The organism is Nocardioides sp. YJ-D4 (assembly GCF_054031495.1).
Genome location: NZ_CM132932.1, coordinates 448,389 through 560,260, shown reverse-complemented (window position 1 = coordinate 560,260; position 111,872 = coordinate 448,389). Strand labels below are relative to the sequence as shown.

The window sequence follows — 111,872 nt, the reverse complement described above, 5'->3', positions numbered from 1 at the left end:
GCCGCTCGCCTCGACGACGGTGACCTCGATGCCGCGGGCGCGGGCGGCCGAGGCGATCTCCGAGCCGATGAACCCGGCCCCGAGGATCACGACCCGGCGCGAGCGGGCCAAGGAGGCGCGAACGGCGAGCGCGTCGTCGTAGCGACGCAGCACGTGTACGCCGGGGAGTCCGGTCAGCCCCGGCAGGGTCGTCGCCGCGCTGCCGGTGGCGATCACGAGCGCGTCGTAGCCGAGCTCTCCGGCGCTGGTGGTCACCGTCCGGCCCTCGGTGTCGAGGCCGTGGACCCGGACCCCGGACAGATGGTGCACCCGCAGCTCCTCGATGACCTCGCCCGACCGCAGCGCGGGCACGTCGGGCGGCTCCTCGGCGGCGAGCACAGCCTTCGACAGCGGCGGCCGGTCGTAGGGCGGGTGCGGCTCGTCGCCGACGATCGTGATCGGTCCGGACCAGCCGGCTCCGCGCGCACCCTCGGCCGCGCGGAGCCCGGCCAGGCCGGCACCGACGATCAGGAGATGACGGTCGGGGAGAGTGGACATGCTCACCCCTTGAGGCGGAGCGCGGAGACCGGGCAGGAGTCGATGGCGGCCCGGACGTACCCACGGTCGGACTCGGGCACGTCGGAGGTCAGGACCTCGACCAGGCCGTCGTCGCCGACCTGGAAGTAGTCGTCGGCCTGGGTCTCGCACATTCCGATGCCCTCGCAGATCGCCTTGTCCGCTTCGATGGCGCTCATCGCGCTGCCTCCTTCAGGTCGTGGTCCTTCAGCGGGATGAAGTCGACCTTCTCGCGTACGCCGCAGTCCGGGCAGCACCAGTCGTCGGGGATGTCGCGCCAGGCGGTGCCGGCCGCGAAGCCCTCGAGCTCGTTGCCGACCGCGACCTCGTAGACGTAGCCGCAGCCGGGGCAGCGACCGGCGGCGACCTCGTCGTCGAAGCTCTGCCGGGTGACGTCGCCGAGCTCCTCGACCGTCGCCTCGGTGGTCGGCGGCGGGAAGGTGGCGAGCAGCTTGTCGAGCCGGCCGGGGCGTACGTTCGCGAGGCGTACGTCGCCGTCGAAGTGCGCGACCACGCGCTTGTCCATCACCCGGCGCCACAGCGGCGGGACCAGGGCCAGCACGATCATTCCGGCGTAGCCGGTCGGCAGGGCCGGGGACTCCCGGTAGTCCCGCAGGGTCTGGTAGCGCCGGGTCGGGTTGGCGTGGTGGTCGCTGTGTCGCTGCAGGTGGTAGAGCAGGACGTTGGTGGCGATGTTGTTGGAGTTCCACGAGTGCATCGGCAGCACCCGCTCGTATCGCCCCGACGTGGTCTTCTGCCGCAGCATCCCGTAGTGCTCCAGGTAGTTCACGATCTCCAGCAGGGAGAAGCCGATGACGGCCTGGAGGACGAGGTAGGGCAGGATCCCGACGCCCAGCCACAGCGTCATCGCGGTCCACAGGGCCACGCTCATCAGCCAGGCGTTGAGGACGTCGTTGCCGAGGTGGAACGGGTGGGTGCCCTTGCGGCGGTAGCGCTTGGCCTCCAGGTCCCAGGCGCTCCGCAGCGACCCGGACACGGTGCGGAACCAGAACGCGTAGAGGTTCTCGCCCATCCTGGAGGAGGCCGGGTCCTCGGGCGTCGCGACGCGGACGTGGTGGCCGCGGTTGTGCTCGATGTAGAAGTGGCCGTAGAAGCTCTGCGCGAGGGCGATCTTCGACAGCCAGCGCTCGTGGCTCTCCCGCTTGTGGCCGAGCTCGTGGGCGGTGTTGATGCCGATGCCGCCGATGAAGCCGATGGTGAGGGCCAGGCCGATCTTGTGCGCCAGCGGCCACTCCTGGGTCGCGATCAGGTACATCGCGAAGGCGAACCCGGCGTACTGGATCGGCAGGAACGCGAAGGTGATGTAGCGGTAGTAGCGGTCCTCCTCGAGCTCCTCGATGATGTCGTCGGGCGGGTTGGAGCGGTCCAGGCCGGCCGCGAAGTCGATGGCCGGGACCACGAGGAGCACCACGATCGGCCCCGTCCACAGGAAGACGCCCCAGCCGGTCAGCGCGTAGCCGCCCACGGCGATGAAGGCGAAGGACGGGACCACGAGCCCGAGGAGCCACAGGTAGCGCTTCCGGTCCCGCCACGTCGTCGTGGAGCCCCGGTCGACGGTGCCGCTGGCGTCGAGTGTCATCTGCTGCCTCCTGTGAGGTCGGTTACGTCTCCTGTCAGAATGGACGTACTCAGCAGGGAAGTCTCTGGCCGATCAGGCCGAATCGCTCACGGATTACTGTGAATATTCACAGTCGTCGCCGCAGGAAGGCGTCGTGGTAGTCGAGCGCCAGGAGCAGGTCGCCGGCCCGCTCGCGCGGCGGGCGGCCGAGCAGCCGCTCGGCCTGGGCGAGGCGGTAGCGGATGGTGTTCTTGTGGATGCCGAGCCGCTCGGCGAGCCGGTCCGCGGTGTCGGCCGAGGTGAGCACCTCGCGTACGGTCTCGCGCAGGCGCTCGTGGGCGGGGTCGGCCAGTCCGCGCAGCGTGGTGCGCGTGAACCGTTCGGCGGCGGCCGAGTCGTGGGAGACCAGGACCACGGCGGCCACGTCGTCGTAGACCGTCACCGCCTGCTGCCGCCCGGGTGCCAGCGCGACCCGCTGGGCCGCGAGAGCGTCCCGGTGCGCCGCGACGAAGCCGTCGAGACCCCCTCCGCCGACACCGACGGTCACCCGCACGGAGCCGGCGTCGATGCCGGTCCGGTCGAGGGTGTCGGGCCGTTCCCCCTGGGCGATCCAGGCCCACACCTCTCGGCCGCCGGGCCGCACCAGGACCGACCGGGGGTGGTGGCCCGGCTGGCGGGCGATCAGGCCGATCGCGGGCTCGAGCTGCTCGATGGCGTCGGCGGTGAGCGCATGCGCGACCAGCGCGACGTGCCCGGGGATGTTGATGGGGTGACCGTCGAGGGCGGCGGACAGCTCGGCGGGCGAGACGCTGCGGTCGTCGAGTGCCTGGGAGACCATCTCGAAGCGACGAGCGTCCCCGCGCTGACGGATCCGGTCGGTCTCGGTCTGGTGGAGCAGCACCGACTGCTCGACCGAAGAGCCGAACCATGCGGTCGCCTTCGTCCAGAACCAGACCAGCAGGCCGGCGCGGTCGAGGTCGCTCGGAGCCTCCTCGACGATCTGCACCGCGAAGTCCCAGCTCGCCTCCTGGGCGCGCTGGTAGATCTTGAGCAGCAGCGGAAGGCCGAGATGGCGGCGCGCGATCTCGAGCGCCACCGTGCGCGCGGTCGGGACCAGCTCGAACGGTCCAGCCGGCAGGGTGAGGCGGTCCAGGAAGGCGTACCAGTGCTCTTCGACGGCCTTCAGGAGGAGGGGCCTGAGGTCGGCCAGGTCGATCTCGCCGTCGGCCAGGATCGCATCCGCGGTCGACGCTGCCCAGCGGGCGACCTCCTCGGGCCGGCGCTGCTCGGCGGCGAACGACGTCACCCAGGCATCGAGCTCGGTCATCGCGTTCACCTCTCCTGCCCTGGGCGTCGGATGCCAGGGCAGTGTACAAATCCGGGAACCGAGGCGTGCCGCGCCGGGCGGTCAGGAGGGCATCGGCAGCACGTCGACCGGACAGTCCGCCTCACGGAGGAGGGCGCGGGTCACGCCGCCCAGGTGCGGGAACGCGTTGAGGTGCGAGGCCCGGCCGACGACGATCAGCCGGGCGGTCTCGCTGGCCGCGACCAGCGCATCCGCGGGGCCCTCCGCGAGCACCCGGCCCTCGAGCCGCGCCGGCGTGGTCTCTTCATCGTGCGCCCGGGCGCGCTGGATCAGGTCGGCCACGTACGTCTCCTCGCGCTTGGTCCATTCCCGGGTCATGGTGTGGTCGGCCAGCTCGGCGTGGAGTGCCATCAGGTCGAGGCCGTGGAGGACCGTGACCGGCTCGTCCATCCGGCCCGCCTCGTCCAGGGCGTAGCCCAGCACGTCGTCGTCGGTCTTGTCGTGGCCGACGGCGGCGACCACTCCGGTACGTCCCTCTGCCGACCAGCCTTCGGGCACCACGGTGACGGGGCAGTGGGCGTGACCGGCGACGCGTGCGGAGACGGATCCGGTGAAGACCCTGCGGGTACGGGAGATCCGCCGGCGCTGGAGGACGACCCGGTGCGCGTTCTCGGACTCCTTGATCAGGACGTGTGCGGCGTGACCGCGCAACAGTTCGCCGGAGACCTCGACCGCCTCGCCGACGACCTCGCGGGCGCGGGAGACGGCCTCGTGGAGACGCTGCTCGGCGAGCCGGCCGACGGCCGAGTCGTCGATGATCATCGACTGCGGCTGCATCGCTCCAGGGAGGCCGAGGATCGGATCTCCGAAGATGACGTTGGCCTGGAACACGTAGACCAGGCGCAGCGGGCGGCCGCAGCTCACGGCCAGCCGGGCAGCCTGCTCGATCAGCGCGGTCTCCGTCGACGGGTCGAGGATGCCGACGAGAACGGGCGCGGTGGAGACAGGGGCGGCGGGCGTGCTCATGCCATCACGCACATGTGGTCGCCGGTGAGGCCGTGGAACCCCCGGGTGCCTGCCCGGGTTGTGCCTGCCGTCGTCAGGACTCGCTTCATGGTGAGATCACTCCTCGGAGATCGGTGAGAGTTCTGGCCGGTTGATGCGCACCCGGGTGACGCCGGCGACCGTCGCCGCGGCGGTCTCGGCCAGGGCTCGCTCCTTCGGCGTCGCCGGCCCTGTCATCGCGGCGCACCCGTTGGCGACGACGACGAGCCAGTCGGGATGACCGAGCTCGCTGACGAGCTCCGAGAGCTCCTGCTCCAACGCCTCGTCGTCCCGCGCCAGGGCGCGGGCCACGTCGCTGCGGCTGATGACGCCGACGAGGAGGTCGTCGTCGTCGAGGACCGGCAGGCTCTTCAGCGACCGCTCGGCCATGGTGTCGACGACGACGGACACCTCGGCGTTGTCGCGAACCGCGACGGTCACCGAGCTCATCACGTCCTCGACGTGTGCCGGAGGCTGATCCGTCTCGGAGGCGCCCGCGCGCACGTGCGCGCGGGGATCGGGAAGGACCCGGTCGCGGATCAGGTCGATCTCGGCCACGATTCCGCAGACCCGGCCCGCGGACGTCACCACCGGCATCGCGGTGATCCGATGGTCACGGAGCTGCGCGAGCGCCACCTTGACGGGGGTGCGCCGGCGAACCGTGACCGGGGACGTCGTCATGATCTCTCGGACGAGCATGGTCATCACCTCTGGGAGTGCTCGTAAGTCATGACACGAGCCTGACTCCGGGAGCCCTGGCGTTCATGTGCGCAAGGTCCCGGGCCGGCCGGACCTTCGGCCCGCTCCGTCCCTGCGTCCCGGACCTAGGTCCTTGGCTCGCGGCACCGATGACCCTGACGCGCATCGTGAACCACGGGGAGATTGGAAGCATCGCCGGACGCGCGCCGAGTCCCCGAGGAGGGAACATGACCAAGCATGACCGGATCCTGGTCGGCATCGACGGAGGAGAGGGCGGCAGGGCCGCCCTTCGCCACGCCACGGAGCAGGCCCGCCGGAGCGGGGCCGACATGTGGCTCGTCCACGTGATCGACCTCGCCATCGCCACGGGGGTCTTCTACCCGTACGGCTACTCGGGGCTGGCGGACCAGATACGTGAGGCCGGCACCGGCATCCTGGCTCGCGCGGAGAAGGCGGTGGCCGAGCACATCGGTGCCGACCGGGTGACGACGACGCTCCGCGACGGGGGAGTGGCCGCCGAGCTCGTCCACGCGGCCGCCGACGCCGCGATGGTGGTCCTCGGCGACGAGCGCCACCTCAGCCTGGCGCGCGTCGTGACCGGATCGGTGACCGGCAAGGTCGCCTCGCGCGCGCCGGTGCCGGTCGTCGTCGTGCCGACCGCGTGGACGGCCGGCTCGGACACCCACCGGGTGGTCGTCGCCGTCGCGGACTGCGACGCCTCCACCGAGCTCGTCGCCCGCGCGCTGCGAGAGGCGGCGGACCGCGATGGCGAGCTGGTGGTCGCTCACGCCTGGGAGGTGCCGGCCGTCTACTACGAGACGACCCTGGGACAGCTGGACGCGGCGGGCTGGGAGGCGGACGCACGCCGCCGCCTGGCGAAGACCGTCGAGCGGGCACGGCGCTTGGTCCCGTACGCCGTGGGCACCGAGGTCCGGATCGAGATCCACCGCGGCCAGGCCGCCCAGGCCCTCACCCAGGCGTCGAGGGGCGCGGATCTCCTGGTCGTCGCCAGACGCGGTCGCGCCTTCCCGCTGCGCCGCCTGGGTGGCACCGGCCACGCCCTGATGCGGGAGTCTGCCTGCCCCGTCGAGGTGGTGCCGCCCGCCACCGAGGAGTACGACGTCGTGATCGACCATCGCGCCGACCGGGAGCACGAGGCGGCACGGTGAGCGCGAAGAGGTGGCCCCGGAAGGAGTCGCAGCCGGCTGTTGTCGATGGCCTGATGCGCGACGGCACGATCGCGGGCATCCGCGATGCGGTACTCGTGGATCGGGAGCGCCTGGTCGAGCTGCACGACGAGCTCTCGGACCTCGGCCGCTACCGGCGCTTCTTCCACGTCGGTCACCTCGATGCTGTGCGGTTCGTCGACGACCTCCTGCCCCGGCTGGGCCGCGGCGAGGCGATCGCGAAGGTAGCCGTGGTCGACGGGCGGGTCGTGGCGCTGGCCAGCTGCACGAGGACCGAGACCGGCGGGGAGGCCGAGCTGGCCCTGGTCGTCGCGGACCGCTTCGCCGAGAACGGCCTGGCCACCCTGCTCCTCGAGCACCTGGCCGTCGCTGCGACCGAGGCGGACGTGACGGAGTTCGTCTCCTACCTGCTGGCCGACAACGCCCCAGCCTTCGATGTGATGCGGGACTCCGGATTCGAGCTCACCGCGGTGCCCCATCAGGACACCGTCGAGGTCCGCTTTCCCGTGCGGCTCACCGAGCGCGTGCTGGAGGCGATGATCGAACGCGAACAGGAGGCCGACGCCGCCTCCCTCGGCGCGGTGCTGCGGCCGCGGTCGGTCGCGGTGATCGGCGCCGGCCGGCTCGATGAGAACCCCGGCCACCAGGTCGTCCGCAACCTGCGGCGCGCCGGCTTCACCGGAACCGTCCACCCGATCAACCCGCACTGCGACTACCTGCTCGGCCTCAGGTGCCATCGCTCGATCCTCGAGGTCGCGCCCGTCGACCTGGCGGTCATCGCGGTGCCGGCGGCCGACGTGCTCGAGGTCGTGCGTGAATGCGCCCATGCCGGCGTACGCGACCTGGTGATCCTCTCCAGCGGCTTCGCCGAAGCGGGTGCGGACGGACGACGTCTTCAGGACGAGATCCTCACGGTCGCCCGCAGAGCCGGGATGCGGGTGGTGGGCCCCAACTGCCTCGGTATCGCCAACACCGACCCCGAGGTACGTCTGGACGCGACGTTCTCGCCCATGACCGTCGGTCGTGGCCGGGTGGCGATGATGGTGCAGTCCGGCGCGGTGGGTATCGCTGCGCTGCAGCGGGCCGAGGACCTGGGTCTCGGTGTGTCGAGCTTCATCTCCGCCGGCAACAAGGCCGACATCAGCGGCAACGACCTGCTCATGTACGCCGCGGAGGACGACGCGACCGACGTCGTCGCGCTCTACCTGGAGTCGTTCGGCAACCCGCGCAAGTTCTCCCGGCTGGCGAGGCGCCTGGCCGTGCGCAAGCCGATCGTCGCGCTGGTCGGCGGCAGCAGCCGGACCGGCCGGCGTGCCGCGGTCGATCACACCGCCTCGGCGGTGACCTCGTCGGCCGCTGTGGAGGCGCTGTTCGAACAGTGCGGTGTGATCGGTGTGGACGGCCTCGAACAGATGCTGCAGACCACCAGCGTGCTGGCGAACCAGCCGCTGCCCGGTGGTCGCCGGGTCGGGATCGTCAGCAACGCCGGTGGCGCCGGCGTCCTCGCTGCTGACGCCTGCGAGGGTGCCGGGCTTCGACTGACTGCGCTGAGCGAGGAGACGACGGCCAGGATCCGCGAGATCGTGCCGGACGCGTCGTCGGTGCAGATGCCGATCGACCTGGGCTCGGGAATCGGCTGGGAGGCCTATGCCGAGGTGGTCTCGACGATCGCCCGCAGCGGTGAGGTGGACATGCTGATCGCGCTGCGTACGCCCCTACCCGCGCTCTCCTATGCCGCCCTCGCGCGTGCGCTGCGCACGGCGTTGCGCACGGTCCCGGGAGAGGCGAGCCCGCCGGTCACGACCGTCGCCGTCATGCTGGATCCCCACGGTCCCGGCCGGCCGATCAGCGCCGGGGAGCACCACGTGCCCGTCTTCGCGTTCCCCGAGGAGGCCGCGCGTGCCCTCGGACCGATCGTCGGGTACGCGGAGTGGCGGGCCCAGCCGCGCCGCCCCGCGGCCGAGGCCGCCTCCGGCAGCCGCGAGGTGGCTCGCGACGTCGTCGTCCGCGCGCTGCGGACGGCACCGGAGGGCTGCCGGCTGGCGGCCCCCGACGTGCGACAGCTGCTCGCTGCGTACGGGATCGGCGTGCTGCCGAGCGTGCTCGCCGACGGCGCGGAGGAGGCCGTCGACGCGGCCGAGTGGCTGGGCTACCCGGTCGTGGTCAAGCTGGCCGATCCCGAGGTCGCCCATCGCACCGACGTGGGTGGCGTACGCACCGGGCTCGGCAATCCCGACGAGGTGCGCGTCGCGGCGCACGAGGTGCTCCGGGTGCCGGGCGAACACGCCGGTCTGCTCGTCCAGCGCCAGGTCTCGGCCGGGGTCGAGCTCATCGCCGGTGTCGTGCAGGACCCGGTCTTCGGACCGCTGGTGATGGTCGGCTACGGCGGCGCGTACACCGAGCTGATCGGCGACCGCAGCTTCCGGCTCACCCCGCTCAACCGGGCCGACGCCGCCGCGGCGCTCGCGGAGCTGCGTACGGCGCCGCTGCTCGCCGGCTACCGCGGCGCGCCACCGGCCGACGCGGGCGCCGTCGAGCATCTCCTGGTCACCCTCGGTCGCCTCGCCGACGACTTCCCCGAGATCGCCGAGATCGACCTCGATCCCGTGATCGTGCACGAGCGCGGCGTCTCGGTCGTCGACGCGAAGGTCCGGCTGCACCCGGCTCCGCCGGCCACCGCCTCCGACCTGAGAAGCCTGCGCCCACCGGTCGGGCCGAGTGCGGGCACCTGATGGCGACGATGCGCGGGTGGCGGACGACCGGCGACGGTCGGCTGTCGAGCGGCGAGTTCGATGTGCCCGAGCCGGCGTCGGGGGAGGTTCTGATCGGGGTCGAGGCGTGCGCGGTGTGCCGGACGGACCTGCACGTCGTCGACGGCGACCTGCCGCGGCACCGGAGCCCGGTGGTGCCGGGCCACGAGATCGTCGGCCGGGTCCTCGCCGGGTTCGACCACGAGGCCGACGGGCCCCGCGTCGGCACCCGGGTCGGGGTGCCGTGGCTGCGCTCCACCTGTGGCCGCTGCCGGTGGTGCCGTTCCGGTCGGGAGAATCTCTGCGAGCGGTCTCGCTACACCGGCTGGGACGCCGATGGCGGCTATGCCGAGTACGCCGTCGCGCCGGCCGCCTACGTCTACCGGATACCGGACGCGCTGGAGCCGTTCCAGGCCGCGCCGCTGCTGTGCGCGGGGATCATCGGCTACCGCGCGCTGCGGCGCGCGGCACTCCCTCCGGGAGGACGGCTGGGTCTGTACGGATTCGGGGCCAGTGCCCACCTGACCGCGCAGATCGCGATCCGCCAGGGCGCGGAGGTCCACGTCGTCACCCGCGGCGATCCCGCGCGCCGGCTCGCACTCGACCTCGGCGCCGTGACCGCCGTCGAGCCCGGTCGTGCGGTTCCGCCGCTCGACTCGGCGATCGTGTTCGCCCCGTCCGGAGAGGTCGTACGTGAGGCTCTCGCCGCGCTGGACGCTGCGGGAACCTGCGCCGTGGCCGGCATCCACCTCTCCGACATCCCACCGCTCGACTACCAGCACCAGCTCTTCCGCGAGCGCACGCTCACCAGCGTCACCTCGAACACCCGCGCCGACGGGGTGGAGCTCTTCAGGCTCGCCGGCCGGCTCGACGTCCGCGCCGAGGTCACGCCGTACCCGATGAGCCGGGCCGACCGGGCGCTGGCCGACCTCGCGGCAGACCGGGTGCGCGGCGTCGCGGTCCTGGACGTCATCCGCTGAGGAGGTCGTGCTGCAGCGTACGCCGGGTGGAGCCGATGGCGTCGTTGGGGAGCCGGGACCTCTCAGGCCACCTGCTGCATCAGCTGGTGGCCGAGGTCGGTGGCCCAGTCGCCGGCACGGGCCTCTTCCTCGTGGGCGAGCGGACCCTCGATGGAGGAGACGTAGAAGCTGGCCGCCGGGGGTACGTCGTAGCCGCGGCGGCGCAGCAGATGCGCCACGTGCCGGGCGGCGGAGCCGGGCAGGTGCCGCATCGAGCGCGCCCGGGTGTCGAAGGCGGCGAGGTGGACGTGCTCGGCGTCCTGCACCTTCTCGAGCCACTCCCGTACGCCGCGGGCCTCGACCTCCGCCGGAGCGCCCCGCAGCACCGCGTCGGCGCGCGTGTTGGGCCGGCTCATCCCGAGCGCGTGCGTCGGTGCCCCGATCACGACCAGGTCGTGGGTGCGGAGCACGTCATCGCCGGCCAGTGTCACCGGGATCACCTTGACCTCCATGCCGACCTTCCGCAGCCCGTTGGCGACCGAGGTCGCGATGGTCGCGGTGTTGCCGAACATCGACTCGTAGACGACTGCTGCTCGCATCTGGCTCACATCCTTCCTCCGGCGCCGCGCCCTCTGCGCCCGCCATCGGCACCACCTTCCGACGGCGCCTTCATGCACGGTCAGTGGCGCACGTCCCCGACCCGAGGACCTTGGTCCGATGCCGTGGACCGGAGCCGCGAGGAGCCTGGAGGTATGAACTCACTCGAATCACCCGTGGTGGTGGAGGGTCGCCTCGACCCCGGGACCAGCCGCTGGTTGTGGCTGGTCAAGTGGCTGCTGCTGATCCCGCACTACGTCGTCCTGTTCTTCCTCTGGATCGCGTTCGCCGTGCTGAGCGTCGTCGCGTGGTTCGCGATCCTCTTCACCGCGCGCTACCCGCGCGCGATCTTCGACTTCAACCTCGGCGTGCTGCGCTGGGCGTGGCGGGTCGACTTCTACGGCTACTCGGCGCTCGGCACCGACGCCTACCCGCCGTTCACGCTCGAGGACGTGCCCGACTACCCGGCGCGCCTCCACATCGCCTACCCCGAGCAGCTCTCCCGGGGCCTGGTCCTGGTCAAGTCGTGGCTGCTGGCGCTGCCGCACCTGCTGGTGCTCGCCTTCTTCCTGGGCGGGGGACTGTATGTCACCCAGGCCAGCGACGACCCGGAGACCTGGGCATGGGGGAGCGGCATCGTCGGGCTGCTGGTGCTCTTCGCCGGTGTCGTGAGGCTGTTCGGGCGCCGGTACCCGCAGGGGATCTTCGACCTGGTGCTCGGCATGGACCGCTGGGCGCTCCGGGTCGCGGCGTACGTCTTCCTGATGACCGACACCTACCCACCGTTCCGGCTCGACCAGGGTGGGAGCGACCCTGCAGGGCCGGTGCTGCCGGAGCCTTCCTCGCCTGCCGGCGAGGCGGCGACGCCGCCCGTGGGCAACCCGGTCGGGACGGGATGGTCGTGAGCGCGGCCGCGCGAGTTCGTCGAAGGACTTTGGTCCTCGGCCTACGGGCCCGACGGGCATTGGCGAGCGCTGTTCGCGGCCGTAGATTGAACAGGTGACCGAATCAGCATCGCACGAGCGTGCCGCGGAGCCCATCCGGGTCTTCCTGCTCGACGACCACGAAGTGATCCGCCGCGGGATCAAGGACCTCCTCGAGGACGAGGACGACATCATCGTCGTGGGGGAGTCGGGGCTCGCCGACGAGGCCCGGCACCGGATCCCGGCGCTGCGTCCCCACGTCGCCATCCTCGACGGACGGCTCCCGGACGGCTCCGGGATCGACGTGTGCCGCGACATCCGCTCGGTGGACCCGAGCATCGGCGCGCTCATCCTGACCTCGTTCGACGACGACGACGCGCTGTTCTCGGCGATCATGGCGGGTGCGGCGGGCTACCTGCTCAAGCAGGTGCGCAGCGCCGACCTCGTCGAGAGCGTCCGCCAGGTCGCTGCCGGCCACTCGATGCTGGATCCCGCGGTGACCGCGCAGGTCCTCGAGCGGATCCGCAGCGGCCCGAAGGCCGACTCGACCTTCGAGCACCTGACCAACCACGAGCGCAGGATCCTGGAGCTGATCGGCGAGGGGCTGACCAACCGGCAGATCGGCAAGGAGATGCACCTGGCGGAGAAGACCGTCAAGAACTATGTCTCATCGCTGCTCGCCAAGCTGGGCTTGGAGAGCAGGACCCAGGCTGCGATTCTGGTGACCAAGTCTCTGCAGGGTTGATAGGTTGGGGGGTGTACCACTCCTGCGACACCGGGGGATCGACGTGGGCCGTACACCGCCCAGGCAGCGCCGTTCGCCAGATGACACTGCCGAGAAGACACTGCACAACACACCGCTCGATGAGCTGTTGACCGAAGTGGTCGAAAGGGTCACGGACGCCCGCGACGAGCAGGTGCGGTGGAGGCTGCTGCTCGATGCCATCGTCACGATGGGCGCGGGGCTCTCGATCGATGACCTGTTGGAGAGGATCGTCGAGGTCGCCCGAGCGCTGGCCGGTGCGAAGTATGCGGCCCTCGGGGTGCTCGCCGACGGTGGTGAACGGCGGCTGCGCCTGTTCATCACCCGGGGACTCACCGAGGAGCAGCAGATCCTGATCGGGGACCTGCCCAGCGGCCACGGCGTGCTCGGCCTGCTCATCGACCATCCCGAGCCGGTCAGGATGGGCGACATCACCGCCCATGCGGCGTCCTACGGCTTCCCCGCGAACCACCCGCCGATGCACTCCTTCCTCGGTGTTCCCGTGCGGGTCGGTGAGAAGATCTTCGGCAACCTCTACCTCACCGAGAAGACCGACGGCAAGGAGTTCAGCCAGCAGGACGAGAGCATCGTGGTCGCCCTGGCCGCGGCGGCCGGCGTCGCGCTCGAGAATGCGCTGCTGGCCGAGGAGGCTGCCCGTCGTGGGCGCTGGCTTGGTGCGCGGGCGGAGATCACCAGCGCGCTGCTGGACGACACCGACCGGTCCGCGGCCCTGCAGCTCGTGGCCGACCGGGCCCGCGAGATCGCCGGTGCCGACATCTCCTGGATCCTGACGGGGCCGTCGGCCGAGCAATTGCGGGTGGAGGTCGTCTCCGGCGCGGAGGTCGACGTCGATGTCCTCAAGCAGGCGCCGTTGGGTGAGTCGGTCGCCGGCCGGGCGATCCGTGAAGGCGTGCCGATGATGGTCGAGAACATCGCCGAAGCAGCGGCTGGAGGGGCCGCGTCCGGCGTCATCGATCTCAGCGACATCGGTCCTGGCGTGCTCGTGCCGTTGGGGCGCACCGACTCTTCCGAGGAGATGAACGCGGTGGGCGTGCTCGCCCTGGCCTGGCGACACGCCAATGCCGAGGAAGCCCAGCACGTCGACCTGGCGGTGGCCGACGCCTTCGCCGGGCAGGTGGCCGTGGCCATCCGGCTCGCGCAGAACCGTGAGGAGCGCAAGCGGCTGGCCGTCTACGACGACCGCGACCGGATCGGCCGTGACCTCCACGACGTGGTGATACAGCGACTCTTCGTCATCGGCCTGCGGCTCCAGGGCGTGCTCAACCTCGCCGAGAACCCGAAGCTGCACGGTCGGCTCGACCAGGCCATCGAGGACATCGACGACACCATCCGCGACATCCGGCGCGCCGTCTTCGAGCTCGGCACGCCGGACCATAGCGGCGACATCCAGTCCCAGGTCACCGAGATCGTCAACCGGGCCGCGAAGTCGCTGAAGTTCCGTCCGGCGCTCGCCTTCGACGGCCCGGTCCGGCTCCGCGCCACCCCTGAGGTCACCAAGGACGTCCTCGCCGTCCTCGGTGAGGCCCTGTCGAACACCGTCCGCCACGCGCAAGCGAGCGAGGTGGAGGTCTCGCTGTCCGCCGGGTCTGACCTCGTGCTGCGCGTGCGCGACGACGGGGACGGGATCCCCGCCGACGCGGTCGAGAGCGGACTGGCCAACATGCGTCACCGGGCCGAGGCCCACGGCGGCCGCTGCACCGTGAAGCCGGCGCGGCCGCGGGGCACCGTGGTCGAGTGGTCGGTGCCGCTGAGCTGAGTCACGTGCCGCTGAGGTCGGCCTCGTCCCCGAGCATGACGACCTTCATCGCTCCCGTGTCCTGGGCATCGGCGAAGATGTCGTACGCCTCCTGGATCTCCGCCAGACCGAACCGGTGCGTCACCAGGTCGGGGAGCGTGATCCGCCCGGCAGCGAGCATCGACATGAGCATCGGGGTCGAGCTGGTGTCGACGAGCCCGGTGGTGATCGTGACGTCACGGTCCCACAGCGACTCCAGGCTGAGGACCGCGCTGCGCCCGTGGACGCCGACGTTCGCCACCCGGCCGCAGGGCCTGACCAGCTCGGCACACAGCTCGAAGGTCTCGGGGATGCCGACCGCCTCGATGCTCACGTCGACGCCATCGGCGGTGTTGCTCCGCACCCAGGCACGCGCCTCCTCGGCATCGGCGAGCGTCACATCGGCGCCGAGGGCCTCGGCCGCCTTGCGCCGCGACTCCGCGGGGTCCACCACCACGATCCGCAGCGGGCTGTAGAGCCGGGCCGTCGCGTTCGCGGCGAGCCCGATCGGCCCGGCGCCGACGATCAGGACGGTGTCTCCGGGCCCGACCTCGCCGTTGCGTACCCCGACCTCGTAGGAGGTGGGCAGGATGTCGGCGAGCAGGACAGCGGTGACGTCGTCGATCTCGCGGGGCAGGTGGTGCATCGAGTGGTCGGCGAACGGCACCCGGACCCGCTCGGCCTGGGTGCCGTCGATCAGGTGACCGAGCACCCAGCCGCCGCCCCCGGTGCAGCGGCCGTAGCTGCCGGAGCGGCAGTAGCGGCAGCGTCCGCAGCTGCTGATGCAGGAGATGAGCACCCGGTCGCCCGGGGCGAAGTCGCGTACGCCGGGTCCGGTCTGCTCGACCACCCCGACCGCCTCGTGGCCCAGCACGGTGCCGGGTGCCACGCTCGGCACGTCCCCCTTGAGGATGTGCAGGTCGGTGCCGCAGATCGTGACGGCGTCGACGCGGACGATCGCGTCCTCGGCGTCGCGGACCACGGGATCGGGGACATCGGTCCACTTCCGGGATCCGGGTCCGTCGTAGACGAGTGCTTTCATGGTTGCCTCCTGAGATGTGGTGCTGACGATCCTTCGCCGCCCACGGTGTGATCAGGAGTGGCCATCGGCCACGGGCGGCGGGGCCTTGGTCCTGACCGGCACACGCGGCTCCCGCGCGCGTGGGAAAGTGCTCCCATGGACGTACGCCGCGTGCTGCCGACGTGGGCCATCGGCTACCAACGGCGATGGCTGTGGCCCGATCTGCTCGCCGGCGTGACGATCACCGCCTACCTGGTGCCGCAGGTGATGGCGTACGCCGAGCTCGCAGGCCTTCCGCCGGAGACCGGCCTGTGGGCGTGCGTGGGAGCGATGGTCGTCTACGGGCTGCTCGGCACCTCGCGGCTGCTGTCGGTCGGGCCGGAGTCGACCACGGCGCTGATGACCGCGGCCGCGATCGGGGCCATCCCGGCCGCAGCGGTCGACCCGGCAGCGTTCGCGCCGACGCTGGCGCTCGTGGTCGCCGCGATCTGCCTGGTCGGCTGGCTCGCCCGGGTGTCGGTGCTGGCCGAGCTCTTCTCCAGGCCGGTGCTGGTCGGCTACATGGTGGGCATAGCGATCCTGATGATCGTCTCGCAGCTCGACAACCTGACCGGTGTCCAGATCGAGGGCGGCGGGGTGCTGGCGGAGCTCGCCAGCTTCGCCGCAAACCTCGATCAGGTCCATGTCCCCACGCTGCTCCTCGGCGGGGGCGCCGCCGCCGCGATGATCCTCGGCTCCCTGCTCGCTCCGCGTGCGCCGGTCGCGCTGCTCGGCATGCTGGCCGCCACCGGGATCGTCGCCCTGCTCGGGGAGGGGCACGGCCTGCAGCTGGTGGGGGAGATCCCGGTCCGGCCGCCCACCCCGGGCCTTCCGAGCCTGGACCCGGGCGTCATCGTCTCGATGCTCGGTCCGGCACTCGGCGTCGCGTTCGTCGGCTACACCGACAACATCCTGACCGGGCGCGCCTTCGCCCGCCGCGACGAGCGCGTCGACGCGCGCCGGGAGCTGCTCGCGCTGGGCGGGGCCAACCTCGGCGCCACACTCATGCACGGCTTCCCGGTGAGCAGCAGCGGCAGCCGCACCGCGATCGGTCATGCCGTGGGCGGGCGCACCCAGCTGACCTCCTACTTCACCGCGGCGGTCACCGTGCTCGCCGTCGTGCTCCTGGCTCCGGTCCTGGCCGCGTTCCCGCAGGCCGCGCTCGGCGCCGTCGTCGTCTACGCCGCCACCAAGCTGGTCGACGTCGGTGAGCTGCGCCGCTTCGCCCGGTTCCGGCGCAGCGAGCTGGTCCTGGCTCTTGTCGCGACCGTGGCGGTCCTCGTCGCCGGGGTGATGTGGGGCGTACTCATCGCCGTCGGCCTCTCCGTGCTCGACCTGCTGCGCCGGGTCGCGCACCCGCACGACGCCGTCCTGGGCTACGTCCCGGGCCTGGCCGGCATGCACGACGTCGACGACTACGCCGACGCCGAGGAAGTGCCTGGGCTGCTCGTCTACCGCTACGACTCGCCTCTCTTCTTCGCCAACGCGGAGGACTTCCGCACCCGAGCGCTGGCCGCGGTCGACGGGGCTGCGTGGCCGGTGGAGTGGTTCCTGCTCAACGTGGAGGCCAACGTGGAGGTCGACATCACCGCTGTCGACGCCCTCGAGGCACTGCGTACGGCCCTGGTCGAGCGCGGCGTCGTCCTCGCGATCGCCCGGATCAAGCAGGACCTGCGCGAGTCGCTGGCGCCCTCCGGGATCCTGGACCGGATCGGTGACGAGCTGCTCTTCCCGACGCTCCCGACCGCCGTCGAGGCCTACCGCCGACGCGGCGGGGAGTGACGGACCAAGGTCCCCGGATCCGGGCCCCGACGTCCCTGCCCGCCGGCGCCGGAGCGGATGAGAGTGGTGCTGGGGACGGCCGGACGTGCCGCGCCCGAGAGGAGACGACATGTCCGAGAAGAACCGGATCCTGGTCGGGGTCGACGGCGGAGAGGGTGGACGGGCCGCGATCGCCTACGCCGCGGCGGAGGCCGGTCTCGACGATGCGAGCCTCTGGCTCGTCCACGCGACCCTGACAGAACCTGCCGACGTGGTCCGTCCGTACCCGTGGCTCACCGACGAGGCCCGTCGGCCCGGGATGAAGGTGCTGAAGCAGGCCGCCGACGAGGCGGCCACCTATGTGGGTGACGAACGTGTGAGCGGCACCCTCCTGGAGGGGCGCGCGGCCCCCGGCCTCGTGCACTCGGCGGCAGACGCCCGTCTGGTGGTGCTGGGCGACGACCGCGGCCACCGGCTGGAGCACGTCGTGACCGGGTCGATCATCCACCGGGTCGCCGGCCACGCGCCGGTCCCGGTCGTGGTGGTGCCGACCGGCTGGTCGGCCGAGCAGCCCGCTCGCCGGGTCGTGGTCGCGGTCAAGGACTGCGAGGACTCGACCGGGCTGATCGCCCAAGCGCTGCGGCACGCGGCGGACCGCGACGCCGAGCTGGTCATCCTCCACGCCTGGCAGCTCGACACGGTCTACGAAGACATGACCCTGTCGCGCGTCGACGTGAGTGACTGGGAGAGCGGCACCCGCCGTGCCCTGGCCGACTCGCTCGACCGGGCCCGCCGGCGGGTGCCGCACGGCTCCGCGGTGGTCGTCGGCGTCGAGGTCCGTCACGGGCAGCCCGCTCGGGTGATCGCCGACGAGGCCGCCAAGGCCGATCTGCTGGTCATCGGCCGGCGCCGCCGTTCGTTCCCGATGGGCCGACTGGGCTCCACCGGCCGCGCGGTCATCCGGGAGAGCCGTTGCCCCGTCGAGATCCAGCCGCCGATTCCCGACGTCATCGCCATCGAAGACCTCGTCCTCGAGCACGAAGGTCGGTTCGAGAAGGCCGGCGCCGACCCGGCACCAGCCACCTGAACCTCTCAGGCAACGTGGAGAGGTGGAGGCGGGGCGATGACGACCACGGTGATCGAGATCGAGCGGAAGTACGACGTGGACGAGCATGCCCGGCTCCCTGGTCTGGCGGGTCTCCCTGACGGGGCCCAGGCCGACCCTCAGGAGACGGTAGCGCTGTCGGCGACCTACTACGACACCGTCGAGCTCGACCTGATCCGCGCCGGGATCACGTTGCGTCGCCGCACCGGCGGGGACGACGCGGGCTGGCACCTCAAGCTCCCCGTCGGCTCGGATCGCCACGAGCTGCAGGTGCCACTGGACGGCTCGGGCGAGGCGCCTCCGCGAGAGCTGACCGACATTCTCCGCGGCCTGCTGCGCGACCAGCCGCTGGTCCAGGTCGGAGCCGTCGACACGAGACGTGCGTCGACACTGCTCCGGGACGCGGACGGACGGTTGCTCGCGGAGGTGTGCGACGACCAGGTGACGGCGCGGCGACAGGGTGCCGCGCCGGGTGACGCGGAGCGGTGGCGGGAGTGGGAGGTCGAGTTCACCGGCCGGCGCAAGGGGTTGGTCGACGAGCTCGAGCGTCGTCTCCTGGCCGCGGGTGCGCTGCCGTCGGCACGGCGGGCGAAGCTGGCCCGGCTCCTTCCCGCGGACGCACCGGTCGCTCGGGCCGGCGTGGCGTCGATGAAGACGAAGACGAAGACGAAGACGAAGAAGACGACCGCTGCCGAGGTGCTGGCGCCGTATCTGGCCACCCAGATCGCCGAGATCACCCGCCTCGACCCGCTGGTGCGAGCCGACGTGCCGGATTCGGTGCACAGGATGCGCGTGGCGGGCCGGCGGATCCGTGCTGTGCTCGGCACCTACCGCGGCTTGTTCGACCGCAGCCGGACCGGTCCGTTGCGTGTCGAGGTCAAGTGGCTGGTCGACGAGCTCGGCAGGCCGCGCGATCTCGAGGTGCTGCGCGACCGTCTCGATGTCCTGCTGGCCGGCGACGACTCGGGCGCCGGGACCGTGATCGGCGCCGAGCACGAGGCCGCGCACCGAGCGGCCGTCGAAGCGATGACGTCGCCCCGCTACTTCGCGCTCGTCGACTCGCTGCGCGACTTCGCCGAGGCGCCGCCCTGGTCGGCACGTGCCGGCAAGCCAGCCCGTAAGCAGCTCCGCGCCGCGCTCCTCGAGGACGTACGCCGCCTTGCGCGGGCCACGGGGGCGGCCGGACGATCCACCGTCGGCAGTGACCGCGGGTCGCGCCTGCACGACGTCCGGAAGGCGGCCAAGCGGATCCGGTACTCCGTCGAGGCGGTCGTGCCGGTGTTCGGCGCCGACGCGAGTCGCTTCGCCGAGATGCTGGGCGAGGTCCAGGAGGTCCTGGGGGACCACCACGACGCGGTCGTCGCCGGCCAGGAGATCGTCCGGCTCGACCAGGTGCGCCCGGACCTCGTGGAGTCCGCGCTTGCCGAGATCGATGCCGTCACCTCCGCTCGCGACGACGCCTACGAGCACGCCGTACGTCGGCTGCTCAGGCCCAAGTCACGGCGCTGGCTGCGATGACCCATCGGCGGGTCTCCGCCCGTCCTCTGCTGCTTCGATGGACCCTGACGGTCACCGCGGCCGAGACCGCCGGGTTCCTCGCTCCTGCCGTGGTCGGCGTACTCACGGCGGATCTGCCGTGGTTCGGGAGTCTGCCGGGGCTGCTCACGGCCGGCGCGGTCGAGGGGTCCCTTCTCGGATGGGCGCAGGCCTCGGTGCTCCGTCGAGTGCGGCCCGCGGTCCGCGGACCCCGCTGGGTGATGCTCACCGCCGCAGCGGCGGTGGCGGCGTACCTGCTGGGGACGGCGATCGCACTCGGCTCGACGGGGCCGGGGTGGGCGGGCTTCGTCGTCGCGGTCGTCTGTGGTCCTCTGCTCCTGCTGTCGATCGGCGGCGCGCAGTGGCTCGAGCTGCGCCATCACGTCGCACGCGCAGCCACCTGGATTCCAGCCACCGCCGTCGCATGGCTCCTCGCGCTGGCCGCCTTCCTCCTCGTCGCCACCCCGCTGTGGCACGAGGGGCAGCGGGTCGGGGTCAGCATCGCGATCGGCGCGGGCGCCGGCATCGTGATGGCCTTCGTCCAGGCGGTGCTCACCGGATGGTGGCTGCGTCGGCTGCTGTCCGGGGACAGGTGAACCCCGGTGCCTCCACGGGCACCGGGATCGACCCGGCTCTGACGCAGTTCGGCACCCCCGCGTTCAGCGGGGCCCGGTGACCTCTCGTCGTCGAAGCGTCGCCATCCGACGCTCGTACTCGTCCTCGTCGATCTCCCCGCGCGCCAGGCGCATCGCGAGCACGTCCTCCGGACTGCCCGGACCGCTGGGCCCGCTGGGCGGCCGGTCCTCGCTGAGAAGACGGCGGCCGACGACGACCGCGGTCGTGATCACCAGACCCCAGAACAGGATCATGCTGATCGTCATCAGGGCGTAGCCCCACCCGCTCATCCCCGAGCCGTACCAATACATCATCACGTCCTCCTCAGCGTGTAGCCGCTGCTTCGACAGTGCGCGCGGCAACCTCGGCGCGGCGAGTGCCCAACGGCTGATGAGGTCGGGGCCTTGGTCCCGAACCGAGAGGATCCTCGCCCCTTCGCGTGTCCTGGGGGCCCCTTGGAGGCTGGCTCCCATGAGACGTTGGGTGTGGTGCCTTGTGGCCGGCACGACCGCCGGTTGTGGACTGGCCGAGCTCATGACGTGGTCTGTGGCCGCGACGCTCGGATGGTGGTTGGCCATCGAGCTGGTCGCGGTGTCGGTGTGCGTGTGCCTGTGGCCCGATGGGCACCGGATCCGCTGGTCCCTGTTGTTCGTCAGATGCCTGCCGTGGCCCACGGTGCCACTCGCCGCCGGCGGCCTCGTCATGGCTCTCGGGCCGGCGACCGCGATCCTGGCGACGGCCGCCGGGCTGGCCGCGGCCTGGGAGGCTGGTTGGCTCGACGGGCGGGCCCTCGAGGGATGGTCGGCGAGGAAGGCGGCCAAGGCCGAGCGCCGTGCCCGGTCCCGTGCCGATCGCCGGCCCACCACCGTGGTCAGCCCCCGGGTCGTGGACGTGGTCGACCCCGTCGATGCCGTTCTGGAGGTGACCGACGAGCTGACCGACGCCGACCTCTGCCGAGCGTGGCGGTCCAGCTACGTCGCCCTCGACCGCGCCACCGAGTCGGACCAGAAGCTGCGAGCCGTGCAGATCCGCGCCCTTCTCCTCGACGAGCTCGGGCGTCGCGACCCGAAAGGGCTGGAGGCCTGGTTCCGCTCCGGGGCGAGAGCGGCCGGATGGCCGGACCGCTACCTCCGTGGCGGCGTACCACCCCGCCGGCCTCGGAGCACGCTCTGAGCGACCGTGGCAGTTGTCCCGGGGGACCTAGATCCCGGTGCACGGGACCATAGCCCCTCGCTTCCGGCCACCGGACGCGGTTCTGATGGAGCTGGCCGACGTGGCCACGAGCCTCCGGTCGGACTCATGGGGGAGGCCCGACCCGGATGGGCGCTCGGCGGGGCGGATCACGCATCCGCCCCGCCGGGCGGTGCACGTCCGGACACCCGCCAGGCCGTGGCTTCACGGCCCACCGGCCCGACAGGCCGAGGACCTAGGGCCCCTGGGGTGCGGACCCCGTTCTCTCGTCGCGGTGGGGCCGGCGGCGATTCGCTGAAGGTGTCCGGCCCGAACCCACGGACCGGCGACACCGATGGAGGAACCATGACTTCGATCTCCACACCCGGCTCCGCGACAGCGCTGCCCGGACAGTTCTCGACGCCGGCCGCACGGATGTTGGCGGCGCTGCGGATCGGGTTCGGGCTCACGTTCCTGTGGGCCTTCTTCGACAAGCTGCTCGCGCTGGGGTTCCACACCGGCGCGATCACCAACGAGGCCGGCACCCGCACCGGCATCGACTTCTTCGCCGAGGACGCTGCCTGGATCAACGGCGGCAGCCCCACCGAGGGCTATCTGTCCAACGTTCCCGAGAACAACTGGCTGCAGGGCATGTGGAACGACATGGCAGGCCAGTGGTGGGTCGACGGGCTGTTCATGCTCGGTCTGCTCGGGGTGGGCCTCACTCTCACGCTGGGGATCGGCATGCGGATCGGCGCCATCGCCGGAGCGGCGATGTACCTGCTGATGTGGTTCGCGAGCTTCCCGCTGCAGCAGAACCCGATCATCGACGAGCACCTGCTCGGCGCGCTCACGGTCGGCGTCCTGGCCTTGACGTACGCCGGTGACACCTGGGGGTTCGGCAGGCGCTGGGCGCGGCAGCCGATCGTCATGCGTCACGGCTGGCTGCGATGAGCTCTCGTGCCCAGATCTCCTCAGACCGGCCCGGGGGACGCGACGCGCTGGCCTCCCCCGGGCCCTGGTCTCCCCAGGCATCACGTCGAATCCATCACTTCGAATCCATCGCTTCGAGCACTACTCCCGAGGAGAGAACCATCCATGAGCTACGTACGCGCCTTCGACGAGGTCGGCATCGATGACATCTCCCTGGTGGGAGGCAAGAACGCCTCGCTCGGTGAGATGTACCGCCGGCTCCACGAACGCGGCATCCGGGTGCCCGACGGGTTCGCCGTCACGGCCGACGGCTATCGCCACTTCCTGCGCGCCGCCGGCCTCGACGCGGCCCTCGAGACGAACTTCGCCGGTCTCGACGTCGACGACCGCGACGACCTCGCCGAGCGCGCCGGCCGGGCGCGCGGCCTGTTGCTCGCCGCGGAGCTCCCGCGGGACTTGGCCGAGCAGATCACGGCGGGCTACCAGGCGCTTCGGCGCGAGTACGGCCCGGAGGTGACGCTCGCGGTTCGCTCGTCGGCGACCGCCGAGGACCTGCCGGACGCGAGCTTCGCCGGCCAGCACGAGTCCTTCCTGCACATCGAGGGCGAGGAGGCGCTGCTCGACGCCGTGCGGCGCTGCTTCGCCTCGATCTTCACCGACCGGGCGGTCGACTACCGGGCCAGGCACGGCTACGACCAGCTCTCGGTGGCGCTGTCGGTCGGCGTGATGAAGATGGTGCGCTCCGACCTCGCCTGCTCGGGGGTGTCGTTCACGCTCGACACGGAGTCGGGGTTCCGGGACGTCGTCCTGGTGACCGGCTCCTACGGACTGGGGGAGAATGTCGTGCAGGGACTGGTCGAGCCCGACGAGTTCTACGTGCACAAGCCGACGTACGCCGCCGGCCACCGCGCCGTCCTGAGCCGGCGCCTCGGCGGGAAGGCGGTCCGCATGGTGCGCGGCGACGTGGAGCCGGTGCGCAACGAGCCCACCCCGCCGGCCGACCGCGACCGCTTCTGTGTCACCGACGAGGAGGTGCTCGAGCTTGCCGGCGCCGCGATGACCATCGAGAGCCACTACGGCAGGCCGATGGACATCGAGTGGGCCAAGGACGGCACCGACGGACTGCTGTACGTCGTCCAGGCCCGCCCCGAGACGGTGGCGGCGCGACGGCGTCCCGCGACGACGACCCACTACGTGGTCGAGACCCACGGCGACGTGCTCGCGACCGGTCGTGCGGTCGGCGCACGAGTCGCCGCCGGGCGCGCCCGGATCGTCCACGGCGTCGGGGAGGACGCCGAGTTCGCCCCCGGTGACGTGCTGGTCGCGCCCAGCACCAGCCCGGACTGGGAGCCGCTGATGAAGATCGCCTCCGCCGTCGTCACCGACCACGGCGGGCGCACCTGCCACGCCGCGATCGTCGCCCGGGAGCTCGGCATCCCGGCCGTCGTCGGCACCGGCGACGCGACGTCCGCCATCGCCGACGGTGAGAAGGTGACCGTCTCCTGTGCGGAGGGGGAGGACGGACGTGTCTATCGCGGCCTGGCCGACTTTCATGCGCGCGAGACCGCCGCCGACGTGACGACGCGTCCACGCACGAAGGTGATGCTCAACCTGGGCAACCCGGGGATCGCGTTCGAGTCGTCGTTCCTGCCCAGCGACGGGGTCGGGCTGGCCCGGATGGAGTTCATCCTCGCCGAGCACGTGCGCGTGCATCCGCTGGCCGCGCTCCACCCCGAGCGCGTCACCGATGCCGGCCAGCGCGCGGAGGTCGAGCGCCTCGTCGGCGACGATGGCGCGGCGTACGTCATCGAGAGGCTGGCCGAGGGCATCGGCACGATCGCGGCAGCCTTCCATCCCAAGCCCGTGGTCGTGCGCCTGTCCGACTTCAAGACCAACGAGTACGCGGCACTCCTCGGCGGGGCTGCCTTCGAGCCGGCCGAGGCCAACCCGATGCTCGGCTTCCGTGGAGCCGCGCGCTACGCCCACCCCGCCTACACCGAGGGCTTCGCCCTCGAGTGCGCCGCACTGCGCCGGGTGCGCGAGGAGATGGGCCTGGAGAACGTGGTGGTCATGGTGCCGTTCGTACGGCGCCTGGACGAGGCCGACAGGGTGCTGGCCAGGATGGCGGAGCTCGGGCTGCGGCGCGGTGAGCACGGCCTGAAGGTCTACGCGATGTGCGAGATCCCGTCGAACGTCGTCCTCGTCGACGAGTTCGCCGAGCGTTTCGACGGGTTCTCGATCGGCAGCAACGACCTGACCCAGCTCACCCTCGGCGTCGATCGCGACTCCGAGCTGGTCGCGTTCGACTACGACGAGCGTGACCCGGCGGTCGAGAAGATGATCGCCCTCGCCGTCGAAGGCTGCCGGCGCCACGGGATCCACTCCGGCATCTGTGGTCAGGCCCCGTCGGACCACCCCGAGGTCGTACGCACCCTCGTCGGTCTCGGCATCGACGCCATCAGCGTGACGCCCGACTCGATCCTCGCGGTCACCCAGACCGTGCTCGCGGCCGAGGGCTGAGCCGTGGTGGGTGACCAAAGGCCCTCGGCTCGGGTCGACGGTCCGTGTCGAAGGACGGCCTCGGAGAGCGACGCTGGAGTCATGAACGAGAGCAGAGACCTCATCCTGGCAGGAGTCGACGGCACCGAGGCCGGGCTGGCCGCCGCCCGCTACGCCGCCGCAGAGGCGGTACGGTGCGGCGCAGCGCTGCACCTGGTGTACGTGGTCGACCCCTATGCGCCACCGCTGCCGACCTGGCCGGTGGCTCCCACGGCCGCCGACTCGAGGATGGGTCAGCTCGGCCGAGCGATCCTCGCCGAGGCGGAGGAGGCGGTCGCCGACAGCGGCGCGGTGGTGAGCACGTACCTCCTGCTCGGCCTGCCGGCAGGGGTGCTGGCCCAGCAGGCCGCCAAGGCGCGCCTCGTCGTGCTCGGCGACCAGCCGCGCTCGTTGTTCGACCGGATCATCACCTCATCCATCCTCGGCCCGGTCGCGGCGCACTCGCCGGTGCCGATGATCGTGGTCCCTGCCTCGTGGCAGCGCGGTGAGGAGTCCCGCGAGATCGTCGTCGGAATCCAGGACCCCGCCGCCTCGGTCGCCCTGGTACGCCGCGGTCTGGAAGTGGCGGCCGAGAGGGGTGCGCGGCTGCGGCTGCTGCACGCCTGGCACACCTTCGGGGCGTACCAGGACTACCTCACGGTCGGGAGCGAGGAGCAGGAGTGGATCGACCGCGCCGAGCGTGAGCTCCTCGCGGTCCTCGAGACGGCCCGAGCCGAATCTGGACCGGCTGCCGCCGAGGTCGACGCCCGCGTCGAGGTCGTGCACGCACAGACCGCCTACGCCCTGGTGGAAGCGTCCCGCACCGCGGATCTGCTGATCCTGGGTCGCGGGCGGAGCTTCCTCGGCTTCGGGCATCTGGGCGGCACCGCCCGGGCGGTGCTGCGGGAGAGCCGCTGCCCGGTCGAGATCGACCCGCACGTGGCCCCGACGTTCGAGGGGGACGCCGGGGCCACGGACGGGGTCACCGTGGCAGACAGCCGGCCGGCTCATGCCGGCCGAGCGTGATGAAGACGACTGTGTCGAAGACGACTGTGAGGAAGGAGCGGGCGATGTACTTGGCAGCACGATGGTTCCCGGGGCACCTGGCCGCGATGGACCACGCCGAATGCGTGGAGCTGCTGGATCGGAGCGAGGTCGGCAGGGTCGCCTTCGACGATCCTGAGGGTCCCCTGGTCCTGCCGGTCAACCACGTCATGGTCGACGAGCGGATCGTGTTCCGCACGGCCCCGCGCACGGCGATCGCGAACCACGTCGGCACCGGGCATGTGTCGTACCAGGTCGACGAGTTCGACACCTACACCTCCTCGGGCTGGAGCGTGCTGGCGCGTGGGACAGCGGAGTTCGTCGACGGGGTCTGGCTGAAGGCGCACGACCTCGAGCCGGAGCCCTGGGCGGACGGCCGGCGAACGTTGTTCGTCTGCATCACGCCCACGCAGATCACCGGCCGGCGCGTCGTCCCGGTCTGAACCGTACGTAAGCAGACGACTAGAGCCGAAGGAGCCCGACATGTCGAACGCATCCATCCCTGAGGGCGCCGTCCTGGTCGGCGTCGAGAACTGGCCGGCAGCGACCGAGAGCGTCTCCTGGGCCGCCGAGCAGGCGTTCCGCGACGGACACGACCTGTGCCTGCTCCATGTGGTGACCGGGGCGACCCTGGACACCCCGCCCGGATTCCGGGCCGGGGCACCCTCGGAGCTCGACCAGGACCACGGCGCGGTGGTGCTGGCGACCGCGAGCCGGTACGCCGACCGTCGCCTCGACGAGCTCTCCCGAGCGCCCGAGTTCGTCGGGTTCCGGCGGCCGGAGGTGCGCGTGGACCTGCAGGTCGGACCGGTGGCATCGGTGCTGGACGCCGCCTCCCGAGTCGCGTCGCTCCTGGTGCTCGGGTCACGGGGGAGGGGTCCGATCAGCAGCCGGATCCTCGGCTCGGTCAGCAGGTCGGCGCTCGTCGACGCCCGGTGCCCGGTGGTCGTGCTCCGTCCGGGCGCCGGCGAGCTGGGCCGTGGTGTGCTCGTCGGCATCGACGGGACCAGCGACTCGATCCCTGCTCTGGAGTTCGCCTTCGCCCAGGCCGCCCAGCGCAGCCTGCCGATCACGGTCCTCTACTGCTACCGCTCCGGCCGCGCCGATCGCCCGGACGATGACCGGGTGCTGGTCGCGGAGAGCGTCGCCGGGCTCCGTGAGCGCTACCCAGACCTGCATCCACGCCTGCGGATCGAGGCCGGAAGCCTCGCGCACACGCTCTCCGAGCAGTCACCGACGATGCACATGGTCGTGGCCGGGAGCAGCGGCACCGGCGTGGCGAAGTATCTCCTGGACCACGCGCACGGCGTCGTCGCCGTGATCCCGCCGGCTCTCTCCCGAGCCGACACGTCGCCACCCACCGCCGCGGTGTGAGCCTCAGATCTCCATCCGGAGAATCGCACCGGGCCAGGGCTCGACCTGCCCGGTGTCGACCGTGAAGCGTCGCCCGCACCGCTGTGGGCGCGGGCGGTGACGAGCATGCCACGACCGCGATCGCCCGTCGAACGGTTTCGCGGGACGTGCGAGTAATTGCCTCGCGCGTGGGCGCCTCCGCCCGCTATGGTTCACGGCGATGGGAACGCTGAAGTAATCGATCGGGACGCTGCGTCGAGTTTTCTCCGCAGCGGGTCCTGAGCGACCGCGTCGCCTCGTCGGCGCGCTCGAGGTCCAATTCCGATCCCGCGTCCCCGGACGCGAGTAACCGTGGCGGACGTCCGCCACGTCGAGGAGTCCTCATGTTCCCGTCTGCTCCCCTCCCTGACCGCTCAGTCCGAAGCCACCGTGTCTGTGAGCTGCGCGAGGCCACGGTCCGCTTCGGCGAGCAGATCGTCCTCGCCCGGGTCGACCTCGTCGTCGGCCCGGCCGACCGCCTCGCCGTCATCGGCGACAACGGCGCCGGAAAGTCGACGCTGCTCGACCTGCTCGCCGGTGTCGTGGCGCCGGTCGCCGGCGAGACCCGCGTCGTCGTCCCAGACGGCATCGCGCACGCCTCCCAGGCGCCGCGGTTCCCGGCCGGCGCGACCGTGCAGGATGCCGTCGACCTCCTGCTCGCGGACCTCCGCGATCTGGAGTCACGTATCCGGTCCTGCTCCGAACGACTGTCCCACGCCGACGAGGGCGAGCAGCCCCGGCTGCTCGAGGAGCTCGGCGACCTCGTCGACGCCTACGAGGCACGCGACGGCTACGGCGTCGAGCGCCGTGTCGACGCCGCGCTCGACCAGCTCGGCCTGGGCGGCCTCGACCGGGGACGTACGGTCGACGGCCTCTCCGGAGGCGAGCGATCTCGTCTCGCGCTCGCCGTCGCGCTGTCGGCCAACGCCGAGCTGCTGCTGCTCGACGAGCCGACGAACGACCTCGACGACTCCGCGCTGGCATGGCTCGAGGACCGTCTCGCCGAGCATCGTGGCGCGATCGTGGTGGTCACCCACGACCGCGCCTTCCTCGAGCGGTTCGCGGATGACATCGTTCAGGTACGCGACGCCGGGCTGTGCCGCTACGGCAACGGCTATGCCGGATTCCTGGTGGCGCGGGCGACCGAGCGACGACGCCAGGCCGAGCGGCACGAGGAGTGGAGGGCCGAGATCGCCCGTAACGAGGCACTCGTCGAGGCGAACGCGTTCCGGCTCGAGGCGATCCCGCGCAAGCTCGAGCTCGACGGGTTCGGGCACGGCGCGTTCCGGGCCCGCAGCCGCGACCACGGCGCGAGGGGCCGGATCCGGATGGCGAAGGAACGCGTCGCAAGGCTCCGGGCCGAGCCCGTCGCGCCGCCGCCGGAACCGCTCCGGTTCGCCGCCGGGCTCGAGGATGCAACGACACCGGCCGCCGAGCCCTATTTCGCACTCCATGACGTACGTCGCTCCGCGGGTGCCAGGCTGAGGATGGCCGAGTGGACGCTCAAGGCCGGGGACCGGTGGCTGGTCACCGGACCGAACGGGGCCGGGAAGACGTCGCTCCTGCGACTGCTGGTCGGCGAGCTCGCGCCGGATTCGGGGACGATCGAGCGCGCACCGGGAGTGCGGCTCGCCTGGCTCCGCCAGGACGTCGCGGCGCCACCTGCGGGCTCGGTCGTCGGCGTGTTCGCCCGCACCGTGGGGATCTACCGCGAGGACGCGATCGAACGCTTGCGGCGGTTCGGGCTGTTGCGCGAGGAGGAGATGCGCCGTCCGGTGCGGGCTCTCTCGGTCGGGCAGCGTCGCCGCCTCGACCTCGCGATCGCCCTGTCAGACCCAGGTGACGTGCTGCTGCTCGACGAGCCGACCAACCACCTCGACCCCGAGCTCGTCGAGCAGCTCGAGGACGCCCTCGAGGCTCATCCCGGTGCCGTCGTCACGGTGACGCACGACCGTCACTGGATCCGCCGAGCCTCCGGAGCGCGACGGGTGCGCATGCGGAGCGGCGGTGTGGCGGAAGTTGTCGATTGAGGTGCTCCCTGGGCGAACGAATTTTCGTTCGCCCAGGGGCAACGCCGTACCCGTGGGCGTGTTCCTTGCCACGATGCCTGTGGACAAGGGGCACGACGCCGTCTTCCTGCTGAAGGAGAACCCTTGACAGCGAACCTGGCCGATACGGGCACCGCTTCCGATACCGAACCCACGCGCGAGTCGACGGTGACCTGGCAGGAGACTGCTCCCGGCCGCGCAAGAGTGGCTGCTGGCCCGGACCGTGCTCGCTCTCGATGAGTGCGTTACTCCTTGACGGTTGCGGTGATACCGAGCGGCAATCGCTGCACCCGGACCGGGCGGTCGGGCGCGATCGAAAACACGGCGTCGCCGACTGAGCCGATCGCTTCCTGGATCTGGGGAAGATGTCGGAGCAGAGCCGCAGCCAGAACGTCTTTGTGTGGCAAGAAGCCGCGGACGATCACCACGCTTGGGGCGCTGGCCCTCGAGGATGCGAGGAACTTCGTGAGCTTCTTGTCGGCTGTGACCAAGACACGTTCAGCCGCTACGCAGTAGGAGAAGATCTCGGGATCGGTAACCCGCTGAAGCGCGACGTCCTCGGTGTGAACGACATCGCAATCGGCGGCGAGCGCCTTGGTGATCGAGTACGGCAGGTTCTGGTCCAGAAGCAGTCTCACGCAGATTCCTGCAGCGGAAGGTAGAAGTCGCGCTGCGCGAGCGCGGCGGCGTACGCGAAGACCTGCTGGGTGTCCTCTGGCTCGAGGAAGGGGAAGTCTTCGCGGATTTCCTCGAAGGTCATTCCGGCCGCGAAGAGCTCGAGAAGCTGTTCGACCCCGAACCGATAGCCGCGAATGCACGGCTGACCACCGAGCTTGTCGGGCTCCACGGTCAGCCGGTCGAATCCCGGAACTGTCTGCGTCATGCGGTGAAGTCTACGCCTCTGTACATCTCGATTGATCGAGATCGCACGTGGGCGCCGCGCCCGTTGTTGTCGCCAGGAAATCAGGCGCGACCATCGACATGAAACCAAATGGTTTCCTATTTTGGAGTCGTGGAACAGGTGTTTCGAGCCCTCGGCCGGAGCGGCTGTGGGAGGCGATCACCGACCCGCAGATCCGCGCGAAGTACCACGTCGGCGCCGGGGTCCACTCCGACTGGACGCCGGGATCCGGCTTCACCATGGTCCACCCGGGAGTGGAGCAGCCCCTCGCCGAAGGCGAGAACATCGTCGTCGAGCCGCCGAGGCGACTCGTGCAGTCGATGCGCACGCTCTGGTCCGAGGCGGCCGAGGAGCAGGGCACCACGCGTGTGACCTGGGAGATCGAGCCTGTCGGCGACTCCTGCCGCCTCACCGTCACCCGTGACCAGCTGAGCGGCGACGCGCCCCCGGAGCTCTACGGCGGCTGGCCGATGATCCTGTCCGGCCTCAAGACGTGGCTGGAGACGGGGGAGTCCCTGACCACCCCGGGATCGCAGATGTACGGCCCGAGCTGACCTGAGACCGACGTCACCGAATCGAGAGGAATCCTCATGAGCTGCTGCGCTGGCCGGGCGTACCGCCGATGTTCACCTTCGACGACCCCGACGGGAACCGCTTCGTCATCCTCGAGCAGACCGCCGCCGCGGCGTCATGACCGCTCGGTGTCCGGGAGGGTCTCGCCCGATCGAGCGGTGTTGCTCAGGTAGCCCGCGGTGAGCGCGACCATCTCCTCGAGCACGGCCTCGCGCGGGTACGGCGGCCGGTCGAGCACCCAGCGCAGGGCGATGTTCTCCATCGCCACCACCAGCACCCACGCGGTGATCTGCGGGTCGGGGCGGGTCATCCCGACCGACCCGGCCCGCAGATAGGCGGCGGTGAGTTCGCGTACGCGGTTGACGAGCGCCGCGTGGCGATCTCGGTTGCGGGAGGCGGGGAGCTCTTCGGTCAGGACGCGCAGGAGGGCAGGATCCTGTTCCAGCCCGGCGAGGAGTGCGTCGGCGACCGACCGGATCGCCGGTGTGCCGACGATGCTCGTCTGGAGTGCCAGCGCCGAGGCGGTGCGCTCGGAGACGTCGTCCCAGTAGCGGCTGATCACGATGTCGAGGATCGAGGCCTTGTCGGAGAAGTACTGGTAGAGCGAGCCGGGGCTGATGCCGGCTGCGACCGCGACGCGGTTGGTCGAGAACGTCTCGTAGCCGTCCTCGACCAGCACCTGGCGCCCAGCCTCGAGGATGCGCTCGACCGTCGCCCTCGAGCGGGCCTGGGTGGGTGTCTTGCGCATGGCCCTACGTTAGGCAGAACGCGAATTGAAAGCGAGCTCTGGCTCGCATCACGCTGAAGGTATGACCACACTCGCGCAGCAGGGCACCCACCCCACCGGATTTCCGACACGCTTTCGCGAAGGCGAGGCGCGCAGCCGCCGTCTCGGGCGGCCGTTGCGCCTCCTGGGCCGCATCGACGAGATCGACGAGGACCTGATGGAGCGGATCGGGCGGGCGTTCGGCGAGCGGGACGAGGCCGGTGCGCGGCTGGCGGAGGCGATCCGGATGCGAGCCGGGACTCCGGGCAAGGTCACGATGACCCAGCTGCGTACGGCACTGGAGCACGGTGTCGCGGCGGTGGAGTCCCCACCTCCGGCGCTCGCCGACTTCTTCGCGCAGGTCGAGGTCACACCGGACTGGGTCGACTGGGACCTCGTCGACGAGGGCGGCCGGGTGTTCACCCGACTCGGCCAGAACGCGGCTGACGTGCTGCTGCAGCTCTCCCTCATCAGCGGCTACCGGTTCGGCGGCCCGCCGGACCTGCTCGTGGCCACCGGCGGCCTGACCGGCAGCACCACCCGGCGGCGCTTGGCCGAGACCCAGCACTGGGCGGTGAGCCTGCGCAAGCTCGGCGGGCTGCGGCCACCGGCGCCGGGATCGGCCTCGGGGGCGGCGTGGCGGCTCACGGTCCACGTACGCGCGATGCATGCGCTGGTCAACGCCGGGTTCGAACCCAGGTGGGACACCGGTAGGTGGGGGCTGCCGATCAACCAGGCCGATCAGGCGGCCACGCTGGGCCTCTTCGACGGCGTACTCATCATCGGGTGCCGGGCGCTCGGAGTGCCGATCTCCAGGCGGGACGCCCGGGCGCTGATGCATCTGTGGAAGTACGTCGGCTGGCTGATGGGCGTCGACGAGGACTTCCTCGTCGACGACGAGTGGGAGCGGCACCGGATCAACTACCACGTGCTGCTCTCGCAGGCGGCGATCTCCGAGGCCGGCCCGCAGCTGGCGCAGGCGGCGGTCGAGGTCCAGCGGGAGCGCCGCTATCCGGGCTGGCCGGGTCCGCTGCAGCGGGTGCGTGGCTGGTACGAGCGGGAGCGGCTCCTCTCGATGCTGACCGTCTTCCTCGGGACCAGGTCGATGCAGGAGTTCGGCCTTCCGAAGAGGCCCCCGTGGGCGCACGCCTACCTGCTGCCGCTGAACGTGCTCAGGTACCGGGTCCTCGGACGGACCGAGGAGGGCCGGGCTCGCCTGGAGCGGCGAGGCGAGCGAAATGCCGACTCGCTGCTGGCCAGCTACTTCGGCTCGGGGCGCGCGGCGGTCGGCGACCTCCCGGAGTGAGTGCGTCAGTCGCGGGTGGCGCCGGGAGCAGTGAGGGCGGCCTGGACGGTGCCGTCGATCAGGGCGGCGGCCTCGGCCGCCTTGATCTCGCCCCGGTAGACGGCGCCGGAGGCGGCGTGCAGGACGCTCTGGAGCAGGGTCAGCTGCCACTCGAGCGGCTGGTCGTCGCGGAAGCTGCCGTCGCGGCGGCCGCGCTCCATGAGCGGCTTCCAGCGGTCGATCAGCCCGAGGTGGACCGCCTGGAACTGCTCGTGAGGCATGCTCTGCTCGGCGGCGACGATCAGCGCGCCGTACTGCTGGGTCAGTCGCCACGACGCCTCGAGGAGGCGGCTGAGAGCGGCACGGGGATCGCCGTCGAGGTCGACCGCACCGAGCGCCTCGTCGGACTGCTGGATGGCACGTTCGACGACCTGGGTCACCAGGGTCGCCCGGGACTCGAAGTGGCCGTAGAGCGTGACCCGGCCGACGCCCGCTGCCTTGGCGATGTCGGCGACGCTCACGTCAGGATCGCGGGCGAGGCAGGCGGTGGCCGCGTCCATGATCGACTCGATGTTCTTACGTGCGTCGGCGCGCTTGAGGGTCGTCACGGCCGGGAACCTCCCACGAGATGTTGAGCATCAGGGTATCGGCTGCCGTGCGGCCGGCCACGCGCACATCACCTTGGCGCGGACCGTGGCGCCGAGGCGTCGATAGAAGCGGATCGCGGCGTCGTTGTCGGGTTGTACGCCCCAGGTGATCGTCAGGCCGCCGGCACGCCTCGCCAGCGCGGTCATCAGCAACCGGCCGACACCGGCGTCGCGATGGCCGGGTCGGACGTAGAGGTCGTCGAGGGCGATGATGTCGCTGCCCGACCACAGGTGCAGGCGGCGTACGGCTGAGACGTAGCCGACCGGTTCCCGGTCGATCTCGGCGAGCAGCACGATGATGTCGGGGCGCTCGAGGTATCCGGCCCACTGCGCGGCGGTCACGGTGACGGAGCCGGACTGGGCCTGGTGGGCGGCGATCTCGCCGATGAGCGTACGCACGGTCTCGGCGTCGTCCGGGGTCGCTTCGCGTACGACGACGTCCGGGTGGGTGTTCATGCTGGTTCCTGGTCCGTCGCTGCGTGGGAGTGGTGGGCGTGACTCCCCGAGTATTCGCCCGGGCGCGCGAGCATCGCCACGAGCATGAAGAGCAGCATGAGTACGTGACCGAGCAGCATCAGGCCACCGGCGTCGATGAGCCCGAGCCAGAGGAAGGGAAAGAGGACCACGAAGCCGGCGTACATCGCTGCCGACATCTCCACGATCGGCCGCGGTCCGTGCCCGCGGAAGCGCATCCAGGCAGCCATCGGGATCACCATCGTGGTGGCCATGACCAGCGAGTCGACGTCGGCGCGGTGCACCCACGCGCTCTCCGGTGCTCCGCCGACGGCGAGCAGCCAGAGCGGGTAGAGCAGCATCATCCCGACGGCCATCGCGATGACCATCTGGAGGTAGTGGAGCGCGAACGAGAGCGCGCGGGGTCTGGAGCGGTGGATCTTGGTCATGACTGGGTCTCCTGGTGAGTCTCTTGGGAATCAGCGGTGGGTGCCTGACGGCCGGGGATCAGCAACCCGGCGAGGACGGCGGCGAGAGCCGCGATCACGGCCGCGACCAGGTAGGCCCTCTCGAAGCCGTCGGTGGTGCCGTCGACGAGGCTCGCCGCGGCGACGCCGGACATGACCGCCGCGCCGAGCGAGGCGCCGAGCTCGTGGAAGGTGCTCAGGATGCCGGAGGCCACGCCCGCGAGCTGTGGCTCGACCTGGCTCAGCGCGGTCGCGGCCGCGACCACGAAGAGGACGCCGAGGCCGGCGGAGCCGATGCTGACCGCGATCACGGTGGACAGGGTGCTCATGCTGATCGCGGGTACGACGAGCCCGGCGGCGGCGATGAGCAGCCCGGCGATCCCGAGGGTGCGAGCGCCGATGAGGCCGATGAGCCTGCCGGCCAGCTGCGCGCCGACCATCGTGGCGGCGGCGACGGGCAGGAACAGCAGCCCGGTCGCGAGCGGCCCGTGCCCGGCGGCGCTCTGGAGGTAGAACGTCCCGAGGAAGAAGACCGCCACCATCAGCCCGGTCGCCACGAACAGCACGAAGGTGCCGGACAGGACCGGGCGCCGGGTGACCAGGGCAGGGTCGATCAGCGGGTGGCGCGTACGTCGCAACCAGCCGGCCAGGACGGCGTATCCGGCGATCCCGGCGACGACCAGCAGGATGGTGCGGCTCGAGGTCCAGCCCTCGTCGCCGGCCTCGATGAAGCCGAGGATCAGCAGCCCGGTGGAGGCGGTGACGATCAGTGCGCCGACGAGGTCGAGACGTACGTTGCCTCCCCAGGCCGGCAGCTGCGGGAGCTGCCGGGCCAGGAGGACCGCCACGACGACGCCGACCGGGACGTTGATCAGGAACACCCACTCCCAGCCCGGCCCGGCGGTCAGCGCACCGCCGAGGAGTACGCCGATCGCCGCCCCGCCGGCCCCCAGAGCCGACCAGACCCCGAGCGCGCGGTTGCGCTCCTCGCCGTCGAAGAGCCGGACCACGATCGAGAGGGCAGCGGGGGAGAGCATCGCGGCCCCGACCCCCTGGGCGACCCGTCCGCCGATGGCCAGCTCCGCGCTGGTGGCGAGGCCGGTGGCCAGCGAGGCGACGGTGAACGTCGCGAGCCCCGCGAGCACGACGGGCTTCGGGCCGAACAGGTCGGCAGCCCGGCCGCCGAGCAGCATCAGCCCGCCGAACGCGAGCGTGTACGCACTCACCACCCAGGTCAGCGCATCGCGGCCCAGGCCGAGGTCGGCGCCCATGTGCGGCAGCGCGATCGCCACCACGGTGACGTCGAGGATCAGCATGAGCTGCGCCAGCCCCAGCAAGCCGAGCAGCCGCCATCGGCGCGGATCGGGAGAGTGGGCGACGGCAGCGTCGGGGTGGGTGTCTGAGGTCATGGCGCGCCTCCTGAGGGCACAAGTCGAACATCGATGTACGAGATACTAACTCGAACACCAATGTTCGACAACGGGGTTTCTCGGAGCGCCACCCCTTGCACGGTCCTGAGGTCGCGCCCATGGTGGGTACAGCGACCATCGAGAGAAGGGCCAGGAGCATGTCTTCACACACCTACCGCGTCACCGAGATCGTCGGGACCTCAGACGAAGGACTCGAGCAGGCGATCCGCAACGGCGTCGGCCGAGCGAGCAAGACGCTGCGGCACCTGGACTGGTTCGAGGTCACCCAGATCCGCGGACACGTCGACGACGACGACATCCAGCACTTCCAGGTCGGGCTGAAGGTCGGCTTCCGGATGGAGGACGACTGACCGCCACCGGTCTACGCCCGAGGGCTCCTCGGCATGAACGCCGGCCAGGCGGCGTGGTCGATGGCGAGCCAAGGCTCGGCGGCGACTCCGCGGGGCGTGGTGTCCACGATCGAGCGCACCTCGCGGTTGAGATGCGGCTGATCGGAGTAGCCGGCGCGCGCCGCGGCCTCGGCGGGCGGAGTGCCGCCGGCGAGGAGTCGCGCGGCGCGGTCGAAGCGTACGAGTCGGGCGGCGTGCTTGGGGGAGAGGCCGACCTGGGCGCGGAACCGGGACCACAGCCGCTGCCGCGACCAGCCGGTCTCCGCCGCGAGCGTGCTGACGTCGGTCCGGCCGTGGTGGAGATGGGTCTGGTGCCAGGCATACGCGACCTCGCGGTCGACTCTCCGCCGACCGTCGAGGCGGCTGCCGAGGAAGCCGGACATCACCGCGAACCGCTCGTCCCACGACGTGGTGCGCCGCAGGCGGTCGCCGAGGCGTCTCGCGCTCGGTCCCAGGACGTCGTCCAGTCCTGCGAAGGTCCCGGTGAGGCCGGCGGTGTCGAGGAGCTCGGTGGCGAGCACCGGCGACAGGCGCACCTGCAGGCACTCGCCCGCGCCTGCGCCCCGCACGGTCACGCCGCCGGGCAGCAGCCCGATCGCGACGGCGCCTGGCAGGCGTACGCCGTGGTCGTCATCGACCGCCCAGGCCTGGTCGCCGAGGTCGAAGAGCAGGGTGACGGCCGGGTGGGCGACCATCGCGATGGCCGCCGGACCGGTCCCGCGATAGCGGAAGCCGGCCATGTGGACGCCAGGGATCGGCGCGGCACCGAGCGAACTCCGGGGGATGGTGACATCCACCTGCGACCAGTCCATGGCTTCAGGCTAGATCGGAACCCAAGGCTGACATTCGTCCAAGACGGCGCAGGCGGCGGCAGGCGATCGTGACGACCATGACTGCGTACGAACAGCCGACCACCCACGGTGTCCACCAGCTTCGAGACGGCACGGAGACGGCGCCGCCCGTACTGCTCATCCATGGCTCCGGGGCCACGGGATCGACCTGGCAGCCGATGGTGGCGCCGCTCGCTGATCGGTTCCAGGTCCTCCGGGTCGACCTACCGGGCTGCGGCAGGTCGAGCGCGGCGGCGACCTACGCCGTGCCCGACCAGGCCGAGCGGGTCGCTGCGGTGCTGGACGAGCTCGGTCTCGAGGACGTGGCGGTCGTCGGCCACTCGAGCGGCGGATATGTCGCCACGGCGCTGGCCGAGCGGCGTCCGGAGCTGGTCGGATCGCTGGCGCTGATCAGCACCGGACCGAGCATGGCGGCGCTGCTTCCGGAGCCGGCTCTGGTCAAGCTGTTGACCGGCGCGGTGCTCGGTGCGCTGGTGTGGCCGCTGCGGACGAACGCGCTGCTCCGGAAGGGGATCGCCGCCACCGCCGCCCGGCCGGTGACGATCAGCGACGAGGTGGTCGACGACCTGAGGCGAACGTCGTTCAAGACGTTCCGGGCGATCATGCGGGCGAACCGTGACTACATCGACGAGCTGAGCATCCCGCAGCGGCTCGCGAGGCTGGGCCGGAAGCCGCTGGTGGTGGTCTTCGGCGATGCCGATCCACGATGGGACCCGGCATCCGCGCACGACTACGACATCGTGCCCGGTTCGCGGGTGGCGTACCTCACCGGCGTCGGACACCTCGCGATGCTGGAGGCGCCGGAGGAGACGGCCCGGCTGCTGCTCGACTTCCTCGGCTGAGCTCGGCTCACGGGAGCGTGGGGTCGCGGGGGAGCACGCCCGGTCCCTCGCGGAGTTCGAAGACGAGCTGCGTCTCGGTCTGCCGTACGACCCGGTGGACCGTGACGTGCTGGAGGACGAAGTCGCGCAGCGCCTCGGCGTCCTCGCCGGCGACGTGGAGGTGGAAGTCGTCGGCGCCGGCGACGTGGAAGGCCTGGATCACGCCGGGGGTCGTGGCCAGGTCGTCGTAGAGCTTCTCGACGTGCTCCTTGCTGTGGCTGCCGAGCCGCACCTTGATGACGGCCTGCAGCGGGTAGCCGAGGGAACGGACGTCGACGTCGAGACGGCGGCCGGTGATGACGCCGTTGTCGCGCAGGGCTCGCAGCCGGTAGGCGCAGGTCGACTCGGCGAGACCGAGGCGCGATGCGAGGGCCTTGTTGGTGAGCTCGGGGTTGGTGCCGAGCTCGCCCAGGATGCGGCGGTCGATGGAGTCGAGGGCGGTTGCGGAGGGTTGTTCTTTCGCCAACGGTGACTCCCTGGGACGCGGGCTGAGTTGCTCGAAGATGTCAGTATCAGGCATTCGCTGGGATCTTCGGCAATCGATCTGGCCTGATCTTGTGGTTCCCGCCAGCATCGCACCATGCCGATCGCGAACCACCACCTCGACTCACTCGCCGTCCACGCCGGCCGGGACGACCTGGCGATGCTCGGCGTCCACGCCCTGCCACTGGACCTGTCCTCGACCAACCCGCTCCCCGACATCGAGCGCGGAGGAGCCTCCTACGAGGCCATGGCGACCGGTGGCCAGCCGCTGTCCGATGGCGGGTACGTCTACCAGCGGCTGTGGAACCCCACCGTCGCGCGCTTCGAGTCGGCGCTGGCCCGGCTCGAGCAGGCGGAGACGTCGGTCGCGTACGCCTCGGGCATGGCGGCCATGACCGCCGCGATCATCGCGAGCACCTCCTTCAGCGGCAAGCGCCACATCGTCGCCGTCCGGCCGCTGTACGGCGGCACCGACCACCTGCTCGCCTCCGGCCTGCTCGGTGTGGAGGTGACGTTCTGCGCCGAGCATGAGGTCGCCGCGGCGGTTCGTCCGGACACAGCGCTGGTGGTGTTGGAGACCCCGGCCAACCCGACCCTCGACCTCGTCGACATCGCCTCTGTCGTGGCGGCTGCTGGTGACGTACCGGTGCTCGTGGACAACACCTTCGCCACTCCGATCCTGCAGAACCCGCTCGAGCTGGGCGCGGCGATGTCGCTGCACAGCGCCACCAAGTACATCGGCGGTCACGGCGACGTCGTCGGCGGCGTGATCGCGTGCGACGAGGAGACGGCCGTGCTGCTGCGTCAGGTCCGGGCCGTCACCGGCGGCCTTCTCCATCCCCTCGGCGCCTACCTCCTCCACCGCGGCCTCGCCACCCTCCCGACCCGCGTCCGCGCCCAGCAGGCCGGCGCGGTCGAGATCGCGGAGTGGCTGCATTCCCACCGGGCGGTCGAACGGGTCTACTTCCCCGGTCGGGACGACGATCGCGGCCTGGTCGGCAAGCAGATGACCGGCCCCGGTGCGATGATCGCGATCGCCTTGCGCGGCGGATACGAGGCCGCCGCCCGCCTCACCTCGTCGGTGCAGCTCTTCACCCACGCCGTCTCGCTCGGCGGCGTCGACTCCCTCGTCCAGCACCCCGCCGGCCTCACCCACCGCCCCGTCGCCGCTCACGCCAAGCCCTCTGCGAACCTAGTACGCCTCTCGATCGGCCTCGAGAGCCCAGAAGACCTGATGGCCGACCTCGACCGTGCACTGGTCCGCTGAGTGGTCCGAACGGACGGCGTTCCCTGAAACCCGGACTCGTGCGGGGTAGGCGTGAGCGGGATCTGCTGACCAGCGCCACGTGGAAACCCGATTGTGTCGGTGGGTGAGAAGCGGCCAGGCTGGCAAACATGACACGCCCAGCACCGCTCGATGCCGCCCGCGACCTGGTCGGTGAACGGTTCCCAGCTGCGATCCAGGCGTGGCTCGGGGGCTCGGTCGTTCTCGGCGAGGCTACGGCGACGTCGGATCTCGACATCACCGTGATCGATGAGAGCGCCGTGGTGCACCGGGAGTCACTGCTGTTCAAGGGCTGGCCGGTCGAGTTGTTCGTTCATTCGGAGGCGAGCATCCGGCACTTCATCGCCGACGACCTCGCGCGGCGTCGGCCGACGATGGCCAGGCTGATCGCGCGAGGAGTCGAGCTGCTGCCTGGCGAGGCTGGGTCCGCGATCCGGAAGCACTGCGAGCAGACGCTCGAGGCAGGCCCAGGCCCGCTGTCGAATGATGCACTCGACGGAGCCCGCTATGCGCTGAGTGATCTCGTCGATGACCTTCGAGGCGCCACGCCGGGGCCGGTCGGGGCTGCGATCGCGGTCGAGGCGTGGCGCCGCACCGCCGACCTCGTGCTTGCCGTCAACGGCCATTGGACCGGAGGCGGCAAGTGGCTGGCACGCGAGCTCCTCGCGCTGGACGAAGTTGTCGGAACCAGCTGGGCAACGACGCTTCACGAGTCGCTTCAACTCGCCCTGGCCGGCGACACGACACGACTGGAGCAGGCCGCCGACGCGGCACTCGCCGAGGCTGGAGGCAGACTCTGGGACGGCCATCACCAGGTCGCCGCACGATGGTGACGATGAACAGAACGAGGAGTACGCGATGACCGTCTGGTTCACCTCGGACCTGCATTTCGGGCACGCGCGCCTGCTCGAGCTGTCCGCGGCGCGGGGAGCGGCGTTCGGGTCGATCGGTGAGCACGATGCGCATCTGGTAGCGAACTGGAACGAGACCGTCGCGCCGGAGGACACGGTGTGGGTGCTGGGCGACGTGGACATGCACGGCAAGGACGCCTCGCTCGGGCTCATCTCCGCCGTGGCCGGTACGAAGATCCTCGTCGCCGGAAATCACGACGCCTGCTGGGCGGGCATGCGGGAGGGCTGGCGCCGGCGCGATCGCTATCTGGCAGCGGGGTTCGCCGCGGTGATGGACTTCGGGGTGGCCAAGCTCCCGCCCGTGCGTCAGGGCGAGGCGGCCACCCGCGTACTGCTGTCCCACTTTCCCTACGCGGGTGACTCGCACGACGAGGACCGCTACTCGCAGTTCCGGCTTCGAGATGAGGGCGTGACCCTGCTCCATGGCCACGCGCACGACGCGTTCCGCGAGCGGCGCACGCCCAAAGGCACCTGGGGCATCAATGTCGGTGTCGACTGGTGGGACTACCGGCCAGTCTCAGCCGAGCGCATCGCCGAGCATCTCGAGGATCTCCGCGGTGGGTGCGTCGCCCCGGTCACGGACGATTCGGATCGTTAGCGGAGCGGTCTACGAGACCGTCGAAGCGGGATTCGTGCTCAGCACTCGTTGCGCGACGGCGGTGGTCGCCTCGACGCCGAGGAAGCCGACGACGCGGGTGACGCGGTCGATGTCGAGCGGGAGCAGACCAGGGGTGCCGGGGACGTCCGGGGTGAGGCGGAGATCGAGGTCGTCGCGGCAGGTCATCATCCGTAGGTTGAAGTCGTAGCGGTCCCGGGCACCGGGCGCGGAAAGGGCACGGACGACGCGCGCGCCGATGCGGCGTACGCCGGTTTCGGCCGCCCACGCGTCGAGGACCTCGGTCACCTTCCGCCCGTCGTTGTCCGAGATGTCGGACCAGACACCGTCCATGGGGCCGACTTGGTCCAACAGTGCCGCCGCGGTCTTCTCGCCGATGCCGCTGACACCGGGGAGGTTGTCGCTGGCGTCACCGCGGAGGGCGGCGTACTCCAGATAGCGAGAGGCCGGCACGCCGTACATCGCATACAGCCGGGCGGGGTTGAGCAGGGGAGAGCCGTTGATCCCGCCGTTGATCAGCCGCAGGACCTGGGTGTGCTCGCTGATCAGCGCGAACGCGTCGCGGTCGGAGGTGATCACGACGCAGTCCCACCCGTTGCGGCCCGCCCACGCGGCGCCGGAGGCGTTGACGTCGTCGGCCTCGAGGCCCGGGGGAGTGAGGGTGGCGAGCCCGAGGGCGTCGAGCATCGCGCCGGCGCGGCCGAGCTGCTCGACCAGCATCGGGTCCTTTTCGGCGCGGCCGGCCTTGTAGTCGGGATAGGCGTCCCGGCGTACGGAGGCGGTGCGGTCGTCGAGACCGAAGAGCACCGCGTCCGGAGCGAAGGCGTCGATCGAGTCGAGGATCTGCCGCAGCATGCCGTGCAGCGCCCAGGCGGGCCGGCCGGCACGATCGATCATGCGGGTGTGCGCCCGGGCATGATGGTTGCGATGCAGCAGGGACGGGGCGTCGACGACGAGTAGGAGGCGGCGCGAGCCCGTCACGCGTTCCTGCCCAGCCGCCAGCCACCCTCCGGCAGCTCGAGCGCCGACTCCGGGCCCCAGGACCCCCGCGGGTAGCTCTCCACGTCGGGCCGGTGCTCAAGGACCGGCTGGCAGATCTCCCACAGCCGCTCGACCTCGCGCGCGCTGGTGAACAGGGTCCGGTCGCCGTTCATGACGTCGAGGATCAGTCGCTCGTACGCCTCCAGCGGCCCGGCGTCCGGCGCGTCCCCCGCGAGGTCGAGGCGGAAGACGCCCTCGGTCAGCGCCATGCCGGGGCCGGGCCGCTTGGCGCGTACGTCGATCTCGATCCGGGGGTCGTCGCTGAGCTCGATCACCAGCTCGTTGGGCTCCGAGGAGCCGGAGTCGGCCGGCTGCAGCCAGCGGTGCCGTGGGTCGATGAACCGGATCGTGATCGTCCGCCGCCCGGCCGCGAGCGCCTTGCCGGTGCGCAGGTAGAACGGCACCCCGCGCCAGCGGTCGTTGTCGATCCACGCCTCGATGGCGACGTACGTCTCCACATCGGAGTCGGCGGCGACATCGGGCTCCTCGCGATAGCCGTCGTACTGCCCGAAGACCACGCGCTCGGGGTCCAGCGGCCGCACGGCCGCGAAGGCGGCGGCCTTCGCCGCGCGGATCGCACCTTCGCGGAAGGCGTGCGGATCCTCCATCGCCACGAACCCGAGCAGCTGGCACAGGTGGGTGGTGACCATGTCGCGCAGGCAGCCGGTGCCCTCGTAGAAGCTGCCGCGCCCCTTGACGGTGAGCTTCTCCGGTACGTCGATCTGCACCGACTCGATGCTGTGCCGGTTCCACGCGGGCTCGAAGAGGCCGTTCGCGAAGCGCAGCGCCAGCAGGTTCTGCACCGCCTCCTTCCCGATGAAGTGGTCGATCCGGAAGATCTGCTTCTCGTCGAACGCCTCGCTGAGCACCGCGTCGAGCTCGCGCGCCGAGGCCAGGTCGGTCCCGAACGGCTTCTCCGCGACCAGCCGGCTGCGGACGTTGAGCTGCTCGCGGTCGAGCATCGCGACCATCGGCTCCACGGCCTGCGGCGGCACGGAAAGATAGAGAAGGCGCTGTACGTCGCCCAGGGTCTGCCCGCTCTCCAGCGCCAGCCGGTCCTCGGCCTCGTGCACCGCGTCGGCCAGCGCCTTGCCGTCCTCGGCGGAGGAGGCGACGAAACGGATCCGCTCCAGCAGCGGCCGAGCCACGGTCTCATCGACCTCCCCGACGAACTCCTTCAGCGCCTGATGCACGTGGCTGCGGAAGTCCTCGTCGGTGCCCGGCGAGCGCCGCCCGCTGCCGATGATCGCGAGCTGGTCCGGCAGCCGCTTCGCCAGCGCGAGCCGATACAGCCCGGGGAACAGCTTGCGCGCGGCCAGATCGCCGGTCGCGCCGAAGAGAACGAGTACGTGCGGGGCTGGTTTGGTGGACACGTGCTCAGTCTCCCACTCGGGGCCACGGCGACAGGTCAGCGCGCCGAGCACTTGCGCGGTGTGGACCGCAGATCCACGGTGGGTACGTCCACCCACAGGAGAGGCACTTCCAGGTCGGGCTCAAGGTCGGGTTCCGCATTGAGGACGACTGAGGCAGTTCAGCCGCGTTTCCGAACCAATCACGGGTCGAGGGGGCGATTCTTGGGGCTGCGCATCAAGTCGTCGAGGTGCTCTGCGAGGGGAACAGGTCCGGCCGCCAGGAGCCCGAACGGGACTGAGAACTCCTCGGCTCTGCCACTGAGCACGACCTCTACCCTCGGCCTCTCGCGAATCTCAACTCGGTCGAAGTCGGCCCATTCGGCGGTCCGGGTGTGGCGATAACCCACGTACGTGACTGCAGAACGTGTGAGGACCAGCCTGTTCATTCGAAAACGCCCGAGGAGAAGCATCGCGACAACAGGGATCAGAATCAGCTCTACGATCAGCGACATCGCGAACATCCCTGACGATCCCGGTGCCATATCGTCGCGGAAGACACCGATCGCGAAGGCGATCGGGAAACCCGCCGCACAGATCAGCATGGCGACCAGCAGCACGGCGATCGTGCGTAGGCCGCGGATTACGATGCCCTCATCTGTGGTCACAGCCTCGAAGGCTGTGGACCGTCGCCTCACCGTGGCGATGACCAGCAGCGCGTAACCCTGGAGGAGGGCCAGACAGGCGAGAACTGCTGAGACTCGGCCGGCATAGGAACCGGAGGTGCCGACAAGGAACCCGAATCCGGCCAGCCCGAGCACGAGCAACGCGAGGAGATGCGTCCGTAGCAGCGGCCATGTGATGGCGGGCAGCGGCGAGAACCTCCCCTGAGCCTGGGAGGGGTCGCCCGGGTCAGTCCCAGAACGTGATCGCATCACCGACAGCCTCCAGCCCGTCGTCAATTTTCGCCCGCGTCTCATCTGAGACCCAGTTCTCGTAAGCGTATTCAGCGGCAAGGCCCACGCCGACACCGACGATCGCTGCCCCTGCGGCGACGGCGATGACAGGCGCGCCGACACTAAGAGCGGCGGCGGTTCCGACCACAAGGGCGGCGCCAGCTGCGCCGCCAGCAATGCCAGCGGCCTCGCCGACAATCACCTTCGACGGAGACTCCCCGTTGGCGATCTCGCCGCCAGCGAATCCGATGGAGGCGACGGTGCCGATCACCGGAAGTCGGCGGGCAACGCGCTCGGCACCTTCGCCCAGCGCATCCAGGCCTCGGGCAGCGGCTCGGTTGCCCCGTACGTCGGTGGCTTCGCCTGCGGCTCGCCGACCAGGGTGTCCTGAGCGACGGTTCCTGACTGCTTCCGCCGCTTCCCGCCGGAGGCGGGCCGCCTCGCCACGCGTTTGGTTCGCGTACTGGGTCAGCCGGCGCTCGTTGGTGTCGAAGTACAGCCCGGTCAACGCAGGCGGCAGCTTTTTGATGGCGGCGATCACAACATCGAGGGGTGATGGGCCGTCGACTGTGCTCCAGAACTTCTTGAGGTTCGAGTCGACCCAGTCCTGAAGATCCTTGTTGTCGTCCTCGACCTCTTTGGCGATCTCGTTGTAGAGCTCGATCTTCTTGTTCTGCGCCTCGAACTTGGCTTTCTTCTGGTCCCAGGCTGTGGATTCCTCGGGTGTCGAACCAGCGGGAAGGTCGCCGGGCGATTCTGCGGGGGCCGGTTCGGTAATGGTCTCGCCAGCCAGAGTCAGGCCTCCGCCCGTTGCTCGCGTACGCCGCTCAGTCATGCGGTTCTGCACGGCCTCGAGCTTGTAGGCGTAGGCGTCGAACTTCTGGCCAGCTTCGCGCAGATGCCCCTCCTGATGATCGGCTGCCTTGACGAGTTCGCTACTCAGACCGCTGTAGGCCTCGCCGGACTCGCCCTCCCAGCCGTCGCGCGCCTTCGAACGAGCCTGGTGGCTGTCCTCGCCGGCATCTGCGACCGCTGACTTGAGGGTCTTGCCCAGGAAATCGGCGGCGGTGCGAACCTGTGCGGGCTTGCCAGGTACGTGCGTGTCGATGCCCGCCATCGCTATCTGTTCCTCGGGTGCTCGCCGCCGGGGCTGAGGCTGGACTTGAGGCGCCGGAGCGGACCAGCGGCCTCTTCGTCGGTCTGGTCCAGGTCCTTGACCACACTGCTGACCATGTTCCCGACGGATTCGTTCGCGATCGACAGCTGATCGGCCTGCTCGGTCAGCTGCGCCAGGATGTCACTGATCAGAGCCGAGGCGATCCCCGCGTCGACCGATCCAGGCAAGCTCGACGCGGTCTTCTCGATGCCCGAGGCGGCGTCCTTGTGGAGGGTCGCGATCTGTTCGCCGTCACCAGGGTCGATTCGTAGCTTGCTCACTGGACATCTCGCCGTAACTCATCGGGCAGCGGCTGGTCGATGACGATGACGTCGTAGGGGCTGACCTTGTTGAGCTCGTCGAGCTGGTCGGTCTTGTAGAGAACCCACGGCTGCTCGGATCCGCAGCACTCGGCCAGGCGATCCAGCGCGGTGTACGCGAGCAGTGCGACTCGGCCGTCGAGCAGGCGTCGCATCTCGATCTCGGCGGGGCCGCCGTCGGCTCCGGCGCCGGGTGATGCGGGTAGGTACATGACCGGCGGGATCGCCTGACGTGTCTGGCCTTCGGCTTGCATGGAGCTGTCCTTCCGAGATCGTGGGGTGCTCGCTTACTCCTACCGCGCTGGCCGCAGTCTAAACAGGCGCGAACGAATCTTTACTCACCGGTCCAGAGCTTCTCGCCCCACGTCGTGGCTGGGCCCGGCTCGCGATCGAACAACGAGAACGCCCGATGGCGGCCGCTTGTCTAACTCTCAGGAGCACTCAAGAGTTGCGGTGACAGGTAGGTCCCTGACCTGGATTGTTGAAGGCGGCGTGTGGCCTCGAACACGTGGGCGACCGGCGACGGCGTGGATCACGGATATTGGGGGTGCTGGCACCTATGATTGCGCGCATGACAGAGCCGCTCCGCTTCATCGACCTCTTCGCTGGAATCGGTGGGTTCCATGCGGCCCTGAAGGCATTCGGGGCCGAGTGCGTCTACGCAGTCGAGATCGACGAGAAGGCGGCGAAGGTCTACGAGGCGAACTGGGGCCACAAGCCGAATGGTAGGGATCAGCGTGGACCCGACGGCGCCCCGCGAGTCTGGGGTGACATCACCGAGGACGCACCCGATATGGAGACCGCACGGGTCCGGGTGCCTGAACACGACATCCTCTGCGCAGGGTTTCCATGCCAGCCGTTCAGCAAGTCCGGTGCTCAGCGCGGGATGGACGAGACCCGTGGAACGCTCTTCTTCAACATCGCGGCGATCATCGAGGCACATCACCCAAAGATCGTGATTCTGGAGAATGTGCGGAACTTGATCGGGCCGAAACACGAGCACGAGTACGACGTCATCATCCGCTTCCTTCGGCAAGCGGGGTACAACGTTTCGAACGATCCGGCGCTGTTCTCGCCCCATCTGCTGCCCCCTCACCTCGGTGGGACACCACAGGTGCGGGAACGCGTGTTTATCACGGCAACCTACGCCCCAGACCACGTGCTGCCGCTCCTCGACGAGGAAGGGCACGTGCAGCGTGACAAGCTCAACGAGTTGCCCGCCCCAGTCGAGACGATGAGGCGTGAACCGTTCCCGCGGTCCAAGGGTGCGATGCCGGGGGAGGTCTGGGAGCCAGGTCATCCCGAGCATGGTTGGAAACTTGACGACTGGAAGCGCCCCGAGACTGTCGTTGACAGCGTATGGCTCACGTCGGCCGAGACGCTCTGGATCAGCGCCTGGAACGACTTCGTGGAACTCTTCGCGCCGCTCCGCGGCTTCCCCTACTGGGCCGACTCCTGGGGGGAGATGGCTCCAGAGATCGAGGCGTGGACTGGCCGAGGCCACCTTCTACCGAAGGTGGGCGAGAACTCCGAGTACGAGCCGCTCGATGAGTTGGATGCCAAGAAGTTGCCGTCCCGCATCACGTTCAGGGGTATCAACGCGGACTACCCGGCGTGGAAGATCTCCCACATGGCCAACAACTTCAAGGCACTGGTCGGCCTAGGGCCGAAGGATCCATTGCCCGAAGTCGGGGCCACATTCGATGCGGTTGGTGACAACGGCGAGGAGGCCCGCTGGCACGAAATCCTCCGGTGGGCCCACCGCTGGGGCGTGTTCACGGGCTTGTTCCCCGCCAGTCGGCGAAAACTGGAGTGGCAGGCTCAGGACACAAAGACACTGTGGGACACAGTGATGCACCTCCGACCATCCGGAATTCGCGCGAAGCGGCCGACGTACGTCCCTGCACTCGTCGCCATCACGCAGACGTCCATCGTGGGACCGTGGAAGCGACGCATGTCCCCGGCAGAGACCGCACTGCTCCAAGGTCTTCCTGAGCACTTCGCTTTTCCAGATCAAAAGGAGGCGGCGACCTACAAGCAGATGGGCAACGGAGTCGCTGTCGGAGCTGTCCAGCACATCTTCCGACGCCATGTCGAGCGCGACGAGAAGTTGTTGGTCGCAGACGAGATCGGAAATCGTCTCATAAATGTGGCGAAGACCACTCCAGAGATGGTTCAGGCGTTCCTTGAGCACCACGTCCCAGCCATCGATCAGAAAAACCACAAGACTGACGAACTCTGATGGTCACAATGTGCGATCGAGACCGCGGATCCTGAAGCGAGTGGATTCGGGATCTGATCTAGTACGTCTGTGCGCGCCGTTCCTGATGAGCCGTTCTTTGTCCCTGCTGAGTCACTTCCCGAAGCGCTCGATCGCATACACGCGTTGACCGGCAGGGCCCCGAGCGCCAGCGTAGGTGGCACCCGCGCGGGCAAGCGGGCCCTCGTCGCTCTGCGTGATTCGCTCGAACTCGACATCGATGTCGTCCGCACCCCTGCGGCAATGGGCAAAGTGATCGCGTCGCGTCTGGACATCACCTGGGTGGATGACCGCTTCGAACTCAAGAACATGGTCACTCTCGACGGGTACAACGCGCTGCTCGAAGGGGCCACCCGTGCTTTCTACGTAGGATCCCTGCGGCGCCTGAAGGATGAGGCACCGGTCGCGCTGAGTGGTCCCGAGTGGGCTGCCTTCGTGCCTGCCCAGTCCAAAATCGAGGCCGTTACCCGCATCGCCGCTTTGACAAACGCGCCACGAGAGTCCCTCGGCCCAGGATCAAAGGAGCGCAAGTCTGTCTTCGCGAATCTCGCTGACGGACTCTTCCCGGGCGATTCACGGATCGATAAGAGCAGCAAAACCAGGCTTGGCGCGTCCCTCGCGAGCGTGCTCAACGTGCCCTGGACAGACGACTGTGCCTCCACTGGCGAGACGATCCAGCTCCCCGGCCTCAACACCATCCTCGCCGGCGCCGAGCGCAACCTCGGCCGACTGGGTGCGGTGGTCTCCGACATGCTCGCCACACCGGAGGCCGAAGGTGACGCATTGGCTGCTGCGCTCCAGGCGGGGTTGCCCGACTACTGGGATGGCAGGAAGTCGGTCAAGTGGCTCGCGGACAACAGCCTTCGTGGCGCGAACGACAACGAATGGCAGGGCTTCTTCGGGGAGCAACGTGCCAGGCAGGTCCTTTCCGCGGCCTACCAGCCTAAGATCCCAGGCCCACGGGTGAAGTACGGCAACACCGTCTTCGATTACTCCCTCAACTGGGTGTGGGACATCAAGGTCCACGTCGAGCTCCAGCGCTTCCCGAGTCATGTCAAGACCAACAAGGGAGCAATGTGGCTCAATGATGAGCAGGCCATATGGCAGTGCGTCCAAGAGCAGGGACTCGGGTTCCTCACGGTCAGCGGCGTCGCTGAGATGGACGCTACGGGCGACTTCGTGACCTGGCATCGCAAGTTCAAGGCTGCGGGTGGTGGGAAGACCCCGGCGCCGTCGAACAGTGGCAACAGCAGGATCCGCAAGGCCGCCTTCACACCGCTTCACGTCGAAGCGTTCTGGATCCCTAACGCGCCGGCGCTGTCGGCGGCTATAGCGAGTGGCGAGGTGCGCGTGCAGGAGCAGCCACCGCAGGCTCCTAAGCGGGCCGGTGAGCGGGGAGCGCCGCGAGAGCCCAAGTTCATGATGAACGTTGTCAAGGCCCGACGGGGTATCCGAGTCGCCCGACACGGTTGGCCCAGCGAGAAGGCGAGTTAGATCCTTGGTTGGGGCGCAACGGCAAGCAGTCGAGCCGACGCGTTTCCCAGCGAGGTGATGGCTTGTACCGGCAGACTTCGCCACGTGAGTTTGATCAATGCCGAGAAGGTCCGCAATCCCACGAAGCTCGAGCTTGCACAGGCCATTGCCGACAAACTCGGCATCGCTCGCCCTGTGCAATCTAAGGGCTCGTCGGTCGACAGTACTTTCCTAGATCGTATCCACACGGCGCTCACGGGTGACGAGTCCACCATGACCGACGCCTACCGGAAGGCGGAGCGTGCGCTCCAAGACCTGGGTCTGACCTACGACCCCTTCTGGGATACGAGCGAATCGTCGGCGACGGGCGGCTCGACGGTCACGAATCGTGCCTACTCGCGCATCCTGGCGGCCGTGACTCGCGTTCCACGCTGCTTTCTGGTCGACTGCGGGCCGATGCCGCTCTTGGATGACAGCTACCGCTATGACAAGTCGGCAGGTGGTCACGGCAGCCTGAACGATGCCGGCCCAGGTTCGCGGGTGATCTTCTACAGGCGCGAGGATGCGGGACTCCGATTCGAGGCTCACGGAGAGGTCGCCTACATCGCGTCCGGGTGGTCCGGGCCATGGAGTGTCGAATTCGTGGACCTTGCCAGGTTCACCGGTCAGGGCGTCCTGCTCGAGGATCTTGGATGGGCCGGTCGCCTGAGCTCTGTCACTGAGATCACGTATGCGACCTACCACCAACTATTGATCGTCACGGGACATTCGCGTCTTGCTGATGCTGCGGAGAAGCAAACGGACCCGGGCGGTGACGTAGTGGCACAACGCATTGCGTCCGATGAATCCTTCTCGGCTATGGATGTTCGGATCGACGTTCCAGAGCCACTCCCTACCTGTACAGTCGAGGTTTGCCCCGCCACTCTGCCGGTCTATACAGAGGGCGATGGAACTGGGGCGGTATCCACCGATGATCTACCACCGACGCCGCGCGACCGGAAGAAGGCCAAGGCCGCTGAGGAGCGAGCGATAAAGTTAACTGTCCGTGCACTTGAGGCCGCTGGTTGGGCGTTGCGACGAGACCGTCAGAAGGACGGAGCGGGTTACGACCTCCTCTTCGTCAGCGGAGAGCGTGAACTCCACGTAGAGGTTAAGGGGATCATGAGCACAGTATTGGCCTTCAACCTCACGCCGAAGGAGTCCTGGCGGGTTGAAACGGACGAGCGCTTCGTGGTTGTCGCAGTGACCAACGTGCTGTCGCCAGCCGCGTTCAAACTGCACCTGCTGACCCGGGTCCGCCTCGCCTCCGCGGCAAGGGTGATCACGGGCTACCGGCTGAAGCTCTAGAATGAAGCAATGAGGTTCGGGCACACGGAACAGGAGGTACGCGGCTGGACGCCTCGTGGCATCGACGGGTTAAGGCGGTCCGTGCGATGAGTGGCAAGTACGTGTCATGGGCGTCCTCTCCCGCAGCCGAGGCAACGATGAGGGGTAATCGACGCCGTGACACCAAGCCAGAGTTGGCGATCCGGAGCCTTGTACACGCTCTAGGCCTTCGCTACAGGGTCGATACAAGACCCGTCCCGGACCTGAACCGAAGGGCGGACCTCGTGTTCACTCGCGCGAAGGTCGCTGTCATGATTGACGGGTGCTATTGGCACGGCTGCCCCGAGCACGGCACCCAAGCACGGACCAACGCGGACTATTGGAGTTCGAAGATTGCGCGCAACGTACAGCGGGATGTCGAGACGAACACGTTGCTGAAAGCTGCTGGCTGGACCGTGATCCGAGCCTGGGAGCATGAGGACCCTCAGATCGTCTGCCAACGCATTGTGGAACAAGTGCGGCCAGCAAGGCGTGGCGCATGACGCCGCTGCACTAGGGACGCTTGTTATCAGACCTCCAGGTAGGAGACTTCCGTTGCGCGGTGCTGGCGTTCGCCCTGGAAGTAATTGTTCCCAGGTCTTGTCGATAAGCGGCATCACGACCGACTCCGTCATTGGTTGAATTCCGGGTTGGTAGTGCGGTTTCGATCGGGTGTTGATCCCGGCGGCCAACGTCATGGCGGTAACGGGTGCGATTGCCTCAGCACATGAGTCGCCATGGCTTGTGTTCGTGCCACGGTCAGGGTCTGGGTGACGACCTGGAGGTGCTCCCTGCGATCGAGCTACCGCGGCTGTCAGGCCACGCGGTGGATCACCTGACTCTGGAACGTCGCGAATACGTGAGTTTGAGGCAGCCACTGTCGCCGGTCGCCGCTACGAGCAGACAAGGAGGCCTGCTGTGTTGGGAAATTCTGGCTGAAGCAGCTCCGGACGAGGTTACTGAGGTGACTAGGCAGCGGCGCGACCATCCGAAACGCCAGCGGCCATAACTGCTTCTAGGATCTTGCGCTCAGAATCCGACACGCTCGCAAGTGAAAGAGCAAGGCGGAGTCGATCAATCACGAGACCGGTCTCCGGGCTAACCAGATATCTAAGGTAGTCTGAAGCGACGTGATGAGGCACAGCCAAGAATCGGGCGGCATGCAACGGCTGCTGGAATCTTTCGGCCCAGAATTGGGGCCTGGGTTCCATGATCTTCTTGTACCATTCGTTGCTACGCGCGGTCGTAACTTGACCCAGAAACAGCCACTGGCCAGCGGCGCGAGTGTCGCCAGCCCAGCCTAGATGCGCAACGGTGTCGACACCCTCATCCTTTGCATGCGCACGCATCGGCGCGGCGCTAGGATAGAACTTCAATCCGAGTTCGGTCGCGGCGGCCTTCCCGCTCGCGATAAAGTTGCCGCTCCCTGAAGCCGTGCCAAGGCCGACGGCTGAAATTCCTAGATCGTTCAGGGCGCGTAAGATTGTGTGCTCCAAGACAACTTCTGGTGCGCTCGGCACGTCAATTTCCCAACTGTGAGCCACCGTAAGTGCGAGTAGCGCGTTGTACGGAACGACAGGATCAGAGGCAGTTGATGTGACTCTCCAACTTCCGCGGAATTCATACGGCCACCGTTCCCCAAGAATCTCCTGTCGTCTAAGAAGGGTTTCGCGAACCGCCTCGACCCAAGCCTCGGGTGTTGCGTCGTCTTCTTGGTTAGTCGGGAGAAGGAACTGCCGGGGAGAGAGGCGTGTCCAGCCATTGTCAGCGATCATATCTTCGAGTTGCGCGCTCGTTACCCGACGTCCAGCAAGAGCGGCAATCTCAAGCCAATCTGCAAGAGCCTCGACCCGGGCGTAGGTTCCGTATGCGTGAATGTTCGGTTCGATCGGGCCACTCATGGGTTGGTGTGCCTGTCTGCGAGGACCGCCCGAATGCTTCGCGCGAGTTCGAAGACTTCACTTGCCGCTTCTGTCGCCCTCTCGTCGACGTCGACTCGTCCAGCGTCTATAAGAATCTCGCGCAACGCGCGCGCGCTGTCTCTTAGACGGTCGGCGAGGGCGCCCTGTTCTAGGACCGACACCGCCAGTTGGAAGTCCTCGTACTCTCGAAGTACTGCGTGCGCCCGTTCGTTAGAAAGGATCTCGGCGTACTGCGACGAGTCTCGGCTATCGGCGAGTAAAGAGATCCTTCGACCTTGCGGAGGAGTGAGGTCAGATACGATTTCTTCGACTCGGCCATAGTCGACTTCTTCGAGTGCTCCGCTAACTTGGTTGTAGTCGCGAGCCGACTGGTCCAAATGGATGTAGTCTCGGATGCGGGGGTTTCCGACCAAGAGTCCCCAGACGCTATACCTCTGGGTTTCCACATAGGCCGTCTTAATGTCGTGATCGACTCTTGCCCGCCGGAGGAGTTCGCGAGTAAGGTACGCGGTTCTGACGCCGCGGGCATTGCTTCCGACGATACGGCCCACGTCGTAAAACGGATCTCCACTCCCCGATGCCGCGGTCGCGAGGACGCTTTTGTGGATCCAGCGAGACTTGGCTTCCGCGGACCATTGGCGCAGGCCGCCGATGTGGCGAAATCCCAGGTAAGCTCCGAGTTCATCACGGCTCTCGACCTCGAATGCTGGAATTTTGCGGAGCTGACGAATTCGGTCGGCCGTTGGTGCAGTTGTGAGTTGGAACTCAAGATCGGCTGCGACCGCAATTTCCTCTTGAAGAAGAACCTTCAAGGTGGAAACGCGGCGATTTCCCTCGACAACGATGCGTCGTCCATCCCTGTCTGGAGGAAGTACCAGGACGGGTTCATTATCGAAGTAGCCGTTTGCCACAAGAGATGCGGCGAGTTCGTCGAGAACTTCATTCTCGAAGATGTATTCGAGCAATTCGTCCTCACCGGACCCCTGGATCCACTCAGGCAACCGGGGATTCTCGGGATCGAGGGCCATCTCCGCCAACGGTACTTGGCCGAGGTCTCGCACGTATTTCCTCCAGATCGCTGGGACTAGGTTGTGAGTGCCGGAGCCTGGCAGCGCTCCGGCCAGGTGGGACACAGCCTAACGGCTCGGTCCGACAGTTTTGCAGATGGTCCAGGGCGGCAGGCCTGTTCGTGTCAAGTTTGTCGCCGATTGGTCGTCACCGACGTAGCCGAGAGTTCGTCAGTGCAGAGTTCCGATTGCGAAGGGCTGGCTCGTTAGACGTGGGCGGATACCTGCGGAGCGTGTTGGGTCTCTCTGGTCGGTGAGCGCAACGGTCAGAACCGTTTCGGTCTCCCTGCTCAAGGTTTAGAGTTCCCGACCCGTGCCTGCCATCGAGAGGCGCTGGCCCCAGTGCGGGAATTCCGAAGGCTCGACGCGCTCGCGCCCGCGCCCGCCGAGGGATTGAAGAAATATGGCAGAGAGGCTCTCGGGGAGCGGCGTGCCACTGATCTCAGGTTCATCGCGCTCGGCTTCATCGCGCTCGGCGAACTTATGATGACGGCCCGGCCGGTCGGTCCCGTGTCGCTGGGCGTCATGCGCCTTGACTATCGGCTAGCGGACGGCGCACCGGATGGCAAAAACATCGCATCAGGTCGAGGGCGTACCTCAAACCAAGTAGGGGCCGAACCGGGCTGCCGAGGGAAACGTGACCGGGGCGATGGTGGATAGATGGATGCATCGCAGCAGACGACGGATGAAGTCGCTGAGCGGCTTTTCGGATCGCTCCTCGGCACGGTCGAGATTGTCTCGGTGTTCATCGGGGACCGGCTGGGGTGGTATCGGTCGCTAGCGGGCGATGGGCCGGCGAGTGCAGTGGAGCTGGCGGGGCGTACGGGGACACAGGTTCGGTACGCACGGGAGTGGCTCGAGCAGCAGGCGGTGGTGGGGCTGTTGGTGGTCGAGGCTGACGGCGAGCCTGATGAGCGGCGGTTCGCGATCCCAGAAGGCACCGCCGAGGTGATGACCGATACGAGCAGCCTGGCCTATCTGGCGCCCATCGCCCGGATGTTCGGGGCGGTGGGGCCGGCGCTGCCGCAGCTGATGGAGGCGTACCGGAACGGTGGTGGGGTCAGCTGGGATGAGCTCGGGAATGATGCGCGGCAGTCGCAGGCTGATGCGAACCGGCCGTGGTACGAGAAGCAGCTCGGGCCTGCGCTGGCAGGCGTGCCCGAGGTCCACGACGTCCTCGCCACGAAGGGATGTCGGATTCTCGATGTGGGCTGTGGTGGGGGATGGTCGAGCATCTCGCTGGCGCGCGCCTACCCCGATGCCACCGTGCTCGGGATCGACATCGACCAGCCTTCGGTCGACATGGCCGTCGCGAACGCACGCGAGGCAGGGGTCGAGGACCGGGTGAGGTTCGTCTGCCAGGACGCGGCCACTCTTGACGAGGGGACGGTCGACGTGGCCTTCGCCTTCGAGTGCGTGCACGACATGCCTCGGCCGGTCGAGGTGCTCAGCGCGGTGCGGAGGACGCTCGTGCCCGGCGGATCCATGGTGGTGATGGACGAGGCCGTGGCGGACAGCTTCGCGCCGGACGGCGATGAGCTGGAGCGGCTCATGTACGGGTTCAGTCTTTTGGTCTGTCTGCCGGACGGGCTCTCGTCGCCGCCGAGCGTCGGGACCGGGACGGTGATGCGGCCCTCGACGTTGCAGGGCTACGGCGAGGCCGCGGGGTTCAGCGGGTTCGAGGTTCTCCCGGTCGAGGGGTTCGGGTTCTGGCGGTTCTACCGGCTCTTCTGATCTGACGTGGCGACAAGCTGATCTCATGGCACTTGCGGTGTGCCAGCTCTTCGATGCTCGGTCCGACCGGCTGGTGCGTGAGCTCTGGGCGCGGTTGGAGGAGGCCGGAATACGCACCATGGCGAGCCACACCCACGGCGATCACCACCCGCACCTCTCGTTCGCGGTCCTGCGGACGTGGGAGCTCCGTGCGGTGCGCGACACGCTCGACGGGCTTCCGGAGGGGGAGCCGTTCCAGTGCGCCAGTCATGGCTCATTGATCTTTCCGCGTGGCCGGGTTGCCTTGGCGCCCTCGTTCTCAGCCGCGGTGGCGACGCGGCAGGACCGTGTCGCGCGAGCACTCCTCGAGTCCGGAGCAGACCTGCACAAGCACTACCGGCCAGGTCTGTGGTTGCCGCACGTGTCGGTGGCCACTCGTGCCTCGGCGGACCAGCTTCCGGTGATTGTCAACGCCGTCGCGGATGTCCTTCCGTTCGAGCTGCATGCGGTTCGTACGGCCTTGGTGGACAGCAGCAGCGGCCGGATCTGGCGGCTGCCCCGGATGCTCTGACCGGCGCTCCTGACCGCGTCCGGACAGATCGGGCCTTGCGGGTCGGCGTACCGTGGCTCGGGAACCAGCACCTCGCGCGAGGCGGCCCTATGAAGATCGCATTGTTCCGGGTCGTCGGCGCGGTCCTCGGCGCGCTTGTGCTCGGCGGGTGTGGCAACGAGACCCCCTCGGAGAAGAGCACACCGCCGGCACCGTCGAGCTCCCCGCCGGCCGCGAAATCCCCCACCGCATCCCCGACGACGTTACCGAGCACCACCGAGCCCGCGCCCCTGTCCTCCGACGGCCGGCCGATGCCCGGCGAGCTGTCCATCCCCGCGATCGGGCTCGCCGACCTCGAGGTCGTGCCCTACCGCGGCTGGACCGACGACGCTCCGGGCACCGAGATCCAGAACAACGGCGTAGCGGCCAGTCCGTACGGTCCTCGCGGCGGCACCGGGCCGGGCGGGATCGGCAACTACCAGGTGACCGCGCACCGGCTCTCCTCGACGCGGGCGTTCCTCAGACTGCCCGAGCTCGAACGAGGCGACCGGGTCCGGGTGCGGACCGAGGAGGCGACGTACGTCTATCGCATCACGGGCACTCGGGAGACGTCGTTCCGGTCGGCGGCGTCGCTGCGCGCGCAGCGCGCCGCCGTCCCCGGCAAACCCGGCCAGGAGCCCACCCGCGCGATGATCACACTGTCGACCTGCGCCACGCCCGAGGACCACGCGGCCGGCAACTACTGGTCGGACGAGTTCGACAACCCTGAGCACCGGATCGACAAGATAGGCGTGCTCGTCTCTATCAGCTGACGTGGAGCTGCGCTCGTGGGCCGTGAGGTCACGGCAAATATTTCGTTACCAGGTCCGCGAGTATCTGCTGAGATGAGCAGATGACCCGCTGGCAGAAGCGACGTCGGCGCACGAGACGGCACAGCAGGCGTCCCGGTGCTCGAGCGGCCTGGGCGGGAGGTGTCGTCGCGGCCGGGCTCCTCGCGCTGTACCTGCCTGCGTGGGCTGACGCGACGTGGGGCAAAGATGTGGAGCGCGCCGAGGTCGTTGAGGTGGCGACTCTTCCCGAAGCCCAGAGCAACGCGTGCACGACCATCGAGGTCCAAGGGTCGAAGCAGCCGAAGGTCGAACGTCACCCGAAGTATGAGATCACCTGGCGCTCGCTGGACACGCCTGCCGGGCAGCCAACGAGGTTCACCGGGTACTCGTGCGACCGTTACCTGACGGGCGACGAGCGCAGCGTCATCCGTGGGTCGGATCATCGCGTGACGATGGTCAACTGGTTCAACGCGAATGTGTACCGCGTCGTGTTTCTCTGCCTTGCCGCCGGGACGTTGGTGGGCATCGTCGTTTTCATCGCGCTTCCTCGTGCCGGCAGCGACCGCGGTGCGGTGATCTGAGCCCGCCTCGCTGTCATCTCAGTGACCGTCGAGCGGGGCGGCTTGGTGGAACCCCTCCCAGAGCCGTCCACCGGCCAGGGTGAGGCAGCCCTCGGCGATCTCCCGGAGCGGCGCAGTGTCGCCGGCGAGGGCCGCGGCCAGACCGGCGTCGAGGCGGAGCGCCCAGGTGGTTCCGGCCGCGGTGTCGAGAGCGGTGAGCTCGCGCATCAGCCACTTCCCGCCGCCGCGCCAGCAGCCGTTGAGGTCAAGGACCAGCTCGGCCGTACGCCGCCACGTCTCGACAGCGATCGCGGTGCCCTCCGGGTCCGGAGCGGCGCCCTGCAGGTCGTCGACGAGGTCGCTCAACGCATAGCGGTGGCCCGCCATCGCCTCGGTCGGCAGGGGAGCGGGCCCGGTCTGGAGGACGTCCGTGCAGTAACGACGTACGGCCGCTCCGCCGTCACCGGGAAGTAGAGGGACGCCTCGCGCGACGAGCCGCGCCATCGTGGGCTTGCGCTCGGCCAGATCCCGGGTGACGAAGTGGCGGATGCTCGCCTCGGTGTGCACGAAGAGCTCCACCGGCCAGCCCAGATGGCGCAGCGACTCGCGGTGGACCGTTGCCGTCTCGTCGAGCACGGTGATGTCGAGGTCCGACATCGGCGTCGCTCCGCCCATGACCACCGACCCGCCGAGCCATGCCTGCTCTGCGCCAGGAAAACGCTCGCGGACCAGGTCTTGAGCGGATGCGACGGGATCCGGGTCGAGTCGACGGGTCATGGGCAGAGGGTGCCGTCTCGGCGGGCCTCGAGTCATCCGGTTATCGGCCAGGCCGGGCCGTCAGCGGCCTCCGTCCAGGTCCCGGCGCTGATGCATTCGCCCATTCGCGTCGAGCTCGATGACGGTGTCGATGCCGATCCGCTCCAGGAACCCGAAGTCGTGGCTGACCACGAGCAGGGCGCCGCGGTAGGCGTCGAGGGCCTCGGCGAGCTGCTCGACGCTGGTGATGTCGAGGTTGTTGGTCGGCTCGTCGAGGATCAACAGCTGCGCGGGCGGGTCGGCCAGGAGGAGGCGGGCGAGGGAGACGCGGAAGCGCTCGCCACCCGAGAGCGTACGCACCGGGCGGTCCACGCTGTCGCCGCGCAGGAGGAGCCGGGCGAGCTGGTTGCGGACGGTGCCGGGCGGCAGCTCCGGCGCCACGCTGCGTACGTTCTCCATCGCGGTCGCCTCGTCGTCGAGTCCGTCGAGACGCTGGGGGAGGAGACCGACCAGGTCGGTGAGGAGCCGGCCGTGCGGGCGGCCTTCCACAGGCTCGGATCCCTGCACGAGATGCGCGAGAAGCGTCGACTTCCCGGAGCCGTTCGCGCCGACGAGCGCGACCCGCTCCGGTCCCTGGATCACGACGGTCCGGCCCTCGTCCTCCAGCTCCGCGATCCGGCGGCCGCGCGGCACGCCTGGATCGGGGAGGGTGAGGTGGATGTGCTCCTCGTTGCGTACCCGAGCACCGGCCGCGTCGGCGGCGGCCTGGGCGGCCTTCACCTTGTCGTCGAGCGTCGAGCGGAGCGAGCCGGCGGACGCCTGGGCCTTGCTGGCACGGTTGCCGGCCAGGATCTTCGGGATCCCGCCGTCCTTCTGGGTCTTCTTCGCGGTCCGCTCACGCCGGGCGAGCTTCGTCTCGGCCTCGATGCGCTGCCGTTTCTCGACCTTGAGCGCCTGCTGAGCGGACCGAGCGGCCTGAAGAGCGGCCGCCTGCTCCTGCTCCTGGTGCTCCTTCCAGGCGCTGTACGGCCCGCCGTACGTGCTCAGCGTGCCGCCGAACAGCTCGGTGGTGCTGTCCATGTGGTCGAGCAGCTCGAGGTCGTGGCTGACGACCACGAGCGTCCCCGGCCACTGGTCGACGAACTCGGCGAGCTTGGCTCGGGTGGCTCGGTCGAGGTTGTTCGTGGGCTCGTCGAGCAGCGTGATCGGGGTCCGGCGGATGCGGAGGCCGGTGATCGCGATCAACATGCCCTCGCCGCCGGAGATCTCGGCGACGCGACGGTCGAGGTCGGCCGCGGAGAAGCCGATCTGGTCGAGGGCCTCGTCGGCACGGGACTCGATGTCCCAGTCGTCGCCGATCGCATCGAAGTGTCGCTGGTCGACGTCGCCGGCCTCGATCGCCCGGATCGCGGCGAGGATGCCGTCGATGCCGAGCAGGTCGGCGATCGTCGTCTCCTGCCGCAGCGTGAGCGTCTGCGGCAGGTAGCCGACCTCACCCGCGGCGTCGATGTGGCCGGACGTCGGGGTGAGCTCGCCGGCGATGAGGCGGAGCAGGGTGGACTTGCCGGCGCCGTTGCGACCGATCAGACCGGTCCGGTCGGTGCCGAAGGTGCCGTTGACCCGTTCGAGCGCGACGGTGCCGTCGGGCCACTCGAAGGTCAGGTCGCGCAGGGTGATGGCAGAAGGAGTGGACATGGCTGTGTTCTCTCGTCTCTTCCGTCGAGCGCCGACTGGGCGCGACGGGAATCAGGTACGTGTCGACAGAAACGCGAACGTGCCGGAGAGCCACACGCGTCGACGCCCGGGGAAGGGCGGACGCGCGTGTACGTCGAGAAGTGATCGTTCACCGATGCGGAATCCCCGCACGGGCGAAGCCACCGGCAGTCCGGTGGCTAGATCTTGTCCACTTCGATCAGCCCCACGCCTTCACTTTAACAGCCGTACGGTCCCGCTCACCCGACGAACCCTTCCTGCTCCGCCTCCACGAACCACGGTGCTCGACGAAGGACGGGCAGCACATCATCGGGCACGTCCAGGAGCACCAGCTCGGTCTCGTCGGAGGCGAGGTCGTCGCGCAGCGAGCGGAGGGTGTTGAGCAGCGGGACGGTGACGTGGGTGAGGGTGGAGATGTCGAGGGTGACCGTCCGGGGTGCGGCGGCCTGCACCAGCTCGAGCGCCGCGTCGTAGGTCGCCTGGGCGTTGCCGGTGTAGAGGTCGCCGGTGAGCAGAAGGTGAAGCACCCCAGCAGGAGCCGAGGGGCGCTCGAGAAGGCGTACCCGCGGCTGGTTCACCGCGCGGATGACCAGCAGCAGCGTGAGACCGACGCCGACCGCGACACCGAGAAGCATCCCGCCGGTCAGGCCGACGGCCGCGACGGCCAGAGCGACCCAGAGCTCCGCCCGGTCGATGGCGGCGTACGTCCAAAGCTCGCGTGGATCGAGCAGACCGGCCACCGCGACCAGCACCATGGCGGCGAGGATGGTCTGGGGCAGGTCGGCCAGCAGAGGCGCCAGCGCGAGCGCGACGAGCAGCGACAGACCCACCGTGACCAGCCCGGAGAGCTGGGTGCGGGCGCCCGATCGAAGGTTCACCGCCGACTGCGAGAATCCGCCTGCGGGAGGCAGCGACTGGGTGAGCCCACCGGCCAGGGCGCCGATGCCGGTGGCGACCAGCTCGCGGCCCACGCCGATGGCAGGCTCGTGGCGACGCCGGTTGGTCCGCGCCACCAGCACCGTCTCCAGGAACGACATGAGTGCGATGGCGATCGCGCCGGGGAGCAGCCCGATCACATCGTCGACGACCGGCAGGCTCAGCGACGGCAGCCCGGTCGGCACCGGGTCGATGAGGGCGAGCCCGCGATCCTCCACGCCGCTGAGCGCCACCAGCACGATGCCTGCCGCGACGACGACGAGCGGCCCCGGCACGGCCGGTGCCACCCGCCGGAGCGTCAGGAGCACCACGATCGCGGTGATCCCGACCGCCGCGGTCACCGCCGAGAGCTCGGGAAGCTGGCGGCCGACCGCGACCAGCTCCTCGAGGAAGCCTTCCGCCTCCGGGTCCGCCGACAGGCCGAGCAGAGTCGGCAGCTGGCTGGCGACGACAGTGAGCCCCACGCCGAGCCGGATCCCGGTCATGGTGGCGGGGGAGACGCTCTCGGTCAGCGCGCCCAGCCGGGCCAGCCGCATGATCAGCAGACAGACGCCCACGAGGAAGGTCAGCGTGAAGGCGGCCCGCATGAGCTCGTCCGGGTCACGCTCCGGGAGGGTGGCCAGCGAGCTGGCCACCAGGACGGATATGGTCGACGTCGTCGAGACGCTCAGCGCGCGTGAGCCACCGAGCAGGGCGTACGCCGCCATCGGCAGCAAGCACGTGTAGAGCCCGACGCTGGCAGGCATTCCCGCGATCGTGGCGTACGCCATGGCCTGGGGGATCACGACCGTCCCCGTCGCGAGCCCGGCGAGCACGTCACCGCGCAGCCACGGACGGCGGTAGCCGTGCATCGTCGGGGCGAGCCACGTCTTCACGGGGCCCACCTCATCGTCTCCGCTCGCCCGGGAGGTCACCCGAGTCGGGGGAGGTCGTCCGCGTGAAGCCTTGCCTAGCGTCGTGACAAACCCACGAGGAGGCTCTTCATGGCTGACAAGCCCAACATCCTGATCATCTGGGGCGACGACATCGGCATCAGCAACCTGAGCTGCTACAGCGACGGGCTGATGGGCTACCGCACTCCGAACATCGACCGGGTGGCCGAGGAGGGCGTCCGCTTCACCGACTACTACGGGGAGCAGAGCTGTACGGCGGGTCGCGCTGCGTTCATCACCGGCCAGAACCCCTATCGCACCGGGCTGACCAAGGTCGGCTTCCCTGGCGCCGACATCGGCCTGCGCGCAGAGGACCCGACCATCGCCACGGCGCTCAAGGAGCTCGGCTACGCCACCGGCCAGTTCGGCAAGAACCATTTCGGCGACCGCGACGAGTTCTTGCCGACCATGCACGGGTTCGACGAGTTCTTCGGCAACCTCTACCACCTCAACGCCGAGGAGGAGCCGGAGCTGCCCGACTACCCGACCGACGAGGAGTTCCCGAACTTCCGCAAGCGGTTCGGCCCCCGTGGCGTGATCCACACCTGGGCCGACGGCAACGGCGGGCAGCGCATCGAGGACACCGGTCCGCTCACGAAGGAGCGGATGAAGACCATCGACGACGAGGTCGTCCCGGAGGCCCTGCGGTTCATGGGCGAAGCCCAGGCGAACGACACCCCGTTCTTCGTGTGGCTCAACACCACCCACATGCACTTCCGTACGCACATCAAGGACGGCAGCCGCGGCAAGGCCGGCCGCTGGCAGTCGGAGTACCACGACACGATGCTCGACCACGACGAGCTGGTCGGCTCGGTGCTCGACTACCTCGACGAGAACGGCCTCGCCGACAACACGATCGTCATGTACTCCACGGACAACGGCCCGCACATGAACAGCTGGCCGGACGCCGGCATGACGCCGTTCCGCAACGAGAAGAACTCCAACTGGGAGGGCGCCTACCGGGTGCCGGCGATGGTCCGCTGGCCCGGGCACATCCCGGCCGGCACGGTCCTGAACGGCATCGTCAGCCACAACGACTGGTTCGTGACCCTGCTCGCCGCGGCGGGCGACCCCGACATCGCCGACCGGCTGAAGGCGGGCACCGAGCTCGCCGGCACGACGTACCGGGTCCATCTCGACGGGCACAACCAGCTCGACTACATCACCGGTGCCACCGACACCAGCCCGCGCCAGCACTTCTTCTACGTGTCCGACGACGGTGACCTGACCGCGTTGCGCTTCGACCACTGGAAGCTGGTCTTCCTCGAGCAGCGTGCCCCCGGCACGTTGCGGGTCTGGGCGGAGCCGTACGTCCAGCTACGCGTGCCGAAGTTCTTCAACCTCCGCACAGATCCCTACGAGCGAGCCGACATCACCTCCAACACCTACTACGACTGGGTCCTCGACCATGCCTGGCTCGCGGTTCCGGCCCAGATGTACGTCGCCCAGATGGTGAGCTCACTGGCCGAGTTCCCGCGTCGGCAGGAACCGCCCAGCTTCAGCGTCGACAAAGTGCTGGCGAAGCTCGAGGCCGGCATGCCGAGCAGCTGAGATGCAGGTCAGCCTGCCGGGTGGCGTCTTCACCATGGGGTCGGACGACCACTATCCCGAGGAGGCGCCGACCCACCGGGTGCGGGTCGATGCCTTCGCGATCGACGTGGTGGCAGTGACCAACGAGCAGTTCGCCGCCTTCGTCGACGCCACCGGTTACGTCACCGTCGCCGAGCGGGAGCTCGACCCGGCCGATTACCCCGACGCCCCGGCCGAGAACCTCCAGCCGGGCTCCATGGTCTTCGTCCCCACTCGCGGCCCCGTCGACCTCCGCCACCTCAGCCAGTGGTGGCGATGGAAGCCCGGTGCCTGCTGGAAGCACCCGAACGGACCGAAGAGCTCGATCGACAAGCGGCTCGACCATCCGGTCGTCCATGTCGCCCATGAGGACGCCACGGCGTACGCCGCGTGGGCCGGCGCGTCCCTGCCGACGGAGGCGGAGTGGGAGTACGCCGCCCGTGGCGGCCTCGAGGGCGCGACGTACACCTGGGGCGAGGAGCCGCGCCCGGGCGGCAGGATCATGGCCAACACGTGGGACGGCCCGGACTTCCCCTGGCGCAGCAGCGGCGAGAGCGGGTTCCTGCGGACCGCGCCGGTCGGCAGCTTCCCTGCCAACGGCTACGGCCTATTCGACATGGCTGGCAACGTCTGGGAGTGGACCGACGACTGGTGGAGCGAACGCCACCCAGCGGAGGTCGACAAGCCGTGCTGCCTGCCGACCAACCCGCGTGGCGGTGACCGGGAGCAGAGCTACGACCCCGCACAGCCGCAGTTCCGGGTCGCGCGCAAGGTGATCAAGGGCGGCTCGCACCTGTGCGCCGATACGTACTGCCTGCGCTACCGGCCCGCGGCACGGCGGCCGCAGATGATCGACACCGGCACCAGCCACCAGGGCTTCCGCTGCGTACGCCGCCCCGGGACCCAGCAACCGAAGGAGACACCGTGAACGACCAACTGCTGCCGTCCTGGCGTCCGGGTGCCACCCGCGACGCCGTCATAGCCTTCCTCGAGGCGGCCGAGGAGGTGCCGGTGGCCGACCGGATGGCCTGCTTCGACAACGACGGCACCCTGTGGTGCGAGCGTCCCACCTACGTCCAGTTCGACTTCTTCCTCGACGCGCTGCGCGCCAGCGCGGCGGCCGACCCGTCGGTGAAGGAGCAGGCCGAGTTCGCGGCCCTGCTCTCGGGTGACCAGCAGGCGATCGGCGACATCGGGCTGGAGCGGATCGCGATGGCTCTCACCGGGCTGTTCGTAGGCCTCTCGCCCCAGGACTTCACCGCGCGGACCCGCGAGTTCCTGGCCCGCGCCGACCACCAGACCCTCCGGCGGCCGCATCGGGCCTGCACCTACGTACCGATGCTCGAGCTCATCGCGGAGCTGCGGCGGCGCGAGTTCTCGGTGAGCGTCGTGACCGGGGGAGGGACCGAGTTCGTCCGCGCCATCAGCCAGGAGCTCTACGGAGTGCCGCCCGAGGCGGTGGTGGGCACGCTCATCGAGTACGACTACGCCCCGGACCCGCCGCGCCTGAGCCGCTCGGGACGCCTGCTCGGTGCCGCCAACGAGGGCACCGCCAAGGTGTCGAACATCCAGACCCAGCTGGGACGTCGTCCGATCCTCGCCGCCGGCAACTCCGGCGGCGACCGGGAGATGCTGGAGTGGGCCGCGGCCGGCGATGGCCCGACGCTTCCGTTGCTCGTCGACCACGACGACGCCGAGCGCGAGTTCTCCTACGTCAGCACCGCGCAGACCTTCGCCGAGCCCGAGCCGATCACCGACGTCGGTGCCCGGCTCGGCTGGACCGTGATCAGCATGGCCCGCGACTGGGAGACGATCTTCGACTGAACCGCCGAGTCGGCTCATCCTGACCGCGATCCCCGCCGAGTCGGCTCGTCAAGACGAGCCGGCTCGGCGGGGATTTCTGTCAGTCGGGGATCGTGACGACCTCGATGACGTCGATGTCATCGGCACGCAGCGCGTGCAGGACACCCTGCAGCGCCTCCTGGTCGGGGACCTCGCCGGTGAGCGTCGACTGCTCGTGATGCGCCTGGACGGCCAGCTGCGGGAACGCCTTCTGGAGCTCACGGGAGAGTTCACCGTTCACCCTGATCAGGACCCTCGTCATGGTCTTCCTCGACTGCTCACGTACTGCACGCTACGAATCACTTCAGCACGGTGGTTCACCGAATTCGGGTGATGCTGGACGCCGGCCGTGCCGGAATCGTCGGCGTCGAGCACAGACGACGACAGCAAGGGACAAGCGATGGCGACCCTGACGGTATGGAAGTACGACACGACCGAAGGCGCAGACCAAGCTGTGAAGAACCTCGAGGAGCTGGTCAGGCAGGACCTGATCATCCTCGAGGATGCCGCGACCGTGCACTGGGAGGTCGGCAAGAAGAAGCCGAAGACCAAGCAGCTGACCAGCACCAAGGCCATGGGCGCGATGAGCGGCACGTTCTGGGGCATGCTCTTCGGACTCATCTTCTTCGTCCCGCTGCTGGGCGCAGCGGTGGGCGCGGCGACCGGCGCCCTGACCGGATCGCTGACCGACGTGGGCATCGACGACGCCTTCATCAACAAGGTCCGCGACCAGGTCACCCCCGGCACCTCGGCACTGTTCCTGATGACCTCCGACGCGGTGGTCGACAAGGTGCACGCAGCGATGAAGGGCCACGAGGGCGAGCTGATCTTCACCAACCTCAGCAGTGAGCAGGAGAACGCGCTGCGCGAGGTCTTCGCCGAGTGACGTCATGGCCAGCCTGACCGCGTGGGTCTACGACCGGATCATGGGCGCTTCAGACGCCGAGGTCTGGCTCCAGGACCTGCAGGAGCGTGGTGCGCTCACGGTCCATGACGCCATTACGCTCACCTGGTTCCCGGGGGCGGAGGAGCCACAGATCGGCCATCTTCGCCACCGTACGACGGGCGCCGCCGCCAAGGGCTCGTTGCTCGGAGGTCTTCTCGGGATCCTCGTGTTCAACCCGGTCGCGGGCGCCGTTGTGGGGGCGGCGTCCGCGGCCGCGGTTCAACGTCTGAGACAGGCCGGCATCGGTGACGAGCTGCTCACCGAGGTCACCGGCCACCTCGGGCCGGGCAAGTCCGCACTCGTCGTACTGAGCAGCGACGGGGACCCGGACGCGGTCGCCGCGGCCATGAAGCACGGAAACCCGACGCTCGTCTACGCCGAGCTGGACGACGCGGTCGCCGAGGAGCTCAAGGACATCCTCCGCGCCGAGACCACAGAACCGACCGACGACGGAGACTGATCATGGCGATGAACCAACCTCCCACCCGACGACTGCAGCCCACGGTCAACGCCGGCCGGCTCTGGGCCGGCGGTGCCGCCGCTGCGGTCGTGGCCGCGCTGCTCGCGGTCGCCGGCATCGTGATCGCCCGTGGCATCTTCGACGTACCCATCCTCGCCCCCGAGGGCGACGGGGTCTGGGGAGACGCCTCGACATGGTGGTACGCCGTCTGGGCAGCGATCGCCGGGTTGCTGGCCACGGCCGTCGCCCACATCCTCCTTCTGACCACACCGCAGCCGCGCACCTTCTTCGGCTGGATCGTCGGCCTGGCCACCGTCATCGCGGCGCTGTGGCCGTTCACCTCCGACGCGGGACTGGACACCAAGCTCGTCACCATGCTGATCAACCTGGTGATCGGGATCGCCATCGGCTCGCTGGTGTCGACGGTCTCACGGAGCGCGGTGCTCCCCGAGGTCCGGTGACGTCTCGCGGACGGGGCGGTGTCAGATCAGCCCGCGGTCCCGTGCCTCGCGCACCGCTGCCGAGCGGGTGTTGACCCCGAGCTTCTGGTAGATCGAGCGTACGTGGGTCTTCACGGTGTTCTCGCTGACCCCTTCGGCGGCCGCGATCTCGGGGATCGTCAGCCGCGAGGGGAGGTCGTGGAGCACGTCGACCTCGCGTGCGCTCAGCAGTGAGTCGATCACCCCCGTGGCGCGGTCCACCTGCTCGGCGTGATGGGCGAGCAGGGCCGCGACGAAGCCCTCGGCCGGGCCGAACCGTGAGCGGTTCCTCGACAGCAGCGGCTCCAGATGTGGCCACGCGTCGATGAACGGCCGGCGGAAGCCGTTGGGGACCGCCCACTCGAGCGCCTTCCTGAGTACGTCGAACGCGCGGACGTCATTGCCCAGGGACGACTCCAGGGCCGCAGCCAGCACCTGCGCGTAGACGACGGTCGTCGGTAGGTGTGCCGGGCGGGTCCCGTCGAGGACCGGCTCGAGCTCGGTCAGCGCGTCGCGGGTCCGTCCGGCGGCGGCGAGTATCTGCGCGCCGGGGATCGCGCACTCTGCGCTTCCCGGCATCTGGTCGCGCACACGGGCCGCGATCTCCAGAGCCCAGCTCTCGTTGCCGATGGCCAGGGCCATCCTGATCTCGTGGGGCGTGGCGGCGGCGGTCGCGGCAGGAGAGACGTGGTGGGCGGCGTCGAGCTGCCAGATCCGCCGAAAGGTCTCGACAGCAGCGGCGCGGTCCGTCCCGGCCGTGGCCTCGTAGGTCGCCAGGGCGTGCATCCCGCGTATGCCGAGCCCGACCTCGGCGTTGTTCACCCCGTCCAGCGCTCGCACGCCGAGCTCGGCATACTCGAGCTGTGCCTTGCCCTCCCCGGTCAGGAAGGCGGTCCACGCGGCCACCAGGTAGGAGGGGGCGAGCCTCGGCGAGTCCCGCCATCCGTGCTGGGTGGCGAACGCGATGGCCTGGTCGGACCAGTCAAGGGCGGCGTGGAAGTCGCACATGGCGCTTGCCATCCCGGACAGCTGTGACATGGTCTCGAGCACGACCTGGTCGTAGCGACGGCTTCGGGCCAACGCCAGCGCCTGCTCGAGGTCGTCGATGGCTCCGAGGTAGTCGCCGGCGCGCATCCGGGCGGGCCCGCGCTGGGAGAGGAGGACCAGGTTGACGTCGCTGTCTCCCGTCGTGGCGATGTCGAGGATCGCGCTGTCCTGCAGCGCCGCGACGACGTCGCCCCCGGCGAGGGCCCGCTGGACGACAGCCGCGGCGAACATCGCTGCGTACGTCGGGTCGGACGGCGGATCGTCGACCGACGCCGCACTCAGCGCTTCGTCGGCCGCAGGGAGGTCGTTCACGTCCAGCGCCGCCAGGGCGGCGATGACCGCGACCCGATGGTCAGTGATCGGCGAATCGCGGGATGTGATGGCCTCGCGCACGAGATCGCCGCGGCCGGACAGGACCATCTGGAGCCCGTTCGCGCGGAGCATGCCGACGAGCAGGTCCTGGTCCCCGCCCCGCGCCGCATGCCGCAGCGCGGTCGCGCGTTCGCCGTGCGTGTCGAGCCAGACAGCGGTGGCCCGGTGCTGGCGTGCCGGCGCCTCGACGTCGCGTCGGGCCAGAGCGGCGAGCAGGCAGCTCCGCAGCAAGGCGTGGTAGCGGTACCACGCCGAGTCGCCCGACTGGCTGACGAGAGCGTTCGCCGCGCACAGCCGGTCGAGCAGAGCGCCGGCGTCCGGCCTGCCGGAGAGGTGGGCAGCCAGGTCGATGGACAGATGGTGGGGCGCGCAGGTCGCGTAGAGGAACTCGACCAGCTCCGGGTCGAGCCGGTGGACGACCTCGGTCAGGACGTACTCGATCACCGTACGGACGTCGCCATCGAAGGACGCGACGACCGCGCCAGGGTCCTCGCCGACCATGGCCGCGACCACTGCCATTCGGAGGGCGGCCGCCCAGCCCTCGGTCAGGCCGACGAGATTCGAGATCGCGTCGGCCGTCATCGGGAGGCCGCCGGCCGCGAACAGCTCCAGCGCCTCGACGTCGGTGAAGGCGAGATCCTTGCCGCGTACGTCCGAGAGGGACCCGTCGAGCCGCAGCCGGTGGAGCGTGAGCGACGGTTCGGACCGGCACGCCATCACCAGCCCCACCTCGAGCGGCAGCTCGGCGAGGAGGATGTCGAGCCCGCGCAGGACCTCGGCGTCGTGGAGCAGATGTACGTCGTCCAGCACGATCCAGCGCACACCGGCGACCAGGAGTGACTCGACCACCTTCGTGACGAACCTCGGCTCGGTCCCCTGCGCGGGCGGGGTCAACCCGTCGAGCTGCTCGGTCCTTCCGGGCAGTCCGGCCAGGACCAGGGCCTCGATCAGCGCCGACCAGAACTCGTACGGCCTGTCGTCCTGCTCGTGCAGCGACAACCAGGCCACCGGCTCGCCGCGGGCGGCGGCACGGGTGGCCCAGTCGGCCACGAGCATGCTCTTCCCGTATCCCGCCGGGGCGCAGACCAAGGTGAACCGGCACTGCCCGACGGCATCCTCGACCAACCGGGCCCGGCTGACGAACGTGGGCAGTATCCGGGGAACGTGCAGCCTCGTAGCCGCCACGTAGGCACGAGAACCGGTGTTCAACATCCGCAAACGAACGCTCCTCGCATCTCCGACAAGTCTTTATCCGCAACCATCCAATCAGCGGCTCTTCGGCAGAGTAAGGAGCAAAGGGCCTATATACCCCGCCCCAGATACGCACAGCCGGGTGGTTCCGCTCACCCCTAACGGGTGATACGGCCAGGTCGGACGGGCTAGACCATGGGAGCCGTGACCCCCAGGACGCAGAGCCGCGAAGAGTCCGTCCCGAGCTGGCCACCGCAGTTCAGGGTCCTGGCGGTCCTGCTCGGATCCGCTGCGGTGGTGATCCTCGTGGCCGGGCTGCAGGCAGCCAGCGGCATCCTCGGACCGCTGTTCCTCGCGATGGTGCTCACCATCGTCGTCCACCCGGCCCGGAACTGGCTGGCGCGACGCCTCCCGGCCGGTGTCGCCACCACCCTCTCCATCATCGCGGTCATCGTCGGCGTCGTTGGTCTGGGCGTGTGCGTGCTCCTCGCGGTGGCGCGTTTCGCGACCTTGCTCAGCACCTACAGCGGTGTCGCTGCGGAGCAGGTCGAGGAGCTGACCGACTGGCTCACCAAGGTCGGTATCGGCACGGACGAGGTGCTCAAGATCGTCGAGTCGTTCGACCTCTCGAACCTGCTGTCCGTCGTCTCCGGTGCTCTGAACGGGATGTTCGGAGTGCTGTCCACGATCGTCTTCATCCTGGCCCTGTGCCTGTTCATGGCCATCGACGCGACGGCGCTGCCGCGCCAGCTCGCCTCGATCAGCCGCCGGCGCCCGGGCCTCGTGGGTGCCCTGTCCTCGTTCGCGGTCGGGACGCGTCGCTACCTGCTCGTCTCGACGGTCTTCGGCCTGATCGTCGCCGCCCTCGACACGCTGGCCCTCTACCTGCTGGGCGTGCCGGCGCCGTTGGTGTGGGGACTGCTCGCGTTCCTGACCAACTACATCCCGAACATCGGCTTCGTGATCGGCCTGATTCCACCGGCGATCCTGGCGCTGCTGGACGAGGACCTCTCGCTGATGCTCGCTGTCATCGCCGTCTACTGCCTCCTGAACGTGGTGATCCAGTCGGTGATCCAGCCGAAGGTCGTCGGTGAGGCGGTCGGTCTCTCGGTGACCCTGACGTTCCTGTCACTGATCTTCTGGTCCTGGGTCATGGGTCCGATCGGTGCCGTGATGGCGGTCCCGTTCAGCCTGTTCGTGCGCGCGGTCTTCGTGGAGGCCGATCCGGAGAAGAGCTGGCTGATGCCGCTGATCGCGGGAAGCGCCCCGGTGGAGCTACTCGGGGATGGTGACGATCTCGATGACGTCGACCCCCAAAGAGCTCAGTAGGTCCAGCACCCCCTGCAGCTCCTTGGCGTCCGCGAGGTCACCGACCAGGGTCGTCGTCGCAGGCTGCGTGGCCCGGGTCAGGTGCGGAAACGTCTCGAGGACGTCGTCCGACACCGACGAGCCCACCCGGATGAGGATCCGGGTCATGAGCGCATCACGCCGATCAGGTGTCCGTTCACGTTGGCTCCAGAGAGTGGCCTTGGACGGTGGTCTCATCAAGGTAAGCGGGCCGGCGCCCGGAGCGGTCACCGGAAACGGGCGAGGGTGAGCCCTCGTGCCCCGGGGAACACTGCTCACGTGAACGTGGCTGCCCTGCGGGGCCGGGTGGAGGCCCTGGTCGCCCACGTCCCCCTGCTGCGGAAGCTGGCCACAGAGATCATTCGGATCGAGTTCATCGACCGGTGCATGCTGATCGCCGCCCAGGCGCTCCTGGCCATGGTGCCGATGCTGGTCGTGCTCGCGGCCTTCCTGCCTCACCTCACCGAAGCCGCGCTGCAACAGGTCTCGCATGTCACCGGCCTCGGCGACGAGGCCGTCCAGCAGGTCTCCGGAGAGGTGGATCTGGACCAGGTGCGTTCCGAGACCGGTGCGGTGGGCCTGGCGATCACGATCGTGTCGGCGACGTCCTTCGGCCGTGCCGTGCAGCGGACGCTCGAGCGGGTCTGGGAGCAGGAGCACGTCGGAGGCGTGCGCGGAGCCGGTCGCTGCCTGCTCTGGGTCGCCGTCTGGCTGGCCTGTCTCGGGCTGGTCAACGCGGTCGTCAACCTGATCACCGACCCTGGGGACCTGCTCCGGCCGCTGCTCCAGGCCGTGGGCGCGATCGCCGTGTGGTGGGGGACCGGCTGGGTGCTGCTGTTCGGACGCACCCGAGGATGGCTGCTGCTCCCAGGCGCGGTGCTGACCGGTGTCGTGCAGGTCCTCTACAGCCGGGGCTCGGCGTGGCTGATGCCTGTGTACGTCGAGTCGAACGCCGAGCAGTTCGGCATGCTGGGCGTGATCCTTGCGCTCTCGACCTGGCTGATCGGCTTCGGCGGGATCATCGTCGGCGGTGCGCTGCTCGGGCGGCTGCTCGTCGAGGACCCGGTCATCACCTGGTTCGTGCAGCGGGTGCGTGCGTTTCTCACCCGGAGAAGGTGAGGCCGGCGGAGCCGGCCTGCGCTGAAGTCGGGCCATGGGCGAAGCAATAGGCGAGTCTCTGCCGATCGCCGTGGGAGTGCTCGTCAGCCCCATGCCGATCGTCGCACTGGTACTCATGCTGGTCAGCGGCCACGCCAGCTCCAACGGGGCGGCCTTCGTCGCCGGGTGGCTGGCGGGCATCTTCGTGCTCGGAACGCTCGTCGCCCTGCTCGTCGGTGCGGCCGGATCGGGAGAGGCGGAGACCCCGACCTGGGCGGCCCTGCTGAAGATCGTCCTCGGAGCGTTGCTCCTCCTGCTCGCCGTACGCAGCTGGCAGGGCAGGCCCGAAGAGGGAGAGACCGCGCCGACCCCGTCGTGGATGGCTGCGCTGGACGAGTTCAACGCGTTCAAGGCGTTCGGCACAGGCGTACTCCTGGGATCGGTCAACCCCAAGAACCTGCTGCTCGTGGTCTCGGCCGCCAGCACGATCGCGACGGCGACAGCGGTGACCAGCGAGCGGATCGTGGCGATGGCCGTCTTCACCTTCGTCGCCAGCCTGGGCGTGCTGGTGCCGTTCGGCATCTACCTGCTGGCCGGTGAGCGCGCAGCCCGGCTCTTGGAGGGCATCAAAGCCTGGATGATCGCCAACAACGCGACCATCATGACGGTTCTCCTCGTCGTGCTCGGGGTCAAGATGGTCGGCGACGGAGTGGGGTCGCTCTGATGGACACATCCACCTGGGTCGCGAGCCTCGTCAGCGCAGCACTCGTCGCCGCCCACATCACCGTCTGCGTGGTGGCCCTGGGCGTCATCCCCGGCGGCCGGAAGCCGTCCACGGGCCTGGCCTGGCTGTTCCTCATCCTGGCGCTGCCGGCGTTCGGCCTGCTCGCGTTCCTGCTCTTCGGGAGCACCAGTGTCGGCCGCAAGCGCCGGGCATGGCAGCGGCAGGTCAACGACCTGGTCAGCGCCGAGATCAGGTACGACCCGGCGGCACAGACGGCTCCGGCAGGCCCCTCGGTCGGCGCCGTGCGGCTCAACGAGCGCCTGGGATCGCTGCCCATGACCGGGGACAACCGGGTCGAGGTCCACCCCGACTACGCCCAGACGTTCGCGGCGATGACCGAGGCCGTACGCGGCGCGAAGTGGTTCGTGCACGTCGAGTTCTACATCTCGGCCTGGGACGAGGACACCAGCGACTTCTTCGACGCACTCGTCGACGCCGTCGCCCGCGGGGTGGAGGTACGCTTCCTCTTCGACCACCTCGGTTCGCGTGGCATCCCCGGCCACCAGGACATGCTGTCGCGGCTCGAGGGTTCCGGCATCAAGTGGGCGCCGATGCTGCCCGTCCGCCCGCTGCGCGGTGAGCTCCGCCGTCCGGACCTGCGCAACCACCGCAAGATCCTCGTCGTCGACGGCGTGGTGGCGTTCGCGGGCTCGCAGAACCTCATCGAGCCCGGCTACAACAAGCCGAAGAACCACAAGGCGGGGCGGAAGTGGGTCGACCTGATGATCCGGATCGAGGGGCCCGCGGTGCGGGACCTGGCGGTCGTCTTCGCGACCGACTGGTACGCCGAGACCGCCGAGAGCATCCGGGACCTGCTCCTGCCGCGCGAGCCCCTGGAGCTCCAGCGGACGGAACGCGCCGCCGAGAACGTGGCATGCCAGGTCGTACCGAGCGGTCCCGGTTTCGTGACCGAGAACAACCTGCGCCTGTTCAACACCCTGATCTACGGCGCGCACTCGCGGATCTGCCTGGTCAGCCCCTACTTCGTGCCGGACGAGTCGCTTCTCTACGCGGTCACGACCGCCGCTCAGCGGGGTGTCCAGGTCGAGCTGTTCGTGAACGAGGGCGCCGACCAGTTCATGGTCTTCCACGCTCAGCGCTCCTACTACGCCGACCTCCTCGACGCCGGCGTCCGGATCCGGCTCTACCCGGCGCCGTACGTCCTCCACACCAAGTTCTTCACCGTCGACGACACCATCGCCGTCGTCGGGTCCTCGAACATGGACTACCGCTCCTTCGCGCTCAACTACGAGGTCATCGTGCAGATCGAGAGCGAGCAGGTGGTCGACAACCTGCAGAGCGTGCTCGACGACTACCGGGAGAGGTCGAGCGAGCTCAGCATCGAGGCGTGGGCGCGGCGCGGGCACATGGCCGCGTACGTCGACAACGTCATGCGCCTGACGGCGGCTCTTCAGTAGCCCGCTCCTGGGTCGCCGCCGCGAGGGCGGCCTCGACGGTGGGGTAGACCAGCGGCGGGCCTTCCTCGGCGGCCTCGGTCAGGACGTCGCGTACCTGACCCACGTCGCCGGCGAGCGTCAGGTCGGCGCCGAGACGCTGTAGATCGGCACGCAGCTGGGTCAGCATCTCGGTGGCGGTGACGTCGATCGACGGCGTCGCCCGGCCGTCCAGCACGACCAGGCGAAGGTCCGGCACGTCGGTGGCGAGCTCACGGACCCGCTCGCGTACGAAGTCGGCGTTGACGAACAACAGGGGAGCCTCGACCCTGACCACCAGGACACCCGGGACCCCTGCGTACGCCGGATTGCGACTCTGGTCGACCCACAGCCCCGGGTGCGCGGACGCGGCGTCGTCATCGGTTCCCTCGACCGGGGCCAGCGGCGCGATGTGCGGCCGCGAGGTCCGCGCGATGAGCAGGACGACCGAGGCGGCGATACCGATCACGAGACCGGGCAGGGTGTCGAAGACGAGCACGCCGATCAGCGCCGCGACGGCGCCGACGAAGTCGGCGCGGGCGCTGATCTGGTAGATCTTGGTGACCTGTCCGGTCCGGACCCGCCACAGCCGGCGCAGCGCGGAGATGTCGACGAGCTCGATCACCGCGGCGATCACGATCGCCGCGAGGGTGGCCTCGGGAAGGTCGGCGAAGAGCTTGGTCATGAACAGCAGGGTGAGCAGCGTCAGCACTGCGGCGGTCACCGCCGAGAGCTGCGACTTCGCTCCGGCCGAGCCGTTGACGGCGGTCTTGGACAGCGAGCCGTTGACCACCATGCCGCTGGCCAGGCCGGCACCCAGGTTGGAGACGCCCAGACCGAGCAGCTCGCGGTTCGGGTCGATGTCGTAGCCGCTCTTGGCCGCGTACGTCTTCGCGGCGCCCAGGCCCTCGGCGAACCCGACGAGCATCACGCCGACGGCGGCCGCGAGAAGGTCGCGGAAGTCGGGAGCCGACACGTCCGGGAGCCCGATGGCGGGCAGGCCGGCGTCGATGTGGCCCACGATGGCGAGCCCGCGTTCGTCGAGGCCGAGCACGGCGGTGAGCCCGATGCAGACGAGCGCCACGATCAGGGAGGCGGGAAGGAGCGGTACCAGCCGCCGCAGGACGAGCAGGACGGCGAGGCTGCCCACCCCGATGGCGATGGTCAGCGCGTCCACGTCACCGAGCTGGCGCAGCAGGTCCCAGGCCTTCTCGAAGAAGTTGCCCGAGCCCTTCTCCACGCCCACCAGCGACGGTAGCTGCCCGATGATGATCGTCAGCGCGAGCCCGATGATGAAGCCTCGCAGGACCGGCTCGCTGATGAACGCTGCCAGAAACCCCAGGCGCAGCAGGCCGGCGATGAGCGCGACGATCCCGGTCGCGATGGCCAGCCCGACGGTGAGCGCGACGACGTCGGCTCCATCGGACGCGAAGTCCGCCACGATCCCGGCCGAGAGCGCTGCGGTGGCAGACATCGGCGCGACGATCAGATGGCGCGAGGAGCCGAGCAGGCTGTAGAGCACCAGCGCCGGCACGGCGGCGTAGAGGCCCACGACCGGCGGCACGCCGGCGATGGTGGCGTACGCCAACGACTCCGGTACGAGCACCGCCCAGACCGTGAGCCCGGCGAGGATGTCGGACCTGATCCAGGACGGCGAGTAGCCGCTGAAGGACGGAGCGATGAGTCTGGCCACGATCGGTGAGGCTGCTATGCCGGGGTCCGTTCTCGGATCGCCCGGAAGGGGTGAGCCTCCGCTCACCCGGTCCAAGTCACCCGATGCGGGTGATCAGCACGGGCTCGGAGCGACCTAGCGTCGGAACCGTCCTGCCGCCCCGGCAGGCGTACGAACGGTGGGAGGCACGATGGAACGCGGCCCGGTCGAGATCCTGTTCCTTTCGATGTCGGAGGACGTCGAGCTCGGCGACCTCGCGGAGGTACTGCGACAACCGGTCGAGAGCGGAGTGATCCGGATCATCGACTGCGTGCTGATGTCCAAGGACGCCGGCGGCAGCTTCCGGGCCCTTGACCTGGAAGAGGCCGAGGGCCTGCCCGCAGAGCTGGCGGGGCTCCAGATCGATGCCAACGACCTGCTCAGCGACTCCGACATCGAGACGTTCGCCACCGCCCTCGAGCCCGGCCGGGCCGGTCTCGCGGTCGTCTACGAGCAGGTCTGGGCGCGGGAGGCCGTCAGTCAGATCCGCAACGTCGGTGCCGAGGTCGAGCTGTTCCTGCGCGTGCCGCCCGAGGACGTCGACGTCGCCTTCGCATCCGCCGCCCGCTAGAGAGGAGACACGCCATGTTGCGCAGACGTATGGGCCGGCCCGGTCTCATCGGTGCCGCCGCACGTACGGCCGTCATCGCCGGCACCGCCACCGCCACCTCGAACGCCGTCAACCGCCGACAGGCGGCCAAGGCCCAGGAACAGGCCGAGGCACAGGCCTACGAGCAACAGCAGTACGCCGCGGCCCAGCCGCCCCCACAGCCTGCTGCGCCGTCCGCTCCGGCGGCGCCGGCGCAGGGCGACCTGATCGGGCAGCTGACCCAGCTGGGTGAGCTGCACAGCCAAGGAGTGCTCAGCGACGAGGAGTTCGCAGCCGCAAAGCAGCAGCTGCTCGGCTGACGGACATCAGGAGCGGGGGAGGACATGTCGACAGGAACGCTGACCGTGTGGAGGTTCGACACACCTGAGGGCGCCGAGGAGACCATGCACGCCCTGGAGGGGCTGGCTGACGAGGGCCTCATCGACCTCCACGACGCCGCCGCGCTCTCCTGGCCGTCGAGCACCACGAAGCTGAGGACGGCCGAGCTGCATCCGGCCACGGACGCGGGCGGGGGAGCGTTGGGCGGGTCCTTCTGGGGGCTTCTGCTCGGCTTCATCTTCTTCGTGCCGCTGCTCGGCGCCGCCCTGGGCACCGCCACCGGGCTGATCTCGGACGCGCTGAGCGCCGTCGGGATCGACGACGGCTTCATCAACCGGGTCCGGGACCGGGTCACCCCCGGGACCTCGGCCCTGTTCGTGCTGACCACGGACAGCGTCGTCGACTCGGTCAGGGACACCCTCGGAGGGCGACTTCCGTCCGACCCGATCTTCACCGACCTGACCGATGGCCAGGAAACAGCACTGCGCGACGTCTTCGGCGTCGGAGGATCGCCCGTTGCGGGTGAGCCCGCCGGGGCTGAAGCGGCCTAACTTCACGTCCACTGAAGCGGTCGATGAGACCGCTCACGACCACAGGGAGTACTCATCATGAGCACCACCACACCACGAGGCGGAGGCTACGACACTCCGGTCAAGACCGCCTTCGCCTTCTCCGGCGCGATCTTCGCGGGCACCATCCTCACGACCGTAGGCATCTTCCAGATCCTGTCCGGCATCGCTGCCGTGGCCGAGGACACGGTCTACGTGAAGGGCGTCGACTACGTCTACCAGTTCGATCTCACCGCCTGGGGATGGATCCACATCGTCCTGGGGGCGATCGCGGTAGCCGTCGGCATCGGCTTACTCCTCGGACAGACGTGGGCCCGCATCTCCGGCATCGTGATCGCGGTCATCGGCTCGGTCTCCGCGTTCGCGTTCATGCCCTACTACCCGTGGTGGGCACTCGCGATGCTGGCGCTCTACATCTTCGTCATCTGGTCGCTCGCTCAGCTGATGTCGAGCGGAGACGAGCTCTGACATGGCCACCTCCGACATTCCGGGCCACGACGTCGCCGGCTCGGAGCCTCCGGGGCCCGACGTACGGAGCTCGGGTGCCGGACCGGATCCGAGCCCGGCCACGCCGGCCCAGGAGCGTCGCGTCGGCTCCGGGTCGGTGTTCGAGGGCCTCGGGGATTACTGGGGCCTGGTCCTGACCTACGGTCTGGTCACCACCGCACTCGGCATCATCCTGGCGGTCTGGCCGAAGCAGACGCTCGTGGTCGTCGCGGTGATCATCGCGATCCAGATCATCGTGTCGGGAGTGTTCCGCATCATCGCCGCGGTGGCCGGCAGTTCGATGGAGGGCGGCCTGCGAGCGGTCGTCGGCTTCTCGGGAGCGCTGGCGATCGTCGTCGGCCTGCTCTTCCTGCGTGACCCGGTCCAGACGCTGCTCATCGTCACCATCCTGCTCGGGGTCTGGTGGGTCATCGGAGGCATCGTCGACATCATCGGCGCCGTCCTCCGTCCGACCCCTGGGCGACGTATGTGGGACATCACCGCCGGGGCCATCACGGTCCTCGCCGGTGCCGTGCTGCTCATCAACCCGAAGCTGTCGCTCGGTGCGCTCCTGGTGATCTCCTGCGTGTGGCTGATCGTCGTCGGCATCATCGCCGTCGTGATGGCCTTCCGGCTGCGTTCCGAGGCCAAGAGCTGAGGTTCGGACTCGGCCGAGAGCGACCTCGATCGCCTCGGCCGGGTCCGCCCGGAGATCGCGCGGTGATCGTCAGATGAGGTTCAGGCTCCGCGCCACGGCCAGCGCCTGACTGCGCCGTGAGGCGCCGAGCTTGGCGTACAGGCTGCTGACGTGGGTCTTCACCGTGTTCTCGGAGACGTAGAGCGCGGCACTGATGTCGGCGTACGTCGATCCGCGTGCGAGCTCACGAAGGACGTCCCGCTCCCTGGCGCTCAGGCCCGGGAGCGGCCCGGCCGCCTCGTCGACCGCCTCGGTCGGACGGGGCGTGCCCTGGTCGAAGTACGTCGTCAGGCTGGACATGTCCGCGATGCCGGCCGAGATCCGGCCGACCCAGCGATGCGGCCGGAGCGTAGGCAACCGTCCCAGCATGGTCTGCACGGGCGTCCCCTGCCGGGTCCAGCCGAGGAACGGGATCGCGTTCTGGCGCACCTCGGTCTCGATCGCGACCTGCTGGAGATGTTCGGCCGCCGCGTCGACGTCACCCAGCTCGTGGAGCAGCTCCGCGCGCCCGACGAGCGCGACCCCTCGGGTCATCGGCTGGGACCACCTCGCCTGCTGCGCGGCGGTGTCGAAGTGGTCGGCGGCGAGTCGCCGGTTTCCGTCGAGGTCGGCGAGCAGCGCTCTGGCCAGGGCCGCCTCGCCGTTCATCCCGCGCTCGGTGAGCTCGGCCTCCACGGACTTCAGCGAACGCCGGTCGGTGGCCAGCGCAGCCAGCTCGGCCTGGTTGAGCAGCAGGGTGACCTGCAGGTGGTCCGGCAGCCGGAAGGCCCCGGGCAGGTCCAGCGGCTCGCCGAGGATCTGGCGGGCGCGTACGACCGAGTGGCCGGACAGGGTGACATGTGCCTCCCGGAGCCGCATCCAGAACCGGGTGCACAGGTCCGCGGGATGGAGCCTCGCGTCAGGGATGGATGCCAGCTCGAGCCAGGGGAGCCGTGCGTTGCGCGCCAGGGCTGCGGCCAGCGCCGTCCGAGTGCGGGTGAAGTCGCTACGGGAGCCGTGCGGCCGGCCTCGGTCGGCCCGCTCGAGCAGGGTGGCGGCCTCGTCCGCGATCTCTCCGCAGGCCGCCTCGCGCCCCAGCATGTATTCGGTCATCGCCAGCTGGCTGGAGGCGTCGGCCCCGACCGCCGGCATGTCCCAGGTGCGGGCCAGCCCGATCGCCGAGGTGAGGCTCTGCTCCGCCTCCAGCAGCTGACCGAGCCAGCTCTGGGTGATGCCGAGCTCGGTGAGCAGCTGCGGCAGGACGTCGGCCTCGCCGCCGGTGCCGTGCCTGCCGCGGACCACCTCGGCGGCCCGGTCGGCTGCGGCACGCAGGGGCTCGAGGCCGAGTCGTGCCCGCATCAGCCCGATGCAGGCGAGCTCCTCCTCCGACATCGCCGCCGGCTCAGCCAGGCAGCGGTCGAGCCAGTGCTCGGCCTCGGGTACGTCGCCGTCGAGCCAGGCCTCGACCGCGAGCGCGAACCAGGCCCTCGGAGTGGTCTCGACGTGCTCGGCGAGGTTGCGTGCGAAGGGAGCGAGGCGGTCGCCGTCACCGCGCATCGCCGTCTTGACGCCGTCGTCGGCGAGCACGACCGCCATCTCCTCGTGGGCGCCGACGGCTTCGAGCCGCCGCAGCGCGCCCGGCGCCTCGCCGCGGGTCCGGTCGATCCGGACAGCGCGCACCACGGTCGACTGCGCCCGGGCGACGTCGACCCCGCCGGCGACCAGGCGGCGGCGTACGACCTCGGCGAGCAGCGGGTGGATGCGGTAGGCCTCCTCGCCGTGGGCATCGGGGACGAGCGGGACCGCGCGGGTCACCAGCAGCCCGGTGCTCTCCAGATCGGTCAGCGTCTCCCCGGCGCTCGGATCCTGGGAGAGATGGGCGGCGGTCCTGGCGGTCACGACCGTCTCGGCAGACGTGCACAGCAGCAGATGCCTCGCGCGTGCGGACAGCGAGGCGAACACCTCGCTCGCCACCCGGTCACCGAGACCGACGGTTCCGTCCTCGAAAGCGGTCTCGCCCGCCCTGCCCGGAGGGCTGGCGTGGACCGACCGGGCCGCGAGGACGACCGCGGCGCACCAGCCGCGGGCCTGCTGGACGATGGCGTCGATGACGGGCCTGGAATCGGTGCGGGCGTGCTCGACGATGAGCGCCTCGGCCTCGACGTCGCTCAGCTGCAGCACGTTGCCTCGTACGACCGAGAAGTTGCCCAGCAGCTCCGGCACCAGCCTGGTGAAGGGCAGGTCCCAACGGCTGATCATCACCAGGCGCATGGAGTCGGGATCGTCGTTGAGGCGCTCGTTGAGCATCCGGTGCGTGGCCGCGCGCAGCAGGTGTGCGTCGTCGATGACGATGCGGCGGGGCGTGCCCTCTGCGGCCTCGTCGATCATGCCGGAGAGCTGATCGGGGGTCATCGTGCCGTCGGCGTCCACCCAGCGCTGTGCGCGTGGAGGGCCGTCGCCGCTCTGTTGCCGCAGCCATCCGGCGACCCCCAGGGTCTTGCCGGCACCGGCGGGGGCGATGAGCAGCGTGATCGCGGCATCGGCGGAGCGGTCGAGGTCGGCCCACAGCGAGCGGCGTGGCACGTAGACCCTCGGGAGGCGAGGCCACGGGGCGCTGGCGGCGCCGTCTCCGTCCCTCGGTGTGGGTATCACCACCGTTGCCGCCTCAGGGCGTGGCATCGGTGCGGGTCCTGCTGTCGGGTCTGTAGCGGGCGCCGGCCTGCTGTGCTGCACAACCCCTCCCCTCGGTCAGAGCTCAGATGCCACGCCGGCGTCGTGCGCTCGTTTGGGGGAGTGTGCTGAAGAGCGGCACCGCGCCGTCGGTGAGCCAGGCGTAGTCGTTCGGACGTCCCGCGATGCTTCTCAAAGTAAATGGCGAAAGACCGCGAAGGATCACCTATTTCAGGTGACCGGGAGTCAGATCAACTTCGGGAACGTCAGGAGTACGACTGCCAGCAGCACGAAGCCCACGCCGCCGAGGCAGAGCAGCGTCCACTGGGCGCTGCGGCGGCGCATCCGCTCGGAGAGGGCTGTGAAGAAGAGCACCGTGGCGAATCCGATGGTCAGGACGGTGTAGTTGTCGCCGCGCTGGTTGTTGCGGAGCGCCTGGGCGAACTTCTGATCGGCCTTGCGGTCGGCGGCGCCGGACTGAACGGACTCGGGGATGACGTACTCCTCCATGTCGAACGGCGTGGCGGGAGCGTCGGGATCCTTGAGCGGACGGGCGTCGAGCCAGGCCGGGAAGACCGTTGCCAGCGGCTCGGGGAAGCGCGCCTGGAGGAACTCGGTGAGCTCGGTGTCGCCGCTCTGGTAGGCCTCGAGCCACTGCGTGAACAGGGCGACCTGGACCGACAGCTTGCGGTTGGCCGTGGACTCGAACCGAGCGGCCGCGATCCGGTTCGTCGATGCCTGCGAGAAGGAGATCGACATGGCGCCGCTCCACTTGCTGGCCTGGAAGCCGGTCCAGGCGGTCAGGATCGCCGTCACCGACAGCAGCAGGATCGCGATCAGCTCGCGCCAGTCCGTACGCGAGTGCTCAGGGGCCGCAGTGGTCGTCACGATCCCAGGGTGCGTACGCCGGGAGGTGTCGGTGATCGCCGGAAAGGGGTGAACGAGCCGATCCGTGCGATCGGCGAGGTCTAGAGGGCCATCTGGTCCGGTGGCCAGTCGCCCTCGTGCGGGTCGCGGTGGGTGCGCCCGGCGGAGGGCCGCTCCTGGTCGCTGGGCTCTTCGTCGTCCTGGGCCACCCAGGCGACGGCATCCTCGTAGGCTTCCCGGGTGGCCTCCCAGATCACCGCGGTGCCCTGGTAGACGGAGCCTGCCGAGCCGAGGGTGTCGTCGGTCTGCAGCTGTCGCACCAGCCGTTCGTTGTCGGTGACGATCACCAGCCTGCTGCCGAGGTCGCCGAGCCCGGCGGCATACGTCCCGAGCACCTCCAGCAGCGTGGCGCCGGCGTCGTCCGCGCCGCGCAGCCGCAGGATCACCACCGACCTGCGGGAGGCCGGCGTCAGGTCGGGCATCTGCGAGCGCAGCGAGCTGGCGGTGGCGAAGAAGATCGGCCCGTACGGCTGGAGCACCACGACCTCGCGTTCGCCGAGGCTCCCCGGAGGATTGGTCTCGATGACCCGGTCGTCGGCCCCCATCACCAGCCGGCGCGTCACCAGGCGCGAGGACTGGCCGATCACGAAGAGCAGCACCGACAGCCCGACCCCGACCAGCACGGCGTACTGCAACGGCATCAGCAGGGTGAGCACCAGCGTCGTCAGCATCACCGTCAGCGGCACCGGCCCGGTCTTACCGACCGCGATCAGCTTGGCCGGCTTGACGGTGCTGACACCGACCACGATCAGCAGTCCGGCGAGGGCCGGCATGGCGACGAGCTCGACGACGCCGGCGAAGAGGACGATGACGGCGGCCATCACGGCGGCCGCGACGAGGAGCGCGAACCGGTTCCGGGCGCCCGCGCCGACGACCAGCGAGGTGGCCGACATCGACCCGCCCACGGGTACGCCGCGAAAGAGCCCGGAGGCGATGTTGCCCGCTCCCTGGCCGATGAAGTCGCGCGAGGGACGGGTGGTGCCGTCCGGGTTCGGGAATCCCGCCGAGACCCCGGCGCCCTGGACCAGTCCGACGAACGCGAGCGCGGCGGCAGGAAGCAGCAGATCGATCGTGGCCGACAGGTCGGGGAACACCGGAAGAGGCAGCGAGCCGGGGACCTCGGCGACGTCGGCGACCAGCGCCACGGTGTCGCTGCCCAGCGCGTTGAGCAGGGCAGCCAGCGCGGAGCCGGCGGCGACCGCCACCACCAGTCCGGTGGCCCCCAGGCGGGTGCGCTCCAGGACGAGGATGCCGGCGACGGTGGTCAGGCCGACCAGCAGAGACGCGAGGTCGACCCGGTGCAGGTGCAGAAGCAGGTCGAGCGCCGCGGTGACACGGTTGCCTCCCTGGGAGTCGTAGCCGGTGAAGTTGTCGAGCTGGCCTAGCACGATGCTGATCCCGACCGCGGAGATGAATCCCGTCATCACCGACTTGGACACGAAACGCAGCAGCCGGCCCAGGCCGAGTGCCCCGGCGACGATCATGATCACGCCGGTGAGGATCGAGAGGGTGGCGAGTGCTCGCACCGGGTCGTCGTACGTGTCGAGGTCGACGTCGGCGACGATGATCGCCATCGCCCCCGTGCCCTGGATCGCCATCGCCGCGGTCCCGGTGAACAGCGCCCCTCCGGCGAGCCCGAACAGGTAGCCGTAGAGCCCCGCGACCGGGTTCACCCCGGCGAGGAGACCGCTGGCGAGGCCGTCCGGGACCGACTCGATGCCGAGCACGGCGCCGGCAGCGGCATCGCGCCGGGCCGTACGCCGATCGAAGAGGTGGCGAGGCAGAGTGATCCGCTCGCGCAGCCAGGTCAGCACCGCACCATCGCAGCGCCACCGGCGCGCGGCCGCCTCACCTGACTCGGGTGAGGCGGTTACCTCGAACTTACGAACCGAAACGGGTTCCGTATTCCAGGCGTAACCAGTCCGAAACGGCTGGGCCGAAGGCTTGTTGCCATGACCAAGCCCCTCCACGACGCCCACCGCCACATCGGCCGGCTGCCGGCGTACCCGTTCTACGGAGGCCCGGCGATCACCGCCGACGTCACCGCGCGCGGCACCGTGAAGGAGCTGGTCGCCGACCTCGACGCCGATCGGATCGAACGGGCGCTGGTGCTGCCCAACTACGGCGTGCCCGACCCGGACGCGGCCTTCGACCTCAACGCCCTGGCGATCGAGGCGGCCCAGAGCGACGACCGGATCCGGTGCGGCCTGTGGGTCTCGCCCAAGGCCACCGACTCCGCCCGCAACGACGCGGCCCTCGCCCTCGCCGGCGAGGAGGGGGTGGCCGCGCTCAAGACGAGCTTCCTGCTCGGCGGCCATCCCACCGACCCGGAGTGCCTCGAGCAGCTCGACAAGGTCTTCGCCGCCGCCCGGGCACACGACCTCACCGTCCACGTGCACACCTCGCCCGGCGCCGCCTCCGACGTCGACCAGATCGGCACGCTCGTGGAGCGCTACGCCCGGGACGTACGTCTCCATCTCGTGCATCTGGGCGGCGGGATGAGCGGCCACATGAAGCTCATCGGCGGCCGGCTCTTCGACTGGATCGAGGCCGGGATGCAGGTCTACACCGACACCAGCTGGGCGATCGGTTTCGCGCCGTCCTGGCTGGTCCAGGAGATCGAGCGTCGCGGCGTCGGGCACGACCGCATCCTCTTCGCCACCGACGCGCCCTGGGGCGACTTCGCCGGCGAGCATGCCCGGCTCGCCGCCGCGGCCGGTGACGGCGAGCTCGCCGACGCCTTCTTCCACCACAACTTCTCAGCCCTCTACGGCTGAGACCGGCAGCTCGGCTGCCGGCCACTCGTCAAGGACGACGAGCTCGCCCCACCCCCCGCATCGCCCCTTCCACCTCTCATGGAGACCCCAGTGACCACTGACACCGCTGACATCGACGCCCAGATCGCCGAGAACATGGCCAAGTCGCTCGGCGAGATCCCGCACCCCTCGCAGCAGCCGGGCACGAACATCTACGGCTCGACCAAGATCTTCCCCGACTACCAGGCCGAGGACGGGGAGACCTACTTCACCCTCGTCCACGGCATCCCGCACGAGTCCTCCGTCAGCTTCGTCGCCGTCCTGCAGGCGACCCGAGCGCTTCGCAAGGGCTTCGAGTCCGCCATCTACTTCTACGGTCCCGGGACGCTGGCATGCATGGCCTCCCGTGGCTTCCCGACGATGGGCGACGCCGGGTTCCCCGGAGAGCTCAACACCAACGGCGCCATCGAGACGTTCATCAAGGAGGGCGGCACCGTCTTCTGCTGCCGCTTCGGGATGGGACTCCACGGCCTGCGCGAGGAGGACCTGATCGAGGGCGTCGTGCCCTCGCACCCGCTCGACGTCCAGGACGCACTGATCCACTACGCCCGCAAGGGCGCCATCATCAACTCGACCTACAACCTCTGAGGGCCCGGCCATGAACTCGCCGATCTCGTCCAGCACCCGCGTCGACGTCGCCATCCAGGGGATCCGCCTGCTCGACGCCCCCGTCGCCCGCCGCTCCGGCGCGGGGCCGAGCGACGACGGCCACGTCCTCCTGGACGGGGTCGGCGCGGCCATCCCGCTCAACCCCCGCAGCCCCTATTCCGTACGCGGCGGCAAGCTGCTCCTCGACGGCGCCGACACCGGTCTCGGGGTCGAGGCCGTCGCGCGGCCCCGCTTCTACGATCTCGTGACCGCCGACGGCGTCTCCTACGACAAGATCGCCCGCCTGCACTCGGCCAACGTGCTCGCCACCACCGTCGTGCAGACCTGTGCGCGCTACGACGTGGAGGAGCGCTGCCGGTTCTGTGCGATCGAGGAGTCGCTGCGCCAGGGCTCGACGATCGCGGTCAAGCAGCCTGCCCAGCTCGCCGAGGTGGCCAAGGCCGCCGTCGAGCTCGACGGGGTCACTCAGATGGTGATGACCACCGGCACGTCCCGGGGCCGTGACCGTGGGGCGACCCATCTGGCGCGCTGCGTGCGCGCGGTCCGCGAGGCGGTCCCCGACCTCCCGATCCAGGTGCAGTGCGAGCCTCCTGGCGACCTCGCCTCGATCCAGGAGCTGTACGACGCCGGTGCGCGCTCGATCGGCATCCACGTCGAGTCCCTCGACGAGTCGGCCCGGCTTCGCTGGATGCCGGGCAAAGGCGCGGTGCAGATGAGCGAATACCGGGCGGCCTGGGCCGAGGCGGTCCGGGTGTTCGGCTGGAACCAGGTCTCGACGTATCTGCTGGTCGGTCTCGGCGAGGATCCCGACGAGCTCGTCGCCGGCTGCGAGGAGCTCATCGCGATGGGCGTCTATCCCTTCGTCGTGCCGTACCGCCCGCTGGCGGGCACTCTCGCGAAGGACGTCGACGGCGTGGAGGCGCCGCCGCACGCCGACGTCTACCGGGTGACCTCGCGGGTCGCAGCGCTCCTGCGCCGGGCCGGCATGGCCGGCGCCGACCAGGCCGCCGGCTGCGCCTCGTGCGGCGCCTGCTCGGCGCTCGGTGCATGTGGGGAGGAGTCGGCATGACGGAGCTCCTCGACGACGTCATCCTCACCGGTGCCGTACGCCGATCGCCGAGCCTGGAGGGCTACACCGTGTTCCGGGCCGAGACCGCGGGCGACCTGGAGGCGTACCTCCGGCTTCGCCGGGAGGTCTTCGTCACCGAGCAGGGCCTCTTCGCGGGCTCCGACGTCGACGACGTCGACGACGACCCCCGCCGGATCGTGCTGCTCGCCCGCTCGGACGACGGTGAGATCCTGGGCGGCGTACGTCTGCATCCGGCCCGTCACCCGGGACAGCCTCGTGATGTGGGCTGGTGGCGGGGGAGCCGGCTGGCGGTCAAGCAGGACGCGCGCCAGCTTCTCGGCGTCGGTGCGGCGCTCGTGCGGGCGGCCTGCGCCGCGGCCGAGCAGGCGGGTGCGCTCCGCTTCGACGCCACCGTCCAGTCCCGGAACGAGGGGCTGTTCCGCAGGCTCGGCTGGATCCCGCGCGAACGGGTCCACCTCCACGACATGACCCATGTCGTGATGGAGTGGCCGGTCCGGCGCATCCGGCAGCTGTCCGAGGCCACCAAGGCGCCGCTGGGCGACCTGGTCGGTGCCCTGGTGGGTCACTCGACGCCCGGATTCCGGGGTGACGACGGGGCTCCGGTCCCGGGCAGCGACCTGGTCGCTGCCTGCGACGCGATCCTTCCCGCGATGGTCGAGCGCGACCCGGAGTGGGCCGGATGGTGCGCGGTCCTCGTCAACGTCAACGACCTCTCCGCGATGGGTGCGGCGCCGGTCGGGCTGCTCGACGCCATCGGAGCCCGCGACGCGTCCTTCGCCCGCCGGATCGTGCGCGGTCTGGCCGAGGCCGCGCAGGCGTGGGGCGTACCGGTCCTCGGCGGGCACACCCAGCTCGGCGTCCCGGCCGCGCTCTCGGTGACCGCTCTGGGACGCACCGATCGGCCGGTCCCGGGAGGTGGGGGAGCACTAGGTGATCTCCTCAGGCTGAGCGCGGACCTGGGCGGAGGATGGCGGCCCGGCTACCGCGGCCGTCAGTGGGACTCGTCCTCGCACCGCACCTCGGCCGAGCTGCGGGCGCTGTCCGGTGTCGTGCCCTCGTTGGCCCCGACTGCGGCCAAGGACGTCAGCATGGCCGGGATGGTCGGCACCGCGGGGATGCTGGCCGAGGCCAGCGGATGCCGCGCGCTCATCGACGTCGCGACCGTTCCCACCCCGTCCACCGCCTCGACCGCGGACTGGCTCACCTGCTTCCCGGGCTTCGCGATGCTCACCGCGGAGGCGCCCGGCCGCACCGAGGTGCGGCCCGAGCTGCCCGGCTTCGTCTCCTCCGCCGTCTGCGGCGAGCTCGTCCCCGGCACAGGCGTCGGCCTGCGCTGGCCCGACGGCACCGTCACCGACGCCATCGACCACACCGTCACCGGACTAGGACCTGCCGCATGACCACCACCGATACGCACCGCGGCAGCGCCGTCGCCGCCGTCTGCGCCGGCTTCGGCCGGGACGTGGACGAGAACCTCGCCCAGATCGGCAGCCTCATCGAGGAAGCCCGACAGGCCGGCGTCGGTCTGCTCGCCCTCCCCGAGGCCTGCCTCGGCGGCTACCTCTCCGTCCTCGGGGCGGGTCGCGACGGCAGCCACGACGAGACGCCCGAGGACCTTCCGCCCGTCATGGACATCGACGGACCGGAGCTCCGGCGGGTCGCCGAGCTGGCCGCGGACATGACCGTGGTCGTGGGTCTGTGCGAGTCCGACGGCGCCGACCGCTACAACACCGCCGCCGTCGTCACCGGCGACGGCGTGCTGGGCGCCCACCGCAAGGTGCACCAGCCACTCGGCGAGAACCTCTACTACGCCGCCGGGGACGGGTTCGGCTGCGTGGACACACCGGCCGGCCGGATCGGCACCATGATCTGCTACGACAAGGCGTTCCCCGAGGGAGCGCGGGCGCTGGCCGTCGACGGCGCCGAGGTGATCGCCTGCATCTCGGCCTGGCCGGCCTCACGCACCGCCACCAGCGCCTCGATCGAGGACGACCGGTGGACGAAGCGGTTCAACCTCTTCGACGCCGCCCGGGCGCTCGAGAACCAGGTGGTCTGGCTGGCCTCCAACCAGCACGGGACCGTCGGCAAGCTCCGCTTCGTCGCCAACGCGAAGGTGGTCGGGCCGGGTGGCGACATCCTGGCGACCACCGGCGTCGAGGCCGGCATGGCGGTGGCCGAGCTCGACGTGCCCAGCGCGCTGACGACGGCGCGCCGGGCGATGTTCCACCTCCGTGACCGCCGGCCCGAGGCGTACCCCTCCACGCTGGCGACCGCCGAGCCGCTCTCCCCGGTGGGTGAGGGACATGCCTGAGATGACCTTCACCGTGCGGTGGCCCGACGGGCGGGTCGAGGACTGCTACTCACCCTCGTTGGTGGTGCACGACCACCTGACGGTCGGCGGGACGTACGCGGTCGAGGACTTCCTCGACCGCAGCCTCACCGCCCTGGCCACCGCCTCCGAGCGGGTCCGGGTGAAGTTCGGCTTCGCGTGCACCAGCGCGATGGCGACCTCCGATCAGCTGCGGGCCTCCGCCGCCGCGTACGAGTTCGGCCAGCGCGTCACCGTCCTCGCCATGCATCCGCCCCTTCCCGTTGCCCCGAACCCGCAGGAGACCCGATGACGACCCACCGCACCACCGTCGCGATCGTCGGGGGCGGGCAGGCCGGACTGGCCGCCAGCTGGTTCCTCGTCCGGGACGGCGTGGACCACGTCGTCCTCGAGGCGGGCACCGCCGGCCACGAGTGGGCCGACACCCGCTGGGACAACTTCACGCTGGTGACGCCCAACTGGCACTGCCGCCTGCCCGGCTACGAGTACGCCGAGCCCGACCCGGACGGCTTCATGACCCGTGACGAGGTGGTGGCGTGGCTCGCCGGCTACGCGCCGACCTTCGGCCCGCCGCTGCGCGAGCACACCCGGGTGACCTCGCTGACCCAGCGCGCGGGAGGCGGGTTCCTGGTCGAGGCCGAGGGCCCGGACGGCGCCGAGTCCTGGGAGGTCGAGCACGTCGTGGTCGCGACCGGGGGCTACCACGTACCGGTCATCCCGGCCTGGGCGCCCGCGCTCGACCCCGCCATCGACCAGCTGCACTCGGCCGACTACAAGAGCGCCTCGCGGCTCCGCCCGGGCGCGGTGCTGGTGGTCGGCTCGGGCCAGTCCGGTGCGCAGATCGCCGAGGACCTGCACCTGGAGGGACGCCAGGTGCATCTCGCGATCGGCGACGCGCCCCGGGTCGCCCGGTTCCACCGCGGTCGCGACTGCATGACCTGGCTGGCCGAGATGGGGCTCTACGACACCCCGGTCACGAGCTACCCGGGCGGCCTGGCCGCACGGGAGAAGACCAACCACTACGTCACCGGCCGTGACGGCGGACGCGACATCGACCTGCGCCAGTTCGCGGCCGAGGGCATGCGGCTCTACGGCCGGCTCGCCTCCGGGGCCGGGACCGACCTCGTGCTCGAGCCGACGCTGCGGGAGGCGCTCGGCTCCGCCGACGACGTCTACCGTTCGATCTGCCGCGACATCGACGCCTACATCGCCTCCCGCGACCTCGACGTCCCACCCGCGGAGCCCTACCACCCGGTCTGGGAGCCGAAGTCGGATCCCACCGCCATCGACCTCGCCGCGGCCGGCGTCTCGACGGTGATCTGGGCGATCGGCTACCGGCCCGACTACCGATGGGTCCGGGTCGGTGTCTTCGACGGCACCGGGCGACCGACCCACACCCGGGGCGTCACCGCGGTCCCCGGGCTCTCCTTCCTCGGCCTGCCCTGGCTGCACACCTGGGGCTCGGGGCGCTACCTCGGCATCGCCGCCGACGCGGAACACATCGCGGGCACCATCACCGGCAACGGCCTCCGGACCATCGAGTCCGCCGCCGAGCTGGCCCGGCGCCGCTCACCCGGCCCGCTGGACACCTCGGCGGCGGTCGCCTGAGGCACCGCCCACCCAGGATCGAGGACGGATAGGTTGAGGAGCATGTCGAAGGTACGCATCGGGGCGGTCGCGGCCCACTTCGGGCGCGATCTGCCGCGCGCGGTCGCCAAGCTCGAGGGGATCGTCGAGGACGCCCGGCGCAACGACGTACGCCTCCTGGTGCTGCCCGACGCGACCCTCGGTGGCTACCTCTCCGACCTGCGTCACCCCGACCCGCACGCGTTGCCGCCGGCGCTGAACGAGGACTCCTTCGAGATCGGCCGGATGATCGCGATGGCCGGCGAGATGGTGGTCTGCCTCGGGTACGCCGAGGAGGTCGTCGTCGACGGTCAGGCGCGGCTCTACAACTCCGCCATCTGTCTCAGCGGTGACGGCGTGCTCGGGCGGCACCGCAAGGTGCACCAGCCCGCCGGCGAGTCGCTGGTCTACGCGGCGGGGGAGGGGTTCGCGGCCTTCGACACCCCCGTCGGAAGGCTCGGGATGCTCATCGACTACGACAAGACCTTCCCGGAGGCGGCCCGCACCCTCGCCCTCGACGGCGCCTCGGTGATCGCCTGCCTCTCGGCCTGGCCGGCCTCGGTCACCGACCGCGCCTCGCGGCTCCCGCAGGACCGCCAGTCGCGGCTCTTCGACCTCTACGACCAGGCCCGGGCCGCCGAGAACCAGGTCGTCTGGGTCTCGTCCAACCAGACCGGGGTCATGGGCGGGCTGCGGTTCCTGGGACAGGCCAAGGTGGTCGGTCCCGGCGGCGAGATCCTGGCCCGGACGACCTCCAAGGGCGGCCTCGCCGTCGCGGAGATCGACGTCGAGGCGGAGATCGCCCGGTCCCGGCGGGTCCTGCATCACCTCAAGGAGCTGACCCCGACGGCGTACACGTTCCCGGGGACCTCGCGATGAGGATCGCGCTGCTGACCTACTCCACCCGGCCCCGCGGCGGGGTCGTGCATACCCTGGCGCTGGCCGAGGCACTGGCAGCGCTCGGTGAGGACGTCCACGTCTGGACCCTCGGCCGCCACGGCGACACCGCGTTCTTCCGGCCGGTCGATCCCGCCGTCACGGTCCACGCGGTGCCCTTCGAGGCTCGCGACGACGAGTCGGTGGGGGAGCGGATCGTACGTTCCATCGGCGTGCTGCGAGCCGCATTCGCGCAGCAGCGGGACCGCTACGACATCGTGCACGCCCAGGACTGCATCAGCGCCAACGCCGCCCTGCCCTGCATCCGCACCATCCACCACCTCGACCACTTCACCACCCCGCAGCTCGCCGCCTGCCACGAGAAGGCCGTCGTCGAGCCGTACGCCCGGATCTGCGTCTCGCAGTCGGTCGCGGACGAGGTCGCCGCCGGATGGGGGTTCACACCCACGGTCATCCCCAACGGCGTCGATGCCGCCCGGTTCGCGGCCGGAGCCGCCGACGCCGGCGGGCGGGAGGCCTGGCGGGCGCGGCTGGGTCGCTACGTTCTCGCCCTCGGCGGGATCGAGCCGCGCAAGGGATCGCTCGACCTGCTCGAGGCGTACGCCGCGCTGCGCGCCTCCGACCCCAGACACTCCGATCTGACGCTGGTCTTCGGTGGCGGGGAGACCCTCTTCGACTACCGCGACTACCGGGCGGCGTTCGACGCTCGGGCTCGCGAGCTGGACGTGCCCGTCGTGATCACCGGGGTGCTCGAGGAGGACGAGCTCCCATCGCTGGTCGCCGAGGCCGGCGCCCTCGCGATGGTGTCCACCAAGGAAGGCTTCGGCCTCGCGGCCCTGGAGGCCCTGGCCGCGGGTGTACCCGTCGTCGCCCGCGACCTGCCCGTGCTGCGCGAGGTCTTCGGCGAGACCGTCGCCTACGCCACGACGCCGGCAGAGATCTCCCTCGCGCTGGGCAAGATCCTGGACACGCGGCCGGGCCCGACCGGCGGACGGGACCTCGCCGCCGGCTACACCTGGGACCGCGCCGCCCGCGCCCACCGCGAGTTCTACAGCCGCGTCTGAGATTCCTGAGCGCCGGGTTGACAGTGGCCGGTGACGCCCATCACACTCACTGCCATGAACCTGTCAGACAGGCAAACAGTCAAACCGATTCGGCGCGCGAACGCGATGGAGCTCGTCCTCGCCGAGCTGCGCTCGGAGATCGAGTCCGGCACCTTCCCCGTCGGCACCCGGCTGCCTTCCGAGGCGACCCTGGTCCGCGACCTGGGGGTCAGCCGCCCGGTCGTCCGCGAGGCGCTGCGGGCGTTGCAGGCGCTCGGCATGACGGAGTCGCAGACGGGGCGGGGCACGTTCGTGGTCTCCGACCGTGCCGCCGACAACCCGACATTCGGCAGCTACTCCGCACGCGACCTGGTGGAGGCACGTCGACACGTCGAAGTGCCGGCCGCCGGGTACGCCGCGGCTCGGCACAGCGGTGACGACCTCGACGAGATGCGCAGCCTGCTCGAACGGATGGAGCGCGAGGAGGACGGCGCGGTCTGGGTCGCGCTCGACTCCCTGTTCCACATCGCGATCGCCCGCGCGTCGGCCAACCCGGTCTTCGGCAAGGTGATCGAGGAGATCCGCGAGGCCCTCGCCACCCAGTCCGCCCTGCTCAACAAGCTCGACGAGACGCGGCGTACGGCCTCCGACGCCGAGCACCGTCTGATCGTCGACGCCATCGCCTCCGGATCCTCGGACACTGCCGAGGCTGCGATGCGCGCCCATCTCGAGCACGTCGACGGCGCGCTCGGAGACATCGTCCGTGACCCCACCACCGACAGGAACTCCGCCCGATGACACTGCCATCCTCCACCGGCGCCGAAGCCCCACCACAGATCACCGACGCCGGCGACGACGGCTACGGCAAGTCGCTGACGCCGCGCCACATCACGATGATCGCGATCGGCGGCGCCATCGGCACCGGCCTGTTCCTCGGCGCCGGTGGGCGCCTGGCCACTGCCGGGCCGTCCCTGGCGATCGCGTACGCCGCGTGCGGCCTCGTCGCGTTCATCGTCGTGCGCTGCCTCGGTGAGCTGATCCTCTACCGCCCGTCCTCCGGTGCCTTCGTCTCCTACGCCCGCGAGTTCCTCGGCGAGAAGGGCGCCTACACCGCTGGTTGGATGTACTTCCTGAACTGGTCGACCACCGGCATCGCCGACATCACCGCGATCGCCCTCTACGCCCACTACTGGTCGTTCTTCGCGCCGGTCCCGCAATGGGTGCTGGCCCTCGGGGCACTGGTGATCGTGCTGACCCTCAACCTGCTCTCGGTCCGCCTGTTCGGCGAGATGGAGTTCTGGTTCGCGCTCATCAAGGTGGCCACGCTGGTGGTCTTCATGGCGATCGCGATCTTCCTCATCGTGACCCGCCACCCCATCGACGGCACCACCCCCGGACCACAGCTGATCACCGACCACGGTGGGATGTTCCCCGCCGGGGTGCTCCCGATGGTCCTGGTCATCCAGGGCGTCATCTTCGCCTACGCCTCCATCGAGCTGGTCGGCGTCGCCGCCGGCGAGACCGAGGACCCGCGCCGCGTCATGCCCCGGGCCATCAACACGATCATCTGGCGCATCGGCATCTTCTACGTCGGCTCCGTCGTCCTGCTCGCGATGCTGCTGCCCTGGTCGGCCTACTCTGCCGACGAGAGCCCGTTCGTGACCGTGCTGTCCCGGGTCGGCGTGCCCGGAGCGGGTGACGTGATGAACCTGGTGGTCCTCACCGCCGCGATGTCGAGCCTCAACTCCGGGCTCTACTCCACCGGCCGGATCCTGCGCTCGCTCGCCGCCGCCGGCACCGCCCCCCGCTTCGCCGCGGCGATGAACCGGCACAAGGTGCCCTACGGCGGCATCCTGCTGACGGCTGCCGTCTGCGTCCTCGGTGTCGGGCTCAACTACGTCGTGCCCGCCCAGGCGTTCGAGATCGTCCTCAACCTGGCCTCGGTCGGCATCATCGCGACCTGGGCGATCATCCTGATCAGCCACACGATCTTCGTACGCCGCAGCCGCGCCGGCGAGGTCGAGCGTCCCGCCTTCCGGGTGCCGCGGTCGCCGCTGCCGCAGTTCATCGCGCTGGGGTTCCTCGCCCTGGTCCTGATCCTGATGTTCTTCGACCACGTCGGCCGGATCACCCTGCTCGCGATGCCGGTGCTGCTGGCGCTGCTGGTCGGCGGCTGGTTCCTCGTCCGCGACCGCATCGACACCTCCGAGATGGAGGTGTGATGAGCCTGCCCCACCTGGTCAGACCGATCGCCGACGCGGCTCCGATGCGGGTGCCGGCCCACGAGCCGCTGGTCGAGGTCTGGCGCGGCGAGATGGTCGAGGGCCTCCACCACGGCTCGGCCGTGCTCCTCGATCCCGACGGTCGGGTACGCCTGGCGGTCGGCGACATCGAGGCGGCGTTCTACCCGCGGTCGGCGGCCAAGCCGATGCAGGCGGTGGCGATGGTGCGCGCGGGGCTCGACGTCAGCGACGATCTGCTCGCGCTCGCCGCGGCCAGCCACTCCGGCGAGGCGGTCCACCTGGCCGGTGCGCGCCGGCTGCTGGCCTCCGCCGGCCTCGGCGAGGACGCCCTGCAGAACCCGCCGGACCTGCCGTACGACCCGGTCGAGCGTGAGAGCTGGCTGCGTGCCGACGGGCAGCGGAGCCGGCTCGCCCACAACTGCTCGGGCAAGCACGCCGCGATGGTCGCGACCTGCGCGGTCGCGGGCTGGGCGCACGATCGCTACCTCGATCCCGCACACCCGCTGCAGGCCGCCGTCCGCGCCACCGTCGAGGACCTCACCGGGCAACGGGTCGCGACGGTCACCGCGGACGGCTGCGGCACCCCGCTCTTCGGGATCTCGCTGCACGGCCTCGCCCGCGCTGCACAGCGCCTCGTGCTCGCCCCCGGGGGCAGCGCCGAGCACCGGGTCGCCGCGGCGATGCGGCGCCACCCCGAGATGGTCGCCGGCGCCCGCCGTGACGTCACCACCCTGATGCAGGCAGTTCCCGGGCTGCTGGCCAAGGACGGGTTCGAGGCGGTCCAGATCGCCGCCCTGCCCGACGGCACCAGCCTCGCCCTCAAGGTCGCCGACGGTGCCGACCGGGCCCGTCTGCCCGCGCAGCTCGCGCTGCTGGCCGAGGGCGGTGTCGCCACCGATGTCCTCGCCCCGTTCGCTCCCACCGGACTGCGTCCTGCCGCAGCGCTCACCCCGACCCGCACCTATCCGACGGAGATGCCATGACCCGACCGACCCGCCGCGAGCACGACCTGCTCGGCGATCTCGACGTCCCCGTGGAGGCGTACTGGGGCGTTCACACCGCCCGCGCCCGCGCCAACTTCCCCATCACCGGCACCACGATCGGGACCTATCCGCACCTGGTGAACGCGCTCAGCGCCGTCAAGGAGGCCGCCGCGCTCGCCAACCTCGAGCTCGGCCTCCTCGACGAGGAGCGCGCCGGAGCGATCGCGTCCGCGTGCCGGGAGATCCGCACCGGCGCACTGCACGACCAGTTCGTCGTCGACGTCATCCAGGGCGGCGCCGGCACCTCGACCAACATGAACGCCAACGAGGTCATCGCCAACCGTGCCCTCGAGCTGCTCGGTCACGACAAGGGCAGCTACGACCAGCTCCACCCCAACGAGCACGTCAACCTCAGCCAGTCGACCAACGACGCCTATCCCACCGCCGTCAACATCGCGACCATCGTCGCGGTCGGCGCCCTGGCCGACGCCATGCGCGTCCTCGAGGACGCGTTCGCCGCGAAGGCCGAGGAGTTCAGCGGCATCCTCAAGATGGGACGTACGCAGCTCCAGGACGCCGTGCCGATGACCGTCGGCCAGGAGTTCCGCACCTACGCGGTGATGCTGGGGGAGGACCGCCTGCGGCTGCAGGAGGCCGTCACGCTTCTGCACGAGATCAACCTGGGCGCGACGGCGATCGGTACCGGACTCAACGCGCCCGCGGGATATGCCGAGATCGCCCGTCGTCACCTGGTCGAGATCACCGGTCTGCCGCTGGTCACCGCATCGGACCTGATCGAGGCGACCCAGGACTGCGGGGCGTTCGTCCATCTCTCCGGCGTGCTCAAGCGGGTCGCGGTCAAGGTGTCCAAGACCTGCAACGACCTACGACTGCTCTCCTCCGGGCCGCGAGCCGGGCTCGGTGAGATCAACCTGCCGCCGGTCCAGGCCGGCTCCTCGATCATGCCGGGCAAGGTGAACCCGGTCATCCCGGAGGTCGTCAACCAGGTCGCGTTCGAGGTCATCGGCAACGACGTCACCGTCACCATGGCCGCGGAGGCGGGCCAGCTCCAGCTCAACGCGTTCGAGCCGGTCATCCTGCACTCATTGGTCGGCAGCATCACCCACCTGGCTGCCGCCTGCCGCGTGCTCGCCGAACGCTGCGTCCGGGGCATCACGGTCAACAGCGATCTGACCCGCGCCCAGGTCGAGCGCTCCATCGGGCTCGTCACCGCGCTCAACCCCGAGATCGGGTACGTCGCTGCGACCGAGATCGCCCGTGAGGCGCTCAGCAGCGGCCGTGGCGTCGCCGAGCTGATCCTCGAGCATGGCCTGATCTCACCCGAACGGCTCGCCCATCTGCTTCGGCCCGAGCACCTCGCGCACCCCGGCACCGCCGAGGAGCGCCCCGTGCCGGACAGGGCGGTTCCCACAGGCCGAATGGAGTCAACGATCACCCGTTGCGGGTGAAGGGATCACCGGCTGGAGGGCCAACGATGAATCCATGCTGCTGAGCTGACCTCGGGTGCTGGCCAGCATTCTCTGCCTCATCCCGAATGAAGGAGAACTTCTCACATGAGCTTCTGGGACATCATCTGGTTCATCATCGTGTCCTTCGCCTTCGTGGCGTACCTGATGATCCTGTTCAACATCGTCACCGACCTCTTCCGGGACAAATCGGTCTCCGGTGGAATGAAGGCCGTCTGGATGATCGGTCTCGTCTTCCTGCCCTTCCTCATCGCCGTGATCTACCTGATCGTCCGGGGTAAGGGGATGGCGGAGCGTCAGGGCCAGGCGTACCAAGAGGTCCGGGCGGCGCAGGACGACTACATCCGCTCGGTCGCCGGCTCGTCTCCCGCAGAGGAGATCGCCAAGGCCCAGCAGCTGCTCGATGCCGGGACGATCACACCGGAGGAGTTCGCCGCCCTCAAGGCGAAGGCCATGGCGCCCTGACCCGCACCTGCTGTCCAGTCGTCCGGCCGGGGTGATGCCCCGGCCGGCTCGGCCTGGAAACGTGATCGACCATGTCCACAAGCACCCAGCCACCGGGACTGCTCTCCGCCGAACAGCTCGGTGAGCTGCTCGACCTGACCAAGCAGGCCGACAGCGTCGAACTCAAGATGACCGTGCCGAACGCCGAACGACCTCTGGCGGTGGCGTCCCTGGGGCTGGATCCCCTGGATGCCCAGATCCGGCAGGTGTACTTCTTCGACACCGCGGACCTGGCACTCAACCGACGCGGGGTCGTCGTCCGCGCGCGCCGGATCCAGGGACGGAACGACGACTCCGTCGTGAAGGTGCGGCCCGTCAACCCGACAGAGGTCGCGACGGCGCGCAAGTCCAAGAGCCTGACCGTCGAGGTCGATGCGATGCCAGGGGGCTTCGTCTGCTCGGCCTCGATGAAGGCGACCTTCGGCCGGACCGACGTCAAGGAGGTCGCCGCGGGCACCCGCGCGATCCACAAGGTCTACACGAAGGAGCAGCAGAGCTTCTTCCGGGCCAACGCCCTCTCGGAGCTCGAGCTCGATGATCTGGTGTGCCTCGGCCCGATCACCGTCCTGAAGCAGAAGCTGAGGCCGGAGGAGTACGCCGGCCGGCTGGTCGCCGAGCTGTGGCTCTACCCGGACGGCTCGAGAATCCTCGAGCTCTCCTCCAGGTGCGCGCCCGTGAACGCGTTCCAGGTCGCCGCGGAGCTCAAGGCGTTCCTGGTCAAGCGCGGACTGGAGATCTCGGGCGACCAGCAGACCAAGACCACAACAGCGCTCGCGTACTTCGCAGGCGAGCTGGCCCGGGTAGCCGCCCCGGCGGGTTCGTGATCCTCATCCACCACGGACGACGCCTCGTCGCTGCTTCGGCATCAGGCTGGCTTCAGCTGTAGCGGCCAGGGCACCGAGCGTGGAAGTCGAGTTGAGACCATGGATCAGAACCCGCGGGAGCCGGTAGCCGCTGCCGCCGATGGCCAGGCCTTCGAGATACGGGTCGCCGGAATGGTCCCGCAGCAGGTCCTGGTGCAGCTCGTCGATGTCGAGACCTCGTCGCGAGAGACGAGAACCGTGTTGATCTGCCGGTGTCGCGACCAGGCCGAGCTCCACGGGCTCCTCGCGAGACTTCGGACCTTCGGTCTCGAGGTCGTGGAGGTCCGCCGGCTCATCGCCGGGACGACGGACGAGGAGCCGGACGGAGACGACGCATGAACGAGGCGCGGCTGCCCGACGCAGAAGTCGTGTTCGAGCTGACCGTCGAAGGCGAGCTGGGTCCGGTGCTCCGTTGTGCGCTGCAACCGGACGCCGTCGAGCGGCAGTCATGCACCACCTTTCGAGCCACTGCCGGCGCGGGTCTGGGCATGGCCGACCTCGTGGGCATGCTGGACGCGGAGGGGCTGAAGGTGGAGAGTATCCGTGTGGCTGGGCTCCGATGAACAGTGAGAATGTCGGTCGCGCGGTCCGCGAGCCGCACCCGAGCGAGGATCAGCGGCTCGGCCGTGGGCCTCGCGCGGTCGCCGGTGCCGTCTACGGTCTCGTCTCGGTGATCGCCATCATCGTCGGAGCCTCACACTTCGATGACTCAGCCGGCCGGGTCTTCGCCTTCGCCGTGGTCTCCAGCGTGGTGATCTGGACCGTGCACGTGTACGCCTCGATGCTGGCCGAATCGGGTTCGGAGGTCGCGCCGTGGCGCAGTGTCCTCATCGCGGGAGTGCGCCACGAGTTCGGAATCATCGAGGGCGTCTTCGTCCCGCTGCTCATCCTGTTCCTCGGCGCGATCGGGTGGCTCGAGGACGCACGGGCCATCGCCTGGTCCATGTGGTCCGGCGTCGTGCTCCTGGTTCTGGTCCCGCTGTTCTGGCTTCGTCGGACGGGCCGCTCGTGGGCTCGGGCCTTGGTCGCGTCTGGGGCGTGTGGGCTGCTCGGCCTGGGGCTGACCTGGATGAAGGTCCTGCTGCACTGACCCACGTGACCTGACGCATACGGACTATGTACGGCATCAAGACGTCGTACTAACGTAAAGAACTCCTCGGGACTGACGTTCCCCCTGTTCAATCCGTTGGGCGCTCTGCGCACTGGTTCGATCTAGGAGGCACGTCGACGCGATGGGTCCTCACCCTGGCGATGGCTGGTTCGGCATCCCGACGATTCCCTCGGCGTACGTCAGGCGATCCCGCCTCCTACAGATTCTCGATCGCAGTGACGCCTGCTCGCTGGTGCTGGTCAGCGCGCCCGCCGGAACCGGGAAGACGGCCTTGGTGGCGGACTGGGTCGCGGCAGGCGGGGAGCAGGATCGCACGGCGTGGATCACCTTCGACGGGGCGGATGCCGCGTTCTGGCCCGGTCTCATCGGGTGCCTCGAGAGCCTGGGTGTAGCGGTCTCACCCGATACGGTCCGCGGGGAGGATTGCCCGCTCGACCGCCAGGTTCGCCGGGCGGTCGCGGAGGCCGTCTGTGCCCATCCGGCCCGGCTGACCGTCGTGGTGGACGGATACGACCTGCTCACTGCGGACGTGGCGGACGATCTGGACTTCCTGTTGCGACATGCCCGCGATCGTCTCCGCCTGGTGATGGCGACGCGGGCCGATCCGGTGCTTCCGCTGTACCGATACCGGCTCGATGACACGGTCGTCGAGGTACGGATGGCGGACCTCGCCTTCACCGATGAGGAAGCCGGTGACCTGACCCAGCGGGCGGGACTGACCCTGACGCCGGACTCGGTGCACGCGCTCAATCTCCGGACGAAGGGATGGGCGGCCGGGCTGCGCTTCGGCACACAGCTCCTGCGGATGCGGCCGGATCCGGATCAGGCCGTCGCAGAGATCGTCGGCGACACCGGGAACATCGCGGAGTACCTGGTCGGCGAGGTGCTGGCCGCCCAGAGCCCAGACGTACGGGCGCTGCTCCTTGCGACAAGCGTCCCTGACACGATCCAGCCGGGACTGGCCGAGGCGCTCGGCGGTCCGGAGGCCGAACGTACGCTGACCTTCCTGACCCGCGACAACGTGCTGATCGAGCCGGTGCCCGGTCACGCCGGGTGCTACCGCTACAACCCGCTCTTCCGGGACCTCCTCCGCGCCATCCTCGCCTATGAATCGCCCGACGAGATGAAGCGCCTGCAGCGAACGGCGGCCGAGTGGTACTCGCGCGACGGTCAGGTCACCGAGTCCGTCACTCACTTCGTGGCGATCGAGGCCTGGGAAGAGGCGGCCGCAGAGGTGGTCGACGACCTGGCGGTCGGCCAGCTCCTGCTCGACGACGGCACAGCCGGCTTGACCCGGTCGTTGCGTTTGATGCCGTCCGAGCTGGAAGACCCCGCCGCCACCGTCGTGAGAGCAACCCTCGCGCTGGGGGCCGGCGACACCGCCGGTTTCACCGACGAGCTGGCTCAGGTGAAGTCCGAGCCGGGTGAGGGATCAGGTTCCCATCCCTGGGCCACCGACGTCGCGGTGCGGGTGCTGGAAGCCGTCGGCGCGCAGACGTCGGAGGACCCGATCCAAGCGATGTCGCTCGCCACCGCGGCCGAAGAGGCATTGGAGGCGCCGGACCGCGGCCCGAAGGTCAACCCCCATCCCGAGCTGGACGCTCTCGTCATTCTCAGCAAGGGCATCGCGGCGCTCCGTCAGGGGAGGCTGGCCGTCGCCGACGCCATGTTCAAATCCGGCGTCGCGGCAGCCGCGTCCGCCGGATCCGAGGCCGTGCAGGCGGAGTGCCTGGGCTACCAGGCGGTCATCGCCTGCTGCCGGGGCAAGCTCTCCAGGGCGGCAAGGCTCGGGGCTCGGGCGATCGCTGCCGCCGAGCGCGGCGGTGTCAACGCAGGAGACCGGTCGGCTGCGGCTCGGGTCGCACTGGGCTGGGTGGAGATGGAGCGGTACGACCTGCGCGCGGCAACGGAGCACGTTCACTCGGTCGATCGGATGGACCTGCCGCTGCGGGATCCGGTACCGCACGCCTTCCTGGCGGTGGTCAGGGCGCGCCTCCAGGTGGCGCATGGTGACCGGCTGGGCGCACTCAGCGGCCTGGAGCAGGCTGCCGCAGGTTTCATGGACGAGCGTGGCTGGCTAGGCGAGCAGCTACGCATCGAGCTCGCCCACGTCCGGGTCGCCGCTGGTGAGCCGGCGGCCGCGGTTGAGGTCGAGGACCTCGACGACGAGCCGGAGGCGGCCCTCGTGGTCGGGCTCGCGCACCTGCAGCTGGGGGATCCGGACGCCGCCGACGCCGCGATGTCGACGGTCCTGTCCAAGCGGGCTGCCACGCCGATCCAGGTCTCCGGATGGCTGGCGGAGTGCGCGCACCGGCTCCGCGACGGAGCGTCGGTGCGCGCACGCGCCGCGCTCGACCGGGCCCTCACGCTGGCCTCGCGCGAACGAGTGCGACGCCCGTTCCACGAGGCGCCCGCTGTGGTGCGACAGCTGCTCCTGCGGGACAAGCAGCTGAGCACGGAGCACGAGTGGCTCTTCGAGATCTCGACGGAGCCGGCACGCAGGTTGTCCGTCAAGAAGTCGGCACCGACCTCCGTCTCGTCGGGCCCTTCCGCGCCCGTGATCGAAGAGCTCACGGAGAAGGAGCAGGAGGTGCTGGGTCACCTGGCGAATCTGCTCACCACCGAGGAGATCGCAGGCGTCATGTACATCTCCGTCAACACGATTCGCACCCACGTACGCAACATCCTTCGGAAGCTGGGAGTCACCCGCCGCAACGCTGCGGTCAGGCGGGCTCGCGAGCTGCACCTGCTGCCGCAGTGAGCGACCGGTCGCAGCCTGTCCGGGTCATCCGTAGCGGATGAGGTGAGTGGCGCGGACGTCGCTTTACCGTCGGAGAGCTGGAGTGTCCAGCTCGATACCTGGGTCGTCCGGTGTGCTGTGGGCGAGTCAGGAGAACCCGGAGGTACCCCCGTGACCACATCGGACGTCGCCCCGCAGCCGGGGCTGAGCGTCGGACCGACGAGCGAGTTCAGCCTGTTCTTCCGAGTCAGACCCGGTGAGGCGGCGTCCCTACGCAGTGCGCTGTCGACGCTCCAGGACACCCCTGGCTACCGGCCGGGCGACTACGGGATGGCGATCCAGACCATCCACGAGGCACGATTCGTGCTGTTCGACGACGACACCCGGCTGGCGTTCATCACCAGCTTCGACGGTCCGTGGGACGCCTACATGGAGGACTTCTTCACCTCGGGCCCGACGCTGGCCCTCTTCGACGTGATCTTCAGCCACGTCGAGGGGTACGACGGACTGCCGGACCTGGCGGCCGTGCGCTCGTTCGTCCTGGGAGCCGAGCAGAGCGCCGCGGCGTACGCCCGCAACTACGGCGGCACGGTCAAGGAGATCCGCAAGGCGCAGCGCGTGAACAGCGCCTTCCAGCAGGTCCTCGACCACCCGCAGGCCGGCGAGATCCTCGAGCACCCAGCGATGCAGCCCCTGCTCGACGAGGCCGGCGACTAGCCGCGCGAGCGGGCGAGGCGAGGAGCAGCAGTGTCTGACCACATCTCCGGGCCGCGCGCCCTGGCCGATCCGATCGCAGACATCACCGACTTCTACGCGTTCCCGAGCCCTGACTCGCCGGGTCGCCTCGTTCTGGTGATGAACACCCTGCCGATGGCGAAACCCACCGACCTGTTCTCGGCGGGGTTGCTCTACCGTTTCCGGCTGCGGCCGCTGAGCGCTCCGGCCGGCTCGACCAGCGGGGTGTTCGTCCCGGGCGGGGACGAAGTGGTCATCGACTGCGTCTTCGACCCACCGGAGCATGTGTCGGACCCGGCCACCGGTCGGCCGGGCCACGAGCAGCACGGCAGCTGCGTGGCTCCGGGCGGCGAGAAGGTCACCTTCCGCGTCAACGACGAGTCCGGTGGTGCCGGCTGTGCCAGCGGGGGAGTGCGTGTCTTCGCCGGGGCGCGCTGGGACCCGTTCATCATGGACGCCCGCGCCGCACTGGCCACGATCGCGACGCGGAAGCTCGCGTTCAGCGAGGACGGGTCGATCTTCCTGGACGGTAAGAACGTGCTGAGCATCGTGGTCGAGATCGACGCGGGTCTCCTGCCCGGCGGGATGCTGGGTGTGGTCGCCGAGACCCTGACCCGGGGCGAGTTCAACGTCCGCATCGAACGGGTCGGCCGGCCCGAGGTGAAGAACATGATGCTGGCCCCGAAGGACTTCGACCAGGTCAACCGGGATCTGGAGATCCGCGACCTCTACAACATGGAGGACGCGTTCCACCTCGGCGAGTCGTACTACGGTGCGTTCCGGGCACGCCTGGACGCCAACCTCGCGTTCTGGGACTGCCTCGACGGCAAGCGGGACTGGCCTCTCGGAGAGGACGGGAGCCACCCGCTCACCGACCTCGTCCTCGCCGACTATCTGGTCGTCGACCCCGCCTTCCCGTACGCCGAGCACGGGTCCTTCCTGGAGATCGAGCTCGCCGCCCGGCGTGGTGAGCCGCACCAGTCCTGCGGAGGCCGGGCCCTGAACGACGACGTGATGGACGCGCTCTTCACCCAGCTCGTCAACGCAGGTCACGGCCCCACGATCCGTGACGGCGTCGACTCCGCCAGCCGACCGGCCACCACGACGTTCCCGTATCTGGTCGCGGCCAACCCGGACCCGCCTGAACCTCCGGAGCATCACTGACATGGACGACGTGACCCTCGAGCTCGACGACATCCAGTCCGGTGCGCTGTTCGAGCGCCCTTCGCCGTACGTGGGTGTCTACCTGCTGCTCAGCATCCGCGATCGCCGTGACGGCCGTGAGCTGGTCCGGCGGATGCATCGGCTCCTCACCGCCGACGGCGAGGCCGGCGAGGAGGGCGAGACCTCGCTGACGGTCGCGTTCACCTACCAGGGGCTGAAGGCGCTCGGTGTGCCGCAAGCGTCTCTCGACAGCTTCGCCCCCGAGTTCCGGCAGGGCATGGCGGCTCGGGCCGAGATCCTGGGTGACGTCGGCGAGAGCAGTCCCGAGCATTGGGAGAAGCCCCTGGGCAGCGCCGACGTCCACGTCGCGATCTCCGTGCTCTCTCCGGACGAGGGCCGGCTCCGGGCTGTTGCTGACAGGGCCGGCCGAGCTCATGCCGACCTGTCCGGGGTCGAGGTCATCTGGCGCCAGGACTGCTACCAGCTGGCGACGGGACGGACGTCGTTCGGGTTCAAGGACGGCATCGGTCAACCGGCTGTCGAAGGAAGCGGCCGACCGGCGACCGACTCCCGCGAGCCCCCGCTCAAGGCCGGGGAGATCATCCTCGGCTACCCCGACGAGACGGGCGAGGTCGCTCCGATGCCGTCGCCCGAGGTGTTGGGCCGCAACGGCACGTACGTCGTGTTCCGCAAGCTGCACACCAAGGTGGCGGCGTACCGGGCCTATCTGCGTGCGCGTGCGGCGTCGCGCGCGGAGGAGGACCTTCTCGGCGCCAAGATGGTCGGCCGCTGGCAGAGCGGCGCGCCGCTCGCTCTTGCGCCCGAGCGCGACGACCCCGAGCTCGGGAGCGACCCGTCCCGCAACAACGACTTCGCCTACGGCGACGACCCGCGCGGCTTCAAGTGCCCGGTCGGTGCGCATGCGCGTCGCGCCAACCCTCGCGATGCCCTGGACCACGAGGGCAGTGTCGACGTACGGCTGCACCGGATGATCCGACGCGGCACCAGCTACGGCCCGGCCCTGCCCGACGGCGTGCTCGAGGACGACGGGGCCGAGCGCGGCATCATGTTCGTGTTCGCGGGTGCGCACCTGAAACGGCAGTTCGAGTTCGTGAAGACCCAATGGCTCAACGACGGGATCTTCATCGGCGCCCCGCTCGAGGCGGACCCGCTCGTCGGCCCTCACGGCGAGGCCGGGACGTTCACGATCCCGCAACGACCGATCCGGCGCCGGCTCCAGGACCTGCCGCCGTTCGTGGTCACCCGCGGCGGCGAGTACTGCTTCGCCCCGAGCCTGAGCGCGCTGCGCTGGCTCGCCGACCTGGAACCCGACGACCCGGCCACTCCGAGAGGAAACAGATGAGCACCTCGAGCACCGACCGCTGGGAAGCACTCGACTTCGCCCCACCGGCCCCCGACGTGGAGGAGACCGAACCCTCGGTCCTCCTCGACTACCTGTCCGACGGCGCGGTCGCCCGGGTCACGCTCAACCGCCCTCATGCCGACAATGCGATCTCGACCGAGATGGGCGCCCGGCTGACGGAAGCCGTCGAGGAGATCGCGGTGCGCACCGGCGTACGGGTCGTCATCCTGACGGGTGCCGGAGAGCGGGCGTTCTCGGTCGGTAGCGACCTGCGGCAGCGCAAGGCGATGACCAAGGAGGACTGGCTGCGCCAGCGCCAGGCCTTCGACCGAACCCTGTACACCGTGCGCCAGCTGCGCAAGCCGATCTTCGCCGCCGTCAACGGCATCGCGTACGGCGGCGGTTGCGAGCTGGCGCAGAGCACCGACTTCATCATCGCCTCGACCGCCGCGACGTTCGGTCAGCCCGAGGCGATGCTCGGCCTGGCGGCAGGAGGCGGCTCGCCGGCGCTGCTGCCTCGCCTGCTGCCGCGCGGCAAGGCGCTGCAGATGCTGATGACCGGCGACCCGATCGCGTCGGCGGAGGCGTACCGGCTGGGCATGGTCAACGAGCTGCACGAACCCGGCGACCTCGCGTCAGCGGCACTGCGGATCGCGGAGAAGATCGCCGGCAACTCGCCGACCGCGGTCCAGGCGGTGAAGCGGGCCGTACACCTGGGGGAGGGCCAGCCGATCGAGGAGGCCATCGCGATCATGATGGACGCCCACTGGCGCTCCGCGGTCCACCCCGACCGTGTGGAGGGCATCGGCGCCTTCAACGACGGCCGCGAACCCACCTTCGCCGACTCCGACTTCTGACCCCGTCACCCGCCCCAAGGAGGCTGAACCACCATGACCGTTGCCGATGAGCTAGAGGCGGCCCGCGCCGCGCTGGTGATGATCAACCCGGCGCCGTACAACGCCGAGGCGCCGCCGTCCGCCCTGGCCGGGGATGTCACTCCGAACGAGCTCCACTACGTACGCAGCAACTTCGCGGTGCCCGACCACGACGGCACCCTGAAGATCGGCGGCGCGGTCGGCAAGCCCACGACCCTGACGCTCGAGGACCTGCGTGCGATGCCCGCGCACGACCGCACGGTCACCCTCGAATGCGCCGGCAACGGCCGCCTGGAGATGAGGCCGCTACCGACCGGGGAGCCCTGGGGAGACTTCGCCGTCTCCACGGCACGGTGGACCGGCGCCCGGCTCCACGACATCCTCGCGAAGGTCGAGCCGGCGGCCGACGGGGTCGAGCTCCTCGCCACCGGCGCCGACCACGGGCCGTACCACCTGCAGGCGATCCTTCCGGAGACCGACCAGGACAACCTCACCTTCACCCGCGCGCTGCCCCTGTCGCAGGCCACCGACCCGGAGTCCGGGATCCTCATCGCGTACGAGATGAACGGCCAGCCGCTCGGGCGCGACCACGGCGCCCCGTTCCGGCTGATCGTCCCGCACTGGTACGCCGTCGCCTCTGTGAAGTGGCTCGAGCGCCTCGACGTCCTCACCGAGCCCTACACCGGAGAGTTCCAGACCGGCCACTACATCTACGAGTGGTCCGACCGGCCCCACGAGCCCGTCACCCTCATGCGGGTCCGCGCCCGCATCACCGAGCCCGCACCCGGCTCGGTCCTCACCCAGGACACCTGCATCGTCCGCGGCAAGGCCTGGTCAGGCACCGGTCCGGTCACGAAGGTCGAGGTCAGTCTCACCGGGGAGGGCGACTGGCAACCGGCTCAGCTGGAGCCGGCCCCTCCGGGCGACTTCGGGTGGCAGGACTGGAGGTTCACCTGGCACGACATCGGCGTCGGCCGGCACACCCTACGCGCCAGAGCGACCGACGCCGCCGGGAACGTGCAGCCCGACGTACCGCCGTGGAACCGCCTGGGCTACGGGAACAACGCCATCGAAGTCATCTATGTCGACCGACGTTAGCCGTCCAACAAGAACTGGATGCGAGCACGCCGGCGGCGCGGAGCTACGGGTCAGGCCCGCTTGCGGCTCGCGATCTGGTCAGAGAGCTGCTGCACGTGGGCGGGGTCCGCATCCCTTGCGAGGGCTACGTAGTGGTCCATGACGGCCGGCCGGTAGCGCACGGGCAACGTCTGTCCTGGGGCGAGCCGAGTGAGCTCGGTGATCGTGAAGTTCTCGTCTGCGACACCGCGGAACGAGATGCCGTCGGCGGTCTCCACGTCGAGCATCAGCACGACGCGTGGGTTGCTGTTGACCTCCCGCCAGTCGACGAGAACGCCGAGCGCGAGAGTCCCCGCACGCAGTTCCGCGTTGCGCTTCCGTGCGTCACGGCTCAGGATCGGGTTCGAGGCGACCCCGGGGAAGTCGGGCCCGACGCCGAGCGATTCCCGACTCAGGTCGGGCCTGAGCTGCGCCATCAGATCGTTGTGCTTCTTCTTCGAACCGAACATCCTGACCTCTCCCACACACTGGGGCCGGACTCTCGGCCTGGCGCTTCGCACTGAACCGCGATTGTACGTCGCCGACCAGTCCCTTGCGGCTGTTTCGCCGGTTCGGAGCATCCCCTCGATCAACGACTGTGCGCCACGCCCAACGCCTCGTCGGGCGAGCTTTCAGAGCCCGCGCCAGGCCGACCACAGCTGGGCGTAGCGGCCCTCGCCCGCGACGAGCTCGGCGTGGGTGCCGGTCTCGACGATCCGGCCGTGCTCCATGACGACGATCCGGTCGGCGGACTCGGCCTGGGTGAGGCGGTGCGCGATCACCAGCGATGTACGCCCGGAGGTGACCGCCAGCGCGGCCCGCTCGAGGTCGCGCGCGCCGCTCGAGCCCGCCTCGGCGGTCGCCTCGTCGAGGACGACGGCGACCGGGTCGGCGAGAAGCACGCGCGCCAGGGCGAGCTTCTGGACGAGAGCGGGGGTCAGCTGGTGGGCGCCTTCGCCGACGAGGGTCTCGAGCCCGTCCGGGAGCACGGCCACCTCGGCCCAGGCCTCGACCTCGCGCAGCGCCTTCTCCAGCACCGCGTCGTTCGCGCCCGGCGCGGCCAGGGTGAGGTTGTCGCGGACGCTGCCGGTGAAGGTGTGTACCTCCTGGGTGACCAGGGCGGCCCGGCTCCGGCCGTCGCGCACCGGGAGGCCGCCCACCATCACCTCGCCTGCGCTCGGGGTGAGCTGGCCGGCCACGATTGCGCCGAGAGTCGACTTGCCTGCGCCCGAGGCGCCGACCACTGCGACCAGCTCCCCGTCGGCAAGGGTGAGGTCGACGCGGTCGAGAGCCGGCCGACCCGGCACGTACTCGTGATGCAGGCCGGTGACCACGATGCCGGAGCCGTCCGGCTCGTCGGCGGCTGCGGGGGCCGGGCGCTCGAGGAGGGCGAGCCCGGCCAGGCGTACGAGGGAGGCGCCGACCGACTGTACGTCGTCGAAGAGGGCGATGACCGCGCCGATCGGGTTGAAGAGCCGGTGGAAGTAGAGGACGGCCGCGGTGACGGCGCCGACGCTGGCGGCATCCGCGCGGACGAGGAAGAAGCCGGTGCCGAGGATGGCGAGCAGGCCCATCAGCTCGGCCCGGTTGTTGCGGCCCAGGAAGCGCATCAGCATGGCGAACACCTCGACCGAGATCGACGCCGAGTTCCACGAGGCGGCGCGGACCTTCTCCTGATGCTGCTCGGCGATGCCGTACGCCCGCAGGGTCCGGTTGCCGTGGACGCCGGTCAGGAACGCCTCGGCGCGCACGCCGTTCGCCTCGCGCTCGCGGCGGTAGTAGGGACCCGAGCGGGGGAGGTACCAGCGCAGCGCCATCACGTAGAACGGCGCAGCGAACAGGCCCGCGAGCCCGAGGCGCCAGTCGAGCGCCATGAGGCCGGCGGTCGTGAAGACGATCGCGATCACCGAGTTGAGCATGAGCGGAACGACGTCGGCCATGGAGCCGCCGATGAGGCGTACGTCGTCGCCGACCCGGGACACCAGGTCGCCGCTGCCGCTCTCCTCGAGCCGCTGGGTGTCCAGGTGCAGGGCCCGGTCGAGTACCTCCTCGCGGAGCTCCGCCAGCGCCGGCTCGGCCACCCGGGCGAGCAGGTGGATCGAGACCGCCCCGGCAGCCCCGGCGACGAGCGCGGCACCGAGGATCCAGACGCCGGCGGTGACGATGTCGGCTTCCGGTGACCCGGCTCGGACCAGGTCGACCATCCTGCCGAGCATCCAGGGAGCCACCAGGCCGGCCAGGCCCTCGAGGGCGAAGACGGTCAGGCATGCCGCCAGCAGGAGCGGACGGCGGGTGAGCAGGCGCCGCGCGAGGCCGGCCGCCTCCCGTGGTGTGGAGACAGGGAGCCGTGTCAGGGTCTGGGTGGTCATCGCAGTACCGCCGCGCAGTAGTCGGTGTGGGTGGCCAGCTCGTCGTGGGTGCCCCGGGCCTCCACCCGCCCGGCTCGGATCCAGACGACCTCGTCCGCGGCGGCCAGGAGCAGCGGGCTGCTCGTGAACAGCAGGGTGGATCGGTCTGAGCCGGGGCCGTGCCGGAGGCGGCGTAGCTCCTCTGCGACGTACTGCTCGGTGACGGCGTCGATCGCCGTCGTGGGGTCGTGCAGGACGAGCACGGATGCTTCCGCGGCGAGGGCCCGGGCGAGACCCAGTCGCTGGCGTTGGCCACCGGAGAGACTCTGCCCGTCGACGGCCACGTGCGTGGCCAGGCCGTCGGCCGCGACCGCCACCAGCTCGGTGGCCGAGGCGGCGGCGAGAACGGCCGTCACCTGGTCGTCGTCGAGGCGGTCGAGCGGGTCGACGTTGCTCCGCAGGGTGCCCTCGAAGAGGTCGACGTGGTGGTCGGTGACGAGCAGCCGGTCGCGTACGTCGGAGAGCGCGAGCTCGGTGAGGGGCTGGCCGCCGAGCCGGACGGCCCCGCGCTCGGGCAGCGACTCGCCATGGAGCAGGGAGAGGAGCGTGGCCGGCACCGCCGGGTCGTCGGCGACGACGGCCACCAACCGCCCCGGCGGCACCGCGAGCGACAGCTCGGCGACCGGGCCGGCGGCGACCTGGTCGAGCTCCAGGTCGTGGCCGTGCGCGCGTCGCTCGCCCTCGATGACCAGCGCAGGCGTCGAGAGGAACCCCACGATCCGTGCCGCCGAGGCGCGGGACTGCGCGACCCGGGCGACCAGGGCGCTGAGCATCCGCATGGGCTCGGCCACGAACTGTGCCAGCCCGACGACCGCCACGAGCTCGCCGATGCTCAGGTCGCCGGAGAGGGTCCGCAGCCCGGCGACGATCGCGATCACCGCCAGGAACACACCGCTCCCGGCGGAGGTGATGCCCGTCAGAAGGCCGGCCCAGCCGGCGGCGGCGACGCTGGTGTGGGCGGCCGTACGACTCTCGCGGCGATAGCGCTCGAGCGCCACCTCCACTCCGCCGATGCCCTTGAGCGGCCGGATCCCGCGGATCAGGTCGCTGGCGATCCCCGTGGTACGTCCCAGCGCCTCCTGCCGTCGCGCGCTGCGGTGGGCCAGGCCCGGCGCGACCAGATGGGTGGCGCCGAGGAC

At 69.8% G+C, this 111,872-nt stretch carries 110 protein-coding genes (2 of these 110 cut by a window edge); 71 read left to right on the top strand and 39 right to left on the bottom strand.

Annotated features, from left to right (window positions below; all coding sequences use genetic code 11):
- From ACW14X_RS02755 to ACW14X_RS02730, 6 genes are all read right to left on the bottom strand, one after another.
- Positions 1-537 carry the 5' end (the start) of an NAD(P)/FAD-dependent oxidoreductase gene (locus ACW14X_RS02755; RefSeq protein WP_457164621.1) on the bottom strand. It extends 663 nt beyond the left edge of the window, so only the first 537 of its 1,200 coding nucleotides appear in the window; the start codon lies at positions 535-537; its stop codon lies beyond the left edge, outside the window.
- A 2-nt stretch (positions 538-539) separates the two neighbouring features.
- A complete protein-coding gene (locus tag ACW14X_RS02750; protein ID WP_160023987.1) occupies positions 540-734 on the bottom strand; it encodes a ferredoxin in 195 nt (64 codons plus the stop codon).
- Complete coding sequence (locus ACW14X_RS02745; RefSeq protein ID WP_160023986.1) at positions 731-2,155, bottom strand: fatty acid desaturase; 1,425 nt, start codon at positions 2,153-2,155, stop codon at positions 731-733. Before ACW14X_RS02745 ends, ACW14X_RS02750 begins: the two co-directional genes overlap by 4 nt.
- Before the next feature lie 106 nt (positions 2,156-2,261).
- Positions 2,262-3,461 (bottom strand): PucR family transcriptional regulator, encoded by a 1,200-nt coding sequence (locus ACW14X_RS02740; protein WP_160023985.1) that lies wholly within the window; start codon positions 3,459-3,461, stop codon positions 2,262-2,264.
- 81 nt (positions 3,462-3,542) lie between these two features.
- On the bottom strand, positions 3,543-4,466 hold the full coding sequence (locus tag ACW14X_RS02735; protein WP_457164620.1) for a universal stress protein: 924 nt from the start codon (positions 4,464-4,466) through the stop codon (positions 3,543-3,545).
- A 96-nt stretch (positions 4,467-4,562) separates the two neighbouring features.
- Positions 4,563-5,183: a CBS domain-containing protein gene (locus tag ACW14X_RS02730; RefSeq protein WP_457164619.1), complete on the bottom strand. Its 621-nt coding sequence runs from the start codon at positions 5,181-5,183 to the stop codon at positions 4,563-4,565.
- 227 nt (positions 5,184-5,410) lie between these two features.
- Between ACW14X_RS02730 and ACW14X_RS02725 the strand changes: the two genes are divergently transcribed.
- The 3 genes from ACW14X_RS02725 to ACW14X_RS02715 are packed head-to-tail and all read left to right on the top strand — an operon-like array spanning position 5,411 to position 10,100.
- Positions 5,411-6,352: a universal stress protein gene (locus tag ACW14X_RS02725; RefSeq protein WP_457164618.1), complete on the top strand. Its 942-nt coding sequence runs from the start codon at positions 5,411-5,413 to the stop codon at positions 6,350-6,352.
- Entirely contained in the window at positions 6,349-9,102 is a 2,754-nt protein-coding gene (locus ACW14X_RS02720) for a bifunctional acetate--CoA ligase family protein/GNAT family N-acetyltransferase (protein ID WP_457164617.1), read from the top strand. Before ACW14X_RS02725 ends, ACW14X_RS02720 begins: the two co-directional genes overlap by 4 nt.
- Positions 9,102-10,100: a zinc-binding alcohol dehydrogenase family protein gene (locus ACW14X_RS02715; RefSeq protein ID WP_457164616.1), complete on the top strand. Its 999-nt coding sequence runs from the start codon at positions 9,102-9,104 to the stop codon at positions 10,098-10,100. Before ACW14X_RS02720 ends, ACW14X_RS02715 begins: the two co-directional genes overlap by 1 nt.
- A 62-nt stretch (positions 10,101-10,162) precedes the next feature.
- Here the strand turns inward: ACW14X_RS02715 and ACW14X_RS02710 are convergent, their stop codons facing one another.
- Positions 10,163-10,678: a flavodoxin family protein gene (locus tag ACW14X_RS02710; RefSeq protein ID WP_457164615.1), complete on the bottom strand. Its 516-nt coding sequence runs from the start codon at positions 10,676-10,678 to the stop codon at positions 10,163-10,165.
- A 153-nt stretch (positions 10,679-10,831) separates the two neighbouring features.
- Here ACW14X_RS02710 and ACW14X_RS02705 point away from each other — a divergent pair, with 153 nt between their 5' ends.
- The 3 genes from ACW14X_RS02705 (at position 10,832) to ACW14X_RS02695 (ending at position 14,139) form a co-directional block, all read left to right on the top strand.
- Positions 10,832-11,581: a DUF4389 domain-containing protein gene (locus ACW14X_RS02705; protein WP_457164614.1), complete on the top strand. Its 750-nt coding sequence runs from the start codon at positions 10,832-10,834 to the stop codon at positions 11,579-11,581.
- Positions 11,582-11,675: 94 nt separating this feature from the next.
- Complete coding sequence (locus ACW14X_RS02700; RefSeq protein WP_457164613.1) at positions 11,676-12,344, top strand: response regulator; 669 nt, start codon at positions 11,676-11,678, stop codon at positions 12,342-12,344.
- A 136-nt stretch (positions 12,345-12,480) separates the two neighbouring features.
- Entirely contained in the window at positions 12,481-14,139 is a 1,659-nt protein-coding gene (locus tag ACW14X_RS02695) for a GAF domain-containing protein (RefSeq protein WP_457166038.1), read from the top strand.
- 1 nt (position 14,140) lies between these two features.
- Here ACW14X_RS02695 and ACW14X_RS02690 read toward each other — a convergent pair whose 3' ends face one another.
- Complete coding sequence (locus tag ACW14X_RS02690; protein ID WP_457164612.1) at positions 14,141-15,199, bottom strand: alcohol dehydrogenase catalytic domain-containing protein; 1,059 nt, start codon at positions 15,197-15,199, stop codon at positions 14,141-14,143.
- Positions 15,200-15,334: 135 nt separating this feature from the next.
- On the opposite strand from ACW14X_RS02690, the gene ACW14X_RS02685 reads away from it, so the two are divergent.
- From ACW14X_RS02685 to ACW14X_RS02670, 4 genes are all read left to right on the top strand, one after another.
- Positions 15,335-16,999, top strand: coding sequence for a SulP family inorganic anion transporter (locus tag ACW14X_RS02685; protein WP_457164611.1), 1,665 nt, complete (start codon positions 15,335-15,337; stop codon positions 16,997-16,999).
- Positions 17,000-17,108: 109 nt separating this feature from the next.
- The gene (locus ACW14X_RS02680; RefSeq protein WP_457164610.1) at positions 17,109-18,065 is read left to right on the top strand and encodes a universal stress protein; all 957 of its coding nucleotides are present in this window, start codon (positions 17,109-17,111) and stop codon (positions 18,063-18,065) included.
- 36 nt (positions 18,066-18,101) lie between these two features.
- The gene (locus ACW14X_RS02675; RefSeq protein WP_457164609.1) at positions 18,102-19,601 is read left to right on the top strand and encodes a CYTH and CHAD domain-containing protein; all 1,500 of its coding nucleotides are present in this window, start codon (positions 18,102-18,104) and stop codon (positions 19,599-19,601) included.
- Entirely contained in the window at positions 19,598-20,215 is a 618-nt protein-coding gene (locus tag ACW14X_RS02670) for a hypothetical protein (protein ID WP_457164608.1), read from the top strand. Before ACW14X_RS02675 ends, ACW14X_RS02670 begins: the two co-directional genes overlap by 4 nt.
- 63 nt (positions 20,216-20,278) lie before the next feature.
- Here the strand turns inward: ACW14X_RS02670 and ACW14X_RS02665 are convergent, their stop codons facing one another.
- Positions 20,279-20,548 carry an SHOCT domain-containing protein gene (locus ACW14X_RS02665; RefSeq protein WP_457164607.1) on the bottom strand — a complete coding sequence of 90 codons (270 nt, stop codon included), beginning with the start codon at positions 20,546-20,548 and terminating at the stop codon, positions 20,279-20,281.
- A gap of 220 nt (positions 20,549-20,768) precedes the next feature.
- Here ACW14X_RS02665 and ACW14X_RS02660 point away from each other — a divergent pair, with 220 nt between their 5' ends.
- From ACW14X_RS02660 to ACW14X_RS02630, 7 genes are all read left to right on the top strand, one after another.
- Positions 20,769-21,407, top strand: a complete 639-nt coding sequence (locus tag ACW14X_RS02660) for a hypothetical protein (RefSeq protein ID WP_457164606.1) — start codon at positions 20,769-20,771, stop codon at positions 21,405-21,407.
- Positions 21,408-21,770: 363 nt separating this feature from the next.
- A complete protein-coding gene (locus tag ACW14X_RS02655) occupies positions 21,771-22,358 on the top strand; it encodes a hypothetical protein (protein WP_457164605.1) in 588 nt (195 codons plus the stop codon).
- 144 nt (positions 22,359-22,502) lie between these two features.
- Positions 22,503-24,857 carry a phosphoenolpyruvate synthase gene (ppsA, locus tag ACW14X_RS02650; RefSeq protein WP_457164604.1) on the top strand — a complete coding sequence of 785 codons (2,355 nt, stop codon included), beginning with the start codon at positions 22,503-22,505 and terminating at the stop codon, positions 24,855-24,857.
- A gap of 81 nt (positions 24,858-24,938) precedes the next feature.
- Positions 24,939-25,901: a universal stress protein gene (locus tag ACW14X_RS02645; RefSeq protein ID WP_457164603.1), complete on the top strand. Its 963-nt coding sequence runs from the start codon at positions 24,939-24,941 to the stop codon at positions 25,899-25,901.
- 44 nt (positions 25,902-25,945) lie between these two features.
- On the top strand, positions 25,946-26,362 hold the full coding sequence (locus ACW14X_RS02640; protein ID WP_457164602.1) for a pyridoxamine 5'-phosphate oxidase family protein: 417 nt from the start codon (positions 25,946-25,948) through the stop codon (positions 26,360-26,362).
- Between the two features lie 40 nt (positions 26,363-26,402).
- Positions 26,403-27,293, top strand: a complete 891-nt coding sequence (locus ACW14X_RS02635) for a universal stress protein (protein ID WP_457164601.1) — start codon at positions 26,403-26,405, stop codon at positions 27,291-27,293.
- Positions 27,294-27,655: 362 nt separating this feature from the next.
- Positions 27,656-29,341, top strand: a complete 1,686-nt coding sequence (locus ACW14X_RS02630; protein ID WP_457164600.1) for an ABC-F family ATP-binding cassette domain-containing protein — start codon at positions 27,656-27,658, stop codon at positions 29,339-29,341.
- A gap of 263 nt (positions 29,342-29,604) precedes the next feature.
- On the opposite strand, the gene ACW14X_RS02625 is transcribed toward ACW14X_RS02630, so the two are convergent.
- Both ACW14X_RS02625 and ACW14X_RS02620 read right to left on the bottom strand, forming a co-directional pair.
- A complete protein-coding gene (locus ACW14X_RS02625) occupies positions 29,605-29,997 on the bottom strand; it encodes a DUF5615 family PIN-like protein (RefSeq protein ID WP_350716980.1) in 393 nt (130 codons plus the stop codon).
- The gene (locus ACW14X_RS02620; RefSeq protein WP_350716978.1) at positions 29,994-30,242 is read right to left on the bottom strand and encodes a DUF433 domain-containing protein; all 249 of its coding nucleotides are present in this window, start codon (positions 30,240-30,242) and stop codon (positions 29,994-29,996) included. The genes ACW14X_RS02625 and ACW14X_RS02620 overlap by 4 nt, the downstream gene beginning before the upstream one ends.
- 98 nt (positions 30,243-30,340) lie before the next feature.
- On the opposite strand from ACW14X_RS02620, the gene ACW14X_RS02615 reads away from it, so the two are divergent.
- Positions 30,341-30,814, top strand: coding sequence for an SRPBCC family protein (locus ACW14X_RS02615; protein ID WP_457164599.1), 474 nt, complete (start codon positions 30,341-30,343; stop codon positions 30,812-30,814).
- A 134-nt stretch (positions 30,815-30,948) separates the two neighbouring features.
- Here ACW14X_RS02615 and ACW14X_RS02610 read toward each other — a convergent pair whose 3' ends face one another.
- Positions 30,949-31,581: a TetR/AcrR family transcriptional regulator gene (locus ACW14X_RS02610; protein WP_457164598.1), complete on the bottom strand. Its 633-nt coding sequence runs from the start codon at positions 31,579-31,581 to the stop codon at positions 30,949-30,951.
- 61 nt (positions 31,582-31,642) lie between these two features.
- Between ACW14X_RS02610 and ACW14X_RS02605 the strand changes: the two genes are divergently transcribed.
- Complete coding sequence (locus ACW14X_RS02605; protein ID WP_457164597.1) at positions 31,643-32,905, top strand: oxygenase MpaB family protein; 1,263 nt, start codon at positions 31,643-31,645, stop codon at positions 32,903-32,905.
- Positions 32,906-32,910: 5 nt separating this feature from the next.
- On the opposite strand, the gene ACW14X_RS02600 is transcribed toward ACW14X_RS02605, so the two are convergent.
- The 4 genes from ACW14X_RS02600 to ACW14X_RS02585 are packed head-to-tail and all read right to left on the bottom strand — an operon-like array spanning position 32,911 to position 35,860.
- Positions 32,911-33,492, bottom strand: coding sequence for a TetR/AcrR family transcriptional regulator (locus ACW14X_RS02600; RefSeq protein ID WP_160023966.1), 582 nt, complete (start codon positions 33,490-33,492; stop codon positions 32,911-32,913).
- A 30-nt stretch (positions 33,493-33,522) separates the two neighbouring features.
- Positions 33,523-33,987: an N-acetyltransferase family protein gene (locus tag ACW14X_RS02595; RefSeq protein ID WP_457164596.1), complete on the bottom strand. Its 465-nt coding sequence runs from the start codon at positions 33,985-33,987 to the stop codon at positions 33,523-33,525.
- Positions 33,984-34,433 carry a hypothetical protein gene (locus ACW14X_RS02590; protein ID WP_457164595.1) on the bottom strand — a complete coding sequence of 150 codons (450 nt, stop codon included), beginning with the start codon at positions 34,431-34,433 and terminating at the stop codon, positions 33,984-33,986. The genes ACW14X_RS02595 and ACW14X_RS02590 overlap by 4 nt, the downstream gene beginning before the upstream one ends.
- Complete coding sequence (locus ACW14X_RS02585; protein ID WP_457164594.1) at positions 34,430-35,860, bottom strand: MFS transporter; 1,431 nt, start codon at positions 35,858-35,860, stop codon at positions 34,430-34,432. Before ACW14X_RS02585 ends, ACW14X_RS02590 begins: the two co-directional genes overlap by 4 nt.
- Positions 35,861-36,018: 158 nt before the next feature.
- Between ACW14X_RS02585 and ACW14X_RS02580 the strand changes: the two genes are divergently transcribed.
- Positions 36,019-36,231 carry a dodecin gene (locus ACW14X_RS02580; RefSeq protein ID WP_160023962.1) on the top strand — a complete coding sequence of 71 codons (213 nt, stop codon included), beginning with the start codon at positions 36,019-36,021 and terminating at the stop codon, positions 36,229-36,231.
- An 11-nt stretch (positions 36,232-36,242) separates the two neighbouring features.
- On the opposite strand, the gene ACW14X_RS02575 is transcribed toward ACW14X_RS02580, so the two are convergent.
- Positions 36,243-37,082, bottom strand: a complete 840-nt coding sequence (locus ACW14X_RS02575) for a helix-turn-helix domain-containing protein (protein ID WP_457164593.1) — start codon at positions 37,080-37,082, stop codon at positions 36,243-36,245.
- Between the two features lie 77 nt (positions 37,083-37,159).
- Between ACW14X_RS02575 and ACW14X_RS02570 the strand changes: the two genes are divergently transcribed.
- Positions 37,160-37,963 carry an alpha/beta fold hydrolase gene (locus ACW14X_RS02570; RefSeq protein WP_457164592.1) on the top strand — a complete coding sequence of 268 codons (804 nt, stop codon included), beginning with the start codon at positions 37,160-37,162 and terminating at the stop codon, positions 37,961-37,963.
- 7 nt (positions 37,964-37,970) lie between these two features.
- Here the strand turns inward: ACW14X_RS02570 and ACW14X_RS02565 are convergent, their stop codons facing one another.
- On the bottom strand, positions 37,971-38,468 hold the full coding sequence (locus tag ACW14X_RS02565; protein WP_457164591.1) for an Lrp/AsnC family transcriptional regulator: 498 nt from the start codon (positions 38,466-38,468) through the stop codon (positions 37,971-37,973).
- A gap of 114 nt (positions 38,469-38,582) precedes the next feature.
- Between ACW14X_RS02565 and ACW14X_RS02560 the strand changes: the two genes are divergently transcribed.
- The 3 genes from ACW14X_RS02560 (at position 38,583) to ACW14X_RS02550 (ending at position 41,279) form a co-directional block, all read left to right on the top strand.
- Entirely contained in the window at positions 38,583-39,752 is a 1,170-nt protein-coding gene (locus ACW14X_RS02560) for a trans-sulfuration enzyme family protein (protein ID WP_457164590.1), read from the top strand.
- A gap of 128 nt (positions 39,753-39,880) precedes the next feature.
- A complete protein-coding gene (locus ACW14X_RS02555; RefSeq protein WP_457164589.1) occupies positions 39,881-40,603 on the top strand; it encodes a nucleotidyltransferase domain-containing protein in 723 nt (240 codons plus the stop codon).
- A 25-nt stretch (positions 40,604-40,628) separates the two neighbouring features.
- Positions 40,629-41,279 carry a metallophosphoesterase gene (locus tag ACW14X_RS02550; RefSeq protein WP_457164588.1) on the top strand — a complete coding sequence of 217 codons (651 nt, stop codon included), beginning with the start codon at positions 40,629-40,631 and terminating at the stop codon, positions 41,277-41,279.
- A 9-nt stretch (positions 41,280-41,288) separates the two neighbouring features.
- On the opposite strand, the gene ACW14X_RS02545 is transcribed toward ACW14X_RS02550, so the two are convergent.
- From ACW14X_RS02545 to ACW14X_RS02520, 6 genes are all read right to left on the bottom strand, one after another.
- Positions 41,289-42,278 (bottom strand): 5'-3' exonuclease, encoded by a 990-nt coding sequence (locus tag ACW14X_RS02545; protein WP_457164587.1) that lies wholly within the window; start codon positions 42,276-42,278, stop codon positions 41,289-41,291.
- Positions 42,275-43,711: a glucose-6-phosphate dehydrogenase gene (gene zwf / locus ACW14X_RS02540; RefSeq protein WP_457164586.1), complete on the bottom strand. Its 1,437-nt coding sequence runs from the start codon at positions 43,709-43,711 to the stop codon at positions 42,275-42,277. Before zwf ends, ACW14X_RS02545 begins: the two co-directional genes overlap by 4 nt.
- 179 nt (positions 43,712-43,890) lie before the next feature.
- Positions 43,891-44,622, bottom strand: coding sequence for a hypothetical protein (locus ACW14X_RS02535; protein ID WP_457164585.1), 732 nt, complete (start codon positions 44,620-44,622; stop codon positions 43,891-43,893).
- Positions 44,600-45,760 carry a hypothetical protein gene (locus ACW14X_RS02530; RefSeq protein WP_457164584.1) on the bottom strand — a complete coding sequence of 387 codons (1,161 nt, stop codon included), beginning with the start codon at positions 45,758-45,760 and terminating at the stop codon, positions 44,600-44,602. Before ACW14X_RS02530 ends, ACW14X_RS02535 begins: the two co-directional genes overlap by 23 nt.
- Before the next feature lie 2 nt (positions 45,761-45,762).
- Entirely contained in the window at positions 45,763-46,080 is a 318-nt protein-coding gene (locus ACW14X_RS02525) for a hypothetical protein (protein WP_457164583.1), read from the bottom strand.
- Positions 46,077-46,373, bottom strand: coding sequence for an SAV_915 family protein (locus ACW14X_RS02520; RefSeq protein ID WP_457164582.1), 297 nt, complete (start codon positions 46,371-46,373; stop codon positions 46,077-46,079). The genes ACW14X_RS02525 and ACW14X_RS02520 overlap by 4 nt, the downstream gene beginning before the upstream one ends.
- A 317-nt stretch (positions 46,374-46,690) precedes the next feature.
- Between ACW14X_RS02520 and dcm the strand changes: the two genes are divergently transcribed.
- The 4 genes from dcm (at position 46,691) to ACW14X_RS02500 (ending at position 51,720) form a co-directional block, all read left to right on the top strand.
- Positions 46,691-48,361, top strand: a complete 1,671-nt coding sequence (gene dcm, locus ACW14X_RS02515; RefSeq protein ID WP_457164581.1) for a DNA (cytosine-5-)-methyltransferase — start codon at positions 46,691-46,693, stop codon at positions 48,359-48,361.
- Between the two features lie 69 nt (positions 48,362-48,430).
- Positions 48,431-49,873, top strand: a complete 1,443-nt coding sequence (locus ACW14X_RS02510; RefSeq protein WP_457164580.1) for a hypothetical protein — start codon at positions 48,431-48,433, stop codon at positions 49,871-49,873.
- Positions 49,874-49,957: 84 nt separating this feature from the next.
- Positions 49,958-51,199 (top strand): protein NO VEIN domain-containing protein, encoded by a 1,242-nt coding sequence (locus ACW14X_RS02505; protein WP_457164579.1) that lies wholly within the window; start codon positions 49,958-49,960, stop codon positions 51,197-51,199.
- A gap of 86 nt (positions 51,200-51,285) precedes the next feature.
- Positions 51,286-51,720 (top strand): very short patch repair endonuclease, encoded by a 435-nt coding sequence (locus tag ACW14X_RS02500; protein ID WP_457164578.1) that lies wholly within the window; start codon positions 51,286-51,288, stop codon positions 51,718-51,720.
- A 465-nt stretch (positions 51,721-52,185) separates the two neighbouring features.
- Here the strand turns inward: ACW14X_RS02500 and ACW14X_RS02495 are convergent, their stop codons facing one another.
- Positions 52,186-53,118, bottom strand: a complete 933-nt coding sequence (locus ACW14X_RS02495; protein ID WP_457164577.1) for a hypothetical protein — start codon at positions 53,116-53,118, stop codon at positions 52,186-52,188.
- Complete coding sequence (locus ACW14X_RS02490; RefSeq protein ID WP_457164576.1) at positions 53,115-54,167, bottom strand: hypothetical protein; 1,053 nt, start codon at positions 54,165-54,167, stop codon at positions 53,115-53,117. Before ACW14X_RS02490 ends, ACW14X_RS02495 begins: the two co-directional genes overlap by 4 nt.
- Before the next feature lie 699 nt (positions 54,168-54,866).
- Here ACW14X_RS02490 and ACW14X_RS02485 point away from each other — a divergent pair.
- The 4 genes from ACW14X_RS02485 (at position 54,867) to ACW14X_RS02470 (ending at position 57,880) form a co-directional block, all read left to right on the top strand.
- Positions 54,867-55,940, top strand: a complete 1,074-nt coding sequence (locus ACW14X_RS02485; protein WP_457164575.1) for a class I SAM-dependent methyltransferase — start codon at positions 54,867-54,869, stop codon at positions 55,938-55,940.
- 25 nt (positions 55,941-55,965) lie between these two features.
- Positions 55,966-56,490: a 2'-5' RNA ligase family protein gene (locus ACW14X_RS02480; protein ID WP_457164574.1), complete on the top strand. Its 525-nt coding sequence runs from the start codon at positions 55,966-55,968 to the stop codon at positions 56,488-56,490.
- Positions 56,491-56,579: 89 nt separating this feature from the next.
- The gene (locus ACW14X_RS02475; protein WP_457164573.1) at positions 56,580-57,281 is read left to right on the top strand and encodes a class E sortase; all 702 of its coding nucleotides are present in this window, start codon (positions 56,580-56,582) and stop codon (positions 57,279-57,281) included.
- A gap of 80 nt (positions 57,282-57,361) precedes the next feature.
- Positions 57,362-57,880, top strand: coding sequence for a hypothetical protein (locus tag ACW14X_RS02470; protein ID WP_457164572.1), 519 nt, complete (start codon positions 57,362-57,364; stop codon positions 57,878-57,880).
- Positions 57,881-57,898: 18 nt separating this feature from the next.
- On the opposite strand, the gene ACW14X_RS02465 is transcribed toward ACW14X_RS02470, so the two are convergent.
- The 3 genes from ACW14X_RS02465 to ACW14X_RS02455 form a co-directional block, all read right to left on the bottom strand.
- Complete coding sequence (locus ACW14X_RS02465; protein WP_457164571.1) at positions 57,899-58,636, bottom strand: nucleotidyltransferase domain-containing protein; 738 nt, start codon at positions 58,634-58,636, stop codon at positions 57,899-57,901.
- A 60-nt stretch (positions 58,637-58,696) separates the two neighbouring features.
- Positions 58,697-60,310, bottom strand: a complete 1,614-nt coding sequence (locus ACW14X_RS02460) for an ABC-F family ATP-binding cassette domain-containing protein (protein ID WP_457164570.1) — start codon at positions 60,308-60,310, stop codon at positions 58,697-58,699.
- A gap of 257 nt (positions 60,311-60,567) precedes the next feature.
- Positions 60,568-62,139 carry a SulP family inorganic anion transporter gene (locus ACW14X_RS02455; RefSeq protein WP_457164569.1) on the bottom strand — a complete coding sequence of 524 codons (1,572 nt, stop codon included), beginning with the start codon at positions 62,137-62,139 and terminating at the stop codon, positions 60,568-60,570.
- A 108-nt stretch (positions 62,140-62,247) separates the two neighbouring features.
- On the opposite strand from ACW14X_RS02455, the gene ACW14X_RS02450 reads away from it, so the two are divergent.
- The 3 genes from ACW14X_RS02450 to ACW14X_RS02440 are packed head-to-tail and all read left to right on the top strand — an operon-like array spanning position 62,248 to position 65,589.
- On the top strand, positions 62,248-63,747 hold the full coding sequence (locus ACW14X_RS02450; protein WP_457164568.1) for an arylsulfatase: 1,500 nt from the start codon (positions 62,248-62,250) through the stop codon (positions 63,745-63,747).
- Position 63,748: 1 nt separating this feature from the next.
- Positions 63,749-64,693 carry a formylglycine-generating enzyme family protein gene (locus tag ACW14X_RS02445; protein WP_457164567.1) on the top strand — a complete coding sequence of 315 codons (945 nt, stop codon included), beginning with the start codon at positions 63,749-63,751 and terminating at the stop codon, positions 64,691-64,693.
- A complete protein-coding gene (locus ACW14X_RS02440) occupies positions 64,690-65,589 on the top strand; it encodes an HAD family hydrolase (protein WP_457164566.1) in 900 nt (299 codons plus the stop codon). Before ACW14X_RS02445 ends, ACW14X_RS02440 begins: the two co-directional genes overlap by 4 nt.
- 79 nt (positions 65,590-65,668) lie before the next feature.
- On the opposite strand, the gene ACW14X_RS02435 is transcribed toward ACW14X_RS02440, so the two are convergent.
- Positions 65,669-65,869 carry a hypothetical protein gene (locus tag ACW14X_RS02435; protein WP_160023944.1) on the bottom strand — a complete coding sequence of 67 codons (201 nt, stop codon included), beginning with the start codon at positions 65,867-65,869 and terminating at the stop codon, positions 65,669-65,671.
- A 138-nt stretch (positions 65,870-66,007) separates the two neighbouring features.
- Between ACW14X_RS02435 and ACW14X_RS02430 the strand changes: the two genes are divergently transcribed.
- The 3 genes from ACW14X_RS02430 to ACW14X_RS02420 are packed head-to-tail and all read left to right on the top strand — an operon-like array spanning position 66,008 to position 67,474.
- The gene (locus ACW14X_RS02430; RefSeq protein WP_457164565.1) at positions 66,008-66,493 is read left to right on the top strand and encodes a DUF1269 domain-containing protein; all 486 of its coding nucleotides are present in this window, start codon (positions 66,008-66,010) and stop codon (positions 66,491-66,493) included.
- Between the two features lie 4 nt (positions 66,494-66,497).
- Positions 66,498-67,013, top strand: a complete 516-nt coding sequence (locus ACW14X_RS02425) for a DUF1269 domain-containing protein (RefSeq protein ID WP_160023942.1) — start codon at positions 66,498-66,500, stop codon at positions 67,011-67,013.
- An 8-nt stretch (positions 67,014-67,021) separates the two neighbouring features.
- Positions 67,022-67,474 carry a DUF6069 family protein gene (locus tag ACW14X_RS02420; RefSeq protein WP_378819701.1) on the top strand — a complete coding sequence of 151 codons (453 nt, stop codon included), beginning with the start codon at positions 67,022-67,024 and terminating at the stop codon, positions 67,472-67,474.
- 21 nt (positions 67,475-67,495) lie between these two features.
- Here the strand turns inward: ACW14X_RS02420 and ACW14X_RS02415 are convergent, their stop codons facing one another.
- On the bottom strand, positions 67,496-70,096 hold the full coding sequence (locus ACW14X_RS02415) for a LuxR C-terminal-related transcriptional regulator (RefSeq protein ID WP_457164564.1): 2,601 nt from the start codon (positions 70,094-70,096) through the stop codon (positions 67,496-67,498).
- A gap of 210 nt (positions 70,097-70,306) precedes the next feature.
- Here ACW14X_RS02415 and ACW14X_RS02410 point away from each other — a divergent pair, with 210 nt between their 5' ends.
- Complete coding sequence (locus tag ACW14X_RS02410) at positions 70,307-71,431, top strand: AI-2E family transporter (RefSeq protein ID WP_457164563.1); 1,125 nt, start codon at positions 70,307-70,309, stop codon at positions 71,429-71,431.
- Here ACW14X_RS02410 and ACW14X_RS02405 read toward each other — a convergent pair.
- Complete coding sequence (locus tag ACW14X_RS02405) at positions 71,378-71,578, bottom strand: hypothetical protein (RefSeq protein WP_160023938.1); 201 nt, start codon at positions 71,576-71,578, stop codon at positions 71,378-71,380. The two genes, ACW14X_RS02410 and ACW14X_RS02405, sit on opposite strands and share 54 nt — an antisense overlap.
- A gap of 150 nt (positions 71,579-71,728) precedes the next feature.
- Between ACW14X_RS02405 and ACW14X_RS02400 the strand changes: the two genes are divergently transcribed.
- Genes ACW14X_RS02400 through cls form a run of 3 tightly spaced genes read left to right on the top strand, consistent with a single transcriptional unit; the run spans position 71,729 to position 74,749 of the window.
- Complete coding sequence (locus ACW14X_RS02400) at positions 71,729-72,568, top strand: YhjD/YihY/BrkB family envelope integrity protein (RefSeq protein ID WP_350837196.1); 840 nt, start codon at positions 71,729-71,731, stop codon at positions 72,566-72,568.
- A 34-nt stretch (positions 72,569-72,602) separates the two neighbouring features.
- Complete coding sequence (locus tag ACW14X_RS02395; RefSeq protein WP_160023936.1) at positions 72,603-73,271, top strand: GAP family protein; 669 nt, start codon at positions 72,603-72,605, stop codon at positions 73,269-73,271.
- The gene (cls, locus tag ACW14X_RS02390; RefSeq protein ID WP_457164562.1) at positions 73,271-74,749 is read left to right on the top strand and encodes a cardiolipin synthase; all 1,479 of its coding nucleotides are present in this window, start codon (positions 73,271-73,273) and stop codon (positions 74,747-74,749) included. Before ACW14X_RS02395 ends, cls begins: the two co-directional genes overlap by 1 nt.
- Here the strand turns inward: cls and ACW14X_RS02385 are convergent.
- Positions 74,721-76,457, bottom strand: a complete 1,737-nt coding sequence (locus tag ACW14X_RS02385; RefSeq protein WP_457164561.1) for a SulP family inorganic anion transporter — start codon at positions 76,455-76,457, stop codon at positions 74,721-74,723. The genes cls and ACW14X_RS02385 overlap by 29 nt on opposite strands.
- A gap of 169 nt (positions 76,458-76,626) precedes the next feature.
- On the opposite strand from ACW14X_RS02385, the gene ACW14X_RS02380 reads away from it, so the two are divergent.
- From ACW14X_RS02380 to ACW14X_RS02360, 5 genes are read left to right on the top strand one after another with little or no spacing between them, the layout of a single operon-like run.
- Positions 76,627-77,046 carry a DUF6325 family protein gene (locus ACW14X_RS02380; protein ID WP_457164560.1) on the top strand — a complete coding sequence of 140 codons (420 nt, stop codon included), beginning with the start codon at positions 76,627-76,629 and terminating at the stop codon, positions 77,044-77,046.
- A gap of 14 nt (positions 77,047-77,060) precedes the next feature.
- Complete coding sequence (locus tag ACW14X_RS02375) at positions 77,061-77,384, top strand: SHOCT domain-containing protein (RefSeq protein WP_457164559.1); 324 nt, start codon at positions 77,061-77,063, stop codon at positions 77,382-77,384.
- 24 nt (positions 77,385-77,408) lie between these two features.
- On the top strand, positions 77,409-77,954 hold the full coding sequence (locus ACW14X_RS02370) for a DUF1269 domain-containing protein (protein WP_160023931.1): 546 nt from the start codon (positions 77,409-77,411) through the stop codon (positions 77,952-77,954).
- Positions 77,955-78,011: 57 nt separating this feature from the next.
- On the top strand, positions 78,012-78,440 hold the full coding sequence (locus ACW14X_RS02365; RefSeq protein ID WP_201451038.1) for a DUF7144 family membrane protein: 429 nt from the start codon (positions 78,012-78,014) through the stop codon (positions 78,438-78,440).
- 1 nt (position 78,441) lies between these two features.
- On the top strand, positions 78,442-79,116 hold the full coding sequence (locus ACW14X_RS02360) for an HdeD family acid-resistance protein (protein WP_350837206.1): 675 nt from the start codon (positions 78,442-78,444) through the stop codon (positions 79,114-79,116).
- A 69-nt stretch (positions 79,117-79,185) separates the two neighbouring features.
- On the opposite strand, the gene ACW14X_RS02355 is transcribed toward ACW14X_RS02360, so the two are convergent.
- The 3 genes from ACW14X_RS02355 to ACW14X_RS02345 form a co-directional block, all read right to left on the bottom strand.
- Positions 79,186-81,717 carry a LuxR C-terminal-related transcriptional regulator gene (locus tag ACW14X_RS02355; protein WP_457164558.1) on the bottom strand — a complete coding sequence of 844 codons (2,532 nt, stop codon included), beginning with the start codon at positions 81,715-81,717 and terminating at the stop codon, positions 79,186-79,188.
- Positions 81,718-82,050: 333 nt separating this feature from the next.
- Complete coding sequence (locus ACW14X_RS02350) at positions 82,051-82,692, bottom strand: hypothetical protein (protein WP_457164557.1); 642 nt, start codon at positions 82,690-82,692, stop codon at positions 82,051-82,053.
- Positions 82,693-82,772: 80 nt separating this feature from the next.
- On the bottom strand, positions 82,773-84,545 hold the full coding sequence (locus tag ACW14X_RS02345; RefSeq protein WP_201451037.1) for a SulP family inorganic anion transporter: 1,773 nt from the start codon (positions 84,543-84,545) through the stop codon (positions 82,773-82,775).
- Between the two features lie 138 nt (positions 84,546-84,683).
- Between ACW14X_RS02345 and ACW14X_RS02340 the strand changes: the two genes are divergently transcribed.
- The 24 genes from ACW14X_RS02340 to ACW14X_RS02225 all read left to right on the top strand — a co-directional run bounded on the left by ACW14X_RS02340 (position 84,684) and on the right by ACW14X_RS02225 (position 108,307).
- Positions 84,684-85,508 (top strand): amidohydrolase family protein, encoded by an 825-nt coding sequence (locus ACW14X_RS02340; RefSeq protein ID WP_160023927.1) that lies wholly within the window; start codon positions 84,684-84,686, stop codon positions 85,506-85,508.
- Positions 85,509-85,598: 90 nt separating this feature from the next.
- Positions 85,599-86,135 (top strand): MSMEG_0572/Sll0783 family nitrogen starvation response protein, encoded by a 537-nt coding sequence (locus ACW14X_RS02335; protein WP_201451036.1) that lies wholly within the window; start codon positions 85,599-85,601, stop codon positions 86,133-86,135.
- 10 nt (positions 86,136-86,145) lie between these two features.
- The gene (locus ACW14X_RS02330; RefSeq protein WP_457164556.1) at positions 86,146-87,225 is read left to right on the top strand and encodes an MSMEG_0568 family radical SAM protein; all 1,080 of its coding nucleotides are present in this window, start codon (positions 86,146-86,148) and stop codon (positions 87,223-87,225) included.
- On the top strand, positions 87,222-88,646 hold the full coding sequence (locus ACW14X_RS02325) for an MSMEG_0567/sll0787 family protein (RefSeq protein ID WP_457164555.1): 1,425 nt from the start codon (positions 87,222-87,224) through the stop codon (positions 88,644-88,646). Before ACW14X_RS02330 ends, ACW14X_RS02325 begins: the two co-directional genes overlap by 4 nt.
- On the top strand, positions 88,643-89,557 hold the full coding sequence (locus ACW14X_RS02320) for a carbon-nitrogen hydrolase family protein (RefSeq protein WP_457164554.1): 915 nt from the start codon (positions 88,643-88,645) through the stop codon (positions 89,555-89,557). The genes ACW14X_RS02325 and ACW14X_RS02320 overlap by 4 nt, the downstream gene beginning before the upstream one ends.
- Positions 89,550-89,867, top strand: coding sequence for an MSMEG_0570 family nitrogen starvation response protein (locus ACW14X_RS02315; RefSeq protein WP_457164553.1), 318 nt, complete (start codon positions 89,550-89,552; stop codon positions 89,865-89,867). Before ACW14X_RS02320 ends, ACW14X_RS02315 begins: the two co-directional genes overlap by 8 nt.
- On the top strand, positions 89,864-91,183 hold the full coding sequence (locus ACW14X_RS02310; RefSeq protein WP_457164552.1) for an MSMEG_0569 family flavin-dependent oxidoreductase: 1,320 nt from the start codon (positions 89,864-89,866) through the stop codon (positions 91,181-91,183). The genes ACW14X_RS02315 and ACW14X_RS02310 overlap by 4 nt, the downstream gene beginning before the upstream one ends.
- Positions 91,184-91,225: 42 nt before the next feature.
- Entirely contained in the window at positions 91,226-92,080 is an 855-nt protein-coding gene (locus ACW14X_RS02305) for a carbon-nitrogen hydrolase family protein (protein WP_160023921.1), read from the top strand.
- On the top strand, positions 92,077-93,162 hold the full coding sequence (locus tag ACW14X_RS02300; RefSeq protein ID WP_457164551.1) for an MSMEG_0565 family glycosyltransferase: 1,086 nt from the start codon (positions 92,077-92,079) through the stop codon (positions 93,160-93,162). Before ACW14X_RS02305 ends, ACW14X_RS02300 begins: the two co-directional genes overlap by 4 nt.
- Positions 93,163-93,267: 105 nt before the next feature.
- Positions 93,268-93,939 (top strand): FadR/GntR family transcriptional regulator, encoded by a 672-nt coding sequence (locus ACW14X_RS02295; protein ID WP_457164550.1) that lies wholly within the window; start codon positions 93,268-93,270, stop codon positions 93,937-93,939.
- Positions 93,936-95,363: an amino acid permease gene (locus ACW14X_RS02290; RefSeq protein WP_160023918.1), complete on the top strand. Its 1,428-nt coding sequence runs from the start codon at positions 93,936-93,938 to the stop codon at positions 95,361-95,363. Before ACW14X_RS02295 ends, ACW14X_RS02290 begins: the two co-directional genes overlap by 4 nt.
- Positions 95,363-96,367: an asparaginase gene (locus ACW14X_RS02285; protein WP_457164549.1), complete on the top strand. Its 1,005-nt coding sequence runs from the start codon at positions 95,363-95,365 to the stop codon at positions 96,365-96,367. The genes ACW14X_RS02290 and ACW14X_RS02285 overlap by 1 nt, the downstream gene beginning before the upstream one ends.
- Positions 96,364-97,836 carry an aspartate ammonia-lyase gene (aspA, locus tag ACW14X_RS02280; RefSeq protein ID WP_457164548.1) on the top strand — a complete coding sequence of 491 codons (1,473 nt, stop codon included), beginning with the start codon at positions 96,364-96,366 and terminating at the stop codon, positions 97,834-97,836. Before ACW14X_RS02285 ends, aspA begins: the two co-directional genes overlap by 4 nt.
- A gap of 105 nt (positions 97,837-97,941) precedes the next feature.
- Positions 97,942-98,319: an SHOCT domain-containing protein gene (locus ACW14X_RS02275; protein ID WP_350716846.1), complete on the top strand. Its 378-nt coding sequence runs from the start codon at positions 97,942-97,944 to the stop codon at positions 98,317-98,319.
- A gap of 71 nt (positions 98,320-98,390) precedes the next feature.
- On the top strand, positions 98,391-99,182 hold the full coding sequence (locus ACW14X_RS02270; RefSeq protein WP_160023915.1) for an adenylate cyclase: 792 nt from the start codon (positions 98,391-98,393) through the stop codon (positions 99,180-99,182).
- Positions 99,183-99,281: 99 nt separating this feature from the next.
- Complete coding sequence (locus tag ACW14X_RS02265) at positions 99,282-99,560, top strand: hypothetical protein (RefSeq protein WP_160023914.1); 279 nt, start codon at positions 99,282-99,284, stop codon at positions 99,558-99,560.
- A complete protein-coding gene (locus ACW14X_RS02260; RefSeq protein ID WP_160023913.1) occupies positions 99,557-99,784 on the top strand; it encodes a hypothetical protein in 228 nt (75 codons plus the stop codon). Before ACW14X_RS02265 ends, ACW14X_RS02260 begins: the two co-directional genes overlap by 4 nt.
- Positions 99,781-100,311, top strand: a complete 531-nt coding sequence (locus ACW14X_RS02255; protein WP_160023912.1) for a hypothetical protein — start codon at positions 99,781-99,783, stop codon at positions 100,309-100,311. The genes ACW14X_RS02260 and ACW14X_RS02255 overlap by 4 nt, the downstream gene beginning before the upstream one ends.
- A gap of 142 nt (positions 100,312-100,453) precedes the next feature.
- Positions 100,454-103,093: a LuxR C-terminal-related transcriptional regulator gene (locus tag ACW14X_RS02250; protein ID WP_457164547.1), complete on the top strand. Its 2,640-nt coding sequence runs from the start codon at positions 100,454-100,456 to the stop codon at positions 103,091-103,093.
- Positions 103,094-103,243: 150 nt separating this feature from the next.
- Positions 103,244-103,789, top strand: a complete 546-nt coding sequence (locus tag ACW14X_RS02245) for a hypothetical protein (protein WP_160023910.1) — start codon at positions 103,244-103,246, stop codon at positions 103,787-103,789.
- 30 nt (positions 103,790-103,819) lie between these two features.
- A complete protein-coding gene (locus ACW14X_RS02240) occupies positions 103,820-104,971 on the top strand; it encodes a DUF4331 family protein (RefSeq protein ID WP_160023909.1) in 1,152 nt (383 codons plus the stop codon).
- Between the two features lies 1 nt (position 104,972).
- Positions 104,973-106,334 (top strand): Dyp-type peroxidase, encoded by a 1,362-nt coding sequence (locus tag ACW14X_RS02235; RefSeq protein ID WP_160023908.1) that lies wholly within the window; start codon positions 104,973-104,975, stop codon positions 106,332-106,334.
- On the top strand, positions 106,331-107,191 hold the full coding sequence (locus tag ACW14X_RS02230; protein WP_160023907.1) for an enoyl-CoA hydratase/isomerase family protein: 861 nt from the start codon (positions 106,331-106,333) through the stop codon (positions 107,189-107,191). The genes ACW14X_RS02235 and ACW14X_RS02230 overlap by 4 nt, the downstream gene beginning before the upstream one ends.
- A gap of 33 nt (positions 107,192-107,224) precedes the next feature.
- Entirely contained in the window at positions 107,225-108,307 is a 1,083-nt protein-coding gene (locus tag ACW14X_RS02225) for a sulfite oxidase (protein WP_160023906.1), read from the top strand.
- Positions 108,308-108,357: 50 nt separating this feature from the next.
- Here ACW14X_RS02225 and ACW14X_RS02220 read toward each other — a convergent pair whose 3' ends face one another.
- The 3 genes from ACW14X_RS02220 to ACW14X_RS02210 form a co-directional block, all read right to left on the bottom strand.
- Positions 108,358-108,795, bottom strand: coding sequence for a hypothetical protein (locus ACW14X_RS02220; RefSeq protein WP_160023905.1), 438 nt, complete (start codon positions 108,793-108,795; stop codon positions 108,358-108,360).
- A gap of 162 nt (positions 108,796-108,957) precedes the next feature.
- The gene (locus ACW14X_RS02215; RefSeq protein WP_160023904.1) at positions 108,958-110,694 is read right to left on the bottom strand and encodes an ABC transporter ATP-binding protein; all 1,737 of its coding nucleotides are present in this window, start codon (positions 110,692-110,694) and stop codon (positions 108,958-108,960) included.
- Positions 110,691-111,872, bottom strand: the 3' portion of a protein-coding gene (locus ACW14X_RS02210) for an ABC transporter ATP-binding protein (protein WP_160023903.1). 510 nt of this gene lie beyond the right edge of the window; the window shows 1,182 of its 1,692 coding nt (coding positions 511-1,692); its start codon lies off the right edge, out of view — the gene reads right to left on this strand; its stop codon occupies positions 110,691-110,693. Before ACW14X_RS02210 ends, ACW14X_RS02215 begins: the two co-directional genes overlap by 4 nt.

Bases quoted from the DNA above. Each gene is read 5' to 3' on its own strand.
- ACW14X_RS02325 (WP_457164555.1), top strand. From the start codon at position 87,222: ATGACGGAGCTCCTCGACGACGTCATCCTCACCGGTGCCGTACGCCGA.
- ACW14X_RS02655 (WP_457164605.1), top strand. From the start codon at position 21,771: ATGACTTCGATCTCCACACCCGGCTCCGCGACAGCGCTGCCCGGACAG.
- ACW14X_RS02315 (WP_457164553.1), top strand. From the start codon at position 89,550: ATGCCTGAGATGACCTTCACCGTGCGGTGGCCCGACGGGCGGGTCGAG.
- ACW14X_RS02230 (WP_160023907.1), top strand. From the start codon at position 106,331: ATGAGCACCTCGAGCACCGACCGCTGGGAAGCACTCGACTTCGCCCCA.
- ACW14X_RS02485 (WP_457164575.1), top strand. From the start codon at position 54,867: ATGGATGCATCGCAGCAGACGACGGATGAAGTCGCTGAGCGGCTTTTC.
- ACW14X_RS02370 (WP_160023931.1), top strand. From the start codon at position 77,409: ATGTCGACAGGAACGCTGACCGTGTGGAGGTTCGACACACCTGAGGGC.
- ACW14X_RS02530 (WP_457164584.1), bottom strand. From the start codon at position 45,760: ATGGCGGGCATCGACACGCACGTACCTGGCAAGCCCGCACAGGTTCGC.
- ACW14X_RS02445 (WP_457164567.1), top strand. From the start codon at position 63,749: ATGCAGGTCAGCCTGCCGGGTGGCGTCTTCACCATGGGGTCGGACGAC.
- ACW14X_RS02585 (WP_457164594.1), bottom strand. From the start codon at position 35,860: ATGACCTCAGACACCCACCCCGACGCTGCCGTCGCCCACTCTCCCGAT.
- ACW14X_RS02430 (WP_457164565.1), top strand. From the start codon at position 66,008: ATGGCGACCCTGACGGTATGGAAGTACGACACGACCGAAGGCGCAGAC.
- ACW14X_RS02490 (WP_457164576.1), bottom strand. From the start codon at position 54,167: ATGGCCCTCGATCCCGAGAATCCCCGGTTGCCTGAGTGGATCCAGGGG.
- ACW14X_RS02705 (WP_457164614.1), top strand. From the start codon at position 10,832: ATGAACTCACTCGAATCACCCGTGGTGGTGGAGGGTCGCCTCGACCCC.
- ACW14X_RS02675 (WP_457164609.1), top strand. From the start codon at position 18,102: ATGACGACCACGGTGATCGAGATCGAGCGGAAGTACGACGTGGACGAG.
- ACW14X_RS02235 (WP_160023908.1), top strand. From the start codon at position 104,973: ATGGACGACGTGACCCTCGAGCTCGACGACATCCAGTCCGGTGCGCTG.
- ACW14X_RS02730 (WP_457164619.1), bottom strand. From the start codon at position 5,183: ATGCTCGTCCGAGAGATCATGACGACGTCCCCGGTCACGGTTCGCCGG.
- ACW14X_RS02340 (WP_160023927.1), top strand. From the start codon at position 84,684: ATGACCAAGCCCCTCCACGACGCCCACCGCCACATCGGCCGGCTGCCG.
- ACW14X_RS02470 (WP_457164572.1), top strand. From the start codon at position 57,362: ATGACCCGCTGGCAGAAGCGACGTCGGCGCACGAGACGGCACAGCAGG.
- ACW14X_RS02420 (WP_378819701.1), top strand. From the start codon at position 67,022: ATGAACCAACCTCCCACCCGACGACTGCAGCCCACGGTCAACGCCGGC.
- ACW14X_RS02465 (WP_457164571.1), bottom strand. From the start codon at position 58,636: ATGACCCGTCGACTCGACCCGGATCCCGTCGCATCCGCTCAAGACCTG.
- ACW14X_RS02660 (WP_457164606.1), top strand. From the start codon at position 20,769: ATGACGTGGTCTGTGGCCGCGACGCTCGGATGGTGGTTGGCCATCGAG.
- ACW14X_RS02590 (WP_457164595.1), bottom strand. From the start codon at position 34,433: ATGACCAAGATCCACCGCTCCAGACCCCGCGCGCTCTCGTTCGCGCTC.
- ACW14X_RS02575 (WP_457164593.1), bottom strand. From the start codon at position 37,082: ATGGACTGGTCGCAGGTGGATGTCACCATCCCCCGGAGTTCGCTCGGT.
- ACW14X_RS02290 (WP_160023918.1), top strand. From the start codon at position 93,936: ATGACACTGCCATCCTCCACCGGCGCCGAAGCCCCACCACAGATCACC.
- ACW14X_RS02250 (WP_457164547.1), top strand. From the start codon at position 100,454: ATGGGTCCTCACCCTGGCGATGGCTGGTTCGGCATCCCGACGATTCCC.
- ACW14X_RS02735 (WP_457164620.1), bottom strand. From the start codon at position 4,466: ATGAGCACGCCCGCCGCCCCTGTCTCCACCGCGCCCGTTCTCGTCGGC.
- ACW14X_RS02570 (WP_457164592.1), top strand. From the start codon at position 37,160: ATGACTGCGTACGAACAGCCGACCACCCACGGTGTCCACCAGCTTCGA.
- ACW14X_RS02615 (WP_457164599.1), top strand. From the start codon at position 30,341: ATGAAACCAAATGGTTTCCTATTTTGGAGTCGTGGAACAGGTGTTTCG.
- ACW14X_RS02520 (WP_457164582.1), bottom strand. From the start codon at position 46,373: ATGCAAGCCGAAGGCCAGACACGTCAGGCGATCCCGCCGGTCATGTAC.
- ACW14X_RS02435 (WP_160023944.1), bottom strand. From the start codon at position 65,869: ATGACGAGGGTCCTGATCAGGGTGAACGGTGAACTCTCCCGTGAGCTC.
- ACW14X_RS02550 (WP_457164588.1), top strand. From the start codon at position 40,629: ATGACCGTCTGGTTCACCTCGGACCTGCATTTCGGGCACGCGCGCCTG.
- ACW14X_RS02215 (WP_160023904.1), bottom strand. From the start codon at position 110,694: ATGACCACCCAGACCCTGACACGGCTCCCTGTCTCCACACCACGGGAG.
- ACW14X_RS02690 (WP_457164612.1), bottom strand. From the start codon at position 15,199: ATGAAAGCACTCGTCTACGACGGACCCGGATCCCGGAAGTGGACCGAT.
- ACW14X_RS02330 (WP_457164556.1), top strand. From the start codon at position 86,146: ATGAACTCGCCGATCTCGTCCAGCACCCGCGTCGACGTCGCCATCCAG.
- ACW14X_RS02665 (WP_457164607.1), bottom strand. From the start codon at position 20,548: ATGATGTATTGGTACGGCTCGGGGATGAGCGGGTGGGGCTACGCCCTG.
- ACW14X_RS02220 (WP_160023905.1), bottom strand. From the start codon at position 108,795: ATGTTCGGTTCGAAGAAGAAGCACAACGATCTGATGGCGCAGCTCAGG.
- ACW14X_RS02260 (WP_160023913.1), top strand. From the start codon at position 99,557: ATGAACGAGGCGCGGCTGCCCGACGCAGAAGTCGTGTTCGAGCTGACC.
- ACW14X_RS02405 (WP_160023938.1), bottom strand. From the start codon at position 71,578: ATGACCCGGATCCTCATCCGGGTGGGCTCGTCGGTGTCGGACGACGTC.
- ACW14X_RS02285 (WP_457164549.1), top strand. From the start codon at position 95,363: ATGAGCCTGCCCCACCTGGTCAGACCGATCGCCGACGCGGCTCCGATG.
- ACW14X_RS02710 (WP_457164615.1), bottom strand. From the start codon at position 10,678: ATGCGAGCAGCAGTCGTCTACGAGTCGATGTTCGGCAACACCGCGACC.
- ACW14X_RS02580 (WP_160023962.1), top strand. From the start codon at position 36,019: ATGTCTTCACACACCTACCGCGTCACCGAGATCGTCGGGACCTCAGAC.
- ACW14X_RS02685 (WP_457164611.1), top strand. From the start codon at position 15,335: ATGGACGTACGCCGCGTGCTGCCGACGTGGGCCATCGGCTACCAACGG.
- ACW14X_RS02320 (WP_457164554.1), top strand. From the start codon at position 88,643: ATGACCACCACCGATACGCACCGCGGCAGCGCCGTCGCCGCCGTCTGC.
- ACW14X_RS02225 (WP_160023906.1), top strand. From the start codon at position 107,225: ATGACCGTTGCCGATGAGCTAGAGGCGGCCCGCGCCGCGCTGGTGATG.
- ACW14X_RS02380 (WP_457164560.1), top strand. From the start codon at position 76,627: ATGGAACGCGGCCCGGTCGAGATCCTGTTCCTTTCGATGTCGGAGGAC.
- ACW14X_RS02745 (WP_160023986.1), bottom strand. From the start codon at position 2,155: ATGACACTCGACGCCAGCGGCACCGTCGACCGGGGCTCCACGACGACG.
- ACW14X_RS02395 (WP_160023936.1), top strand. From the start codon at position 72,603: ATGGGCGAAGCAATAGGCGAGTCTCTGCCGATCGCCGTGGGAGTGCTC.
- ACW14X_RS02305 (WP_160023921.1), top strand. From the start codon at position 91,226: ATGTCGAAGGTACGCATCGGGGCGGTCGCGGCCCACTTCGGGCGCGAT.
- ACW14X_RS02740 (WP_160023985.1), bottom strand. From the start codon at position 3,461: ATGACCGAGCTCGATGCCTGGGTGACGTCGTTCGCCGCCGAGCAGCGC.
- ACW14X_RS02595 (WP_457164596.1), bottom strand. From the start codon at position 33,987: ATGAACACCCACCCGGACGTCGTCGTACGCGAAGCGACCCCGGACGAC.
- ACW14X_RS02630 (WP_457164600.1), top strand. From the start codon at position 27,656: ATGTTCCCGTCTGCTCCCCTCCCTGACCGCTCAGTCCGAAGCCACCGT.
- ACW14X_RS02300 (WP_457164551.1), top strand. From the start codon at position 92,077: ATGAGGATCGCGCTGCTGACCTACTCCACCCGGCCCCGCGGCGGGGTC.
- ACW14X_RS02500 (WP_457164578.1), top strand. From the start codon at position 51,286: ATGAGTGGCAAGTACGTGTCATGGGCGTCCTCTCCCGCAGCCGAGGCA.
- ACW14X_RS02715 (WP_457164616.1), top strand. From the start codon at position 9,102: ATGGCGACGATGCGCGGGTGGCGGACGACCGGCGACGGTCGGCTGTCG.
- ACW14X_RS02310 (WP_457164552.1), top strand. From the start codon at position 89,864: ATGACGACCCACCGCACCACCGTCGCGATCGTCGGGGGCGGGCAGGCC.
- ACW14X_RS02680 (WP_457164610.1), top strand. From the start codon at position 17,109: ATGTCCGAGAAGAACCGGATCCTGGTCGGGGTCGACGGCGGAGAGGGT.
- ppsA (WP_457164604.1), top strand. From the start codon at position 22,503: ATGAGCTACGTACGCGCCTTCGACGAGGTCGGCATCGATGACATCTCC.
- ACW14X_RS02620 (WP_350716978.1), bottom strand. From the start codon at position 30,242: ATGACGCAGACAGTTCCGGGATTCGACCGGCTGACCGTGGAGCCCGAC.
- ACW14X_RS02365 (WP_201451038.1), top strand. From the start codon at position 78,012: ATGAGCACCACCACACCACGAGGCGGAGGCTACGACACTCCGGTCAAG.
- ACW14X_RS02610 (WP_457164598.1), bottom strand. From the start codon at position 31,581: ATGCGCAAGACACCCACCCAGGCCCGCTCGAGGGCGACGGTCGAGCGC.
- ACW14X_RS02480 (WP_457164574.1), top strand. From the start codon at position 55,966: ATGGCACTTGCGGTGTGCCAGCTCTTCGATGCTCGGTCCGACCGGCTG.
- ACW14X_RS02460 (WP_457164570.1), bottom strand. From the start codon at position 60,310: ATGTCCACTCCTTCTGCCATCACCCTGCGCGACCTGACCTTCGAGTGG.
- ACW14X_RS02295 (WP_457164550.1), top strand. From the start codon at position 93,268: ATGGAGCTCGTCCTCGCCGAGCTGCGCTCGGAGATCGAGTCCGGCACC.
- cls (WP_457164562.1), top strand. From the start codon at position 73,271: ATGGACACATCCACCTGGGTCGCGAGCCTCGTCAGCGCAGCACTCGTC.
- ACW14X_RS02750 (WP_160023987.1), bottom strand. From the start codon at position 734: ATGAGCGCCATCGAAGCGGACAAGGCGATCTGCGAGGGCATCGGAATG.
- ACW14X_RS02645 (WP_457164603.1), top strand. From the start codon at position 24,939: ATGAACGAGAGCAGAGACCTCATCCTGGCAGGAGTCGACGGCACCGAG.
- ACW14X_RS02450 (WP_457164568.1), top strand. From the start codon at position 62,248: ATGGCTGACAAGCCCAACATCCTGATCATCTGGGGCGACGACATCGGC.
- ACW14X_RS02265 (WP_160023914.1), top strand. From the start codon at position 99,282: ATGGATCAGAACCCGCGGGAGCCGGTAGCCGCTGCCGCCGATGGCCAG.
- ACW14X_RS02605 (WP_457164597.1), top strand. From the start codon at position 31,643: ATGACCACACTCGCGCAGCAGGGCACCCACCCCACCGGATTTCCGACA.
- ACW14X_RS02635 (WP_457164601.1), top strand. From the start codon at position 26,403: ATGTCGAACGCATCCATCCCTGAGGGCGCCGTCCTGGTCGGCGTCGAG.
- ACW14X_RS02375 (WP_457164559.1), top strand. From the start codon at position 77,061: ATGTTGCGCAGACGTATGGGCCGGCCCGGTCTCATCGGTGCCGCCGCA.
- ACW14X_RS02270 (WP_160023915.1), top strand. From the start codon at position 98,391: ATGTCCACAAGCACCCAGCCACCGGGACTGCTCTCCGCCGAACAGCTC.
- aspA (WP_457164548.1), top strand. From the start codon at position 96,364: ATGACCCGACCGACCCGCCGCGAGCACGACCTGCTCGGCGATCTCGAC.
- ACW14X_RS02425 (WP_160023942.1), top strand. From the start codon at position 66,498: ATGGCCAGCCTGACCGCGTGGGTCTACGACCGGATCATGGGCGCTTCA.
- ACW14X_RS02560 (WP_457164590.1), top strand. From the start codon at position 38,583: ATGCCGATCGCGAACCACCACCTCGACTCACTCGCCGTCCACGCCGGC.
- ACW14X_RS02555 (WP_457164589.1), top strand. From the start codon at position 39,881: ATGACACGCCCAGCACCGCTCGATGCCGCCCGCGACCTGGTCGGTGAA.
- ACW14X_RS02475 (WP_457164573.1), top strand. From the start codon at position 56,580: ATGAAGATCGCATTGTTCCGGGTCGTCGGCGCGGTCCTCGGCGCGCTT.
- ACW14X_RS02275 (WP_350716846.1), top strand. From the start codon at position 97,942: ATGAGCTTCTGGGACATCATCTGGTTCATCATCGTGTCCTTCGCCTTC.
- ACW14X_RS02495 (WP_457164577.1), bottom strand. From the start codon at position 53,118: ATGAGTGGCCCGATCGAACCGAACATTCACGCATACGGAACCTACGCC.
- ACW14X_RS02360 (WP_350837206.1), top strand. From the start codon at position 78,442: ATGGCCACCTCCGACATTCCGGGCCACGACGTCGCCGGCTCGGAGCCT.
- ACW14X_RS02535 (WP_457164585.1), bottom strand. From the start codon at position 44,622: ATGCGATCACGTTCTGGGACTGACCCGGGCGACCCCTCCCAGGCTCAG.
- ACW14X_RS02725 (WP_457164618.1), top strand. From the start codon at position 5,411: ATGACCAAGCATGACCGGATCCTGGTCGGCATCGACGGAGGAGAGGGC.
- dcm (WP_457164581.1), top strand. From the start codon at position 46,691: ATGACAGAGCCGCTCCGCTTCATCGACCTCTTCGCTGGAATCGGTGGG.
- ACW14X_RS02670 (WP_457164608.1), top strand. From the start codon at position 19,598: ATGACCCATCGGCGGGTCTCCGCCCGTCCTCTGCTGCTTCGATGGACC.
- ACW14X_RS02255 (WP_160023912.1), top strand. From the start codon at position 99,781: ATGAACAGTGAGAATGTCGGTCGCGCGGTCCGCGAGCCGCACCCGAGC.
- ACW14X_RS02640 (WP_457164602.1), top strand. From the start codon at position 25,946: ATGTACTTGGCAGCACGATGGTTCCCGGGGCACCTGGCCGCGATGGAC.